The organism is Pedobacter sp. KBS0701 (assembly GCF_005938645.2).
Lineage (GTDB): Bacteria > Bacteroidota > Bacteroidia > Sphingobacteriales > Sphingobacteriaceae > Pedobacter.
The window spans coordinates 403,699-519,041 of sequence record NZ_CP042171.1 but is presented as its reverse complement, the minus strand read 5'-3'; the positions used below and the strand labels follow the sequence as shown (position 1 = coordinate 519,041).

At 39.1% G+C, this 115,343-nt stretch carries 95 protein-coding genes and 1 pseudogene (2 of these 96 only partly in view); 32 read left to right on the top strand and 64 right to left on the bottom strand.

Annotation, left to right across the window (positions count from 1 at the left end):
- The 5 genes from FFJ24_RS01890 to FFJ24_RS01870 form a co-directional block, all read left to right on the top strand.
- A protein-coding gene (locus FFJ24_RS01890) for a response regulator transcription factor (RefSeq protein ID WP_138820544.1) crosses the window boundary here: on the top strand, positions 1-296 show its 3' portion. 178 nt of this gene lie to the left of the window's left edge; only the last 296 of its 474 coding nucleotides appear in the window; the start codon falls outside the window, past its left edge; the stop codon is at positions 294-296.
- Between the two features lie 116 nt (positions 297-412).
- Positions 413-955, top strand: a complete 543-nt coding sequence (locus tag FFJ24_RS01885; RefSeq protein WP_138820543.1) for a DUF4199 domain-containing protein — start codon at positions 413-415, stop codon at positions 953-955.
- A gap of 123 nt (positions 956-1,078) precedes the next feature.
- Positions 1,079-1,699 carry a GNAT family N-acetyltransferase gene (locus tag FFJ24_RS01880; protein WP_371716943.1) on the top strand — a complete coding sequence of 207 codons (621 nt, stop codon included), beginning with the start codon at positions 1,079-1,081 and terminating at the stop codon, positions 1,697-1,699.
- Between the two features lie 84 nt (positions 1,700-1,783).
- On the top strand, positions 1,784-2,182 hold the full coding sequence (locus tag FFJ24_RS01875; protein ID WP_138820542.1) for an META domain-containing protein: 399 nt from the start codon (positions 1,784-1,786) through the stop codon (positions 2,180-2,182).
- Between the two features lie 75 nt (positions 2,183-2,257).
- Entirely contained in the window at positions 2,258-3,175 is a 918-nt protein-coding gene (locus FFJ24_RS01870; protein WP_138820541.1) for a YihY/virulence factor BrkB family protein, read from the top strand.
- Between the two features lie 34 nt (positions 3,176-3,209).
- On the opposite strand, the gene FFJ24_RS01865 is transcribed toward FFJ24_RS01870, so the two are convergent.
- From FFJ24_RS01865 to FFJ24_RS01850, 4 genes are all read right to left on the bottom strand, one after another.
- Positions 3,210-3,644, bottom strand: coding sequence for a MarR family winged helix-turn-helix transcriptional regulator (locus FFJ24_RS01865; RefSeq protein WP_138820540.1), 435 nt, complete (start codon positions 3,642-3,644; stop codon positions 3,210-3,212).
- A 204-nt stretch (positions 3,645-3,848) separates the two neighbouring features.
- Complete coding sequence (locus FFJ24_RS01860; protein WP_138820539.1) at positions 3,849-4,268, bottom strand: organic hydroperoxide resistance protein; 420 nt, start codon at positions 4,266-4,268, stop codon at positions 3,849-3,851.
- A gap of 200 nt (positions 4,269-4,468) precedes the next feature.
- Entirely contained in the window at positions 4,469-5,059 is a 591-nt protein-coding gene (locus FFJ24_RS01855) for a porin family protein (protein ID WP_138820538.1), read from the bottom strand.
- A gap of 12 nt (positions 5,060-5,071) precedes the next feature.
- A complete protein-coding gene (locus FFJ24_RS01850; protein ID WP_121282359.1) occupies positions 5,072-5,368 on the bottom strand; it encodes a hypothetical protein in 297 nt (98 codons plus the stop codon).
- A 140-nt stretch (positions 5,369-5,508) separates the two neighbouring features.
- Here FFJ24_RS01850 and FFJ24_RS01845 point away from each other — a divergent pair, with 140 nt between their 5' ends.
- Positions 5,509-6,405 (top strand): lipopolysaccharide assembly protein LapB, encoded by an 897-nt coding sequence (locus FFJ24_RS01845; RefSeq protein ID WP_138820537.1) that lies wholly within the window; start codon positions 5,509-5,511, stop codon positions 6,403-6,405.
- 34 nt (positions 6,406-6,439) lie between these two features.
- Positions 6,440-6,613: a hypothetical protein gene (locus FFJ24_RS25930; protein WP_168202359.1), complete on the top strand. Its 174-nt coding sequence runs from the start codon at positions 6,440-6,442 to the stop codon at positions 6,611-6,613.
- Here the strand turns inward: FFJ24_RS25930 and FFJ24_RS01840 are convergent.
- The 5 genes from FFJ24_RS01840 to FFJ24_RS01820 all read right to left on the bottom strand — a co-directional run bounded on the left by FFJ24_RS01840 (position 6,610) and on the right by FFJ24_RS01820 (position 13,390).
- The gene (locus tag FFJ24_RS01840; RefSeq protein ID WP_138820536.1) at positions 6,610-7,071 is read right to left on the bottom strand and encodes a DUF4268 domain-containing protein; all 462 of its coding nucleotides are present in this window, start codon (positions 7,069-7,071) and stop codon (positions 6,610-6,612) included. The two genes, FFJ24_RS25930 and FFJ24_RS01840, sit on opposite strands and share 4 nt — an antisense overlap.
- A 156-nt stretch (positions 7,072-7,227) precedes the next feature.
- Positions 7,228-9,873: a glycoside hydrolase family 78 protein gene (locus FFJ24_RS01835; RefSeq protein ID WP_138820535.1), complete on the bottom strand. Its 2,646-nt coding sequence runs from the start codon at positions 9,871-9,873 to the stop codon at positions 7,228-7,230.
- Between the two features lie 159 nt (positions 9,874-10,032).
- Positions 10,033-10,617: a riboflavin synthase gene (locus FFJ24_RS01830; RefSeq protein ID WP_138820534.1), complete on the bottom strand. Its 585-nt coding sequence runs from the start codon at positions 10,615-10,617 to the stop codon at positions 10,033-10,035.
- Between the two features lie 131 nt (positions 10,618-10,748).
- Positions 10,749-12,260 (bottom strand): acetyl-CoA carboxylase biotin carboxylase subunit, encoded by a 1,512-nt coding sequence (gene accC, locus FFJ24_RS01825; protein ID WP_138820533.1) that lies wholly within the window; start codon positions 12,258-12,260, stop codon positions 10,749-10,751.
- A gap of 104 nt (positions 12,261-12,364) precedes the next feature.
- The gene (locus FFJ24_RS01820; RefSeq protein WP_138820532.1) at positions 12,365-13,390 is read right to left on the bottom strand and encodes a low specificity L-threonine aldolase; all 1,026 of its coding nucleotides are present in this window, start codon (positions 13,388-13,390) and stop codon (positions 12,365-12,367) included.
- Positions 13,391-13,609: 219 nt separating this feature from the next.
- Between FFJ24_RS01820 and FFJ24_RS01815 the strand changes: the two genes are divergently transcribed.
- Positions 13,610-14,470, top strand: coding sequence for an N-acetylglucosamine kinase (locus tag FFJ24_RS01815; RefSeq protein ID WP_138820531.1), 861 nt, complete (start codon positions 13,610-13,612; stop codon positions 14,468-14,470).
- A 161-nt stretch (positions 14,471-14,631) separates the two neighbouring features.
- Here FFJ24_RS01815 and FFJ24_RS01810 read toward each other — a convergent pair whose 3' ends face one another.
- A complete protein-coding gene (locus FFJ24_RS01810) occupies positions 14,632-15,321 on the bottom strand; it encodes an NUDIX domain-containing protein (protein ID WP_051692040.1) in 690 nt (229 codons plus the stop codon).
- Positions 15,322-15,432: 111 nt separating this feature from the next.
- Here FFJ24_RS01810 and pfkA point away from each other — a divergent pair, with 111 nt between their 5' ends.
- The 4 genes from pfkA to FFJ24_RS01790 all read left to right on the top strand — a co-directional run bounded on the left by pfkA (position 15,433) and on the right by FFJ24_RS01790 (position 20,308).
- Entirely contained in the window at positions 15,433-16,419 is a 987-nt protein-coding gene (gene pfkA, locus FFJ24_RS01805; RefSeq protein WP_138820530.1) for a 6-phosphofructokinase, read from the top strand.
- 1 nt (position 16,420) lies between these two features.
- Entirely contained in the window at positions 16,421-17,263 is an 843-nt protein-coding gene (locus FFJ24_RS01800; RefSeq protein WP_138820529.1) for a hypothetical protein, read from the top strand.
- A 7-nt stretch (positions 17,264-17,270) separates the two neighbouring features.
- On the top strand, positions 17,271-18,269 hold the full coding sequence (gene gap, locus FFJ24_RS01795; RefSeq protein ID WP_025144555.1) for a type I glyceraldehyde-3-phosphate dehydrogenase: 999 nt from the start codon (positions 17,271-17,273) through the stop codon (positions 18,267-18,269).
- Positions 18,270-19,084: 815 nt separating this feature from the next.
- Positions 19,085-20,308: a GAF domain-containing sensor histidine kinase gene (locus tag FFJ24_RS01790; protein WP_138820528.1), complete on the top strand. Its 1,224-nt coding sequence runs from the start codon at positions 19,085-19,087 to the stop codon at positions 20,306-20,308.
- Positions 20,309-21,043: 735 nt separating this feature from the next.
- On the opposite strand, the gene FFJ24_RS01785 is transcribed toward FFJ24_RS01790, so the two are convergent.
- From FFJ24_RS01785 to FFJ24_RS01755, 7 genes are all read right to left on the bottom strand, one after another.
- On the bottom strand, positions 21,044-21,394 hold the full coding sequence (locus tag FFJ24_RS01785; RefSeq protein WP_138820527.1) for a hypothetical protein: 351 nt from the start codon (positions 21,392-21,394) through the stop codon (positions 21,044-21,046).
- Between the two features lie 243 nt (positions 21,395-21,637).
- The gene (locus FFJ24_RS01780) at positions 21,638-22,609 is read right to left on the bottom strand and encodes a type IX secretion system membrane protein PorP/SprF (RefSeq protein ID WP_138820526.1); all 972 of its coding nucleotides are present in this window, start codon (positions 22,607-22,609) and stop codon (positions 21,638-21,640) included.
- Positions 22,610-22,631: 22 nt separating this feature from the next.
- A complete protein-coding gene (locus FFJ24_RS01775; RefSeq protein WP_138820525.1) occupies positions 22,632-23,567 on the bottom strand; it encodes a gliding motility-associated C-terminal domain-containing protein in 936 nt (311 codons plus the stop codon).
- A gap of 31 nt (positions 23,568-23,598) precedes the next feature.
- The gene (locus FFJ24_RS01770; protein ID WP_138820524.1) at positions 23,599-24,318 is read right to left on the bottom strand and encodes a hypothetical protein; all 720 of its coding nucleotides are present in this window, start codon (positions 24,316-24,318) and stop codon (positions 23,599-23,601) included.
- A gap of 37 nt (positions 24,319-24,355) precedes the next feature.
- Entirely contained in the window at positions 24,356-26,563 is a 2,208-nt protein-coding gene (locus FFJ24_RS01765) for an Ig-like domain-containing protein (RefSeq protein ID WP_138820523.1), read from the bottom strand.
- Between the two features lie 1,975 nt (positions 26,564-28,538).
- Positions 28,539-30,503 carry a 1,4-alpha-glucan branching protein GlgB gene (gene glgB / locus FFJ24_RS01760; protein ID WP_138820522.1) on the bottom strand — a complete coding sequence of 655 codons (1,965 nt, stop codon included), beginning with the start codon at positions 30,501-30,503 and terminating at the stop codon, positions 28,539-28,541.
- 57 nt (positions 30,504-30,560) lie between these two features.
- Positions 30,561-33,023 (bottom strand): glycoside hydrolase family 31 protein, encoded by a 2,463-nt coding sequence (locus tag FFJ24_RS01755; RefSeq protein WP_138820521.1) that lies wholly within the window; start codon positions 33,021-33,023, stop codon positions 30,561-30,563.
- 348 nt (positions 33,024-33,371) lie between these two features.
- Here FFJ24_RS01755 and FFJ24_RS01750 point away from each other — a divergent pair, with 348 nt between their 5' ends.
- Genes FFJ24_RS01750 through FFJ24_RS01745 form a run of 3 tightly spaced genes read left to right on the top strand, consistent with a single transcriptional unit; the run spans position 33,372 to position 34,784 of the window.
- Complete coding sequence (locus FFJ24_RS01750; protein WP_246862721.1) at positions 33,372-33,953, top strand: hypothetical protein; 582 nt, start codon at positions 33,372-33,374, stop codon at positions 33,951-33,953.
- Positions 33,950-34,174 (top strand): nucleotidyl transferase AbiEii/AbiGii toxin family protein, encoded by a 225-nt coding sequence (locus FFJ24_RS26415; RefSeq protein ID WP_246862720.1) that lies wholly within the window; start codon positions 33,950-33,952, stop codon positions 34,172-34,174. Before FFJ24_RS01750 ends, FFJ24_RS26415 begins: the two co-directional genes overlap by 4 nt.
- A gap of 49 nt (positions 34,175-34,223) precedes the next feature.
- Entirely contained in the window at positions 34,224-34,784 is a 561-nt protein-coding gene (locus tag FFJ24_RS01745) for a nucleotidyl transferase AbiEii/AbiGii toxin family protein (RefSeq protein ID WP_246862719.1), read from the top strand.
- A gap of 87 nt (positions 34,785-34,871) precedes the next feature.
- On the opposite strand, the gene FFJ24_RS01740 is transcribed toward FFJ24_RS01745, so the two are convergent.
- Entirely contained in the window at positions 34,872-37,793 is a 2,922-nt protein-coding gene (locus FFJ24_RS01740; protein ID WP_138820519.1) for a TonB-dependent receptor, read from the bottom strand.
- A 193-nt stretch (positions 37,794-37,986) separates the two neighbouring features.
- Between FFJ24_RS01740 and FFJ24_RS01735 the strand changes: the two genes are divergently transcribed.
- From FFJ24_RS01735 to FFJ24_RS01725, 3 genes are read left to right on the top strand one after another with little or no spacing between them, the layout of a single operon-like run.
- Entirely contained in the window at positions 37,987-40,416 is a 2,430-nt protein-coding gene (locus FFJ24_RS01735) for a penicillin acylase family protein (RefSeq protein WP_138820518.1), read from the top strand.
- A gap of 6 nt (positions 40,417-40,422) precedes the next feature.
- The gene (locus FFJ24_RS01730; RefSeq protein ID WP_138820517.1) at positions 40,423-40,782 is read left to right on the top strand and encodes a hypothetical protein; all 360 of its coding nucleotides are present in this window, start codon (positions 40,423-40,425) and stop codon (positions 40,780-40,782) included.
- A gap of 19 nt (positions 40,783-40,801) precedes the next feature.
- Positions 40,802-41,785 (top strand): acyl transferase, encoded by a 984-nt coding sequence (locus FFJ24_RS01725; protein WP_138820516.1) that lies wholly within the window; start codon positions 40,802-40,804, stop codon positions 41,783-41,785.
- A gap of 3 nt (positions 41,786-41,788) precedes the next feature.
- On the opposite strand, the gene FFJ24_RS01720 is transcribed toward FFJ24_RS01725, so the two are convergent.
- The 19 genes from FFJ24_RS01720 to tyrS form a co-directional block, all read right to left on the bottom strand.
- On the bottom strand, positions 41,789-42,226 hold the full coding sequence (locus FFJ24_RS01720; RefSeq protein ID WP_138820515.1) for a Fur family transcriptional regulator: 438 nt from the start codon (positions 42,224-42,226) through the stop codon (positions 41,789-41,791).
- Positions 42,227-42,246: 20 nt separating this feature from the next.
- Positions 42,247-42,696, bottom strand: coding sequence for a hypothetical protein (locus tag FFJ24_RS01715; RefSeq protein WP_138820514.1), 450 nt, complete (start codon positions 42,694-42,696; stop codon positions 42,247-42,249).
- Positions 42,693-43,127, bottom strand: a complete 435-nt coding sequence (locus FFJ24_RS01710; RefSeq protein WP_138820513.1) for a hypothetical protein — start codon at positions 43,125-43,127, stop codon at positions 42,693-42,695. The genes FFJ24_RS01715 and FFJ24_RS01710 overlap by 4 nt, the downstream gene beginning before the upstream one ends.
- A 12-nt stretch (positions 43,128-43,139) precedes the next feature.
- A complete protein-coding gene (locus FFJ24_RS01705) occupies positions 43,140-43,577 on the bottom strand; it encodes a hypothetical protein (protein WP_138820512.1) in 438 nt (145 codons plus the stop codon).
- 17 nt (positions 43,578-43,594) lie between these two features.
- Positions 43,595-44,809 carry an FtsX-like permease family protein gene (locus FFJ24_RS01700; protein WP_138820511.1) on the bottom strand — a complete coding sequence of 405 codons (1,215 nt, stop codon included), beginning with the start codon at positions 44,807-44,809 and terminating at the stop codon, positions 43,595-43,597.
- Complete coding sequence (locus tag FFJ24_RS01695) at positions 44,809-45,435, bottom strand: ABC transporter ATP-binding protein (protein WP_138820510.1); 627 nt, start codon at positions 45,433-45,435, stop codon at positions 44,809-44,811. Before FFJ24_RS01695 ends, FFJ24_RS01700 begins: the two co-directional genes overlap by 1 nt.
- Positions 45,428-45,592, bottom strand: coding sequence for a hypothetical protein (locus tag FFJ24_RS25925; protein ID WP_168202358.1), 165 nt, complete (start codon positions 45,590-45,592; stop codon positions 45,428-45,430). Before FFJ24_RS25925 ends, FFJ24_RS01695 begins: the two co-directional genes overlap by 8 nt.
- 10 nt (positions 45,593-45,602) lie before the next feature.
- A complete protein-coding gene (locus FFJ24_RS01690) occupies positions 45,603-45,995 on the bottom strand; it encodes a MerC domain-containing protein (RefSeq protein WP_138820509.1) in 393 nt (130 codons plus the stop codon).
- 197 nt (positions 45,996-46,192) lie between these two features.
- Positions 46,193-47,749: a glycoside hydrolase 43 family protein gene (locus FFJ24_RS01685; protein WP_138820508.1), complete on the bottom strand. Its 1,557-nt coding sequence runs from the start codon at positions 47,747-47,749 to the stop codon at positions 46,193-46,195.
- A gap of 448 nt (positions 47,750-48,197) precedes the next feature.
- On the bottom strand, positions 48,198-52,340 hold the full coding sequence (locus tag FFJ24_RS01680; RefSeq protein ID WP_138820507.1) for a two-component regulator propeller domain-containing protein: 4,143 nt from the start codon (positions 52,338-52,340) through the stop codon (positions 48,198-48,200).
- Between the two features lie 636 nt (positions 52,341-52,976).
- Positions 52,977-54,662 (bottom strand): endo-1,4-beta-xylanase, encoded by a 1,686-nt coding sequence (locus tag FFJ24_RS01675; RefSeq protein WP_138820506.1) that lies wholly within the window; start codon positions 54,660-54,662, stop codon positions 52,977-52,979.
- A gap of 27 nt (positions 54,663-54,689) precedes the next feature.
- Entirely contained in the window at positions 54,690-55,661 is a 972-nt protein-coding gene (locus tag FFJ24_RS01670; protein ID WP_138820505.1) for a DUF5627 domain-containing protein, read from the bottom strand.
- Between the two features lie 27 nt (positions 55,662-55,688).
- Complete coding sequence (locus FFJ24_RS01665) at positions 55,689-57,449, bottom strand: RagB/SusD family nutrient uptake outer membrane protein (protein WP_138820504.1); 1,761 nt, start codon at positions 57,447-57,449, stop codon at positions 55,689-55,691.
- A gap of 21 nt (positions 57,450-57,470) precedes the next feature.
- Entirely contained in the window at positions 57,471-60,512 is a 3,042-nt protein-coding gene (locus tag FFJ24_RS01660; RefSeq protein ID WP_210419444.1) for a SusC/RagA family TonB-linked outer membrane protein, read from the bottom strand.
- A gap of 34 nt (positions 60,513-60,546) precedes the next feature.
- The gene (locus FFJ24_RS01655; protein ID WP_138820503.1) at positions 60,547-62,436 is read right to left on the bottom strand and encodes a RagB/SusD family nutrient uptake outer membrane protein; all 1,890 of its coding nucleotides are present in this window, start codon (positions 62,434-62,436) and stop codon (positions 60,547-60,549) included.
- Between the two features lie 11 nt (positions 62,437-62,447).
- A complete protein-coding gene (locus FFJ24_RS01650; protein ID WP_210419443.1) occupies positions 62,448-65,621 on the bottom strand; it encodes a SusC/RagA family TonB-linked outer membrane protein in 3,174 nt (1,057 codons plus the stop codon).
- Positions 65,622-65,671: 50 nt separating this feature from the next.
- Positions 65,672-65,821, bottom strand: a complete 150-nt coding sequence (locus tag FFJ24_RS25920; RefSeq protein WP_168202357.1) for a hypothetical protein — start codon at positions 65,819-65,821, stop codon at positions 65,672-65,674.
- 1,085 nt (positions 65,822-66,906) lie between these two features.
- On the bottom strand, positions 66,907-67,362 hold the full coding sequence (locus FFJ24_RS01645; RefSeq protein WP_138820502.1) for a DUF4870 domain-containing protein: 456 nt from the start codon (positions 67,360-67,362) through the stop codon (positions 66,907-66,909).
- A 14-nt stretch (positions 67,363-67,376) separates the two neighbouring features.
- A complete protein-coding gene (gene tyrS / locus FFJ24_RS01640; RefSeq protein WP_138820501.1) occupies positions 67,377-68,663 on the bottom strand; it encodes a tyrosine--tRNA ligase in 1,287 nt (428 codons plus the stop codon).
- Between the two features lie 136 nt (positions 68,664-68,799).
- On the opposite strand from tyrS, the gene FFJ24_RS01635 reads away from it, so the two are divergent.
- Positions 68,800-69,474, top strand: coding sequence for an ACP phosphodiesterase (locus FFJ24_RS01635; protein WP_138820500.1), 675 nt, complete (start codon positions 68,800-68,802; stop codon positions 69,472-69,474).
- 18 nt (positions 69,475-69,492) lie between these two features.
- On the opposite strand, the gene FFJ24_RS01630 is transcribed toward FFJ24_RS01635, so the two are convergent.
- Both FFJ24_RS01630 and FFJ24_RS01625 read right to left on the bottom strand, forming a co-directional pair.
- Positions 69,493-70,137, bottom strand: coding sequence for a zeta toxin family protein (locus FFJ24_RS01630; RefSeq protein WP_138820499.1), 645 nt, complete (start codon positions 70,135-70,137; stop codon positions 69,493-69,495).
- Complete coding sequence (locus FFJ24_RS01625; RefSeq protein ID WP_138820498.1) at positions 70,124-70,393, bottom strand: hypothetical protein; 270 nt, start codon at positions 70,391-70,393, stop codon at positions 70,124-70,126. Before FFJ24_RS01625 ends, FFJ24_RS01630 begins: the two co-directional genes overlap by 14 nt.
- A gap of 230 nt (positions 70,394-70,623) precedes the next feature.
- On the opposite strand from FFJ24_RS01625, the gene ligA reads away from it, so the two are divergent.
- Positions 70,624-72,636, top strand: coding sequence for an NAD-dependent DNA ligase LigA (ligA, locus tag FFJ24_RS01620; protein ID WP_138820497.1), 2,013 nt, complete (start codon positions 70,624-70,626; stop codon positions 72,634-72,636).
- Positions 72,637-72,718: 82 nt separating this feature from the next.
- Positions 72,719-73,606: a 4-hydroxy-tetrahydrodipicolinate synthase gene (dapA, locus tag FFJ24_RS01615; RefSeq protein ID WP_138820496.1), complete on the top strand. Its 888-nt coding sequence runs from the start codon at positions 72,719-72,721 to the stop codon at positions 73,604-73,606.
- A 129-nt stretch (positions 73,607-73,735) separates the two neighbouring features.
- Here the strand turns inward: dapA and FFJ24_RS01610 are convergent, their stop codons facing one another.
- The 19 genes and pseudogenes from FFJ24_RS01610 to mraZ all read right to left on the bottom strand — a co-directional run bounded on the left by FFJ24_RS01610 (position 73,736) and on the right by mraZ (position 96,054).
- The gene (locus tag FFJ24_RS01610) at positions 73,736-74,989 is read right to left on the bottom strand and encodes a DUF2268 domain-containing putative Zn-dependent protease (RefSeq protein WP_138820495.1); all 1,254 of its coding nucleotides are present in this window, start codon (positions 74,987-74,989) and stop codon (positions 73,736-73,738) included.
- Between the two features lie 216 nt (positions 74,990-75,205).
- The gene (locus tag FFJ24_RS01605; RefSeq protein ID WP_246862717.1) at positions 75,206-75,679 is read right to left on the bottom strand and encodes a GNAT family N-acetyltransferase; all 474 of its coding nucleotides are present in this window, start codon (positions 75,677-75,679) and stop codon (positions 75,206-75,208) included.
- A gap of 193 nt (positions 75,680-75,872) precedes the next feature.
- Entirely contained in the window at positions 75,873-76,844 is a 972-nt protein-coding gene (locus FFJ24_RS01600; protein WP_168202356.1) for a helix-turn-helix domain-containing protein, read from the bottom strand.
- 308 nt (positions 76,845-77,152) lie between these two features.
- Entirely contained in the window at positions 77,153-77,329 is a 177-nt protein-coding gene (locus tag FFJ24_RS01595; protein WP_029278061.1) for a hypothetical protein, read from the bottom strand.
- 255 nt (positions 77,330-77,584) lie between these two features.
- The gene (locus FFJ24_RS01590) at positions 77,585-78,826 is read right to left on the bottom strand and encodes an aminotransferase class I/II-fold pyridoxal phosphate-dependent enzyme (RefSeq protein ID WP_138820492.1); all 1,242 of its coding nucleotides are present in this window, start codon (positions 78,824-78,826) and stop codon (positions 77,585-77,587) included.
- Between the two features lie 165 nt (positions 78,827-78,991).
- Entirely contained in the window at positions 78,992-80,623 is a 1,632-nt protein-coding gene (ftsZ, locus tag FFJ24_RS01585) for a cell division protein FtsZ (protein ID WP_138820838.1), read from the bottom strand.
- A gap of 130 nt (positions 80,624-80,753) precedes the next feature.
- Positions 80,754-82,112: a cell division protein FtsA gene (gene ftsA / locus FFJ24_RS01580; protein WP_086545007.1), complete on the bottom strand. Its 1,359-nt coding sequence runs from the start codon at positions 82,110-82,112 to the stop codon at positions 80,754-80,756.
- A 5-nt stretch (positions 82,113-82,117) separates the two neighbouring features.
- Positions 82,118-83,338 carry a cell division protein FtsQ/DivIB gene (locus FFJ24_RS01575; RefSeq protein ID WP_138820491.1) on the bottom strand — a complete coding sequence of 407 codons (1,221 nt, stop codon included), beginning with the start codon at positions 83,336-83,338 and terminating at the stop codon, positions 82,118-82,120.
- Positions 83,331-84,689 (bottom strand): UDP-N-acetylmuramate--L-alanine ligase, encoded by a 1,359-nt coding sequence (gene murC, locus FFJ24_RS01570; protein WP_138820490.1) that lies wholly within the window; start codon positions 84,687-84,689, stop codon positions 83,331-83,333. Before murC ends, FFJ24_RS01575 begins: the two co-directional genes overlap by 8 nt.
- A 64-nt stretch (positions 84,690-84,753) precedes the next feature.
- Positions 84,754-85,872 carry an undecaprenyldiphospho-muramoylpentapeptide beta-N-acetylglucosaminyltransferase gene (gene murG, locus FFJ24_RS01565; RefSeq protein WP_138820489.1) on the bottom strand — a complete coding sequence of 373 codons (1,119 nt, stop codon included), beginning with the start codon at positions 85,870-85,872 and terminating at the stop codon, positions 84,754-84,756.
- A 114-nt stretch (positions 85,873-85,986) separates the two neighbouring features.
- A pseudogene (locus tag FFJ24_RS01560) lies at positions 85,987-86,400 on the bottom strand (GxxExxY protein).
- Between the two features lie 42 nt (positions 86,401-86,442).
- A complete protein-coding gene (locus FFJ24_RS01555) occupies positions 86,443-87,630 on the bottom strand; it encodes an FtsW/RodA/SpoVE family cell cycle protein (protein WP_138820488.1) in 1,188 nt (395 codons plus the stop codon).
- Positions 87,631-87,644: 14 nt separating this feature from the next.
- Positions 87,645-89,033: a UDP-N-acetylmuramoyl-L-alanine--D-glutamate ligase gene (gene murD / locus FFJ24_RS01550; RefSeq protein ID WP_246862716.1), complete on the bottom strand. Its 1,389-nt coding sequence runs from the start codon at positions 89,031-89,033 to the stop codon at positions 87,645-87,647.
- Between the two features lie 149 nt (positions 89,034-89,182).
- A complete protein-coding gene (gene mraY / locus FFJ24_RS01545) occupies positions 89,183-90,430 on the bottom strand; it encodes a phospho-N-acetylmuramoyl-pentapeptide-transferase (RefSeq protein ID WP_138820487.1) in 1,248 nt (415 codons plus the stop codon).
- Positions 90,430-91,887, bottom strand: a complete 1,458-nt coding sequence (locus FFJ24_RS01540; protein WP_138820486.1) for a UDP-N-acetylmuramoyl-L-alanyl-D-glutamate--2,6-diaminopimelate ligase — start codon at positions 91,885-91,887, stop codon at positions 90,430-90,432. Before FFJ24_RS01540 ends, mraY begins: the two co-directional genes overlap by 1 nt.
- Positions 91,888-92,180: 293 nt before the next feature.
- Positions 92,181-94,283 (bottom strand): penicillin-binding protein, encoded by a 2,103-nt coding sequence (locus tag FFJ24_RS01535; protein WP_138820485.1) that lies wholly within the window; start codon positions 94,281-94,283, stop codon positions 92,181-92,183.
- Positions 94,273-94,695 (bottom strand): FtsL-like putative cell division protein, encoded by a 423-nt coding sequence (locus FFJ24_RS01530; protein ID WP_108199761.1) that lies wholly within the window; start codon positions 94,693-94,695, stop codon positions 94,273-94,275. The genes FFJ24_RS01535 and FFJ24_RS01530 overlap by 11 nt, the downstream gene beginning before the upstream one ends.
- The gene (gene rsmH / locus FFJ24_RS01525) at positions 94,692-95,597 is read right to left on the bottom strand and encodes a 16S rRNA (cytosine(1402)-N(4))-methyltransferase RsmH (protein ID WP_138820484.1); all 906 of its coding nucleotides are present in this window, start codon (positions 95,595-95,597) and stop codon (positions 94,692-94,694) included. Before rsmH ends, FFJ24_RS01530 begins: the two co-directional genes overlap by 4 nt.
- A complete protein-coding gene (mraZ, locus tag FFJ24_RS01520) occupies positions 95,587-96,054 on the bottom strand; it encodes a division/cell wall cluster transcriptional repressor MraZ (protein WP_138820483.1) in 468 nt (155 codons plus the stop codon). Before mraZ ends, rsmH begins: the two co-directional genes overlap by 11 nt.
- Before the next feature lie 511 nt (positions 96,055-96,565).
- On the opposite strand from mraZ, the gene FFJ24_RS01515 reads away from it, so the two are divergent.
- Positions 96,566-98,137: a PepSY domain-containing protein gene (locus tag FFJ24_RS01515; RefSeq protein ID WP_138820482.1), complete on the top strand. Its 1,572-nt coding sequence runs from the start codon at positions 96,566-96,568 to the stop codon at positions 98,135-98,137.
- Between the two features lie 211 nt (positions 98,138-98,348).
- On the opposite strand, the gene pgk is transcribed toward FFJ24_RS01515, so the two are convergent.
- Together pgk and FFJ24_RS01505 are read right to left on the bottom strand one after the other, a co-directional pair.
- Positions 98,349-99,542, bottom strand: coding sequence for a phosphoglycerate kinase (pgk, locus tag FFJ24_RS01510; RefSeq protein WP_138820481.1), 1,194 nt, complete (start codon positions 99,540-99,542; stop codon positions 98,349-98,351).
- 6 nt (positions 99,543-99,548) lie between these two features.
- Positions 99,549-99,986 carry a GNAT family N-acetyltransferase gene (locus tag FFJ24_RS01505; protein WP_138820480.1) on the bottom strand — a complete coding sequence of 146 codons (438 nt, stop codon included), beginning with the start codon at positions 99,984-99,986 and terminating at the stop codon, positions 99,549-99,551.
- A 241-nt stretch (positions 99,987-100,227) separates the two neighbouring features.
- On the opposite strand from FFJ24_RS01505, the gene FFJ24_RS01500 reads away from it, so the two are divergent.
- A complete protein-coding gene (locus tag FFJ24_RS01500; RefSeq protein WP_138820479.1) occupies positions 100,228-100,629 on the top strand; it encodes a hypothetical protein in 402 nt (133 codons plus the stop codon).
- Here the strand turns inward: FFJ24_RS01500 and gap (FFJ24_RS01495) are convergent.
- Positions 100,619-101,614: a type I glyceraldehyde-3-phosphate dehydrogenase gene (gene gap, locus FFJ24_RS01495; RefSeq protein ID WP_138820478.1), complete on the bottom strand. Its 996-nt coding sequence runs from the start codon at positions 101,612-101,614 to the stop codon at positions 100,619-100,621. The two genes, FFJ24_RS01500 and gap (FFJ24_RS01495), sit on opposite strands and share 11 nt — an antisense overlap.
- Positions 101,615-101,906: 292 nt before the next feature.
- Here gap (FFJ24_RS01495) and pepE point away from each other — a divergent pair, with 292 nt between their 5' ends.
- Positions 101,907-102,602: a dipeptidase PepE gene (gene pepE, locus FFJ24_RS01490; RefSeq protein ID WP_138820477.1), complete on the top strand. Its 696-nt coding sequence runs from the start codon at positions 101,907-101,909 to the stop codon at positions 102,600-102,602.
- 143 nt (positions 102,603-102,745) lie between these two features.
- Here pepE and FFJ24_RS01485 read toward each other — a convergent pair whose 3' ends face one another.
- Positions 102,746-104,017 carry a sugar MFS transporter gene (locus FFJ24_RS01485; protein WP_138820476.1) on the bottom strand — a complete coding sequence of 424 codons (1,272 nt, stop codon included), beginning with the start codon at positions 104,015-104,017 and terminating at the stop codon, positions 102,746-102,748.
- A 448-nt stretch (positions 104,018-104,465) separates the two neighbouring features.
- Here FFJ24_RS01485 and FFJ24_RS01480 point away from each other — a divergent pair, with 448 nt between their 5' ends.
- Positions 104,466-105,215: a hypothetical protein gene (locus FFJ24_RS01480; RefSeq protein WP_138820475.1), complete on the top strand. Its 750-nt coding sequence runs from the start codon at positions 104,466-104,468 to the stop codon at positions 105,213-105,215.
- A 384-nt stretch (positions 105,216-105,599) separates the two neighbouring features.
- Positions 105,600-107,873, top strand: a complete 2,274-nt coding sequence (locus tag FFJ24_RS01475) for a GH92 family glycosyl hydrolase (protein WP_138820474.1) — start codon at positions 105,600-105,602, stop codon at positions 107,871-107,873.
- A gap of 109 nt (positions 107,874-107,982) precedes the next feature.
- Here FFJ24_RS01475 and FFJ24_RS01470 read toward each other — a convergent pair whose 3' ends face one another.
- Positions 107,983-108,273, bottom strand: coding sequence for a hypothetical protein (locus FFJ24_RS01470; RefSeq protein ID WP_138820473.1), 291 nt, complete (start codon positions 108,271-108,273; stop codon positions 107,983-107,985).
- Positions 108,274-108,544: 271 nt separating this feature from the next.
- On the opposite strand from FFJ24_RS01470, the gene FFJ24_RS01465 reads away from it, so the two are divergent.
- The 3 genes from FFJ24_RS01465 to FFJ24_RS01455 all read left to right on the top strand — a co-directional run bounded on the left by FFJ24_RS01465 (position 108,545) and on the right by FFJ24_RS01455 (position 110,681).
- A complete protein-coding gene (locus tag FFJ24_RS01465) occupies positions 108,545-109,051 on the top strand; it encodes a PRC-barrel domain-containing protein (protein ID WP_138820472.1) in 507 nt (168 codons plus the stop codon).
- A 455-nt stretch (positions 109,052-109,506) separates the two neighbouring features.
- Positions 109,507-110,106 carry a GIN domain-containing protein gene (locus tag FFJ24_RS01460; protein WP_138820471.1) on the top strand — a complete coding sequence of 200 codons (600 nt, stop codon included), beginning with the start codon at positions 109,507-109,509 and terminating at the stop codon, positions 110,104-110,106.
- 176 nt (positions 110,107-110,282) lie between these two features.
- Positions 110,283-110,681 (top strand): VOC family protein, encoded by a 399-nt coding sequence (locus FFJ24_RS01455; RefSeq protein WP_138820470.1) that lies wholly within the window; start codon positions 110,283-110,285, stop codon positions 110,679-110,681.
- A gap of 123 nt (positions 110,682-110,804) precedes the next feature.
- On the opposite strand, the gene FFJ24_RS01450 is transcribed toward FFJ24_RS01455, so the two are convergent.
- Entirely contained in the window at positions 110,805-111,473 is a 669-nt protein-coding gene (locus FFJ24_RS01450) for a hypothetical protein (RefSeq protein WP_138820469.1), read from the bottom strand.
- Positions 111,474-111,617: 144 nt separating this feature from the next.
- Between FFJ24_RS01450 and FFJ24_RS01445 the strand changes: the two genes are divergently transcribed.
- From FFJ24_RS01445 to FFJ24_RS01435, 3 genes are all read left to right on the top strand, one after another.
- The gene (locus FFJ24_RS01445; protein ID WP_138820468.1) at positions 111,618-112,070 is read left to right on the top strand and encodes a hypothetical protein; all 453 of its coding nucleotides are present in this window, start codon (positions 111,618-111,620) and stop codon (positions 112,068-112,070) included.
- A gap of 723 nt (positions 112,071-112,793) precedes the next feature.
- Positions 112,794-115,085 (top strand): mechanosensitive ion channel family protein, encoded by a 2,292-nt coding sequence (locus FFJ24_RS01440; protein WP_138820467.1) that lies wholly within the window; start codon positions 112,794-112,796, stop codon positions 115,083-115,085.
- Between the two features lie 11 nt (positions 115,086-115,096).
- Positions 115,097-115,343 carry the beginning of an MOSC domain-containing protein gene (locus FFJ24_RS01435; protein ID WP_138820466.1) on the top strand. It continues 578 nt past the right edge of the window, so only the first 247 of its 825 coding nucleotides appear in the window; it begins with the start codon at positions 115,097-115,099; the stop codon falls past the right edge of the window.

Below are 115,343 nucleotides of genomic sequence, written 5' to 3'. Positions count from 1 at the left end.
TGGCCTTAAAATTAACCAGCCCCAAAACCATACTGATCGAAAAACAGGTTTTTATTGAGCAGCCTGAAAATTTCATTCTTAACAAAACAGCATTGGCCAGGTTAAACATCAGCAAAAGAGAACTGGAAGTTTTACAATTGATGTCGGAAGGTTTGAGCAACCAAGAAATGGCAGAGCGGTTATTTGTTTCATTGAATACCATTAAAACACATAATGCCAGGCTTTTCGAAAAACTGGAAGTAAAACGCCGGATACAGGCCATAGAAACCGCTAAAAAACTTAACCTCATCGCTTGATCGCATTGGTACTTTAGTATTAAATAAGCTGATTTCAGAAAAATCACCCTAAAGTATGAAGCTAAAAAAGATTAATCAGAGCAATTTTGTGGTGTAAACCAATAAAAAAATCAGACATGAAAAAGAACGTAATTGTATTCGGATTAATTGCCGGCTTAATCGTATCGGTATTAATGATAATTTCAATATCAAGATGTTATAACGACCCGAACCTTGAACACAGCATGCTTATTGGCTATGCTTCGATGGTATTGGCATTCTCTTTTATTTTTGTAGGAATTAAAAATTACCGTGATAAGTACAACGATGGATTGATTACCTTCGGTAAAGCCTTAAAAATCGGGCTATTAATCAGTTTGATTGCTTCAAGTATATACGTTGTGGTATGGCTGATCGATTTTTATATATTTATTCCTGATTTTATGGATAGGTATATTGCTCAGGCATTAAGAGAAGCCAAAGAAAGTGGTGCATCTGCAACAGAACTTGCTAACAAAGCTAAGGAGTTGGCTTCAGGTCAGGAGTTATATAAAAACCCCATAATGGTGGTATTGTTTACCTATATGGAAATTTTACCAGTAGGTATTTTGATATCATTCGTTGCCGCACTGATCTTAAAAAGAAAACCAGGCACACCAATAGTTGAAAAAGCAGTTTAAGTACAAGTTTGTTAACCATAAAAAACACGACGATGACGCACAGTTCGCAGAGTTGAATGTAAGTTAATTCCATCATCCGTATTAAATTTATATTCTCTACCGTCTCCACAAATCTCCTTAAATATGCGGGAACAAAAACTGGTGGTTTCTGCTGATTCCGCATTGCTGTGCGGAATCCATTCCATGATATATATTTATACTAATTTTGATCAAAAGACTATAGAAATGAAGATTTTTGCCGAAACCGAACGCTTAATTTTACGCGAACTAATGCCTGACGATGCTGAGGGTATGTTTGTAATGGACAGTGACCCCGATGTTCATCTTTATCTTGGCAACAGGCCTGTAAAATCAATTGAACAAAGTATCGCAGAGATCGAATTTATCAGAAAACAATATACCGAAAATGGTATAGGGAGATGGGCTGTTGTCGAAAAAGCAACAGGTAATTTCGTAGGTTGGTCTGGCTTAAAACTCATCAAAGAAGCTACAAATAACCATATTAATTATTACGATTTGGGCTATCGGTTTAGTAAACAGTTTTGGGGAAAGGGTTATGCTACAGAAACTGCAATTGCCGCACGCGACTATGGTTTTAATGAACTCAAATTGAATGAGATTATTGGTATTGCAGATATCAATAACCTGGGATCTATCAATGTTCTGGAAAAAGCAGGTTTAAAACGGATCTCTATTTTCGATTACAATAGCATAAAACACCATTGGATGAAGATTGAAAAATAAGCACGATTTTAATCAAAAGACAATTTTATCTTTTTATGGTTTAGTTTTTGATGTTAAAAAGGAAAATCACATAAAACTTTTGTTATGAAACACCTTATTTACTGTGGAATGTTGATCTTATTATTGAGTTCTTGTAAAGAAAAATTAAATCCGGCAAGTTTTACCAATACCAAATGGGAATTAACGGAGCTGCCAGGATTAACTTTACCCTCAACAGCAAAAGCAACACTAAACTTTGCTGACAGCCTTAAAATCAGCGGAAAATCATTCTGTAACAGTTATGGCGGACAGGGAGAAATTGCTGATCATAAAATTACCGTTAAAAATGTTTTTAGCACAAAAATGTTCTGTCAGGAAACAGATGCTGCCGAACGCGCATACTTACACGCCCTTAATCAGGTTAATAGTGCTAAAATGACTGATAATAAACTATATCTGTTAAATGGCGATAAAACCTTGATGGTTTTCAGCAAAACCAACTAGAATCTTTACATGTATAAAAAGGCTGAACAAAGTATTTTTTACTATTTTCGGCCTTTTGAGTTTAACGCAGAAGTAATGCCATCGATAATACCAGATCTGAAGTTTTTTTTCTCGACCATAAGAAAAGCATTTAATTTATTTCAACAGAATGATCCCTTACGTTTGGCCGGTGCTACCGCTTTTTTCACCAATTTCGCTTTACCTCCAATATTAATTATCCTGATCAGACTTTTTGGTATGTTTACTGATAGAAGGCTATTGGCTACACACCTGTTCGAACGATTGGCCAGTATTCTTGATAATGAAAGTATTACACAAATAAGAACTACATTAAGAAACATCCGGGGGATTGATCAAGCCTGGTATGTTACGCTGTTCAGTTTTATATTTTTCCTTTTTGTAGCTACCACGCTATTCAATGTGATTAAAAACTCTTTAGAACAGATCTGGAATATAGGCCAGAAAGATAAAAAAGGTATCATCAACACCCTTAAATCAAGAGCTATATCTGTTACCATTATTTTATTGGCCGGGATATTATTCTTTATAGGTTTGCTTGCAGATAGTGTGCAGGCCTATATTGGTGCATTTCTAAAAAACGGAGCCCCTTCTTTTGGATTGGTCTTAACTTCAATAATCAATCAATTGGTTTTTGTAATCATTGTAACCACCTGGTTTACTATACTTTTCAGGTATTTAACCAATGGTCGTCCTACCTGGCGGGCAGCAATTTCAGGAGGCTTACTCACCGGATGCTTATTTACTGCCGGAAAATATATCTTACGGATTTTATTGCCACTGAGTAACATCAGCAACATCTATGGATCAGCTGGATCGATTATCGTAATTATGCTTTTTGTATTCTACTCTTCATTGATATTCTATTTCGGCGCTTCATTTATTAAAGCATTGAGCGTGGGAAGGGCCACCCCCATTATACCCAAAAATGGGTCTTTCGCTTATGAACTAACCGAAGTTGAACCGGAAAATTAAGACTAAATGCAGCCTTTTAATTGGTAAACTTAATTTATACCGCGAGGTTTTTGATCAGTTTATCAAGCAGGGCTTTCAATTGGATAATTTCTTCAAGGTTTATACCCAGATGATCGCCAAGCTGAGCCCGTAAAGCTGGTGCTTTTTCTTTCAATGCCAATCCTTTTTCTGTAAGCGATATCACGATGCTTCTTTCATCTTTTAATGACCTCACGCGTTCCACAAGTCCGGTTTCCTGCATACGTTTAAGCAAAGGGGTTAAGGTATTCGATTGCAGCATCAATTTCTGTGAAAGCAGGCTTAGGCTAACTGAATCGTTTTCCCATAACACCATTAATACCAGATATTGGGGATAGGTTATGCCCAGGGTATCAAGCACAGGCTGATAACACTTGGTTACTAACCTCGAAGCAGCATAAAGTGGAAAACACAATTGATTTTCCAGTTTTAAAGACTCATCTATTTCCATCACTCTGTTTTTCTTTAACAATAATCAACATTAAAATATACAACTAAGTAAATCATTTTCTCCGAATTTGCTGTTGAATACAAAAGATCGGTTATTGTTAATTAGATGGAGCACGGAAATCTTTAAGCTATTTTAAAGATTTCTCCACTACTATCGAAATGACGCCCCATCTCCATCTGTCATCCCCCCTACTTAATTCAATAATTAAATTACTTCCAATTTAACATCGATGTTTCCACGAGTTGCATTTGAATATGGACATATTGTATGCGCTTTCTCTACCAATTGCTGAGCCTGTGTGGCTTCAATGCCTGGGATATGCACCTGTAACGAAACGCCTAACTTAAAGCCTCTTTTTTCATCTGGATGCAGCGAAACATTTGCTTTAACGGTAGAAGGCTCTTCGGACTTCACCTTATCCTGATGCATAATTAAGTTTAGTGCGCTATCAAAGCAAGCTGCATAACCTGCAGCAAAAAGCTGTTCAGGATTGGTGTAGCCATCACCGCTACCACCCAATTCCTTCGGCATTCTCACTTCAAGTTCTAAAACACCATTTTCACTTGTTATTTTTCCATTACGTCCGCCAGTTACTGTGGCGCTTGTTTCATACAACGTTTTCATATTATATTCTTTTATTTGTATCGCAAACGATTATATCGTTTGCGATACAAATGTAATCAACTATTTTATAAAAGCAAATTTTATCTGTTAAAAATCCAGATATGGCTTCTCTACAGTTGGAATATTACAAACAGGAAATCTAAGGCATAAAAAAAGGTGTCCATTTTTAATGAACACCTTTCGATTTTATTAATTGTCTATTACAGAATCCTATAACCTAAACCAACGGTAAATAAATTTAGCTTAGTACCAGGATAGCCTGCTTTATTGATCTTTGATAAGCCCAGTTCGTAACGTGCATCAAAGCTTAGTTTTTTAAGGTCTAAACCTGCACCAAACTGCCAGGCTAAAGCCTGGTTTTTAAAATCGGCACGGAAAACATTTCCTGCAGCCTGACCAAAACTTTGGTTTTCATCTAATATCAATGAAAACATTGGTCCAGTGTTTAAACGGAGTCCGACACCGGCGGCACCAAATTTTGTACCCACCAATAGTGGCACATCAAGACTTGTAAAACGCACTTTATTTACCTCTCCAGTTGCATCACTTACTAAATCCGCTTTTTTCCCTGATACATAAAGCTCTGGCTGAAAATAAACGCCTGCGGCACCTACTCTAGCCCAAAGGCCTCCGTAAAAACCCGTGCGGTTATTGCTGTTAAAAGTGTTTTCACTATCAAATTTCGAAAAATTTGCACCAGCTTTAATGCCCAGCTGGAAAGACGGTAGTACCTGTGCGCCGGCGAATAAGCCAACAAGCAAAAAGGCAACGGTTAAAGATAAAAATTTCATATGCGATTAAATTTAGCTGGTGGCATTGTTGATGGCTTCTTGTTCTTTTAAAGCATCAACATTGTTTTTATCACCAAAGTTTTGTGTTTTACCCGCAAAGTAATCTAAAATTCCTGATATAGTATCTAAGTTATCGGCTAAATTTTGATGAATATCTGGTAAATCTTTTTCAAGGCGGCTATCGCCCAATTCGATGTTATCTACTTCAATTTTACCAATTTTTTGAATAAGTGCCTGCTGAGAGTTTTGCAAATCTTCCAATTCACGCACGATCTTTTCCATCAATTCAAACTTCTTTAAAGTATTCATAGGTTCTTATTTTTAGTTAAACTATTCCTTATAAACCCCTTAGCCAGTATTTTGTTTTATTTCTCAATCTTTTAATAAACAGATTTGGAATTATCTAAAACAACTAATAAATTAGTTAAAATTATCTTTTATGAACTTTTATGAAAAATTTCCTTACACTATTGTTCTTATTTAATTTAAATTTAGCCGGTTACGCACAAAATGCAAGCGCTGTAGATAAGGAAAAACTTTTCGACTTCTATCAGACCCAGCGTTATGCCGATGCTGCTCAATATTTAAAAAGCATTTATGGAGAAGAAGTAAACGATTTTAAAACCCTTAGCCAGATTGGCTATTGTTTTTTAATGGCTGGCAATAATGTAGAAGCCGAAAAATTTTACAGCAAAGCCTATACACTGCAGCCACAAAACCTCCCTATTCTCTTTAGTTTGGGCAGCATCAATAACAAAAGGGGGAATACCGAAAAGGCCAAAAAGTATAATGGGGAAATTGTGCAGATAGACCGTAATAATTTTAATGTTTACAAACTGTTAGCCAATCTTTATCCATTGCCAACAGATTCAATGAAACTCGTTTACCTGTTAAAGGCTAATCAGATTAATCCCTTGGAGGGTGATGTTGCTGCGGATCTGGCTGAGGTTCATGCTGCATATCAGCAATACGAAAAGGCTTATGATGTACTTGACATTGCCATTAAGGGAGATAGTGACAACCTGGTGCTGCAAAGAGCAAAACTCCCGATAACCAATCAGCTTAAAAAATATGCAGAGGTAATTTCCTCCGGAGAAAAATTATTGAAGGATGGTGCCGATGCTGGAGTAATAAAAGATGTAGCAAAAGCTTATTATTACACCAAAAAATATCAGAAAGCGATTGATCTTTTTAAATTGTTAGGAGTTGCAGCCATGCAGAATGAGGCTACTTTATATTATACCTCACTCAGTTACCGGGCATTAAAAAATTATCCACAGGCGGCTCTTTATACTAAGAAAACCATAGATGAAGCCATTTCGCCAAATACCTCTAATTATTACTAACGCCGCCTACAAGAAAGGACTGCAGTTTAAAGCAATGCCTACCCTGTATTACCGTTTAGCAGTATTTTACGATACCAGATTAAAACAAGGGAAAAATGCACTTAAATATTATAACCTTTACTTAAAAAGCAAGCCCAGCTTGACTGATGATAAAGAAGAAATCAAATTTTCAAGAGATAGGATTGCACAACTGAACCTGACGGATTAAACCAGATCTTCGAAAACAGGTTTTACATTATCCCAAAATTCATCCAGGGCAATTATTCTAGGTTTAAAAAAGGAAATTAACGTCGGCCAGTGCTGTTGATTAAAAATACTTACTTCGGTTATGCTGATGGAAATCTGAGATACCGTTTTTCCGAAATCATCAGTTGCATCTTTAATCCAGTCCCACTTTTCGTTAACAGTATTGCTAAACAGGAGTTTAAATTCTTCAAACTGCTCGAAGATGAGGTGCCTGATTTCAGCATCAGGATGCGACAGTTGAATGCTGATAAATGCCTTCTTACCATCAACATCCATTTTAAAGAAGATGTTCTTCACTCCAGTTTTGTAGTTCGTCCAGTTTACGGTTGAACCACTTGCTGAAGGAACAGGTTTCATATATTGCCCAAAACTGATCCAAAACTGTTGCCGCAAATGGGCTGCTTCTTCTTTACTATACATTATTTTTTTAGCATCTAATAGAGGCTTATCATTATTAAACTAAAATCGTCATTCCCGCGCAGGCGGGAATCTTACTACTCACCGCATTACGATTCCCAATCAAGTTGGGAATGACGACCATTCGCCTACTTTTAGCAACGCTGCAATTATAAGCGATTAATATTTGTATTCAAAATGATAGTTACCTGATCCTATTTCTTCTTTTTTATCTGCTTTTGGCAATACAACTGTAGCACTTGCATTGGCTGGCACGGTTACATCCAGCTTAAAAATGCCATCTGCAATAGCCCATGATGATTTAACCGTACCGTAAACCGTTTCCAGTTCTGCTGAAGCATTGGTTAATTTCCCACCTGGTCTGGGTGCAATTAAAATGTTTTTGTAACCTGGTTGCGCTGATACGGGATTAATACCGCCAATATTTTTATACATCCAATCGCCAATGGCACCATAAGCGTAGTGGTTAAAAGAATTCATATCTGCTGTTTGAAAAGATCCATCCTGTTTAATGCCATCCCAGCGCTCCCAAATGGTGGTTGCCCCCATCTTAACCGGATACAGCCATGAAGGATAACTTTCCTGCAATAACAGGTCATAAGCAACATCTTCGTGTCCAAAACGGCTCAATACATGACAAAGATATGGTGTACCCAAAAAACCTGTAGTCAGGTGGTTTCCATAATCCCTTACATTATCTACCAGTCTTTGCGCAGCCTTCGCACGTAAGTTTTCAGGCAGCATATCAAACTGTAAAGCCAGTACGTAAGCCGTTTGGGTATTAGAGACCAATTTGCCGCCTGGCGTCATATTTTCTTTGATGTAAGCTGTTTTAATCTGTTCCAAAAGCGCATTGTACTTCTTTACGTCGTCTGTTTTACCCAATACCTTTGCGGCATTTATCAGCAACTGGGTTGAGTGTGCGTAAAATGTTTGGGCAATCATATACTTATCTGTCACTGCGGCACGTCCATCGTTGTCATCATTGGGCCGGTAAAACAGCCAATCGCCAAAGTGGAAACCCGTATTCCAAAGGTTATTTTTTGCCACTGATGAAATATAATCAACCCACTTTTTCATACTTTCATACTGCGTTTCCAAAATGCCTTTGTCTCCATAGGATACATACATGTCCCATGGCACAATGGTAGCCACATCGGCCCAACCTGCAGAACCTGCATCATTTTGGTTCAGCACATTTGGTATTACAAATGGAACACTACCATTCGGAAGCTGATCTGCAGAAACATCTTTTAGCCATTTGGTAAAAAAGCCCGATACATCCATATTATATGCCGCAGTTAGGGCGAATGCCTGGGCATCCCCTGTCCAGCCTAAACGTTCATCTCTTTGTGGACAATCTGTTGGCACATCAACAAAATTCCCTTTCTGTCCCCAGCTAATATTATGCTGCAATTGATTTAGTAAAGGATTAGAGGTGCTGAATTTACCACTGGTTTTCATGTCCGAATAAACAGCTACTGCGGTCAGGTTTTCCAACTTCAGTTCACCCGGGTATCCGTCTATTTTGACGTACCTAAAGCCCTGAAAAGAAAAATGTGGTTCGAATACCTGTTCGGTTCTGCCATTTAAAATATAATTGTTCTGTTGCCTGGCCGACCGGAGGTTAGTGGTATAAAAATTGCCTTCTTTGGTTAGTACTTCAGCATGGCTAATGGTAATTTTGTTACCTGCTGCACCTTTAGCTTTTAACATTACCCAGCCCACTAAGTTCTGCCCGAAATCAACCACGGTTTCACCTTTTGGGGTTCTAAATATTTTTAAGGCTTTAAACGTTTCGTGTTTGGTTACCTGCGGTCCGCTCATCCCAACCAGTTTTTCCGACCCCTTGGTCAGCTCCTGTACAGGTTTCCAGCCAGCGTCTTTAAATCCAATATTGTTCCAGCCACTGCGTTCTAACCGGGCATCGTAGGTTTCTCCATCGTAAATATTGGAAGCCAGTATCGGCCCATAACCTGTTTTCCAGCTATTATCCGTTACGATGGTTTCTTTGCTTCCGTCGGTATATTCAACTTCCAGTTGCATTAACAATGCCCTGGTATCGCCATAAAATTGTTTTTGATTACTAAATCCGATACGCCCTTTATACCAGCCATCGCCTAGTGAAACGCCAATTACGTTGGCACCTTTTTTTAGCGATTGCTTAACATCATAAACCTGGTATTGAATATGATCTTTATAACTTGTCCAGCCTGGTGCAAAATAAGCATCACTAACGCGCCCGCCATTGATACTGGCTTCATACAAGCCCTTAGCGGTAATGTAAGCCATTGCAGATTTTACTTCTTTTTTAAGGTTAAATTCTTTTCTGAACAAAGGGCTGGCCAGGGAAGTATCCTTTCCTGATACCGAAATCCACTTTGCGCTCCAGTCTTCAGGTTTTAAACCTGTTTGAAAAAACTGAACGGGCGACCATGCAGATGCATTTCCATGATTATCTTTTACCCTAACCTGCCAGTAATATTTAGTTTTTGATGATAATTGAGGACCATCATAAGCAATCAATACCGATTGATCGTTATTTACCCTAGTCTTCCACAAAACTTTATCAATTTTTGCAGTAGTTCCCAGTCTAATTTCATAATTACTTTGTTTGGTGTTTTTGATGACAGAGACAATTTTCCAACTAAATCTGGGTTTCGGATTATCAATACTAAAAGGATTTACTAAATGCTCAACAGTTAAATCTTTTAAAGAGATTTTCTGTGCTGAGGCATTAGTTGTAAATAAAAATAGTAAAGCAATGGCAAACATTGCGCTTAACTTGCAGGAGATTCTGTTCATAAATGGTTAGCGTTAAATTTTTTAGTTTTAACACTACTATATTCAGCAATATAATTCAACCAACCATCCTGTACTGTCATGAAAAATTAAGCGTTAAAGTAACGCCTGTTACCACACCCAGCTACAAAAACAGATATTTAACTAAAAAGGGAGATAGAATTACCTATTCATTAGTCGGGCTACATATTTCCCGATTATATCGAATTCTAAATTTACGGTATCACCAACTTCAACTTCCTGTAAATTGGTATGTTCAAAAGTATAAGGGATGATAAATACCGAAAACTCGTCGTCTGCAGAATTTACGACAGTTAAGCTGATACCGTTTACACAGGCAGAACCCTTTTCTACAGTTACATTTCCGGCACTGGCATCATATTTAAAGCGATATTCCCAGCTGCCATCCAGTTCTTCGCGTTTAATGCAAACTGCCGTCTGGTCTACGTGGCCCTGTACTATATGTCCATCTAAACGGGCATTCATCTGCATGCAGCGCTCAAGGTTAACTTTACTACCCACTTTTAAACCATTGAGATTGGTTTTGTTTAGCGTTTCATCTATAGCGGTAACGGTATGTGTTCCATCATTCAGCGCCACCACCGTCAAACATACGCCGTTATGGGCTACACTCTGATCAATTTTCAACTCATGGCTGATTGCAGAAGAGATGGTAAAGTGAATATTGGTATGGTCGTTTTTAATGGCAGTAACCTCGCCAAGTGTTTCTATAATTCCTGTGAACATTTTGTGTTTCTCTTTTTTCTACACGTCATTCCCGCGCAGGCGGGAACCTTAATGCTATATACAAACTCGACTATGGCATCAAGATTCCCAATCAAGTTGGGAATGACGATCCCTGCAATGAATAATTTATTTTAATACTTCAATCTGTTCTTTCTCCAATCAGAGCTATTTTTAACAAAGCTATCACTCAACTTCCCCTCTTTCTTTTCAAACAGTTTTGCAGCAATAACCGCAGCAATTAAGGCTTCCGTTTCATCCTGTACCTTTAAACTTTCTGGCTTAAAGTAGTTACCTACAAAATGTGTGTCGAAATCACCTGTTTTAAAAGCCTCATGTTGCATGACAAATTTACCAAAACCCAAAGTAGTTTCTATCCCAGTAATATCATATTCTTCAATTGCCCTGACCATACGCTCAATAGCCTCCTCCCTATCTTTACCGTAAGTGATCAGTTTAGCGATCATCGGATCATAATAAATCGGGATTTCCATACCCTGCTCAAAGCCATCATCAACCCTTACGCCGTTTCCTTTAGGGGTATTGTAGGTGTGTAAAGTACCAATATCAGGCAGGAAATTATTGGCCGGATCTTCGGCATAAACCCTAAGTTCGATGGCGTGTCCACTGATTTTTAAATCTTCCTGAGTAAAGCTCAATTTTTCGCCAGAAGCAATTTTTAGCTGTTCTTTCACCAGGTCTATGCCGGTGATAAGTTCGGTTACGGGATGCTCTACCTGCAAGCGGGTATTCATTTCCAGGAAAAAGAAATCGAGATGCTCATCTAAAATAAACTCTACCGTACCAGCACCCGTATAATTAACCGAACGGGCTACATCTACCGCACATTTACCCATCCGTTGTCTGATTTCTTCAGTTAAAACAGATGAGGGGGCTTCTTCTACCACTTTCTGGTGACGGCGCTGCACAGAACATTCCCGTTCAAAAAGATGCACGATATTGCCATGCGTATCACCCAAAACCTGTATTTCGATATGCCTTGGCGAAGTAACATATCGTTCAATAAAAACGGCCCCATCTCCAAATGCCGAAGTAGCTTCACTTACGGCAAGCTGCATCTGTTCTTCAAAATCTTCAGCCCGCTCTACAATACGCATCCCTTTACCTCCGCCACCTGCAGCTGCTTTGATTAATATCGGGAAACCAACTTCGATTGCACGTTGTTTTGCCTCGTTTACATCCTGAATGGCTTCTTCCGTTCCAGGAACCATCGGAATGTTATATTGTAGTGCTGCTGCCTTTGCAGATAATTTGTTACCCATGGTTTCCATCGCTTGTGGTGAAGGACCAACCAGAATGAGTCCGGCATCGGCAACCATTTGTGCAAAATTTGCATTTTCTGATAAAAACCCATATCCCGGATGGATGGCTTCAGCACCCATTAGTTTACAGGCATCGATAATTTTCTCACCGACCAAATAACTCTGATTAGAGGGAGCCGGACCAATACAAACTGCCTCATCGGCGTAACGCACATGCAGTGCATTCCGGTCTGCTTCAGAAAAAACAGCAACGGTTTTAATCCCCATTTCCTTTGCTGAGCGCATGATACGCAAAGCAATTTCGCCACGGTTAGCGATTAAGAGTTTGGAGATGGGAGTTAGGGGTTTGGAGTTATTGGGCATGTTGGTTAGACTTTATGTATATGCAGATCGTAAATGAACTACCTGACTATTGACCATGAACTATAAAACTATTTGATTTCGGACTCCCGACTTCGGACCTCCGGCTAATACAAATGTAATATTATTTCGATTGCCTGATCGATCATTTCAGCACTCAGATCCAAATGTGTTACCAAACGAATGGTGCTGGCACTGGTGGTATTGCAATGCAAGCCTTTTTCTTTCAAATTATGCACAATTTTCTCTGCCGAACCTTTTTCTACTTCGAAAATAACGATGTTAGTTTCAACCGGCATTACCGATTTTACATACTTTGCCCTCGCCAGTGCATCGGCTAAAACCTGTGCATGGGCATGATCATCCTTTAAACGTGTTACATGGTTATCAAGCGCATAAATACCAGCAGCGGCTAAAAACCCGGCCTGTCGCATGCCTCCACCAAAAGCTTTCCTGATTTTACGCGCTTTGCGGATCATCTGTTTACTGCCTAATAATACCGAACCAACGGGTGCGCCGAGTCCTTTAGATAAACAAACTGAAATGCCATCAAAATATTTACCATATTCTCCTGCCTTATCGCCTGTGGCTGTTAGTGCATTAAAAATACGTGCACCATCTAAATGCAGTTTTAATCCTTTTATATTACAAAGGTGATGAATAGGCGCAATCTGTGATAAGGTATAACAGCTCCCGCCACCTTTATTTACTGTATTTTCCAAAACAACCAAGCTGGTGTTGGGATAGTGGATATTATCTTCGTTAATTTCAGGTTCGATTAGCTCTGGAGTCAAAATTCCACGTTCGCCATGCAACAGCCTTACCGATGCGCCGGAATGGAAAGCAATGCCCCCAATTTCATAACGATAAACATGTGCCGTCTGATCGCAGATTACCTCGTCCATGGGCTGGGTAAAACACTTGATCGCAATCTGGTTGGTCATCGTTCCGGATGGGCAGAACAATCCCGCTTCCATATTAAAGGTCGAGGCCAATTTTGTCTCTAATGCATGCACCGTTTCATCTTCGCCAAAAACATCATCGCCAACTTTTGCATTCATCATCGCATCCAACATTCCCGCAGTTGGTCTGGTTACCGTATCACTCCTGAAATCTAAAAATCTGTTGTTCATTTCGCTATTTTGTTGTAAAATATTGTTGACAATAAAAAAAATACCATTGCCCTTTCTGGTATAATTTTAAGGTTTTTCGGCCATTAAATGCCCTATATAGTGTATTTTTTACACACTTAATTTTCGACAACAACAAATTGTTAAAAAATTATTAAAAAAAAGGATACAAAATATAAGACTTTTTATACTTTTATCGTGCTAAAACCAAAAATAAATAAAATGATAGTAATTGCAGACGGCGGATCTACCAAAACAAATTGGTGTTTGATTAACGAGGCCGGCAGAAAAATTTACTTTAACACCGAAGGTTACAATCCATATTTTTCAAAAGGAGAGTACATTGTAAAGTCTTTGAATGAGACTCTTCCAGACCACTTGGAAAGAGAGAAATTGACAGCAGTTTATTACTACGGTGCCGGCTGTTCTACACCTGCAAATGTTAAGATTGTGGCTGATGCCATGCAAGAGATCTTCATTAATGCAAAAATCTTTGTAGGCCATGATTTACTTGCTTCATCCAGAGCGCTCCTTGGAAACGAACCAGGATTTGCTGCTATTTTAGGCACAGGAACAAACTCATGCCTGTATGATGGATCTGAAATTACCATGAACATCGATTCATTGGGTTATTTCCTGGGTGATGAAGGTAGCGGTTCGTATATTGGTAAACGTATTTTAAGCGATTACATGAAAGGTTACATGCCAAAAGGACTACGCGAAGCTTTTTACGATAATTATGCTTTAACCAACGAAGATATTTTCGATAACATTTACAATAAGCCATTGCCAAACCGTTTCTGCGCAAGCTTTAGTAAATTCTTATACGATTTTAAAGATAATTACGAAGATTATGCTTTTGCTACCATCGATTATGCTTTTACTGCATTTTTCGAAGCTTTGGTCATTCACTATCCCAACTACAAAGACCACAAATTGAACTGTGTAGGTTCAGTAGGTTATAGTTTCCGTGATATTTTAAGTATTGTAGCCGACCGTTACGAAATGGGGGTGGGTAAAATTATCCGCTCACCTATAGATGACCTGGTACATTATCACCTGGAGTTAGCGCCTAAGGCTTAGTCTTCAGTCCTAAGTCTGGAGTCTTTAGTCCGGAGTCGTATATAATAAACAAGCAAAAAAAACCCGGTTTGAAATTTCAAACCGGGTTTTTTTATTTATAAAAAGCCATATTGCTTTTGGTCTTTAGTTCCAGCTCAACGCCAAACTCCCTCCGCTCAACGCTAGAACGAAATCTCCTTGCCAAAAAGTTTCGCGTATTTACGTTTATCAAAGCGGTACAAAGTAGCTGCACGGTACGATACACCTTTTTGTTTTTCGTCGAGTTCTTTTAATACCCCGAAACTTACAATCTTCTTTCTAAAGTTGCGTTTATCCAGTTTTTTACCCAAAACCAACTCATACACATGTTGCAATTGTGTTAAGGTAAATTTCTCCGGCAGGAGTTCGAAAGCAATAGGCTGGTGTTTAATCCGGCGTTTTATTTTTTCTAATCCTTTATCATAAATTTTCTGGTGATCAAAAGCCAGTTTGGGCAGATCCGTAATCGGTAACCAATTGGCCCGCTTGGCATAGGTACTGATCGGGCGGAGTTCTTTATCTCCCCCCAAACGGATTAAAGCATAGTATGCCAAAGTAATTACCCTACCTTGCGGGTGCCTGTGCGGATCGCCAAAAGCGTAATACTGCTCCATGTAAATACCGCGCAAACCGGTAAGTTCGTATAAAATCCGGGAGGCTGATTGATCTAAACTTTCATCAGGGCCAACAATGTTACCAGGCAATGCCCACCAATCTTTAAATGGTTCTTCATTCCTTTCAATTAGCAGGATTTTTAATTCCTTACCATCAAATCCAAACAAAACGCAATCTATCGAGAATACAGAATCTAAATGAGGTAAAATTTGTTCCAAAGTAAAATTTAGTTATTTTAAGCAGATAAAGGTATGACTTTCAATATTAAGTAAAAAAAATAAAATAAATTACTTAGTGTAAAAAATACACACTATATTCGTATTATAAAGATGGAACCAAATATAAAAAATATAGCTGTACTAACTTCCGGAGGCGATGCCCCTGGAATGAATGCAGCAATCAGAGCTGTTGTTCGTACCGGAATTTACCATGGCATTAACATGTTTGGTGTAATGCAAGGTTACCAGGGTTTAATAACCGACAACATAAAACCAATGGACGCCCGTTCTGTAAGTAATATTTTACACTTGGGCGGTACCATATTAAAAACGGCACGCTGTTTAGAATTTAAGACAGACGAAGGTCAGCAGATTGCCTACAATAACTTAAAGAAAAACGACATCGATGGATTAGTGGTAATCGGTGGCGACGGAACATTCACCGGAGCTAAACGTTTTTCGGAAACTTTTGGCGTTAAGGTAATCGGTATACCCGGAACTATTGATAACGATTTAGTTGGATCTGATTTTACTTTAGGTTACGATACAGCTATTAACACTGTAATCGAAGCGATTGATAAAATCAGGGATACTGCTGATGCACACGACCGGTTATTCTTTATAGAGGTAATGGGCCGCGATTCTGGCTGTATTGCCTTAAGAAGTTCGATTGCCTGCGGTGCAGAAGCGGTATTGTTACCGGAAAAGGAAACCAGTGTTAATGAATTGATTGATAAACTGGCCTTAGGCGCAGCAACCAAAAAATCATCAAGTATCGTTATCGTGGCCGAAGGCCATAAACAAGGTGGTGCTTACGATATTGCCAAAAAAGTAAAGGAAACTTTTGATCATTACGATACCAAAGTAACCATTCTTGGCCACCTCCAAAGAGGCGGTAGTCCAAGCAGTTTTGACAGAATTTTGGGCAGTCGTTTAGGTTTTGCCGCAGTAAATGCGTTAATTGCAGGCGAAACGGAGCAAATGGTAGGTTTAAAAGGAAATGAAATAAAATTAACCAGCATAAGAGAGGCTTTAACGGCTCATTCTTTTAAACTCGAACCCGATTTAATGGAAATGACAGAGGTACTTTCAATATAATATGGTAGCAGTTGTTTATAGCGGATCGAAAACAGCGTTTTGGAAAATAACACAAAATGGACAGGTAGTAGCACATTGTAATACTACCGGCTTAAATCCCTGCTTTGTTGATCCAAAAACAATTTTACAGATATTAAACAAAAAAGTTGTGTTGGTTAATAATGCAGAAAATATTAAAAAGATTTATTTTTTTGCTGCCGGCGCATCATCATCAGATAGAAAAGTAGAATTAGCCAAAACCCTGGCGTCATTTTTCAAATACAGCAAAATTGTAGTCGAAAATGATTTATTCGGGGCAGCTAAAGCCGCTTGTTACGATCAGCCCGGTATAGTTGGCATGCTGGGCAGCGGTGCACATTGCGCCTATTTCGACGGAAAAAAACCACTGAATAATAACTTCGGATTAGGTTATATTCTTGGGGATGAAGGCTCTTCAAATTATTTTGGGAAAATACTCCTGAAAGAATATTTAAGCCAAAAAATGCCAAAGGATATCGAGGCTAAATTTATATTAACACACAATCTGGACCGCCCTCAAATATTAGAACGTATTTACAATAAGCCACAGGCGAATATTTTTCTAACTTCGTTTTTCGATTTCATTACCCAGAACAGCAAACATGAATATATCCGTAAACTGATTGATGAGGGATTCGAAAAATATTTCGAAACCTATATCCTGCCTACATCGCAGAAACATAAACATAGTGACCTGCATATTGTAGGCAAAGTGGCCGCCGAACTGGAAGACCGCTTAAGGTTTGTGGCCGGTAAATACGATTTAAAAATTAAAAGCATCATTAAAGAACCAATACAAAATTTATTAAAACATTACACTAATTAACAAAACAATGAGCAAAATTGGAATAAACGGCTTTGGCCGTATTGGCAGACTGGTTTTCAGAGCCGCATTAAAAAGAGGATTAGATATTGTAGCGATTAACGATTTGATCGAGCCTGATTATATGGCTTACATGCTAAAATATGATACTACACATGGCAAATTTGATGGCACTATTGAAGTTGTTGATGGTAATTTAGTTGTTAATGGCAAAACAATCCGCGTAACTGCAGAAAGAAATCCAGCTGATTTAAAATGGGATGCTGTAGGTGTTGAAGTAGTAATCGAATCAACAGGTTTATTCTTAACCCGTGCTGATGCAGAGAAACATATCGCTGCTGGTGCCAAAAAAGTAGTTTTCTCAGCTCCTGCTAAAGATAGCGACATCCCTACTTATGTAATGGGTGTTAACCACCATAAATTAACTGCAGATCAAACTATTGTTTCTAATGCATCTTGTACTACAAACTGTTTAGCACCAATTGCTAAAGTTTTAAACGATAACTTCGGTATTGTAGAAGGTTTAATGAGCACAATTCACGCAGTAACTGCAACTCAAAAAACAGTTGATGGTCCTTCGGCTAAAGACTGGAGAGGTGGCCGCGGTGGTTTTTCTAACATCATTCCTTCTTCTACTGGTGCTGCTAAAGCTGTAGGTATGGTTTTACCTGAATTAAAAGGTAAATTAACAGGTATGTCTTTCCGTGTTCCTGTTGCTGACGTGTCAGTAGTAGATTTAACTGCACGTTTAGAAAAACCAGCTACTTATGAGCAAATTAAAGCTGCTATGAAAGCAGCTTCTGAAGGCGAATTGAAAGGCGTGTTGGCTTATACTGAGGATGAAGTTGTTTCTTCTGACTTCATCGGTGATGACCACGCTTCTATTTTTGATGCCAAAGCTGGTATTTCATTAAATGATAATTTCGTTAAAGTGGTATCCTGGTATGATAACGAATGGGGATATTCTTCTGCACTAGCTAAATTCGTAGAATATTACGCAAGTTTGTAACGGAAAAATGCTTTAAGCGATATTTTAAATCATATAAAGGGCAACATTATTCAATTAATGTTGCCTTTTTGTCTTAAATATGATTTTCACCTGTAAAACCACTTTTTAAAATCACATAAAAAAATAATTTTATTAAATTCTTACATTAAAAATTCATTTAGAAAGCATAAAAAACAGAATAATTTAAAAAAAATCATGCTAAATTAATTTTTAACCAACAACCAACCAATATTTGACTAAATAATACCATAAATTGATAATATTTAACAATTTGTTAACATATTTTAACCCTATATTTGCAATACCATCATTTTAAATCCCAAAAGCTCATGAAAAAAGGACAAGAAATAAAAAATGACAAAAAAAATACTTAAAATTTTCTTAGTGTATTTTTTACACTATCATTTTTTTTACTATATTTGTAGAGTAATAAACGGAACGATGTTTGTTAACAATAAAAAAAGATAAATCACCTTCTGGATAGACCCCGGTTTAGAAAGAAAGTTAAAGACAAAGCCTGGCTCATAACAGGTTTATATTTGGTTAGAAAAAAGAGATACGTCTGGATGGAGTATCTCTTTTCTTTTATATGGGGATTTTATTAATTTAAAAAAGTAAAGTAATACAGAACCAAAACTGCAATGCAGTAAATTAAGAACACAGATTCCTTTCAACCCAACTGTGGACTTTTACGATTAAGATTCATTATTCTGAAACATTCCCCATCAGAATAAGCTAAATTCCGGAATAAAACTTCTTTGCTTTATATTTGTTAGAAATCATGATCATCGTGAATTTTAAAACAGTCCTCATTCATGAGTAAGTTTAGCAAGCCCTCAAATACCACATCTGAATATGAATCACAGCGCCTTAATAAGCTTAAGCGTTATGACATTATTGATACACCGCCCGAACTTCTTTTCGATCTGATTGCCGAGATAGCGAAGATCACCTTTAAAGCAGCAGGATCATTTGTTTCATTTATTGACAAAACTCAGGTATATCTTAAAGCCAATACCAGCCCGATACAGGTTTCAATAATCAATAAAGAAGATAGCTTATGCACCATTGCTTCAAAATCGGCAGACATCACCCTGATCGAGAATACCGAAACTTGTATAGAGGTAAAAGATAACGCCTACGTTAAAATAAATAACGGAATCCGATTTTATGCAGCCGCACCAATTACCACTATGGAAGGTTTTGTAATTGGAACGGTTAGCGTAATGGACGATAAACCCAGGTACGATATTAAACAAGACCAGCTAAGCGTATTGAAGTGGTTAGCCCGGATTACCCTCGAAAAACTCGAATCGCGACTAATTAACCGTATTTCTGTACGCGCTTACGATGACCGTTTGCATCGCTTGGCCCACGACATGAAAAACCCAGCTACTTCTTTGATTGCTTATGGGCAACTATTGGACAAAAATTTGCTTTCCCAGGAAAAACTTGCATCATTAGGCAACAAAATTGAGCACACTGGTCGCAAAATTGAGCTAACAATGAATAATCTGCTCAACGAGGCCAAAAACGAGAATGCCGCTATTGACCTCGAATTTAAAACCGTTAAAGTAATGGATTTACTACAGGCAGTGGTCACAACTTTTGATTTTACCTTAAAACAAAAACAACAAACGCTCAAAATAAATTGCCAAACAGATGGTTATATCCAGGTAGATCAGGAACGCATCAATGATGTTTTCAATAACCTGCTCAGCAATGCGATTAAATATTCGCACATGTGTGCAACCATAGAGATAATTTGTACCGCAGAGGACAGCAATATTGTGTTTGAATTTAAAGACTATGGTTTAGGCATGACCACCGACGATATCGCCAAATTGTTTACCAAGTTCGCCAAACTATCGTCAGTACCAACTGCAAAAGAACGCTCTAATGGCATTGGACTTTATATTGTTAAAACACTCGTGCAACTGCATGGTGGCAAGGTTTGGGCAAATAGCGCAGGTAAAGATTTAGGTAGCTCTTTTTTTATTTCGTTACCTAAATTAGAAAGCATGCCGATAACCGACTAGCATAAATTAATTCCAAAATTATTTCATCACTTATTTCAAAATACCTTGCAATAAATCTACTTCGCGGGCAACAAAAGTATTATCGATACCGACTATTTAATTGACGATCATTGCAGAACCTTCCTTTCTCCGAAGGATGGTCTTTAATGTTTACCACATTCTATAAGGCAGAGAAAGATCACCAGAGAATAAACCATTGGAACAAAGTAACTGATTATTAAAAACCGGAAGAAAACCAACTGCAAACTTTGGTCATAACAATCATATCCAAACCCAGAACAAAAAAAGGATGTAGCCACTGGCTACATCCCCTATCTAAATTAACGCTCTCAACTTATGAAGTTGGTATAAGGCTCTCACCCCTTATGCCTACAATATTACGGCAGAAAGATTAAGATTTGATGAAGATTTTAAGTTATTGCAAAAAAAATTATTAGTCGCCCCCACAGCCACCGCAATCTTCACCCCCTCGCCAAACCTGATACCACAAAAAAAGCATAACATTATTATCAATAGAAGATAATGTGTATTTATTCTTCACGATTAAAGACCCACACATTTTTATTTCCTGGATAAATCCGGAAGTTATATGACATAACCAGCTGAAATTATTTAATACATCGTTTACCAAAATACCTTTCAGGATTCAGGCATACACCAATAGAGATAAACTTTAAATCATTAAGAATAGTAATTAAGAATGAAATATAAAAATAAGCTAAATTAATGAACCCATTATGCTGTTTCCAAGCTTTGAAATGTAGATTTCTTAATGTTTTGAATCGCAAACTGATTTATCCAGGTAAAAATTCTGAATTTAGTCTCATCAAATTGTGGGAAAGAATGCCATGCTTCACAGAATGTTTCCTCTAAGATTAATTTAGCTTTTTCTTCATCGCCTACACGCCGAATAATATTACCATAAATTGCTGCCGAATACCTCTTGTAGAGGGCCTTAAATGCACCACGATCATCCGCTATTGCTGTAGTAAAAAAGAGCTTATCGCCGGATAAACCAGATCCCTGACCAACACTTATTTGGAAGGGTAACTTTTTTACATAAAGATTGCCTGAATGATTTGACATTATTCTTTAACAGACTGAATATTTGTTTGTTTATACATTGGTCAAAAATCAAACAACCGAATGGAGTATAAGCAACATAACGTGACAAATAAAACACGAAAATTTCCGGCGAAGCACTTTACAATATTTATTTTGTTAATTTTTTACAGAAAAAGTGAATAGCAAAATAGTATATGTTCAAAGAAATTTAGGCTAGCCGATGAAAAGCTAAAACCAGAAATTTGGCTTAGAGGTATCTGATTATCAGAAGTAACACTTTGGCCTTCTGCTTTTTGCGGTTTGCAAATAATAACCGATAGAAATTTCGTGTGAGCCATAATCATAGCTACCCAATTTATTTAAACTGTAGTCGTAACCATAGCCAATCCGGAGGTTTTCGCGGACAAAAAATTCGGTTACGAGTCCGATGGCACTTCTTGCCCTTAAATCGTTTTGCAGTGCTGGCTTAGGATAAAGTTTTACAGAGGTTCTATACGCTACACCTAACCAAAGCTTTTCCTTGATCATTAAAAAAGCATTGAGATCTAATGAAGTTGGCCCATTCAAATCATCTTTAATCAAAAAAGTAGGCTTGAACTTAAAATCATTATCCATTGGAAATAACATACCGGCAGTTAAATAAAAATGCGGCTTGGAAGTAATACTAAGAAGATTATTATCTCTGAAAACCGGAAGATACTGCGCAAGCAAGTTATTGGCAGAGAAACCGATAAAGAATTTCTCGTTCGAGTAATGTACCCCTGCCCTAACATCGGGCACAGTCCTACTTTCATATCCGGTCGGAATCCTGTTATCGCCAGTTTCGGTCGGATCTAGTAAACTTCCATTCAGTCCCATCTGCATTACACCAATTCCAAGACCAAATGCAAGTACATTGGTTTCAGTACGGTTCAATTTAATACGATAAGCAAAATTTCCGGATAGGTTTAACGAGTTTTGTGCACCAATTTTATCTTTAGATACCAATAAACCCAAACCCATACTTTCTTCTTTAACTGCTTCATCTACCGATATGGAAAGCGTTTGGGGAGCACCCTGAATACCCGTCCATTGGGCCCGGACGAAAGCCTGCATATAGAGTTCTTCCTTGTAGCCTGCATAAGCTGGATTGATATACAAACCATTAAACATATATTGTCCAAACTGTGCATTCTGCTGGGCAAACAGACAGAGGCAGAATAAATTAAACAATGTCGTTAAAACTATCTTTTTCATATCCTCACATTTTAACTTTCATTTATCTCATTACGGTTACATAACCTTTAAATTCCTGCCATTGAGCACTTGCCGTTTTCACCTTAATCACATAGAAATAAGTTCCATCTACCAGACCACTCGCTGTCCAGTCATTTAAATAGCCTTTCTTTTCATAAACTGTACTTCCCCAGCGGTTAATAATGGTAAGCTGATTTTCGCTGTAAAGGTCCAACCGCTCAATAAAAAAGGTTTCATTCTTTCCATCACCATTTGGAGTAAACACATTTGGGATTTTAAGCCCAGTAATTTCCTTGGTATCCACAGAAATGTTATTTGATGGATCGGGATCTGGCTCATCAATGGAAACAGTGGCACTATTAACCACATTACCAGGTTTCATCGACCTTACGTTAATGATCAGTTCAACAAAACTACCGTAAGCAAGTGATGGTATAGTCCATGAAACTGTTTTGGTTTGATCGTTATAACTTGCAGTACCAACAACCGCAGGATCAACACTTACAAAGGTTAGATTTTCCGGAAGATCGTCTTTCACCTTTAAATTGGTAGCCGTGCCCAGACCATTGTTACGAACCAATAAATTGTATTTAAATGTCTCTGTATTTATTACCTGCCTGCTTTCTGACCTTTTAACAATGGAAACATCTGCTGAGATCTGTGACTCCACAATCACTTCCATCTCTTCAGAAGGATCGGAACTACAGCCACCTAAACTAAAAGTAATCACCGTATATTTTCCGGCAGCATTTACCACATAATCTTGCAAGGTAGCACCCAGAATGGCCTCGCCATTTTTGAACCATTGATACGATGTAGCACCTGTACCGTTAGCCCGAAGTTTAACGGCAACGCCTGGTTTAAGGTTCAGCGTGTTCGGATTAGAAGATTGCGCAAAGCATGCCACTGCATCAAGCAGCAGCACGCTGAACGCAATTATCCCAAATCTGTTAAACATCACAATGATTAAACCTGCTCAACAGTAATACCTATGGCGCTACAGAGATAGTTGCTTTACCTGGTTTAGCAGTAACCGTTATGGCTTTACTTGCAGTTGCAGTACAACTTGCTGCATTCACGATCTGAACAGCACCAGTAGCATAACTTCCAACAGCAGCAAAAACGTAATCACCTGGAGCCACGCCAGCTTTAAGTGTAAAAGTATCTCCTGAACCAGATGCTGTACCCAAAGTTGAAATATCAGTTACCGCAGTGCCACCTAGTGTTGCTGACCAGACATAAGTCATAGTTACCCCAGTTGGTAATGTTATTGAAGCATCCTTACTCGCCGTAATTACAGTAGCCGCTGTTTGATCGGTACAATAAGTACTTCCCGGAGCTGCAACAGCGATAACAGGAGTAGGTAATTTTTCTATAACCGTATTATCAGAGGCATCACTAGGACAAAGATTTGCATCAGCCGGTATTACCACAACTGAATAAGTATGGTTTCCAACAGCTAATCCTGCAGCGATCTGGTAAAAAGCATTTGATCCATTATATACTACCGGAGCTTCCGCAGTTCCGTCGACGGTCCATACAATTTTATCACCATTTGCAGGCGTATACCCGTTAAAAGTTGGAGTCAATTTCACTGTACTGGTTCCGCACAGGTATGCATTTGGCGTTTGCGCAAAGGCACCCAGTGGCAATAAGAGCATTAAGAATACAAAGATTCTTAGATTACGTTTTTTAGTTTTTGTTGTCATGATTTTAATTTGTTTGAGTGAATAATTTATTTTGTTTTTAGTTAATAGATACTATTGGTTTGTGTGGCACAAGCTTTACCCTAAAACTAAAAGGGATAGCCCGTACGCAGCCATTTGCATTTTTAATAGTCAAGACTCCCTGGTAAACTGCTACAGGAGTTGTTGAGGGTATAGTAATGGTGATTTCATTTGCTGGTAAAGCCTGATTTAGCACAGCGGGGAGTAAATTCCCTGTCCAGGAAATACTATAGGTTATTGGGTTAAAAACAGGATTGCTGTAAGTAATTTTGGTTGTGGTTAATCCTTCACAAATACTCGCATCTGGCCCCAATATTAAATTGGGCTGTGGATTTACGGTTAAAGGGAAATCTACTTTTTTACCACAATAAGTAGCATCATCAGCAACTGTATAACTAATAACGGTATTACCGGCAGCCATTGCGGTAACTTTACCTGTTGCATCTATTGTTGCAATGGCAGCATCACTCGTGCTCCATGTTCCGTTTGGATAAATATTTGTAAATGTTGCACTTGTACCTGCACAGATGGTAGCTGCGCCGTTTATTATAGGTACAGGAGCATACTGTTTTACTTTAACTTCTACGGCCAGAGCACCGCCAGCATTTTTACATCCTGTTGCCGTGTTAACTGCTTCAACATAATAAATAGTAGTAGCCATTAAGGCAGGAGTACTATAAGTGCTACCGATATTAAGTGGGGTTCCGCCAGAAGATGATGAATACCAGTTATAGGTAAAACCTGCATCAGGCGCAGTAACCGAGAGCACTGTTGAAGAGCCGCTGCAGATTATTACTCCGGGTACTGTAAGCGTAGGTAAGGGATTAACCTTAAGTTTCACCCTCAACATTTCAGAAACCGCGGTAACACAATACGTCCTGCTCGCCTGAACATAATAATTGTAATCACCTGCTGCGAGCGTATTTGGGGGAGTGAAGGTTAAACCGGTATACAACAAATTACCGCCTGTTTCGGCATCGTACCATTTGTATTCGGTGCAGGCCTGCGCATTCTGAACAGAAAAAGTTGCAGTCTGTCCCTGGCAAACTATTTTTTCATCAGTAGTTGAGGGATTAACCAATGTACGTGGTTTTGCCAGTTTACGTTTAATGTCGTAAATCCTTAAACGACTAAATGCACCAGTAAGTCCGCCCATTGTGATCTCCAAACGATCGTATACATCGGTTACCAAAAACGTTAAGATATATTTACTTGTTGATCCGGGTAGTAATTTAAGGTTCAAAAACGTACTTGTGTTTTTAAATGCTGGTCCGGCCGCTACTTCATTCAAATAAGGTTGTATGGTAAAACCTGTTAAAAGGCTCAGATCTAATAGTCCGCCACCTGGATTTTCGAGTATGATACTAACTGAATCGGCAGGTTGCGAAGGTTTATTAAAAATAGATGTAAGATATACCTGATTTAGCACGGAAGTGCCCACATCAATCAGTGCGAAGCTATTTGGATCTGTATCAATGGCATTAAAGGGATTGGTAACCGTACCAGTTAGGTTTGCAATACCACCTAAAGGAGTTGGCTTTACACCTGAGAGCACATCAATCGCCTCGTTGCAGTTGATTGATCCTGTACTCAGCTCCATCATATAAGCATGGAAAACTTTTATTGATAAAGCTGTAGATAATACCGCACCCACAATCTTGATATATACGCCGTTAAAAGCCTGTGTAGGTGTTACCCTGATCTCCATCTCTCCTCCCCCGCCTATCACGCCGGCAATGTTGGCAGAAGTATAAATCGGATTCCTCGTTGCATCATAACCAGCTTCATTTCCAGAACCAATTAAGGGCTTATTTGCTGCAACAGCATGTAGGTCAGTAAAACTTCCGATCTCAAAACTGCTCAAAAGCCCAAGAAGTTCCTTTGGTAACGCCAGTTTAACTATTACAGTAGTATTTGCAGCAATTGTACGTTTACCAGCGTTGGTACCATCAGTAGTAAATTCCAGAAATTGTGTAGCCGAACCTGTAAGCCCAACAGCGCCAATAGGAACTGACAAGGTTGATGCATCTTTAACCTGTCCGTTTACAGCATTCGGCGCATTAGCTATACTACCGTATAAATTTGCCCCTATAACACCCAATCCATCAAGATACGCCCCCTGAAAGTTTGCGTATGTACGTGCTGTATTTTCACACTGTGCATATAAATACGCAGGTATAAAAAACAACACAAATACCAAGAAAAATGGACCAGGGCGCCTTTTCAATGTAAGTTTGGGATAAAGTAAAATTAAGTTTGTTTGTTTACTAGCAATACAAAAGTACTGCGAGCCGACGCTACATTATCCGTTCAGTTTATTCATTAAAGTCTTTCAATCAAGACATGAACACCTGTTTTATTACTACTCATCAACCAGACTAAATCACGTCGAGGTAATTGGTGCCTACTTCGGGATGAAAATTTCAGCCCAACTATTAAACATTCGAACCCTGCCGATTACTCAATGTTATTAGTTGCGATAGTTGTAAGATTGCTTTGTCGACTAAAAAGGCCTCCTTATCATGACGTTTATGTAAACAACTGATATTTAGTGTTATTTTTTTGACCATATAAGACATTTAAGAACCATATAAGCTTATATGTTATTTATGATATGAAAGCCTAAAGAATTATTTAATGAATTGGATGTTCTTAGGCGCCCAAGGTGGTTAATTAAAATGCCTAGTCTTTAATTTTTACGACCACCTTAAACATCTTAGCTCATTTGAGTTTTGCAGGATGCAAAATCTTAAACCTAATACGTTAGAAAACGCATATAGGACGTCATTCCTATTTTTTCAGGCCACAGACCTGATGTTTACTTATAATGACGTTTATGTAAACAACTGATATTATCGTTATTTTTTGGCTATATAAGGCACTAACGGCCATATAAGCTTATATATTCTTTATAGTATGAAAGCCTAAAGGATTATTTAATGAATTAGATGTTCTTAGACGCATAAGGTGGTTAATTAAACTGGCTAGTCTTTAATTTTACGACCACCTCAGACATCTTAGCTCAATGAGTTTTGCAGGACGCAAAATATTAAACCCAATACGTTAGAAAGCGCATATAGGACGTCATTCCTATTTTTTTCAGGCCACAGACATGATGTTTACTTATAATAACGTTGATGTAAACAACTGATATTTAGTGTTATTTTTTTGACCATATAAGACATTTAAGGACTATATAAGCTTATATGTCCTATAATTATTTAATGAATTAGATGTTCTTAGGTGTCTAAGGTGGTTAATTAACTGCCTAGTCTTTAATTTTTACGACCACCTTAGACATCTTAGCTCAATGAGTTTTGCAGGATGCAAAATCTTAAACCTAATACGTTAGAAAACGCATATAGGACGTCATCCCTATTTTTTCAGGCTACAGACCTGATGTTTACTCGCAATAACGATTCCTCGCCGGAACTTAGCACCAAAACCTTCTGTCATTCATATTGAGTTTACACAATAAATTACCCTTCAGGGTGACATCTTTTTTAGATTTATCCGACATTGGCCGAACGCTTGCGTCACTTCCGGATTAATTACCATGATTTGTTAGGATATTGGTTTATTGATGCAAAACTTACTGATACCTGCCAGAACAGGTACAAATTGTGGTTAAGAGCGTGAATCTAAATCCGATAATATTCGGCCCATTCGAAAGAAGAAGTATTAACGCCAAAAGAAATATTAATCACTAATTATCAACACTTTATATTAAAATTTCAAACAGCTATTGTTAGTATAAATATTATTCAAAAAATAATATTTGCAAGATACAATGGTTATTGTATCTTTGCACCCTCTCTGGAAGCTTCCACTCCAGAGTTTAAGAAAGCTTTCCAGCAATGGGAAGCTTTTCTTATTTAAATTGATAGGCGCTTTTCCCGCGAATCATTAAATAGCGCATGCATCGTAATCTCTTTTTGTACTAAACCTGGGTAACGTTCACTATTTGCGTTTCGATAAGTTGTGATCATAGTTAAGAAAAACGCTCAATTTGCTTCCGCCAGATTTTTCAATCTTTTTAGCAGCAATTTTTCTTCAGCCCTTCCTACACCTGTTCTGTAAACATCTAATTTACAAGAAAAAACATAACACAAAATTTAGTTTTGGCGCAATACAAAAACCCATATCACACCAAACTATGTTTTTATATGTGGTTTTGGCGCGATATAGGAACCAATAATATTCTACTTGCTTTTAAAAATTGTTACGGCCAAAGGTGGCAAATCAACAATTATTGAATACTCCTGTTCATTATATTCTTCCAGAGCGGGAACAATATCACCTCTGTTGTTTATGCCGCCGCCATAATAAACAATATCATCAGTATTAAAAATCTCTTTCCATTTGGTTTTAAACGGCACTCCAATTCTATAATTCTCCCGAACCACCGGAGTTAAGTTTATGGCAATAACCAAAGTGTCTTTAGCCTTTGGTCCTTTTCGCATATACACAAATACGGATTCGTTTGCATTATCGGCATCAATCCATTGAAAGCCTTCATAACTAAAGTTGAAATGATACAATGCTGGTTCCTTGCGATAAAGAAAATTTAGAGCTTTAACGGTTTCCTGCATACCTTTATGCGGCGCATATTGCAATAAATGCCAATCCAATGATTGTGTAAAGTTCCACTCATTGGTTTCGCCAAATTCATTGCCCATAAACAGTAGTTTCGCTCCCGGATGAGTAAACATGTAACCGTATAGCGCTCTTAGGTTGGCGAATTTCTGCCAATCGTCGCCAGGCATTTTATAAAGCATTGGCGATTTACCATGCACCACTTCATCATGAGAGAAAGGTAACATGAAGTTTTCGGTAAAAGCATAAGTCATGCTAAAACTCAACTGATGGTGGTGGTGTTTCCGTCCGATAGTTTCAACTTTAAAGTACTTTAATGTATCATTCATCCAGCCCATCATCCATTTCATACCAAAGCCTAGTCCTCCGGCATGTACCGGATGAGTTACACCAGGGTAAGTACTGCTTTCCTCAGCAATGGTTTGTACACCATCAAAATTTCCATAAACGGAGACATTCAGGTCCTGCAAAAACTGTATGGCTCCGAGGTTTTCACTTCCTCCATATTCGTTTGTTGCGGCATCTCCATCTTCTCTGGAGAAGTTGAAATACAACATTGATGCCACTGCATCTACCCTCAATCCGTCGGCATGATATTGATCCAACCAAAATAAAGCATTACTGATGAGGAAGGAACGCACCTCATTTCTGTCGTAATTGAATATATATGATTTCCAATCGGGATGAAAGCCTTTCCGCATATCGGCGTGTTCGTACAAGTGTGTTCCGTCGAACTCATATAAACCATGCCTGTCACCGGGAAAATGAGAAGGGACCCAATCTAATATCACCGCAATATCTGCTTTATGGAGTTCATCAATCAGATACATTAAATCCTGCGGAGAACCATAGCGTGAACTTGCCCCAAAATAACCGGTTATCTGATAACCCCAGCTCGGAAAATATGGAAACTCCATTACAGGCATCAGTTCTACGTGCGTAAAACCCATTTCCTTAACATAAGGCACTAACCTGCCAGCCACTTCCCTCGCGGTTAAAACACGTTCCGGATTATCTGGATCACGCTCCCACGAACCCAAATGTATTTCATATACCGAGATGGGTTGATCCAAAGCATTTATTTTTGCTCTTTTTTTAAGCCAGGCTTTATCTTTCCAGGTGTAATCGGTATCCCAAACAATGCAGGCTGTTTGTGGAGGATGTTCCCATCTTCTGGCATAAGGATCGCCTTTTAAATGCTCCGATTCATCAAAGCCTTTGACAAAATATTTATAAACTTCGCCCTTTGCAATGCCAGGGATAAAACCTTCCCAAATACCAGATTTATCCCACCTTACACTCAACGGATGAGAATTGTTGTCCCAATTATTAAAATCACCCACTACGCTCACACGAATGGCATTTGGGGCCCAAACTGAAAAATAAGTTCCGGCCGCCCCGTCAACGGTAATTAAGTGTGAGCCCATTTTCTCGTAAAGCCTAAAATGCTTTCCTACAAGAAAAAGATCTATATCGTAATCGGTAAATAAACTGTGGATCCAAACGGATTTCTGTTTATCAATTTCTGGTTCGAATACTTTTTTTACTGGAACTTTTTTTGCTGCTGGCATAGGTATTTTGGTTATTAAATGAAACCCCAAATACTAAACAGCATTTGGGGCTCATTGTTACAGACTTAAGATCTGTATTTCTAAAAAGTTCTTATTGCATTTAAAATGTAGAATATTCTGATCGTTGGTATAAAAATCTTTTACCTCTTTATTATCGATAATGATCTTTTTAACCTGGAATTTTACACCCATAATATTGCAAACATAAAATTCGTAATTAGGTGTATATAAACCTTCACTGCGTTGGTTTATCCTGATAGCCTGGTTATCTCCTTTTACGGTAAATTTCTTTTCCAAGTAAATATCCTGTTCGTAGGCAAATGTATCGCCATGATCTTCATACATGTATGAGTTCACTTCGTAATCGCTATGATAAATATTCAGGATTACCTCGGTGATCGATTTTTCATCTACATATTGCATTACCGGATATTCTGGCAAAACCGTACCAGCACGCACAAACATCGGCATACTGTCTATCTTGGCATCAACGGTATATTCGTTACCGCCATCAAGAATTTCATTGGTCCAGAAGTTGTACCAGGTGCCTTTTGGAAGATAAACTTTTCTGGAAATTGCACCTTGTTCTAAAACCGGGCAGATTAATAGTTTATCACCATAGCAAAATTCATCCTGGCGAAAACTGTTGCTGATATTTTCCTGTTCAAGCATGACCAGCGGCCTTAAGATAGGAAAACCATAACGGTGATGCTCCCAAAATACCGAATACAGATATGGCATTAAACGGTATCTTAATTCGATAAACTTACGGTTAATATCTTCGAAAAACTGGCCAAAGCTCCAGGGTTCCCGTTCAGCAGTGTCGCCGGCAGAGTGTGCCCGCATGAAAGGAGAAAATGTACCCAGCTGGATCCAACGGGTAAATAATTCGCCATCCGGCTCTCCGCTAAATCCACCAATATCTGTTCCACAGAAAGGCACGCCGGAAACCGATAAACGCTGACACTGAATATTTCCAATCTTTAAATGCTCCCAGGTTGCAATATTATCGCCTGTCCAGACACTTGCATAACGTTGCATTCCCGAATAACCAGCTCTTGTAATGGTAAAGGGGCGTTTATTGCGCATCAATTTCTTTAAACCCTCGTAGGTAGAACGTACCATCTGCATGCCATAAACGTTATGTGCCTTACGGTGTGAGCCGCGGTAACCATCATAATTATGACGAACATCGTTAGGAAAAGTTCCTGAGCCAAACACAGCTGGTTCATTCATATCGTTCCAGAAGCCTGCCACGCCCATATCAACCAACTCTTTGTATAAATTACCCCACCAGCTCCTTACTTTTGGATTGGTAAAATCGGGAAACTGACAACGGCCCGGCCAAACATGTCCCTCCATATAATAATCGTCGCTGCGGCGGCAGAAAAATCTTTTCTCTTTACCTTCTTTAAAAACCCAGTAATCATCATCTACCTTAATTCCCGGATCGATCATGACCACCGTTTTAAAGCCATCATCAGAAAGTTCTTTAATCATTCTCCGTGGATCTGGAAAATACTTTTTATTCCAGGTAAAACAGCGGTAGCCATCCATGTAATCGATATCCAGATAAATGGCGTCGCAAGGAATTTTACGCTCCCTGAACTGCCTGGCTATTTCTTTAACTTTTGTTTCAGGATAATAACTCCAACGACACTGCTGATAACCCAAAGTCCATTTTGGAGGCATCGGGTGCGTGCCGGTTAAAGTTGCATAACGTTTAACCACGTCCATAATATGTGGCCCGTGGATATAATAGTATTGCAGTTCTCCTCCATCAGCCCAGAAACTCGTTTTATTTACATCTTCCGAACCGAAATCGAAATACGATTTAAAGGTATTATCGAAAAAAATACCGTAGGCAGCCTGATTATGCAGACCGATATAAAAAGGTATAGTTCGGTAAAGCGGGTCCTGGTTCCAACCGAAAGAATAAGCATCGGTATTCCAGTTTTCGAACCGCCTGCCACGCAGGTTAAAATTGCCAGATTTATCACCCAGACCGAAGAAATTCTCTTCAGGGTGACATTTTTTGGTTGCGTAGATATAATAACCACCAAAATCTACATTTTCTTCCCAGTGCATAGAGTTGGCTTCATCAACCATCATCACATTGGTAATATTATCGTGGAACGAAATGTGGAAATTTGCCTTTTCTATTTTACAGGTTACTGCATGGGTAGAAACGGTATAATGATCATCATGCTCCTGCATCTTAAAAACAGAAACTTTCTGGTCTACTTCAGGTACTGCGTAAGAAAAATCATCAAGAAAAACGCCGTGTGGTGCCAGGCGTACCCTGATGATGTCATCGCTTACCACCCGAATTTCTACTCTTGCATCTCCATCAGAAAAATAAAAACGGTTACCTTCTTTCTTTACTTTTTTAACTTCTCCGAGGTATTGTTTAACGATTGGTTTAACCGATATATCAACCGGATTGTTTAAATGCTGTATTTCCTGCTCCTTTTCGATCAGGTCATTTGTTTCATTCGGTTTGTCGTTTTGCGCTTCCATCCTTATTTATTCAAATTTTAAATTCATAACTCTTAAACCGGGATGTGCTTAAGAAAGTACTATAATACAAATATTTTATAAAAGGGATGTAGCTTTTTTTGAAAAGATGGTTTTAATAGTGTAAGTTTTACACTAACCAAAGGTATTTAATAAGGGAACGGCAGGGCTGAATGGTAAATTCATTATAGCCAACGGTGACAAAACTGTAACTTTAGCATAAGATAAACGAAAAATAATCGTTTATCCTACTTTACTTTGGCAGTTAAAGGTTATATGTAATTTTAACATATATAGAATATCCAAACAGCTCTTACAGACAAATCGCATCAACCGATAACCCATCAGCTTTTGGTCGATTTATTAAAAGATTATAAAAGACCAAATGATAAAATATTGGCATTAAAGGCTGATGGATTGATCGAACCCATAAAAAAAGGGCTATATATTGTGGGTAGATCTGTCGGAACGGAGCGGCCTGAAAATGCATTATTGGTCAACCATATACTCGGGCCGAGTTATCTTTCGATGGAGAGTGCATTGTCACATTATGGGCTCATCCCGGAAAAAGTTTATGCAGTTACCTCAATGACGACGAAGGCATCAAGAAAATTCGAAACCCAAATAGGGCTATTCACCTATACAAACCTTCCTTTGCCATATTATGCTTTTGGCTTGGCCATGATAAACTTTTCAAAAGACCAGATAGCAATAGTCGCGACCCCTGAAAAAGCCTTATGTGATAAAATTGTCACAGCAGCAGGTATTAATTTAAGGAGCGTTTCCTCAGCAAAAGATTATGTATTCAGGAATCTGCGGATGGAAGAAATTGACCTTGCAAAATTTGACATATTAGCTATAAATAGCTGGCTTGAACATGCCCCTAAAAGTACAAGTTTGGAAATGCTAACTAAAATGATCGAAACAATATGATAAAAGACTGGCTAGATAGCTATCATCCAGCTAACAGAGAAGAGGCAAAAGGTGCATTAAGGGAAATTATGCAGGAAATTGCACTTGCTGGACTTAATCGGGCTGGCTTTTTTGAAAAGGCAGCATTTTATGGTGAAACAGCGCTAAGGATATTTTATGGTTTAGACCGTTTTTCAGAAGACCTGGATTTTTCCCTGCTCGCCCAAAATCCTGATTTTTAATTAGAAAAAATACCAAGATGCCATTGTAGGTGAATTTGCGGCGCTAGGCATGCAGGTATCCATTACTGAAAAAAAGAAAACAATAAAGAATAATATAAATTCAGCATTTTTAAAATCGGAAACCATCTGGAAAGAACTCGTTTTGGAAGAAATTATCCCTCAAAACGGACTTAAGGAAGTGGCAAATATCAAAATCGAGGTAGACGTAGAACCTCCACTAGGTTTTGTAACAGAAGAAAAACTACTATTACAACCCTTTTCTTTTTATGTAAAGTGTCTTTCACTTCCAGATCTTTTCGCTGGAAAAATGCACGCGCTTTTATTCCGTAAATGGGGTACCAATGTTAAAGGGCGTGATTGGTATGACATGGAATGGTATATTAAAAAAGGTTATGAGCTCAATTTGGATCATTTTCTCCTGCGGGCAATTGATAGTGGCGACTGGAAAAAGGATAAAATCAGTGAAGCAGAATTCAGGACCTTATTAAGCGAAAAGATTGATAAAGTAAAATTAGATTTTGTTAAGGCCGATATCTCGCGTTTTATTAAGGATCCTAAAAAACTGGAAATATGGTCTCCACAGTATTTCCATGTCTGGCTAACAACCTAAAGATTCAACAGTAAAAACAAATCAATAATTTCACAAAAAAGCCCTTCATACCTCAAGCATGAAGGGCTTCTAAACGTCATTAAAACCCTATGGGTTAAAGCTATAAGCTATATAATAAATCGCCCCGGCTGATGGGTTTCCGTAAGAAGTGAAATAATATTTATTTAATACATTCGAGCCGCCCAGTTTAATTACCGATTGTACCGAAGGGATTCTTAAACTAACCTGTGCATCAAGCGAGCTGTATGCAGGTACCTGACCTGAGGCAAAAGAAGAATTCCAGTAGAACTGATCCTGCCAACGGTAAGAAACGTTGAAACCAAAGTTTTTGATGATTTCTTTATTACCCAAACCAAGGTTGTAACGGATTTTTGGCGTATTGAAATCGTTTATGTAGTTTTCAGGAAGATCGCCGATCTGATTATAGGAAACATTACCACTAATGGCATATTTACCCACCAGGTAATCCAGACCTAATGCAGCACCATAGGAGGTTACTTTACCTGCCGCATTTACGGGAACACCGAATTTCACAAAACTGCCGTTTACATTCTGGTATACATCAACAGCGGTGATAAAATCTTTGTAAATGTTGTAGTAACCATAAGCATCAATCAATAAATTAGGAAGAATCAGACCTTTGTAACCCAATTCGTAAGACTGAACACTTTCCGGACGAACACCTTTTGAATCAAAAGTATATTGTTGTAAAAGTGCCTGATTAGGTGCTCCTGTTGCTGCTGAAGCTAAAAACGCACGGTAACTTACATCTGTAAAAGGTTTATTGCTATCAAGATGGTATTTATTGAACATGATTTCAGGTAAACCACCGATCAGTCTTTGAGATCCGCCACCTACCGAAAGATCGATGTACTGGTTCTGGGTGGTTGGATTACGGTAACCGGTTTGATAAGAAACCCTGATGTTATTGTTTTTGGCAACGGTGAATACACCAGTTATCCTAGGGGTAAACCTGCCTTCAAAATTCTGGCTTTTATCATAACGGCCGGCAAAAGTAAATTTAACTTTATCGTTAAAGAGTTTTTTACCGATTTGTGCAAAAGCGCCGTATTCTTTAATATCGATAGATTCGTTTAAATCGTTAAAAATAGTACCTGCCGAATTTAAATCATATAAACGATAAGATGCACCTACCTGAAACTCCACTACCTTATTAAAAAGGTTGGTGAAGTTGTACATGCCTTCATAATGGTAAAGATTCGATTTATCATCGAATTTTGCTCCGTAAACACTTTTAGAAGGGTCAGCCGAGTTTATATTAGTTGCACTAATGGTCGTGTTTAAAATTTTATCTTTTGCTACCTCATACTGCGCACTACCTGGCACAAAACGTCCCTGATCTGCAACACTCCGGGCAAAAGCCTGTGCCTGTGCATCTGTTTGTCCTGCAGCCCTTGCACCTACATAATTACCGATATACTGCGGAAACCAAGTAGTTGATGGTTTAGAAACCTCATTGATGTAACTTCCCAAAATAGAAGAGATATAAGAATCACCTGAACGTTCCTGGGTGGTATAAGCTTTTAAGAAAAAGTCTTCTCCTTTTAGCTCCAACTTGTACTGGCCGATATTAAAATTACGGAGTGAATAACGGTCAGAACCGGTGTAAACAGAAGTTCCCGTACCCCAATTGGCCTGACCCACTACCTGAACTGTATTACTGATGTTGTAATATAAAGCACCTGATGCTTTTAAGGATTTGGTGTCATAATCAACCAGATTTTCTTCATTGTAACCTGTTCTCGAAATATTTTGATCAGGAATTAAACCTGCTTTTAAACCAACATAAAAAGGCAGATAATTTTGTACGGTAGAACGTAAAGCCGCTGGTAAGGTGGCTAAGAAGCCTGCCTGTTGGGCTGCATTTGGAATGGCTGCTCCAAAAGCACCATCCAAAGTTGATTTTATATTAGGAATTAAACCACCGGTGGCGGCATTGATCCCAGCTATAGTTCCGTTTTGAACGCTTAGTGCAACATTACGCATATTCTGGCTCACTTCATCACCATACACATTGATACCATCATAGTTGGGATCGCTGCTTCTGTCACCCGATTTCGCGGTTCTTGCAACCCTATCGAAGTTTGAATAGTTATTACCGAACCAATCTTTGGCCTGTAAAAACGAGAATGCTGCTTTTACCCCAAATTTATTGTTCCACGATTTTGCCATGCGTACATCCAGTTGTTTAAAAGGCTGCACTTTACTGTCGCCATCGTTCACATGATTCATACCAGTTTTAAACTGAAAACTCGCGCCAGGATATTTGAACGGATCTTTTGAAGTCATTAACAAAGTACCATTAATACCACCCGCACCATAAAGCGCTGAGGAAGCACCTGGCAATAACTCTACATTATCTACATCGAGTTCGGTAATGCCCACAATATTACCTACTGAGAAATTCAGGCCAGGTGCCTGGTTATCCATTCCATCAATATATTGGTTAAAGCGCGTGTTTCCGTTAGAGTTGAATCCACGGGTGTTTATTGATTTAAAAGTTAAACTCTGCGTACTGCTTTCTACGCCTTTCATATTGTTTAAAGCATCGTAAAACGATGGCGCAGCGATTTCCCTGATGGTAGCTGCACTCATCCGCTCGATGGAAACAGGAGATTCTAAAATACGCTCTGGTGTACGCGAAGCAGAAACAACTACATCACCTCCCAGTACAACCGCTGTTTCCAGTTCCAGGTTAATACCTGAAGTACTTCCGGTAATCTGCTGTTCTACTGTACCATATCCTACATAAGATGCGACTAATGTAAAGGGCACTTTTGCTGTTGTACTAAAGCTGAAACTTCCATTGGCTGTTGATGCTGTACCGCCGGATTGGCCTTTGATGGTTAAACTAACCCCTGCCAGTCCTTCTTTAGATTGCTTATCCTTTACGGTTCCACTTACCGTAATACTCTGTGCCTGTGCTGCCATATTACCAGCAAACACAAATATTAACACATAGAAGATCTGTGTAAAAATTCTGCTCATACGCGATTTAATTTGGTTATTTGTATTATTAGTTATATAAACATAAATTCTTTTTTTGAATTAAACAAATTATGTAAGCATAATAATTCCAATTCAATTATAATTTTGATTGATATACAGTTTGTTGTATTTTGCATTAAACATAAACCGTCATTTTGCCCTATCTTAGCAAAAGACTTGTTAGCTAGCCATTATGAATAAAATTAAAGCCATTTTCTGCATCGTCATTCCGATAGCATTAGCTTTTTTATTTAATACCAAATTAGGCAATACGCCTCCATTGTTAAAATTTCTAAATCCTTTTATGGGTTTCTGGCAAAATGCAGAAAACAATCATTTTATGTTTAACCATAAAGCGAAGATTAAAGGTGCAATAGATAAAATCGAAATCGTTTTTGACGACCGCATGATCCCGCATATTTTTGCACAGAATGATCACGATCTGTATCTGGCACAAGGTTACGTAACCGCCATGCACCGCCTTTGGCAAATGGATTTCCAGACCCGTTTTGCCGCTGGAAGAATTAGTGAAGTTGTGGGCGACAAAGCGATAGAGGTAGACCGGTACCAACGCAGAATGGGCATGGTTTACGGCGCAGAAAACTCATTAAAAGGCATGATGGCTGATCCCAAAGCAAAAGAAATGATTTTAGCTTATACTGAAGGGATCAATGCCTACATCAAAACACTTTCTAAAGCCAATTACCCCTTAGAATATAAAATACTCGATTTTAAACCTGAAAACTGGACACCTGTAAAATGTGCTTTATTGTTAAAACAGATGTCGGCAGTGTTGGCCATGGGTTCAGATGAATTTTACATGACCAATATCCTGAAAAAATTCGGTCCGGAGGTGACCAAAAATCTTTTCCCGGATTACCCTTTCCGCGAAGACCCGATTATACCTGTGGGCACAAAATGGGATTTCTCTCCATTAACAATACCTAAAACACCAGAAAGCTTCACTCAGGCTCAAACCGGTGAGGTTAAAACAACTGAAAAAGTAGAAGGTATCGGTAGTAATAACTGGGCACTATCTGGCGCTAAAACCGCCTCAGGATATCCGATCTTAGCAAATGACCCCCATTTAGATTTAACACTTCCGTCTATCTGGTACCAGATTCAGCTACATGCGCCGGGTGTAAATACCTATGGTGTTTCTTTACCTGGTGCCCCTGGGGTAATTATTGGTTTTAACCAGAAAATAGCCTGGGGTGTAACCAATGTTGCTGCTGATGTGCTCGATTTTTATCAGATCAAATTTAAGGATTCGACCCATAATGAATATTGGTACAATAATAAATGGAAAGCCACAACAAAGAGATTGGAAACGATTAAAATCCGTGGTGGAAAAGATGAAATAGATACCGTTTACTACACCCATCATGGGCCGGTAGTCTATTTCCAGAAACCGAAATATGGCAGGGCAGACAATGTGCCTGTTGGCGATGCCTTAAGGTGGATAGCACATGATGAATCGAATGAACTCATGACTTTTTATTACCTCAACCGTGGTAAAAACTATAATGACTATCGCAAGGCATTAACTTTTTACACCGCACCTGCGCAGAACTTCGTCTTTGCCAGTGTGGATAATGATATTGCCATTACGCCAAACGGAAAATTCCCTTTAAAATGGAAAGATCAGGGCAAATTTATACTGGATGGAACAGACCCGGCTTACGATTGGCAGGGATGGATCCCAAATGCACAGAATCCAACGGTTAAAAATCCACCACGCGGTTTTGTGAGTTCGGCCAACCAGTCTTCCACCGATACTACTTATCCATATTACATTAACTGGGAATTTGCTCCGTACGAGCGGGGCAAGCGCATCAACGACCGTTTATCGGCGATGAACAAAGCCACTTTAGACAGTATCCGCCTGATGCAGACCGACAACTATAGCATTATGGCGCAAAACCTGGTTCCTGCATTATTACCTTTATTGAACAATGAACAGTTAAATGCTACACAAAAAGAAGCATTGGCTTACCTGAAAAAATGGAACAAACGTTATGATGCAGATGAAATTGCAGCCAGCGTATTCGAAATATGGACAAAACGCTTATCGTATGATATCTGGGCAGATGAATTTGAAGTGAAAGGCATTCCGATGCGTTATCCCTCAAGAGACCGTACGGTAGAAATGATCCTGAAAGAACCCAATGCAACCTGGTATGATAATATCAATACCAGCAAAAAAGAAACATTATCTGACCTGGTTAATGAAGCTTTTAAATATAGCTGTGATAGTCTGGAAAGGCGCTTCGGACCAATAAATAAAGACTGGAACTGGGCAAATGTAAAACAGACCAATGTACCGCACCTGGCCAAAATACCTGGATTCGGTTCGAAGGTTTTACAAATAGGTGGCGCCAAAACCACTATTAATGCTTTGAGCGAAACCAATGGACCTTCGTGGCGGATGGTAATTGAACTGGGTAAGACGCCAAAAGGGCACGGCGTTTATCCGGGCGGTCAATCGGGTAATCCCGGAAGCAAATTTTATGATAATATGATCGATACCTGGGCAAATGGTAAATTGTACGATTTATTTTATATGCAAAGTCCTGATGATCAATCAGGCACGGTTATTTCTCGTTTAAAAATTTCTAAATAGGCTAAAATGGTTTTCATTGTTATATTAATAATCTGTTTCCTTCTACAAATGATTGCCCCCTGGTGGATCATCATCGTCATATCTTTTGCCACCTGTGGCATTATCGGCAAAACAGGAAAAATAGCCTTCTGGCAATCTTTTCTTGCCATCTTCTTGCTTTGGATAGGGTATGCTTTATTTAAAAGCTTGCCTAACGATAATGTACTCGCTGGCCGTGTAGCGATCATGACAGGTATAAAACTGTGGTGGGCGTTGTTATTGGTTACCGGTATTTTAAGTGGTTTGGTGGCTGGAATTAGCGGTTATTGTGGCTATCAGTTCCGCATGGCGATGCTGGCGAAAAAAACTGACGAGAAAATAGCATAATGCTTCGTACTTTTGCCCTGTGAATTTAACAGCTAACGATATATTTTCTGTAAAAAGTACCGATGCGTTTAACGCCCTTGCCTTGAGCATTTTTAAATTACAGGCCCAAAACTGCAATGTTTACCGCGAATATATCTTTCATCTGGGTGTTGTTGCCGATGCGGTAACCGAAATAGCAAAAATCCCTTTTTTGCCCATCAGCTTTTTTAAAAGCCATTCTATTCTGAGCAATAATGACCCCGTAGAGATTACTTTCAGCAGTTCTGGCACTACGGGCATGGTACAGAGCAGCCATCATGTAACTAACGTTAAATTGTATGAGCAGAGCTATTTGCAGGCTTTTGCACAATTTTACGGAGACATTACCGAATATTGCTTTTTGGCCCTGCTTCCTTCCTACCAACAGCGAGCTGGATCATCGCTAATCTACATGGTTAACGATCTAATCGAAAAAAGCAGGCATCCACAAAGTGGTTACTTTTTAAACAACCATGATGAATTGCTGAAAACCCTTCTAGATCTTAAATCAAAAAAACAGAAAACCGTTTTAATCGGTGTTACCTATGCCCTGCTTGATTTCATTGAAAATTTCGATATCGATTTTCCTGAACTCATTGTGATGGAAACCGGAGGAATGAAAGGGAAACGTAGAGAAATGGTGCGCGAGGAGCTTCATGAACAGTTAACTAAAGGATTTGGCGTAAAAGCTATTCATAGCGAATATGGAATGACCGAGCTACTATCTCAAGCCTATTCTTTGGGTGAAGGTATCTTCAATTGTCCTGGCTGGATGCAGGTTTTGATTCGTGATACCAACGATCCTTTAAGTTTGATAGCAAATGGCAGGACTGGCGGCATCAATGTAATTGACCTGGCCAATCTCAATTCGTGTTCGTTTATAGCCACACAGGATCTGGGCAGGATTAATCCTGATCAAAGTTTTGAAGTACTGGGCCGGTTTGATAATGCGGATATCAGGGGATGTAACCTTTTAGTACAATAATTCTTAATTTACCTTATCTGAGCAGCTGGCGCATAAACCGGTAGCAATCAGATTAAGGTGATCCACTTTAAACCCTGCCGGAACTTTTAATGCCGGAATTTTAACAGTATCCAAACAGTAAATTTTATGGCAGTTATCGCAGTTAAAATGCACATGTTCATCATGATGCTCATGCGCACTGCAACCATCCAAACAAATGGCATAATTGGCGGTTCCCTGTTGATCTAAAACTTTATGGATAATGCCCTTCTCTTCAAAAGCCTGCAAAACGCGGTACAAAGTAACACGGTCTGCATCCTTGCCCATTACCTGTTCTAAATACGGCTGTGAAGTTGCAGAATCTCTCCCACTCAAAATTTCCAGCACCTGCAAACGCGGCGCGGTCCTTTTTAAACCGTTTTTAACCAAAAGTTTTTCGAAACGCTCTGTTTTGTTTTCCATAGCAATACAAAAATAAGCAATTAATTAATGAGTTTTGCATTTTTGATGGTGATTGGCGGGGCATAACTCGCATCCTTCTGCTCCAGTTTCAAAATCCCTTTCAGATGAATCGGTTTTTGGCTGTAAACTGTGGCACTTTCCATTTCGATCATAATCATTACCGGAACACCATTTTGTCCGCAAAAAAAACATTGGTTTATGGGCAAAGTTGCCAGTAAGAACTTCTGCTGTTTCTGTCCGCTTTTTATCGGGATGAGGTAGCCAGTGAGATCAAATTCCCTATTTTCAAAACGCCTGATCGATTCTGTAAAAAGAGGCAAGAGCTCATTCTTTTCGGTTAATTCAAACTTCACCGATCCGATTACATCCCAGTTTAAAGATCGCAGCTGATCGTTTGGGTTATGTTTTTGTGTCTGCGCTAAAGCAGCACTTCCCCATAGCAAAAGGAGCAGAACATATAGCTTTTTCATCGTTTTACCGCATCTAAAAGAAAAAAGGCAGACCGGCTATCGCCAGAATTGTTGATTATAAATTTCCCCCGAAGAATAATGGGCTCTTCGGTCCAGTTAATGGGTTTCAGAGTCTTCACTTCTATCATCGAAGGAATATCGCCCGTACCGCAATATGGGCACGAGGCAACAGGTACCATAGAAAACATAAACTCGCTGAAGCTATTGCCAACTTTTGTGGGAATAATATAGCCAGGAAGTTCAATTACCTTATTATTGATGGCCTTTAACTCGGGTGGAAAAACAGCCTGCCAAACCAAAGGCTTTACCTGTTTATCATATTTTAAACCGATCAGGCTCCAGGTGGCGGTCCGCATCTCGGTATGAACAGCTACCTGGGCAGATGCAGTAATGGAGATTAAAACCAAAAGTATCGGAATATATTTTTTCATGATCCCATAAGACTATAGCTGTTTTGCATTTAAAAGAAAAAATTCACTCCTATCATCGCCAGAATCGTTAATGATGAAGATGCCCCTAAGTTTGACGGGGTTTTCTGTAATGGGTATAGCTTTTAACATCTTTACCTGTACCATTGATGGAATATCGCCTGAGCCACAATAAGGACAGGAGGCGATGGGCACGATAGAGAGCATAAATTCGCTAAATTTCGATCCCACTTTTGTTGGGATGATGTAACCAGGCAGTTCTATAACCTTATTATTTAATGCCTTTAATGCCGGAGGAAAAACGCTTCCCCACTTCTTTGGAGCAATTTCGGTGTCATACCTTAAACCGAGCAGGTTCCAGGTAGGCGTGCGCATGTCGGTATGTACCTTAACCTGCGCCGCTACTACGTGGATAACTAAACAAGAAACAACCAATAAAATCAATTTCTTCATTGTATAAACCTTCAGATTTACCTGTCTTTGGTTAAGGTTTGAGCAATATCAACTTTGTAAATCTGCATAGTAGGAATAAGCGAAGCCAAAGTACCTATAACCAGTCCGATGCAGATTAAATAGATCTCTTGCGGAACTGCAGTAAGTCCCGTTAATTTTGCCTGCGAGGATTCCTGGTAGCTGCCGATTAACTCCAGGGCAGTATGCCCGATTATTAGTCCCAAACAGGCACCGATAAACGTAACTAAAACCCCTTCAAACATAACCAGGAAAAATAGTTTCGATTTTGATGCGCCCAGGCAACGCATAATAGCCAGATCGTATTTCCGCTCTTTCATCGCGTTGTAGAGGCTGATAAAAATACTCAGGGCTGCAATTGCCATAATAAATATGGCAAACCATTGCAGGGTATCTATTCCAACACCGATGAGCGAAAACAGCCTTGCACTTTCCATCGCCGGAGATGCAGCCTGCATGTTTGTACTCTGGTTAACCATCCTCGGAAAAAGGATAACCGACATTGGTGATTTATACTGAATCAGTAAAGCTGTAATCTGCTTATCATTAATTTCTTTGGCTTCTTCTGCCGCCGAGTGGCTATGGCCCTCAGCATGCTTCTCTTCGTGCATTTTGTAGACACTCCCAATATTGGTAAGAATCAGATTATCGGTTATATTCCCCTCTGATTTCAAAATCCCCTTTACCAGGTAAGCATGTTGTTTATGAACATCTCCGTTACCGGTTAAACCATGTGCACCGAAAAAAGTATCGCCAATCTTCAGTCCTGATGTTATGGCAACAGTGCTACCAATGGTTACTTCCAAATCTTTATGCCAAAAACTGCCCTTTTGGATAGATAAACCATAAAGCTTGGAGAAAGTACTATCAGTACCAACGATCCGGTAACCATTATAATTATCGCCCAACGCCAATGGAACGGCCCTTTTAACCATTGGGTTGCGCATCAACTTGTAGGCATCTTTTGCCGGGATATTTCCCGTTGGGTAATCGATGTGGTAAATGCTACTTAATATCAATTGCAATGGACTTCCTTTTGCCCCCACAACCAGGTCTATATCCTTCGCATTTTTTTCCAGTTTATTGTTAATCTGTGTGGAAGCCAAAAAGAGAATAGACAGGATGCCCACACCAAAGGCAACTAAAATGATATTCAAAATTGTTGTAAGCTTATTTCTGACGAGGTTCTTGCTACTGATTTTAAAGATATTCATTAGAGTAGATACGTTTTAGTAATGTAGTCCTGAACCCTCCCGTCGTGCGTAGCAATAATCAGTGCAGCACCATTATCTTTAGCCTGGCTAGTCAGCATCTGAATTACCTGATTGGCATTTTTATCATCTAAGCTAGAGGTAGGTTCATCTGCAATCAACAGATCGGGCCTGTTTACCAAGGCACGTGCTACTGAAACCCTTTGCAACTGCCCCTGACTTAATTCATCAGGATAATTTTTAGCCAGCCCGGCTATATCTAAATCTGCTAAAAGCGAAAGGTTTCGTTCATAATCTATTGGCAAACCCGCCATTACCGCAGCAAGTTCTAAGTTATCGAGCACGTCAAGAGATCGGATAAGGTGTGGTCTTTGAAAAATGATGCCGATGTGCTGCCCCCTGAACCTGTCCCGCCCTCTTGCAGACAAAGTATACAAATCGGTTCCGTTAATTAAAACTTCCCCCTGGGCTGGCTTTAAAAGACCTGAAATAATATTTAGAAGGGTACTCTTGCCACTGCCGGATGCACCTAACAAAAGCCATTGTTCCATATCGGCAATTTCCCATGAAGGAAATTTCAATCTTCTCCCCTTTTCATAAACGTGTGCTAAAGAACTGATCTTAATCATGGTGTACCGCCTTCTGTACTTTTTTGAGGTTTAGATTTTTGATGGCATAACGCCTGTAAAGTTCTATCCCATCGTTTGTACTATGTTTACAGGCAGGATTTAACATCATCATAAACAGCAATGCAGGAATAAATAAGATCTTACGGCTCGTTGACATGATTAATTGACTATTGATGACCCAATGGACAGGATTTAAGCATTTTTAAATTGATATAATGAGCCGCAGCAATGGTGAAGCCACCAATAGGAATTAAGATTGGTTCTAATGGTTCAATGCCTGAAAAATGCCCCAATGCAATGCAGGCAAATCCCGCAATGAGTACCAGAATTGGCATCATACGGCGGTGCTGTTTGCGATATGCCGAACTTAAACTCCAGATGCCAATAATCAACGAAACTGCAATCATCGTGATTTCAACCGCTTCATTGGCCAGGAAACCCATTCCCCATATAGGTAAAACAGTAATTATAAATGGCAATACTGCGCAATGTATGGCACAAAGCATTGAAGCCGTAATGCCTATGCGGTCGAGGTTAATTTTGTAGCTCCGTTGTTTCATTAAAATAAATTTAGTGCACAAATATAAAAGCAATTTAGTTGCATTTAAAACAACAAAATTAATATTTGCAACATAATTGCATTAAAATGATAAAGGAATTACCAGTAACCGTATTAAGCGGTTGCGGCCAGGCCGCTCAATACGATGTTAAGAAAATAGATGAGATTTAAGAGTAGCCGTTATCTTAGTGGTAAATATTATTTTGCTTCAATTCTAAAATAGTCAAAGTCAACATATCCTCCGGCATTTTCACTTGCGTAATTAAACAGTCCAAAACGGTATCCTATAAAATGGGGAAGCGTATACGACATTTGCAGCGGCCCACCAATAGGTTTCCAGGTTTTGCCATCAAAGCTGTAAAAAAAATAACCTTTATCTGTCCGGTTCTCAAAATCGCATCTTGCTTTGAGATAAATGGTTTGCTGTCCAGCCGGAACATCTTCACCATTTACAGTACCATTTTGGGCACTTACCACTACCACCGTTTTCTTTGATCCTGTTTGTTTTACGCCAACCCAACCAAATTTGCGCTGCAGCAGCATCAGTCCTGCCTGGTCTCCAGCCTTCATACCGGAAACATCAATTAAAGTGGTTCCGGTTGATACCGGCCCAATGGTACGCTGGGTTAGTGTATTACGGGCCAGAAGAATATTAGTATCCACTCTTGAAGTGGTAATCCGTAAAAATCCAGGGCGTTTAGTTAGCGACCAGAATGCATCATCTGGATTGTGGTTCCATTGCCATACCAGTGGAAGCGCGGGGTCGCCCTTTTTGCGGGTAAATTCATCTGATGCTACAATGCCTGGGATTAAACCTTTGTTAACCGGAAGTTCGAGTGTTTCCGGAACTTTACCGTTAATGCCCAGTACCGGCCACCCATCTTCCCAGCTAACCGGAACTAAATACGGAATGCGGCCAACGGATCCAAAATCTCTAAAAAGATAAGAAAACCATTTCCCCTCTGGGGTATTAATTAAACCACCTTGTGCAACACCCTGATCTTTAAGCGCTACCCTACCTTCATACGGTCCTGTAAGTTTGTCGGAACGGTGTACAACAACCGTACGCATCCCATTTCGCGGCCAGGTGATGTTGAAAAGATAATACTTACCCTTAATTTTAAACAGTTGGGAACCCTCAGCTGGTAATCCGGCACCCGTACCTGCCGGAAGACTTGCGTTTTCGATGATCGTTACAGGTTCCGTATTGGGTTTTATTCCAGATAAATCTTCCTTTAACTCCACCAAGGTAATTTTTCCAGTCCCATATAACATATAGGGTTTTCCATCTTCCTCAAAAAACAGGGAATGGTCGTGCAATGAAGGTTTAAATGATGATGCGAGCTTCCATGGGCCTTTTTCGATATCTTTTGTACTGTAGATATACGTTTTGCCTGTAGTACCGGAAAAAGTGCTCACATAATAAATGCCTTTATAAAAACGAAGACTACTTGCCCAGGATCCCCGTCCATAATCCCACTTTCCATTAGATAAAGTTAATTCATCAGTATTTCCTAGAATATCATAAGCATAATTTACAATTTTCCAGTTTACCAAATCGGTTGATTTCATGATCGGCACACCTGGATTCATGTGCATTGTGGTGCTGCTCATGTAATACACTTTTCCTACTCTGATCATCGAAAGATCGGGAACATCAGCAAAAATGATCGGATTGGTAGCTTTTTGGGCATTAACACCAACTGTAATTAACACAAAAAAGAGCGATAATGTAAATAATTTAAGATTCTTCATACAGGTTAGTCAGCTTTTCAATTTGCACTGCGTTTATATTCGGTTTTCAAAGCTATTCACAAATATACAGATCAATGAACGGCTTTGTTCAAATCTATGTGACGAATGTTTTTAATTGAATCAATCCCGTTACAGAAAACAATCAAACTAACCAAAAGTAGTAGTAAATTACCAAGAAACCGTTTTCTTTAAAGGTAGTAACTCCATTAACATAGTTCAAAGATTTCTCCATTTCGCCGCGCTTCAGTCGAAATGCCAGTGATTTTAAATCTGTCATTGACAACATAATGGATTGCTTTTCTTAATGCGTTGAAATGGTTTTCGACTACGTTCAGACTGACATACGAATTAATTTAATTTTAAACAGGCTCATACCTCCATGAACCATTTATTTAAAGAAAGTCCATGATGTTTGTTTTTAGATTAGAAAATGTAATTAAATAGATTTTTAAATCTTCTCGCGTTTATCTTTTCGTTTTGCATTAATATATTCAGAGGGAAGCATATTAAACTGATTTTTAAAAAGCTTAGAAAAATAGCTTGGTGTACCAAAACCTGTCATGTATGCAATTTGTGCAACATTATAATCACTTTTCTCCAGCAACTCCACTGCCCTTTCCAGTTTTACAGATCTAATGTATTCGATTGGCGTTAGACCGGTAATTTCAAGTAGTTTATGATAAAGAGACCCCCTGCTCATCCCCACATGCCTGCTTAGTTCTTCTACTGAAAGTTCCGGGTTGTTGAGTTTTTCATCAATGTATTGAACAATTTTATTCAACAATTTAACTTCGCCAGACTCAATTTCGATTTCTTTAGCCTGTACCTGCACTTGTTTAGAATACGCATTTTTAACGGAACGATTAAAGGACAATAAGTTGTCAATCTTTGCGTGAAGAATGTCAAAATTAAAAGGCTTGGTCAGGTAATCGTTAGCTCCGGATTTTAAACCTTTAATCTGGTCTTCTTCTCCACTAATTGCGGTAAGCAGAATAACCGGGATATGACTTGTTCTCTTGTCTGCCTTTATTTTCTGGCTAAGCTCAATACCATTCATTTCGGGCATGCTGATGTCGGTAACAACTAATTTTGGGTGTCCGGAAAGTGTTTTTTGCCAACCCTCCTTTCCGTTTGCCGCCTCTATGATATGATAAAAAGGCTGTAAGCTATCTTTCAGGTGAAATCTAAATTCTTCATTATCTTCTACCAGCAGGATCGTAGCCATCTTGCTCTCGGCAGGTACCATTTCTACAGCAGTTTCACCTGTTTCTTCGTTCGTTAAACTGTATTCTGCATCGTCAATTTGCTGATTATTATCTTCATTTATCACATCAACCGGCAGCGAAACCAGAAACGTAGTTCCTTTTCCAGGTTCGCTTTCCACGGTAATCTGCCCACCGTGCAGTTCTACAAACTCCTTTACAATTGATAACCCTATTCCACTTCCCTGATTTAAAATCTCGGTTACATTGTTATCCATAAAAAAACGATCGAACACCCTATCTTTACTTTGATGTGCAATCCCTATCCCAGTATCTGAAACCTCAATACAAAATAAAGGTTTAGTCTCATGGACTGCGGCTCTGATGAACATGTTAAGAGATACTTCACCACCTTCTTTTGTAAATTTAAATGCATTGGAAAGGAGGTTAAATATAATTCTTTCCATTTTATCCTGATCAAAATGTGTTTTCAGACTTTTGATATCGCTGTTAATATGAAGTGAAATTTTCTTGCGCTCTGAAAGATCCTGAAATGCTTCTGCGGCTTCCCTGATAAAAGTAATGAGATCGGCCTCATTCAGGTTTAATTTCAGTTCCTGTTCTTCCATTTTTCTAAAATCGAGCAGTTGATTTACCAGATTTAACAGTCTTCGTGCATTTCTACGTATCATCTTTACCTGGCCGGCTACAGAAGATTCCTGTTTAACAGCAAGCAACTTATCAGCAGGTGCTAAAATCAACGAGATTGGTGTTCTAAACTCATGACTTAGATTGGTAAGAAATTTAATCTTTTGTATATCTAACGCATGGGCACGTTCGGCATCCCTTCGCTGTTGTAATATCCTTTGTTCAGCATTGATCTGGGCCTGTTCAATGGCAAGTTGCTGTTTGATGCGCTGAATTCCCCTTCGCCGGATGGCAAATAGGATTGTACTAGTTAAAACTACGTAAAAAATATAAGCGTAAGTGGTTCTCCATAAGGGTGGCTGTACATGAACAGAAATTGAAGTGATTTTGTTACTCCAAACGCCGTCGTTATTACTTGCCCTTACCTGAAAAATATAATCTCCAGGATCTAAATTCGTATAATATGCTGTCTTCTCTTTGCCAACCTCGTTCCAATCATCATCCAGACCAACCAGGCGATAGGAATAATGGTTTTGCTGGGGCGCTGTGTAATTAAGCGCTACATAACTAATTGAGAAATTTTGTCCATAACTCAGTTTAATTTCTTTTGCGAAGCCAATTTGTTCCTGAATGGGTGATTTTTCGCCAGGAAGCACAACGGTATTAGAGACCTTTAGTTCGGTAAGCAGCACATTAGGAACCACAGTGTTGGTGGGCAATTCGAGCGGATTAAAGTAGTTGAAACCATCTTGCCCGCCAAAATAAAACTCGCCATCTGAAGTGCTTATTCCAGAACCCAATATAAAAGGACTGTCTTGTACCCCATTTGGACGCCCGAAGTTTTTTATTTTTTTTGTTTCAGGATTAAGACAACTGATGCCATTATCGGTACTCAGCCAAATCAATCCGTCTTTACCCTCCAGTATTTTGTAAACAATAGCGTTAGACAATCCGTTTGTTTCGTTAAAATTGGTAAATTTTCCAGTACGGCGGTTGAAAAGATCAAGCCCGGCACCATCAGTTCCGGCCCATATATTCCCTTTACTATCGCATAACAAGCTTAATACCACATCGTTGGAAAGTCCGCTATTTGCTTTTCGATATACTTTATATTTCCCATTACTACGCTGAAATACAGCTATTCCCGTTCCGCTGGATGATAGCCACATATCGCCATAAGGATCTTCTACAATTGCCCGTATAAAGCCATTGCTGGGGAGCAGCATAGGTGGCAGGGATTGAGTGCCAGATTTCGTAAATGAATTCGTTTTATAATCAAATACATTAACACCGGTTCCGTTTGTACCAATCCATATTAAACCCTTGCTATCTTCCTTTATAGCGAAAATTTCATTCTGGCTAAGATCGGTTGCCGATGGGCCGGCCAGGTATTGTTTGTAGGTTTTAGTTTTGGAATTATAGGCAAATAAGCCATGTTGGTACGTCCCCACCCAAAGCATACCCCTCGAATCAAGCATTAAAGTAAGTATCGCCAATGGATTTCGGGAAAAATCAATTTTGCTCTTCATGTCAATATGCTCGAAAACGCCCTGATCACGATCGAAAAAGTGTAATCCTCCTCCATCCGTGCCTACAAATATTTTTCGTTTTGAGAATTCGGCAAAGGAGGTAACAATGGGTGATGAAAGTCCTTTGGGATCAAACGGGCTGCTATGCTTTAGGTTAAACAATGCTAAATTTGGATCGAACTTACTAACGCCACCCTGATAGGTACCCAGCCAGATAATGCCATTATCAGCCATACAGATGCTCCTAACCGACTTATGGCTAAGACCAAAGGATTCACGTTTGTTGGGACGAATATTAGAGAAAACCTCGGTGGCGGTATCAAAAATTGTTACCCCGTCCTCAGTCCCTAACCACAATTTACCTCCCTTTTCTAAGCTGGCGGCATAAATAATGTCGTCTGAAAATAGCTTATTATCCAATTGCAAAAAAGATTTGAAATGCTTTTCATCATCCAGCAACATATTGAGGCCATTGTTGGTGCCAAAAAATATCCGTCCCTTTTCATCCTTTACAATAGTTTTGATGAAATTATCAGTTAGGCTTGAAGGGTCATTGGGATGATGGATAAATTTCTCAGTGCCACCGCTGGTTAAGTTAAGTGCCAAAAGCCCAACATTGGTGCCAATCCATAGCTTGTTGTCGTTAGCCTGAAGAAAAGAAATTACGCTAGAACCATTGCCCATCAGGGCATTTATTCCCACGTTTTTTACCTTAAGCGTTTTTGGATTGATCACCCGGTACCCACCAAAGGTACCCACCCATATATTTCCGCTTTTATCTTCGTAGAGTGTTAATACATTGAAGGGGGTGTTACGATTCGGGATACCCTCACCTACAAATGATTTAAATGTATTTTGCTTAGCATCGTAATAAGCTAAGCCAGCTCCGTTTGTACCTACCCAAAGTCTTCCCCTCCGGTCTTCTAAAAGAGCTGAGATATTATTAGACGGAATGCTTGTACTATCACCGCTTTTAGTGGTATAAACGGTAAAATTGGTACCATCGAACTTATTCAATCCATCGCTGGTACCAAACCACACCAGACCATTATGATCCTGAAGTATAGTATTTACAGTATTTGAAGAAAGACCATTTTTAGTATTAAGGGTAATGAAGTTGGGATTATTTTGTCCCCTTACAATAGTATAGCTTAATAACAACATCATTAGGAATGACATTGCGCCGATACTCGATACTTGTTTTAACATCATAACAATAGATTCAAGCTTTAGCGATCTGGATTGTGATTGTATTTGTGCAGGCCCGCTTAACTGAGGTTGGTACACAATAGTTTGTATTTGGTTTGCGCTTAAATATAGATAACAGCTCTGTCTTAAACTATTTTACTCAAATCTAGAACGGAACTGCAGGCTTACTAATAAACCTTTTAAGGTTTGTTAGAATAGTGCTCCGGCTGCTGAACAAAATAGTAAAGAGCAAAGCATAAAGCGGAAGATAAGTTTTTATGATCATATTTATAAAATATGACAATATATAATTTCCGGCAAAATATGGGTGCTTACCAATCCCTCGTTTGGTTTTATTACAGCAATGCATCATTAAGGTATTAATATTTGGTTATCCTTTTAAGAAGGTATACTCAATATCTGAGTAATTCCTAACCGAATATATCACTTAATTTCGAAAAAAACAATCGATTGCATTGCTACATCGAATTTTTATAATCAGGGGTATCGGGAGACAAGGGGAAATGAGGTGATCATTTATGGTAACAGGAGCGATAGCATAAATTAAAAACAGATCCTGGCAAAGCTTATTAGTAGTTTTCTAATAAAAAAGCCAGAAACAACGTTAACCGAAGTCTCTGGCTTTAAGAGCGTATTTTTTTATTTATTCTTTAAGCCTTCGGCTGTGCCAACATAGGCTGGTTTTCGCACAAAACCTTCTGTCCACAAGCCTATTGGCTCCCCTGCTCTCCAACTTGAGGTGGCCGGGCTATCCTGAGGGGCCCATATCGTAATTCCATATCGCTGAGCGGCCGGAATAAGTTCAAAGTATTTCTTGATTACATATTTGTACATCTCTGATTGAGCGGCATATTGCTCGGCTGTTGCCTGTGCAGTTTTTACATTTCCTGTAAAACCCATATCCAATTCTGATATTTTGATCAGTTTGCCGGTTGCGGCCAATAATTTGAACATTTCCTCTATCTTGGCTTTATCAGAAGTAGCTACAATATGCATTTGCGTACCAATACCATCTATTTTTGCGCCCTTGTCTTCTAAATACTTTACGTATTCTATTAATCCTTTGCATTTATCGATGCTATATTCCAGGTTATAATCATTAATAAAATGGATATCATTTGCATTGCCGTACTGCCTGGCCAATTGAAATGCCTTTAGCGCATAATCCTTACCCAGGTAATCTTGCCAAAAGAATTCATCAGCTGCAATGGTAGTTCTGCCCGCAGCAGTTTTAAGCTCAGTTGGCTTTGCATCATCCATTGGCTCGTTTACCACATCCCAGGCTTTAACATAATCTTTTGAAGCAGTAACCATCCCTTTAATCCAGGTCTCTAATGCAGTAGTTAAAATGGCCTTTTTCTGCTCGGCAGTTTTTTCTACAATGGTAGTGCCACCAAGCGGATTGTATTTTTTAAGCGTGATATTATCGAAATAAAAATTTGTTGCTGTTTTACCCAGATTAAAAGCCACAGAACCACTTGTTGCAATTTCTGCGGTAACTGTAATTTCTTTGGTATAGGTTGTCCAGGTTGGTGTTGAAGAAATTGCACCAAAAAAATCATAAAATTTATAGGCGCCAGGCGTAGTATGAGCCTGTGTAGGATACGATGCCGCTACATCAGAACGTACATTCATTTTAAGTTCATACTTCTCTCCTACTGCTACCGCCGGAAACTTAAGAAATAATTGCGCATCATAATCATTGGTTCGTACCGCCGAGTTACTAATTTTCAAAGCCCGCCCTGTACCGTTAAAGCCTTCGCCAGCTGCAGTGAAAGAGGCAACAGCATTGGTGTTGGATTGATAAACCGAAGCGTTGTCTGTTTCAAAATCCGCTCCAATTACCAGGTCCCAGGTAGGGCCACTACTTGAAGCGGTTACCACCGGAGCAATCAGTCCTTTTAAATATGTTGCATTTTGATTGGCATGCCAGGCCAGTGTATGCCCAAAAACTGTAATACCGGCTTTAGATGCTGTTTCCAGCAGGTTTTTCACATTAGTTAAGGCCAGGCTTCCATCAGCCTGTACAACGGCACCATGCTTCATTTCATAACCTAGTGTAATTTCATCAAAATTGCTGTTGATGAGCCTGTAAATTACGCCCTTGGAGAGATAAGGTTGCAGACTTGCTCCGGCACCAAATTTAAATTTAGGATTTGCTGCCCTATCAATATAGGTTTTTAATGGCTGATAGGCATCAATCATCTCTTGGGCTGCGAAACTGGTGGGTTTAGCCACCTGATAATCCAGTGCCTCGTATTTGTGACAGGAAGCAAGCAACATTGCCACTGCCAGACCAAATGCTATTTTGTATAATCGTTTCATTTTCTCAATTGTTTGATTAAATATTAATTATTTGACCGGTGTAAATGTTTCGGCCTTCACGCCACGGTCGCGCATTACCAAGGTATCTAAGCTATTCACCGTTCTATCATTCAAATCGATCTGATAGTTCAGATAAAGGGCATCGCGATCCTGGTTGCCCCAGCTGTTTTTCTCACCCCGTTTAACAAATTTTCCGGTGCCACTCGCTGTAAAACTGGCATCACCAGCTGTAATTGCACAGTTGCCCGTATTATCGAAAGTTAACAATAAGGTCCGGCTGATGCTGGTTCCCCCTGTTACTTTAAATGTAACAGGAAACTCGGCCTGGTTTAGTGAACGTGTGTTTAACTTATTGATTTCATCATTCTCCACATATTTCATGTGGCGAACGGTCGATTGATTGAGTGAGGTATTGCCATTTTTCCCGGTAATCACATCCTTTCCTCTGCGGAGATAAAAACCCTGCCATGTATTGATATACTTTACAGCATACAATGTATATTTTTTTTCGGGCAAGATCGTTTTATTCTGGTCAACACTGGTCATTGTTAAAGGAATCACATAAGTGGTATTAACAGCCAATGGGTCTGCGAAAAAAGCATCGGTTAGCTGAACATCTACACCACCTACCAAACTTCCTTTCGGGATAACAATTTTGTTAGCCGCAAGTGTATAATAGTTAGCTGGCATAGGCCTTACAATACCGCTGTAGGGCGATGGAAAGGATAATCCCTGAGTCAGCGCATTATCCACACTGATACCAATCGTAATATCTTCTTTATTTGAGTAAACTCCGCCGACTGTACCCATAATCTGAAATCTATGCTGGTTATCCAATGAAGTATCAAAAATATCTTCGCCCATGGTGATGGTCCGAATAGGTCCCTGGTACGCAAAATATACCGTTTGTACATCGTTATCTGGAAATGCCCATTCTTCGTTTTTGCAGGCGCTAAGTGCTAAGACAAGCGCAAGTAAAATATATATTTTATTTTTCATGATGTTATTTTTTATAGCGATTGAATATTACCACCCTGTGTTCTGTTGTAAAGCATTATACTTTAGCGTTTCACTATAAGGAATTGGTCCAAATCTCATATACTCCTGATAGTTTCTTGCCTCCACATTGATTTCCTGATAGTTACCCTGTGAGATACTTACTCCTTTCACCGGTTCAGTTAATGCTGCATTCCATCTGCGAAGATCCCAGAAACGGAATCCTTCAAAAGCCAACTCTAACCTACGTTCATTCCTAATCAATGTCCGCATGGCATCTTTATCTGTTTTAATCGATTCGAGGTAAGCATCACCGTTTGCAGTTCCAACACCAGCCCTGGCGCGAATAGCTTTAATAATATCATAAGCAGAATAGGGATTGCCACCATTTGCTGTAGGGCCCCATGCCTCATTTGCTGCCTCTGCATAGATCAGGAATATTTCCGTATAGCGGATATGTGGCCTGTAGTGTTTCTGATTATTCACGGTTGGTGTACGGCTAACATCCTGCCTCAACAATTTTTTCATGTAATAGCCAGTTCGTGTAGAAACTTCCTTTCTATTCAGTCCATCATCATTGGTTGCCACATCTGTAGTGGTATTAATTACCTTGTTTGTTGGCCCGATCGTATTTCCATTGTACACTATAAATTTTGCTAAACGCGGATCTCTACCTGTAAATGGAGTGGCAGGATTATATCCGCTCTGCGGCGTATTGGCAATTGGATAACCATTTTGCATCGGGAAAGCATTAACCAGATTTTGAGTTGGGTTTATACGGCCCTGTCCGGACAAGGTTGGTGGGTAGTTAGCCGCTTCTAAATCACTGTTTGATCCAACATTTGTGCGCCAAAGCACTTCTCTGGGACTGGCACCAGAAGCCAATGCATCAATTTCTGACTTGTTATCATACCAGGTAACACCGTTAGGATCTAAGTTAGCCAACCAGTTATTAAGTGTAAGTACCTGTGCTGCGTAAGCGGCCGCATCGGCCCATGTGGTAGAGTTTCCTGTACTGAAAGCCGGACTTGCGGCCATTAGTGCTACTCTGGCCCGAATGGCTTTAGAAATACGACCAGTCATTCGCTGATTAAAGAACTTACCGAAAACCCGGTTATAGGTTTCTACATTAATTCCGGCATATTTTGCCGGGATCTGACTGGTGCTATTGATATCGGCATAATCTAAGGGAAGCAATTGTTCGGCCTTATCCAAATCACTATAAATCTGTTTAATACAGGCATCAAATGTAGCCCTTGGCTGGTTAAAATTAGAAGTCGGTGTTTCGGGTTCGAGGACAATAGGAAAACCATATAAATTACCCCCTACTTTTCCGGCATGTGCCTGTAGCATATACGACATTAAGTAGGCCCTTAAAGCATAGGCTTCACCTTTTTGCCTGTCGTTAAACATTTTACTCAACACCGGGTCTTTAGAATCCCATAGCACCTTGTCTGTCTCTGCCAAAAATAAGTTGATATACTGGATACCAGCTCTGGCATTGGTCCATTGATCTAATGGATTAACTGCAGCCGACCACTGCCCGGTGGCAATTTTCCTAAAATTATTATTGATATCATTACTTACCGCGTCATCTGTAGCTACATCGTTAAAGGACCAGCCATTTGATGGAAGCCTTGTATAACCATTTAGCAATAACCCATGGGCAAGTGCGGGTTCAGTATAGATGTTATCAAAATCTCCATTATTTTGTGGAGCGGGGTCGGTAAACTTTTTACAGCCCGAGAGCATCACAACGACAACTACAAATCGTATTAATATTCTGTTCATCTTTTCTAATCTAATATTCAATTAAAACATTGCCTTTACGCCCAGGTTATATAACCTTGTTTGTGGGGCACCTCCTAAATTCAGCTCCAGTATCTCTCTTTCTTTTGCTATTGTTAAAAGATTAAATCCTGCCACATACAGCCCCAGTTCTTTTAATACTTTACTTTTGAACAATTTATCGGATACTGTATAGGAGATTTGAACTTTAGATAAATCAAACCGATCTGTGCTGTATAACCAGAAATCAGACGCTCTGAAATTATTATCTCCATTTAAAGTGGTAAGTCGCGGAAAGGTTGCCGTATTTTTTGTTTGAGGCGTCCATCTGTCGCGCACAACTGCCGAATACTTATCGCTTCCGTTAACCCAAAAATAGTTATCGCTTTTCATGGCGCTTGCACCGAAGCGGCCTGTACCCAAAACAAACAAGGTAAGGTTTTTCCACTTAGCAGTTAAATTTAATCCTGCTGTAAAAGGAGCACCGAACCATCCACCGCGTCCAAGATATACCTGATCCTTATCATCGATAATTTTATCCCCATTCTGATCGATGTACTTGATATCACCAGGAGCCAATGCCGAACCAAATGCAGGTTTTGCGCTGTTAATTCCATCTGCTGCTGCCACTTCGCTGGCATCCATGTAAAAACCATTGCTTTTTAATCCCCAGATCGCGTCGAGTGGTTTTCCGGCACGGTACTGATAACTGTTTTCGTAAGTTAACATGTCAGCACGTTTAGTTGCTTTGGTCGTATAATACGTTCCTGAAACTCCCAATATCCAGTCGACAGCACCAATGCGCTTATTGAAATTTAAGTAAAAATCCAAACCGGTACGCTGATCGCTATTATAATTACTGTAAGGAACAAAAGAAGAACTAGGAAATGCGGTAGTGAAATAATTTGGATAAAGAATATTAATCTGACCGATAATTCCGGTGATGTTATTTCTGAAAACATTTGCTCCGAAATTAAGTTGATTTTTGAACATTCCACCTTTTATCCCGATGCTGATTTCTTTTCTTTTAGCGAAAGTTAAGTCCATGTTGGAACCACGGCGCGAATCTGTAGACTGTGTGCCTGTACCGTCGTTCCAGCCATACCAGTTACCGCCTGTGGCTGTATAAATACTTTCATAAGCAAAATACTCATCAAAATCGAGATCAGTATTTAAAACACCTGCTGATGCGGTTAGCGTTAAGTCGTTAATGAATGAAACTTTTTTCAAAAACGGCTCTTCGCTAAGGTGCCATCCGATAGAAGCTGCAGGAGAAAGTGCAGTCCTGTTTCCTGGCGGCATTTTTGGCGAGCGTACAACAGCTCCGGTAATTTCGGCAAAATATTTACGGCTGAAATCATAATTTAACTGCAACCCTAAATTAGAATTTGTTATTGGCTGATAGATTTCAGATTGAGATTGACGATATGCCGCAGCCAGCAATACTGCTGAGATATGATGGTTATTACGGAATGTAGTATTGTAATTAAATTGGCCAGATAACGAAATAGTTTGTCTGTAATAACTATCTGCAATGTTCTGAACTCCGGTTTTAGTATCTTCTCCCCAGCGCGTTAAACTTCCGATTAGCGTTGTACCAGAGTAGGTTGTCCAATTGGGCTGGTAAGTTGCATATCCGTTTCGATAACCCTGATTGTAGCTGTTCAGATAATCAACCCCCATAGTGGTACTAAAGGTAAGTCCGTTCAAAATTCCTTTCAAATCAGCATCAATACCAGTGGTAAACTGAAACTGGCGTTGTACAAATTTATTGTTACCACCTGCATAAATGGCGGCAAATGGATTGGTTTGATCTAATTGCGTACCACCAAGAATGTATTGCCCATCAATAATTGTGGCATTTTTGATCATCGCTTTGCTCACCTCATCACTCTGTTCCAATAAATTAATTGGGATTAATGGAGTAAATAAATGAGGCCGCAGTGTTGCAGCGTTAGCCCAGTAATTCGTATTTACTCCGCCACTGCTGGAAAACACAGCGCTTGCATCTACACGGGCTTTTAGTGCTCTGGTGAGCTGCATATCAACATTTCCGCGGATGTTAAAGCGTTCTGATGTATTATTTTCTTTTGCTTCGCCGAAATTAAGCAGCGAACCTGTAGATACGAACCCAACATTAGTGTAATAACGGGCACGGTCGTTCCCTCCAGAAATTTCTGCCACGCCATCATAACGTGAAAAACTGTTTTTGAGGTATTCTGATGAGTAGTAATCTACACTTGGATAACGATATGGGTTAACACCAGAGTGATTATAAATAGTTTCCGGAGTATAAGCCGCCGCCAAACCATCATTTGATAAAGCCTCATTGTACAAGGTCATGTACTCAGAAGAGCCCAGGTATTGAGCAAATCTTTTTGGCGTATTTATTCCGATATTGGAACGAACATTTATTTTTTGCTTAGTTGGTGTACCTCTCTTTGTGGTGATCAAGATTACCCCTTTTGCACCGCGGCTGCCATATAGGGCAACGGCCGAGGCACTCTTGAGAAAAGTGATCTCCTCAATTTCATTTGGTGTAACACTATTCACATCTCTCGGAACTCCATCAACCAATATAAACGAGGTATTCATACCCCAAAGGTTGTTGCCATTAAAGCCAGGAGCAAAAGCTTCTATCCCGTCCAAACCATAGGTTATAAAGTTTTTCTCAAATAGCTGTGCCAGGTTAACACTTGAAACGCCGGCAGGAAGATTACTTTCGGCGGCGTTTTTAAAGCCCACGTTTATCAGTCTATCCTCTTTAGTTAAAGTAACTTGCTTTAGGTTGGCTAATGCGGTTACCAGTGAGGTCTTGTAGCCTTTGGCACTTACCGAAAATGTGCTGTTCTCATTTACGGATAAAGAGAATTCACCTGCCTGGTTTGCTATAGTGAGCACGTCGTTTCCTTCAACAGTTATGGATGCCCCTTTTACCGGATTTCCATTAATATCACGAACAACAGCTTTTATAGGTATCTTAACGGCGTCCTGACCTTTGATTACACCGACAAACAGTGTAAAAAAGACACACAGCGCCAATGCATTTCTTAAAAATTTCATCATTCTTGTCTTTAATTATTTATGATCATGAACTACCTTACCATCCGGGGTTTTGCGCAAACTCCTTATACATATTTACATCTGCTCGCTTAAGTGGCAGCCAATAATGCTTTTCACTAAATGGGCGTTGTAATATTAACCGCTCGCGATAGTTTACAACCTTGTTTAATTTGGTATCGGTTGTGGTATTTAAAGGAGCAGCACGATCAAATTCTGCGGCTGTTTTTAAAGTATATGGTACTTCGGCAAGCAAATGCCAGCGACGAAGGTCATTAAACCGATGTCCTTCAAAGGCAAGTTCAACAGCGCGTTCGCGTCTTACTTCTTTCATAAATTCTGCTGTTGATGCTAAGAACTGTGTGGCAACGTGACCAACACCGGCACGATCCCGAATTACGTTGATGGCATCTACGGCAGTTTTGCTAAATCCCTCTGCGGTTGCGCCTGGGGAGTCGTACCCTGCAGCAACCGATTCTGCATACATCAGGTATATATCGGCCAAACGCATATATGAAACCTTAATGTTCAGATTCTGTCCATAATTCCAGCCCTGATCAAAGTTATTGGCAGTTCTGGGCACAAATTTGAACATCATATATCCGGTACGGCTACCAGAACGTTCATCTCTGTAACTGCCGTTTGTATACAGGTTTGCATATCGGTGTGGTTCCATATTTGCGGCCAAAGTTCCCTGTACCACTTTAACCCCATCGTATATAATGTCATTATAAAACCTGGGATCCCGATCACGCCAGGGAAATTGCGGATCATATCCTGAGCCACTGGGATCAGCCTGGGCAGAATTCGAAATGGGCAAGCCATTCTTCATTCCATAATAATTAACATAATTTGCGGTAGGCGCAAATACCAGTGCATCGGCACCTACAATTGCTGGTGTATACTGTTTTGCCGTACCATAGGTTGAACCATGTGCGCCCCAATATGGCCCTGTAAATATGACTTCAGTACCTCCCGGGATTAAGAAATTTTGACCGGTTGTGTAAAAATTGGTACTGTATTGTGCAAAAGGCAATAATTTATGAGGAGCAACTCCGCTTTCTGTTAGTTTCAATAACTCGGCAAATGCAGCAGCCGCTTTTTTACTCAGTTCTGCATTGTAGGTTTTGCTACCAGTAGATTCTAAGTTCATTAATGGACTAGCAGCCCACAGGTAGTTTTTACCTAAATAACCTAGCGCCATGATTTTATTAATGCGCAACTGGTTTTTACCCAGGGTTTGGATCCCGGCTGTTGTATTATCCCAATTGATTGGCAAAAGATCGGCGGCTGCTCTTAAATCCAGCGCGGCCTTTGCTGCACATTCCTGATACTTTAGCCTCGGCAATCTCAATTCTTCATCGGCTGGCAATACCTTGTCAATATAAGGAAGCCCTCCAAAATATTGCATGAGCTGAAAATGGAACCAGCCTCTAAAAAACAGCAGTTGACCCCTGATCAGATTACGTTCTTCATCAGTTGCATTTACCATAAGGTTCAGGTTCTCAAGACCTAAATTTGCTTTACGAATGCCATACCAGGCTAATGGATAGAGGCCCTTGGTAAAACGATCGTTATTTGTATTGGCGTTGGCATTATCTAAAAATCCTGCACCCCATCCGTCAAACTCACGCTGCCATCCCCAGAAATCACCATTATCAATTTTATTAACAAAGTGGAAATTTTGAACTGTAGACTGGATTTCATCTTCACCCCAGTTGAAACTGTTGGTCCAATAACGATTGGTAAAATCTGGAATACAGTTATAGAGCTCTTCGGTAAAACCCTGAAAACTACGAAAGTCTTTAAAGGCAGATTCTGCCGTCACAGTTGCTTCGGGATCCCTGTCTAAATATTTTTTACAAGATACCATGCCGGTTCCCGCCCAAATCATTCCTATTAATAATAGGCGTTTTATATATTTTTTCATAACGATCATGTTTAAAAGATGAAATTAGCACCCAGATTATACCGCTTTACAGTTGGGTATGCACCTTGCGATGCCCAGCCCTGCCCGCCCGCACTTTGGTAATTTGCTTCACGGTCATCAGGCATCTTAGTCCACACGTATAAATTGTTCCCGTTTAGGAATACACGTATACTTGATATTCCGGCTTTTTTAACCCAGTCCTGTCTAAACGTATAAGCAATCTCAGCATTTTTTAAACGCAGATAAGAAGCATCGTAGAAGTACCTGTCTGCCGTGTAAAAACCCGCAGGTGTTGTTTCCCAACGTGGCATCGGGCCATCAGGGTTTATGTTGTCTTTTGACCAATAACTTCCTTCATCATAGGCAACCGTATTTTTTCCAGAAAATGTTCCGAATACAACCTGGCGGGTAACATTGTTCACTCCGTAAAACTGAGCAAATGCACTAAATCCTTTCCATTCAAAACCTATAGTGGCATTGTAGGTGTTTTCAGGAGCACCGGAGTAACCATAAGGAATGTTATCATTTGCATCAATTACCCCATCCGCATTGTAATCTACCAGATGATAGTTTCCCGGTATTTTCAATTGGTCATTGGCATTGTGCATGGTACTTCCATACAGCTGATCCCAGGTATTGTAATAACCAGCGCTTACATAAGAATAAGCCTGTCCAATCTGTTTATCAATAGGCTTAGCGTATAACGGTAACAATCCGGCAACATCAGCATAGGTAACTTTGTTCCTGGCATGAGTATAATTAATGTTGCTCCATAATGTAAGGTTATTGTTGATTTTCTTGTTAAAACGCAGATCTATTTCAAATCCTCTTGATTTCACTTTCCCAACGTTAAACGTAGGTGGTGTGGCACCATAGTAACTTGGAACAGCACGATTGCTGGTAAGGATATCGCTCCTGTCGTCCTGGAAGAAATCTACGCTTCCAGAGATCATGTTTCCAAAAAATCCGAAATCAAGTGCAATATTCTTTTTTACAACCTTTTCCCAACGTACGTTTGGATTACCTACCGAAGTTTCCCTATACCAGTTGTAAGGACTATTCTCTGCAGCTTCACCAGTAGTACCCAGTGGTGTAGTACCTCCAAATGCCCAGTTTGTCAGGAAGGCAAACCTGGGAGAACCACCATCATCACCAATTCCACCATACGATCCACGTAATTTCAATGAATTGATGAATTTGATCGGTTTCATAAATTTTTCTTCAGAGATCATCCATCCAAGCCCTCCGGAAGAAAAGAAATCAAAACGATAGGCAGGTGCAAATCGCTCAGAACCGTTATAAGCTCCGTTATATTCGAAACTGTATTTACCAGCATAATTATAAGTGGTACGGAAAACCCAGTCTTCACGGTAAGAAGGAATAATACTTCCGGTAGCCGTATTATCTCTGCTCCAAAGCCCCATAGCCGTTACATTATGATTTTGAGCAATGGTTCGGGCATAATTGATTTGCATTTGGGAAAACATCCGGCGGTAAGTTGCGCCATCATTAACATCACCCGCACGGCTTGCCCATCTTACACTTTCTCTCCATTCAAGCTCCGTTGCCGCATCCTTAGTTTGTGAATAACTTACTACTCCTGTTTCAGGATCAATGTATTTACTCAGTGTTCCGTTATTACGGTCATCGATTCCGCGGCCAGCTTCGATAAATGTATTATCGATAGATAATGTTCCTTTCAGGCTCAGTCCTTTAACAAGAGAATTTAAGCTTTGATCTAAGGTAAAATCTGTTGTAATACGTGAAGTTGTGGTGGTCTGCATACCACTGGTAGATAAAATTCGTACAGAGTTTAAACTTTGTTGTTCATTAGGTTTATAATACCCCCATGTACCATCAGAATAAACAGGAAGATAGAGATTTGGCGCTGCAGAGTAAGCAGCAGTCCAGGTATTGTAAGGGTTAACATCAATCCATGGACGCTCAGATACGCCTCGTGAACCTGAGATATTTGTTCTGAAGACCGTTGATGGCGTTATTTGAAAATCTAAGTTACTTCTTACATTCAATCTTTTGAAACTGTAGCCACCGCTATAGCCACGATCGTTACTAAACCTTCTAAACAAATCTCCTTCGTCAAGGTAATCAACAGAAGAAAAATACTTTACGAATGGTGTTCCACCGCTGATGTTAAGATTGGCATTATAAGACATTGCATTATCCCTGAACAGGGTATTTACCCAATCTACATTGGGGTAACGCTCGGCTTCTTCAAGATTGGCTGGCGAGCGGTATTTTTGCATCACAGCTTCGGGAAGATAGGAACTCCAGGCCCCCGGAGCGAGTGCCAGTTCATATTCGATTGTTCGGTTACGTGCCTGGAACATATCATAAGAATCGAGCTTACCAGGCAGTTTAGATGCAGACTTAACAACAGTATTAGCAGCTGCCCTGATTTCTGCCTTCCCATCGCGCCCTCTTTTAGTTGTGATTAAGATTACTCCGTTTGCTCCTTTTACCCCAAATACCGCAGTTGCTGATGCATCTTTAAGTACTGAAACAGAAGCCACAGAGCTGATATCTATATTATTGATCGATCTCTCAACTCCATCAACTAAAATAAGCGGACTGGCATTGTTCCAGGTGCTGCGCCCGCGAATAAGAATCTGAGGATCTTCATCTCCAGGCATTCCGGTGCTGGCAGTAGTAATCACACCTGGCAAATTTCCAGTTAATGCGGCACCTAAACTAGATACACCACCTGTTCTTTCCAACACTTCGCTGGTTGTTTGAGAAATCGCACCAACTACACTTTGTTTCTTCTGAACGCCGTATCCCACAATCACTACATCACCCAATTGATCGGAATTAGATTTCATTGTTACGTTTACGGTGTTTTTGCCGGCAACACTCACCTCCTGCGTCTTCATACCTATATATGCAATGATAAGTATCTGCCTGTCGGCGGGTATCTCTATGGCAAATTCGCCATTCGTACCGGTTTGTACTTTAGAATTAGTGCCTTTTACAGTAATAGTGGCTCCTATTAGCAGCTGCTTTTGTTCATCAGCTACCGTCCCGGTTATCCTTCGTCGTTGTTGGGCTACAGCTGGATTAACGAACAGAGCGGAAGTAATCAGTGTTAAATACATCACGAGTAATAACTGCTTTGCCCCCTTATATCCGGAGCGCGCACCATTACCCATATTGGTTATTTTTTCCATTATTTAAAATCATTTAAAGAGAAATAGAATTGGATAATTGTATGTCAGGCCTAATCAATTAGGGTCATCAAAACAGATTTTTCGACTGTTTCAGGAAGCGAAGAGTGGATTAATCCCTCTTTGTAGTAGTAGTAGTTTTTGGTCATAAATTTTGGTTTATTTTGGTTAGAGTTGTATTCGATACCGTTGAACGAATTCATCTGTATCGGTATGAGATCGATTTAGATTTAACCGGGTGCTTCCATGAGCATTTGTTCAGTTTGGTTCATATTTATTTGGTTAGCTCCTTACAATAAAAAACCAATTTTAGCTTTCCTGATTTTGAACAATCTGCCTTTGGCATCTCATTGAGATTTGAGATCAGCGTTAAGGCTCTTAGGGTAAGTATTTGGTCTTACTTACTTCAGCATCATGTTCGAACGGAAAGGTAATGGTTCTACCTGTATTGAATATTCGAAGCTAAGACAACTACCATTTTAAGGATACCACAATTGTTTAAATTTATACCCAGTTTGTTTAAGTAGCGCTAAAAGTGCCTTTTTACTTCAAAAAAAGCATAAAAGTCATAACAACGACTCCAAAATTATTCGATCATTTCATTGACCTGCCCTGATATAATCTTACATTTTAGGCAAGCGCTGGTATGCACAGCGGCAAATGTACAGGTGTAAAGATTGGTTTAATTTACTGAAAGTAAGAGCCTGTTTAAATTTTTACAACAAATATAAATGACCATTTGCTATTACACTGAGAGATAATTTATGGTATAAAAATCTTATGAGTGGACAGATGGATAAAGAAGGTGGATGATCTTAAAGGACAGTCATTTCGACCGCAGTAGAGAACCCGAACGCTCTGAGAAGCAAAATCTTTTAAATTTGATTTCAATAAATAGTAAGATCTATCCACTTCGTGTTGCTCCGGTCGAGATGACGACCATTCTATTGGAGTCTGTTAATAGTAACGTAGTCGATTGCTTTATTAATGTGTTGAAACAGTCTCAGACTACGCTCAGACTGACATATAGGAAATAAATTTTATTTAATTTTAAACAGACGCCAATATTAAGAATGGTATTTAAAAAAGATTGATCGCTTAAAAAACTGGATACCTTTAATATAGGTAAAGATTGGGACCATGACTTTATTGAAAAGATCAAGATCGACTTACTTATAACTCAAAAAAGATTGAAGGTAATACGCTGCCGATCTACTGATCGAAAATCTTAAAATTGAAGAAAATTTTTAAAAACCAATTGATCTCAAATTTATTAGAACACTATTAATCAATTTACTTCTGGTCGGGTAACTGCATTAAAGATTTGGTGAACTTTATTTTTTAGATCAATAGCTCTTTGTATGTTCAAGACAACAAAACAAAGTACAAAAGGCAAAATGAAGTAGTGCGCAACAAAAGACAATCCAACGAGCATTAAAATGCCTAGCATGATACCAAATATGGATACCGAAAATTGAAATTTTAAACTTTGTTTTTCGCCAGCCCCGATAATTTCGAAACTTCCATTATTTACCCTATCCCAATCGGATTGTTTGGTAATATATGGACCGCCATGCCATCTTTCTCCGAACAAGATTTTTTTCTCCGTTCGGTCAACAACTTCATAATCCAGTTTTCTTAATTCCTGGATGATACGTTTTATTAGAATTTCTTCCGGGATTTCAACTTCCCGTTCAATTTTAAATTCGAGCCCAATGAATAGATCTCTTATCTTTAATTTCATTGGGCTTGAAAATGTTATTCTGCAATTAAAAGGAAGTAATTTCTTCTTCCTTTTTGTACTACGATAAACTTATCGTTTATTAAATGATCTGTATTGAATATTTGGGCCATTTCAGCTACCTTTTCTTTGTTTACAGAAACTCCGCCTCCCTGAATGGTTTTCTTAGCCTCTCCCTTTGATGGAAAAATGGTCGATTTTTCTGCCAGTAAAGTTGCAGCATCAATTCCAATATTTAGTTCTGATTTCGAAATGTTAAACTGAGGAATACCTTCGAACATCTCTGATACTTGCTTTTCTGTTAGGCTTTTCAAGAATTCAAGTGTACCGTTTCCAAATAAAAACTCAGATGTTTTAATGGCAGCTTCCAAAGCTTCTACTGAGTGGGTTTTTATGGTGATATCTTCAGCTAAAGCTTTTTGAAGGATACGCAAATGCGGTGCGGCATCATGTTCCTTTTCCAAAGCCTCAATTTCTTCTTTATTTTTAAGCGTAAAAATACGGATCCATTTTTTCACATCATCATCTGATGCATTTAACCAAAACTGGTAGAATTTATATGGAGAAGTTTTTTCCGGATCCAGCCAAACTGCACCACTTTCGGTTTTGCCGAATTTGGTTCCGTCTGCCTTTTTAATCAGCTGTGTAGTAATGGCATAAGCTGTACCAGCGTCTTTCCTTCTGATCAGTTCGGTGCCGGTAACAATATTGCCCCATTGATCAGATCCGCCCATCTGCACCAAACAGTTTTCATTTTTCCATAAATGATAGAAATCGTAACCCTGAATCAACTGGTAACAGAACTCAGTAAAAGACAGACCAGAATCACCTTCCAAACGTCTTTTAACACTATCCTTTGCCATCATGTAGTTCACAGTAATGTGTTTACCAACATCCCTGATAAAGGTAAAAAGATTCATATCCTTAAACCAATCGGCATTATTAACCATTACTGCACCGTTTCCGCCTTCCTCAAATTTTAAGAATTTAGCCAATTGCTTCTTCATTCCTTTCAGGTTGTGCTCAATCATTTCAGGTGTCTGAAGGTTACGTTCATCAGATTTTCCTGACGGATCGCCCACCATACCCGTAGCTCCGCCAACCAAAGCAAACGGCTTGTGACCAGCATTTTGAAAATGAATCAGGGTCATGATCTGCGTTAAGTGACCAACGTGCAACGAATCTGCAGTAGGGTCGAAACCGATATAACCGGAAGTCATACCCTCGTTTAACTTTTCTTCAGTATTCGGCATAATATCATGCAGCATGCCACGCCATCTTAACTCTTCAACAAAATTCGTCATTGTACAAACACTTTAATAATGTGCGTGCAAAGATAAAATTTTAGCTTAGTTTAAAGCAAATTAGTTGGTTTTGTAAATGAGTTATCATAATTGAACTCGGCCTTTACAACCATACCAGAAAACATTACCTTGCAAGATGAACTTTTTATCCCATTATTATTTCGACCGGACAAATAATGATGCCCATGTGGTAATGGGAACGGTTTTGCCAGATCTGATTAAAAATGCAGCAAAAGAGGCGAATTTATACCCCCAGAAGAATGAATTCCTGTTTAAAGGAAACCCAGATGAAGAAAATCTGTTGCTTGGCTGGAAAAGACATTTAGCGGTCGACCTGCTTTTTCATTCCTCGAATTTCTTCCTGGAGAAAACCACCGAACTTAAACAACTCATTAAGCCCATTGTAGAAAATACCGCTGTGCGTCCTTCTTTTCTTGCCCACATCGGCCTGGAACTTTTGTTAGATCATTTATTGGTTGAACATAACTTAATCCAGGTAAACCATTTTTATGACAAGCTGAGTTCGGTAAAAAAAGAATCATTAAGTGATTTCCTTGAACACTGTAACCTTAAAAACCCTGAGGTATTTTTTATTTTTTTGGAAAAGTTTATCAGCAGCAAGTACCTGCTGAGTTATCAAAAACTCGAAAATATCAGCTATGCGCTGAACAGAATCTGCATGCGTTTATGGCCCGAAACATTGAACGAAAATCAACTTCAGTCACTTACTTTTGAACTTGGGATTTATAAAACCGTCCTAGAAAAAGATTACATGCATATTTTTGAGGAGATTGAGGGGAAGTTGGCTTAAATATTTTAGCGAAAATAGTTAGGCCTTTGCATCCCTTAACATTTTATAAAGCGATGGAAGCCCATTTTTTATCCATTTCTTTTTTAAAGCTTCGGGAGAGAAATATTCTACCTGGTTATCTTCAATGGCACATAGCATGATTGGAATAATAGTCCCATCGTAAAATTCTAACCTCTTAAAACTAGCCATTTGACTATCTATATGAACTAGATTCATATTATAAACTCCCTTTATTGTTTCAGGAGAAACGGCATGTCCACCTTCTGAAACCCTTTGCTGAACTCTTGCCTTACAATGCTCGATTGTATTCAGGCATAAATAATTAATTTGAATATGATAACCGGAATCCTCAAATAAATTTAAATAAGTCCAGTAGTATGGATCAGACAGAGGAGTTTCCAGCACAAAATGTTGTTGCCCAACGATTGCACTTTTCATTTCACTAACCAGTTTCGCCTCCATCATTGCTGTGGCTTTTTTTAATCTATCTGTTTTAGGAATTCCTTCTTCTATAAGTTGGGTTTCGAACTGAACGCGAACTTCATCTCTGTTAAAAGACCATATTCCTTCAAATTCTACAGGAAGCATACTTTGAATATAGGTAGATTTACCTGCTCCATTTGGACCCGAAATAACCAAGAGTGTTGGATTAGAATAATCCATAGTCAATACGAACCAGATCTGCTTCTTTTACTGCCAAAGTCTTCAATACTTTAACATTAATTTTTTTTCCGGCTGAAGAAACTTCCTGAATCTCTATGCGACCATCATTATATTCTTTATAAACCTGACCTTTCGGAAGCTTATTAGAGAGGATAAGAAAAGGCAGATTACGACTGAAGTTCTTTGCACGCAGATTACGTAAAACATCAAGATATTTCTCTTGCTTAGTTTCTGTTTCTAGATTAGTCAACTCCATAATTGCAATACTTTAATCTAATGTAAAAATACAAATTCAATGCCACAATTCAAAAGGAGAAATCTTTAAAAAGGCCAAACGCGTTATACAAACAGTAGTTAATAATCATTAAAATCGATAGCTTTCTTTGATAGATTTTAATAGTTCAAATCGCTAAATTAACCAGAGTATTATGTATATTTATTTCAACTCATTTTAAAAACCGATTCATCCTTTTTTTATATTTGTAGATGCCTTTAACTGCAATAAAAGAAGAAATGGATGCCCTGGTGGCCGAATTAAACCAGCACAATTATAACTATTATGTGCTGGCTATGCCCACCATTGGAGATTATGAGTTTGATAAAAAATTAAAACACCTCGCCGGGCTAGAAAAAGCAAATCCTGATTTTGCCGATCCGAATTCGCCTACACAGCGTGTTGGTGGCGATATTACCAAAAACTTTATTACCGTAAACCATAAATACCCCATGTTATCATTGGGGAATACCTATAATGAGCAAGATCTCCGTGATTTTGACGAACGCATCCGTAAAGCCATTGGCGATAATTTCCAATATGTTTGTGAGCTAAAATTTGATGGCCTTTCTATCAGTCTTACTTACGAAAATGGCAAGCTTTTACGTGCGGTTACCCGTGGTGATGGCACCAAAGGCGACGATGTAACCAATAATATAAAAACCATCCATACCATTCCACACCAGATCAAATCGACCGTTGCCCCTGACCATTTCGAAATCCGTGGGGAGATTTTTATGCACAAAGCGGCATTTTTACGCTTAAATGCTGCTCGTGAAGAACTTGGTGAGATCCCTTATGCAAATCCCAGAAATTTTGCTTCGGGCACCATAAAAATGCAGGATAGCAAGGAAGTTGCAAAACGGCCTTTGGATGGTTTTATTTATTTCCTGTACACCGATAAAAACGAATTCAAAACTCATTGGGAAAGTTTAAATGCTGTAAAAGATTGGGGTTTCCATGTTTGTGAACATAACCGACTGGTTTCTGATATCGATGCAGTTCTGGAATTTATCCACCATTGGGAAAACGAACGTTTTAAATTAAGTTACGATATTGATGGTATTGTGATTAAGGTAAACAGTTATGCACAACAACAGGAATTGGGGTTTACGTCTAAATCACCACGCTGGGCCATTTCATATAAATACAAAGCAGCAGAGGTTGAAACTGTTTTAGAAAAAGTAACCTATCAGGTAGGCAGAACCGGTGCAGTTACGCCGGTTGCCAACTTAAAACCTGTTTTATTGGCCGGTACTACGGTTAAACGTGCTACATTGCACAATGCGAACGAAATAGATCGTTTAGATTTACATGAAGGTGATACCGTTTATGTAGAAAAAGGTGGTGAGATTATTCCAAAAATTATCATAGTAAATTTAGATAAGCGATTGCCCGGCGCTACAAAGGTTCAATATTTACACAATTGTCCCGAATGTGGAACAGAATTGATCAGGAGAGAAGGAGAAGCAGTGCACTACTGTCCTAATGATGAAGGTTGTCCGCCGCAGATTGTTGGAAAAATTCAGCACTTTATCTCGCGCAAGGCCATGAATATTGATGGACTCGGCGATGAAACCATCGAAACCTTTTACAAACATGGGCTTGTAAATCATATTAGTGATTTATATACTTTGTATCAAAAATCGGATCAGCTCAAAAACTTAGACCGTTTTGGAGAACGTTCGATAGAAAACATGCTTACCGGAATCGAAAAATCGAAGGAAATGCCTTTCGAAAAAGTGCTTTTCGGCCTGGGCATCCGTTATGTAGGCGAAACAGTAGCAAGAAAAACTGCCGCTGGTGTAAAAAATATCGACAATCTTGCTAAGGCTACCGTAGAGGAATTAATCGCCATTGATGAGATCGGACAGCGCATTGCGGAGAGTATTGTTGAGTATTTTGGAAAATCTGAGCATTTAAAGCAGGTAGAATTATTAAAATTAGCAGGATTACAGTTTGAAATTGAAGAAAAGGTAATTACGCTGGATAGTGATAGACTTATTGGAAAAACATTCGTAATTTCGGGCGTTTTTGAAAACTTTAGCCGCGATGAGCTCAAAGATATGATTGAGGCCAATGGAGGAAAGATGCTGAGCAGCATTTCGGGCAAATTGAATTACCTCGTAGCAGGCGATAATATGGGTCCATCGAAACTGGAAAAGGCAAATAAACTAAACGTTCCGATCATCAGCGATGCTGAGCTTTTGGAAATGATAAAATGAGAGAATGACGGAATTGGTGAATGATAGCATGTAAAAGCATTTGGTCAATCTCTCATTCAAAATTCAATAATTATAAATTAAAATGAACAAATTTCAGGGTACTGGTGTAGCGTTGGTTACACCTTTCAACACAGATGGATCAGTTGACTATGATGGTTTAAAAAACCTGATTAATCATTTGGTAGAAGGAGGGATCGATTACCTCGTTTCTTTAGGTACAACCGGCGAAACTGCTACAATGACCAAGGACGAGAAGAAGAAAGTGTGGGCCTATACTGCTGAAATTAATAACAATAGATTACCATTGGTTGCCGGCATAGGTGGCAATAACACTTTAGCTGTAGCTGAAGACATTAAATCTTTCGATGCTTCCGGTTATAGTGCAATTTTATCTGTTAGTCCTTATTACAACAAACCTACTCAGGAAGGAATTTATCAACACTATAAATATTTAGCTGAAATTTCTCCTTTAGATTTGATTTTATACAACGTACCAGGTCGTACAGGAAGCAATATGAGTCCGGAAACAACTTGCAGGCTGGCTCATGATTTTAAAAATATTATTGCTACTAAAGAAGCATCAGGAAGCTTCGATCAGTTTAACCAGATTATGAGAGATAAGCCTGCAGATTTTCTTTTAATCTCCGGAGATGATCCGGTTACTTTGCCAATGATCGCTTTGGGTGCTGCAGGCATTATCTCGGTAATCGGAAACGCTGTACCTAAGCAATTTTCTGACATGGTAAAACTTTGTTTAGCCGGCGATTACAAGGCCGCTTTGCCTGCTCATTTAGGCTTAATAGAATTTACTCGCCTGGCATTTGCAGAAGGTAATCCGGCAGGCATAAAAGCTGCATTAAAACATTTAGGTGTTTGCGGCGATACCGTAAGGTTGCCATTGGTTAAAGCATCTGCATTTTTAGAAAAATCAATAATTGCAGAAATAGAAAAGCTAAGCGAAGTTGCTTAAATTCGCTTACAAGAATATTTTCAGGAACAGATTGTTTGATTTTGCTGAAAAGTAAATGAAAACAATCTGTTTTTTTGTGCAAATAAAAAATTACTCAAATAAATTAACCGCCTTCTATTTATCGCCCTGTCATTTAAACATCCGGCTTGCGCCACTATTATCATAAAATGCCTTGTAATCTTTAACGTTAAGCATATCCGCCACGGCCTGTTTTTTATCTGCAGCCTGGTTATAATAAGCTTTGCAGATCTGGTAACCTACCCAATACCCCAGATCAGCAGGTTTGTCGGCAGTTTCCTGATCAGAGTTGGCTATCCAGTTTTTGGCCCTGTTCAGATACATTTCTTTTTCAAAATCGCTCCAAATCTGTTTTTCCTTACCCCTGGCCCAAACATGCAGTCGTTCGTTAGCCGTTTTACCAGAGATCAGTTCGCCCAGGAAATCGGCCATGCCTTCAGCTAAAACAGCACGTAATAAGGTTGTATCGCCAGCCATGCCGCCCTGATTAAAATGGATCAGCTCGTGCGCAATAAGATGCGGCAAATCAACCAGGTTGTTGAAATTGTTGCGTTGCCATAAGTTTAGTTCGTTGGTAGGGATATCGGGTGTACGCACACCTTGATCTAGACCTATGAGCAAGCCATTATCTGAAGAGGTACCACCTGAAGAGAAATCACCGATAACAAAATAAACATCAGGAAACGAAGCTTTGGCATATAGTGCTTTAAGCTTTACAAAGCTGCTTATCATCTGTGGCTTCTGTTGCTCTACAGCATAAGTATTTTTGCGGATGGCGGCATAAAAATTAGGGCGCTTATCATGCCCCATAACAAAGTATTTCAGGTCAAATACCTTGTAAGTAAAATAATCCTGTAAACCGGGCGTTCCGGGTTGGATGTAATATTTGCGGTAAATGTTTAAACGGTTGGCCGTATCTTTCTGAGCACGGTCATAAGCATCCCAGAAATTGCGTACGTCGGTAGTAATTAACCGTGCTTTTGTCGGATCGTTAGTGCTTTTAATACGTGGATGCAAACCTGCAATGAGTTTCTGCCAGTCGGCGCGTTGGTGCAACGAGTTAAGATCGGTATCCTTACTGATATGCGCCACATTATCGTTCCCAAGTTGAATGGATTGTTTCAGCAATAGCATTGCGCTATCGGCCTTGCCATATAGGGCAAAACAACAGGCAGCATTATAAAAGGCCCCTTGTTTTGCACGGGAAAATTCACTGGCCTCTCCAGAAAGCAGGTAATAATGCGCTGCCTGATCATAAATTTTAACAGCATATAAACTGTCGGCTATTTTAGCATAACGAAACTGAGCATGTGCAGCTACATGAGAAAAAAACAACAGGAGACCTAAAAAAACGTGCTTAAACATGCACTAAATTTAGCTAATTCAGATAATAAAATTAGACATGTGTGCTTATTTTATTTAAAATATTTACACTTGGTAACAATTTAAAGAAACCTTTTGCTCCAGGTCATTTTAAAAAATTCAGAAATTCCCAAAAGCAGAAATGGTCTTCGACTACGCTCAGACTGACATACGAAATAACTTCTATTTTATTTTAAACACGTTCTTAGTCTTAAAATATTAGGCGATCAATTTATTTCTTCTTTCCATCAGGAGATTATCCTGCCAAACACCTTTTGCTTTACCTATTTTTTCCCGATAGCCTACCACCCTGAATCCAGCTTTTTCATAAATTTTTAATGAGGCTGAATTCTGAAGGAAAATTCCTGCCTGAAGCATCCAGATTCCTTTTTTTTCACTTTCGATAATCAGGGCATTTAATAGAGCAGAGCCTATCCCCTGGCCTTTGTAGCCCTGTTTAACATAAACTTCAATTTCTCCAACACCACCAACGTCATAATTGGCGATTACCGGCAAAAGTGCACACCACCCAACAATTTCCTTACCCTGTAAACTCACAAATCTGCAGGTCTTGAGGTGTGATGAATCCCAGTCCTTCCATGAAATATCCGGGGTTCTAAAACTTGCGGTACCTGTATCGATTCCTTCCTGATAAATGTCATTTATCTCACTCCAATCTGCAGCGCGCATCATCCTTATCATAGTTTAATCAATTGCGGCTCAAAGCCAGTAAAAGCTATATATTAAATTGTCAATTAAACTAATTTAGCCAACCAGGCCTCATTTGTCGAAGAGAACAGGATCAAGTTTGTCCTGTATTATAAATCAATACAAAAGCCCGGCTAAAAGTAACCTCAAGCAGCATATCAGTAACAAAAACGTTAAGCTAAAGTATTTCTTCTCCAATATTTCTTGAATACTCAAGAGGGCTCATTCCCACTAATTTTTTAAAAGAATTATAGAAGGCACTCCTGGATGAAAAACCTGCACTATAAGCCAATGCCTCCAGCGTGAAATTTTGCATAATCTCTGGATTACGGATACTATCCTTTATCCAGTTTACCCTATACTGATTAATATAATCAATAAAACTTTTATTGAAATAACTGTTTAACACAACAGAAAGCTTATGACTGCCTATACCGACCTTTTGAGCGAGAGAATGGAGCCTGATATTCTTTTGCCTGAATAGCTGATGATCGTTAACATAACGCTCCAGTTTTTGCCCAAATTCAGCAAGATCAACATTGCCTTCTTTGGGTTTAGAAGAATTTTTCCTGATGGACAATAGTGTTGAAGTTTTAACATTTAACAATGAAGCTACCAGATCTAAGGGCAGTCGGTTTAAATAACCCGGATTGGTTTTTGCAAAATACAGGTATCTTTCCTTTGCGTTTCCAACACGGATAATATGTGACCTTTGTTGAGCAGCTTTATAATATTTCTCTAAAACAACTCTAAAGATATAATTGAGCCCGAAATGGTATGTAAAAAGACGATTGAGTTCATTATTGTGGATGGCCAGCAAATCTGTATCTTCAACAGCGATTACGTATTCCTGAGAATGATCAGATCCATGAAGCCCCGATATAGAACTTACAAAATCATTTTCAATTGAAATATAGGTAGTTATTTTTTGTTTATTATGCGTGGTGCATCCCATTAAAGCGCCTCTAACAATAAAGTATATGTATTCGCATACCTCGTTCTCATTGAAGAGTATCTGATCCTTTTTAATCCTGAGCCTTAAAAGATGTTTCTCAAATTCTTCTTTCAATTTTTGATCTACTGTATGTACGCTACTGAGCACATTCAATATATAACCTACATCCTTACTTTCTGCCTTGTTGTATTGCAAATGTTTTGACACCGTATCCTGCTAATAATATTATCACTTCAAACCAAATCATTCGCGCACTTCAGTATTCTACTTACTTTGCCTTACACAAAGCTTGCGACACATCGTAAAATCAAAACTTCCGCAAATGTCTATATCTGAAAGACTACCTGGAGCAAATAATAAATAATAAGAAAACTTACGCATTGAATGTTAATTTGTCTTATATATTTTACAGCAAAGATAATATTTACTGACGAATAAGAAAATATAGGTTACAAAAAAGCCCCAGAAAATTCTGAGGCTCTTCACTATAATATTTTATTTGTTTAAGCTTTATTTTTGGTTTCCTGAACTTCTAAACGAATGGCCTGAGCTAAGTTTTTCAAATCTTGCATGCCTTTACGTATACGGGTTCCAGCTGCGCTGTTACCTTTGTTATAAAATTTGTCTGCATCAGCTTCTAAAGCTGCCACTAAACTTTTTACTTCTTCGAATTTTTTCATTTTTAATTGCTCCTATGGTTCTTTAAGGTTTTTGGTTTTAATTATCTAATTTAAAAGGTTTAACGAAATAAAAAAATTTTTAGAATAATAAAAAACAGCCTTCTAAAACGTTTTTTTCCACATGAATGGATTTATAAACATATTATGCAACAAGAAACCTGATTAACTAACTGAAATACAGATTTTTAAAAAATAAAATTACACAAAAAAGCCCTTTAAACATATTTAAAGGGCTTTATAAAATTTTCATTGATCTTAAACGGTAGCGAAAAGATTTTCTTTATAATATCCATTTTCCAATTTTTCAGCAACTTCGCTAAAAGCATCCAGCGTACGTTGTACATCTTCAAGCGTGTGAACAGCTGTAGGAATTAAACGAAGTTCGATCATGCCCTTTGGAATTACCGGATAAACTACAATTGAGCAGAAGATGCTATAATTCTCGCGTAAATCGTAAGTAATTGCTGTGGCATCAGAAAGTTCACCTTTTAAGAAAACCGGAGTAACTACTGAATCGGTAACACCTAAATCGAATCCGCGCTCACGTAATCCTTTTTGAAGGGTCATTGCGATTTCCCAAAGTTTATCTTTTAACTCAGGCTTGCTTTTTAGCAATTCTAAGCGCTTTAATAAACCAATTACCATTGGCATAGGTAATGCTTTAGCAAAAGTCTGAGAACGCATATTATACCTCAAGAAATTGGTAATTTGTTCTGTTGAAGCAACGAACGCACCAATACCTGCCATTGATTTGGCAAAGGTCCCAAAGTAAACATCAATTCCTTCAATACAGTCTTGTGCTTCATGCGTACCGGCACCGGTTTTACCCATGGTACCGAAACCATGTGCATCATCAACCAGGATACGGAAATTGAAATCTTTTTTAAGATCAACGATTTCCCTTAATTTCCCCTGAGCGCCGCTCATTCCGAAAACACCTTCTGTAATTAGAAGAATACCGCCGCCAGTTTCTTCAACAAGTTTAGTTGCACGTTCTAACTGCTTACGGGCACTCTCAATATCATTATGTTTGTAGACAAAACGTTTACCCATGTGCAAACGTAATCCATCTACAATACAGGCGTGTGATTCTGCATCATATACCACCACATCATTCCTATCAACCAAGGTATCGATAATAGACACCATGCCCTGGTAGCCATAGTTTAATAAAAATGCATCAGGTTTGCCTACAAATTCTGCAAGCTCTTGCTCCAGCTGTTCGTGATAGTTCGAGTTACCGCTCATCATGCGGGCTCCCATAGGATAAGCCATGCCGAATTTTGCAGCAGCTTCTTCATCTGCCTTTCTAACTTCCGGGTGATTGGCTAAGCCTAAGTAGTTGTTTAAACTCCAAACCAAATGCTCTTTTCCACGAAATTGCATGTGAGGTGCAATTTCTCCCTCTAATTTTGGAAATGAGAAATACCCATGAGACCATTTCTGGTGTTGGCCAAGTGGCCCCATGTGCTTTGCTATCTTATCAAATATATCCAATGTATTATGTATTTTTTATAATGAAATTTTGCGAATTTACGCTTTATTCGGCTTAAAATCAACCTAATGATCTTTCAGGCTCCAATTAAGCTTTTTAGTGCTCCAATTTTATGCCAAAAAAGCCCCGATTTTACAACGGGGCTCTATAATTATATTTGGTTTGTTTTAATCAACGTTATCGTGCAGAAAAGAATTATTAGGTCTGATTTCAGTACCACCGTCCTGGTCGTTACTTAAAGTAAACCTGCTTACCTGCGATTCAGAAGAATGCTGAACTTGTTGCAACTGCATTTGCTTGCGTTTGTATGCAGGTTCGTTTTCCAATTCCTGTAAACCATTGGTTGTACGCAATTTCATGCTCAGATCTTTCAAGCGTAAAATACGCTCTTTAGATTTTTTCAATTGTTCTTCCATTGATTCGTCACTTTTGTCGTCGTCTAATCCAACAACCGGCATTTCGATTTCTGGCTCAGGTTGTGGCATAGGTGCTGACTGAGCTACTGGTGTTTCGAATACAAAGTTGGTTTCTGCCAATTTAACTTCAAACTCGAATCCGGTTTCTTTGACTTCTTCTACCTGAGGCTCTTCTTCAATTAAAGTATGACGAACCACATTACTTTCTGGTTCCTGAACTTTTTGAGGTTCCGGTTTATTGAACATACCACCAAAAAGATCTGCTTGTGAAACTTCTTCCTTCGTTTTTAAAACAGGCTCATAAGATGGCGTTGTTTTGGGCTGAATAAAAGAGTTTACTGGTTCAACAGGGCGAACGAGCGGCGCTTCTTCTGGTGTTAAAAGTGATATTTTCTTTTTATTTTTTTCTTCATGCACACGTTCTTCTGAGGTTTGGAAGCCTGTTGCAATAATGGTTACAGAAAGTTTATCGCTTAAAGATTCGTCGGTACAGTTACCCCAAATTAAGTCTGCTGATAAACCAGCTTTCTCCTGAATATAGTCCGTAATAATAGAAACCTCATCCATGGTTACCTCACGCAAACCAGAGCTGATATTCAATAAGATATAACGGGCACCTTCAATTTCATTATCTTTTAACAACGGAGAAGCCAAAGCACCTTCAACCGCCTGTAATGCACGGTCTTCGCCCTCAGCGGCAAAACTACCCATAATGGCTACGCCACTATCTTTCATTACAGTACGCACATCCTTAAAATCCACGTTGATATAACCGGGAACTGTAATGATTTCTGCAATACCTTTTGCAGCGGTGGTTAAAATATCGTCGGCCTGACCAAAGGCAGAACCCAAAGTTAAGTTTCCGAAGATTTCGCGCAGGCGATCGTTAGAGATCACAAGGTAAGAATCTACGTACTTTTTCAACTCTTCCATTCCCTCATCAGCCTGCAGTTTACGTCTTTTTCCTTCGAAAGAAAATGGTGTAGTAATGATGGCCACAGTTAAAATGTCAAGCTCTTTAGCTGCTTTCGCAATGATTGGAGAAGCCCCTGTTCCGGTACCACCACCCATTCCTGCTGTAATAAAAAGCATTTTGGTTGTACTACCTAACATGGCTTTAATATCATCTATATTTTCTATAGCTGAGTTTTTACCAACCTCAGGAATAGAGCCAGCTCCCATTCCTTCGGTTAAGCTAGCGCCTAATTGTACCTTGTTAGGTATAGGGCTAGATTCCAATGCCTGGGCATCTGTATTACAAATAATAAAATCTACACCAGTAATACCAGACAGGTACATATGGTTCACTGCGTTGCCGCCACCGCCCCCAACACCAATTACCTTGATGATTGAAGACTTATCTTTTAACATTTCGAACTGCATATCTTTATGAATCAGTTGTTTAAAAATTTTTAAATTCTGTTCATTACTCAATGTAATATTAACACTTTTTCAACAGACGTTTTCCACAACTGTTAATAATGTGGAAAACTCATCTTTTGTGGAAAAATAATTAACTTTTCAAGTAATCCTCATCACTTACATTCATGTCGTCCTGAATGAAAGTTCTTGTTTTTGCCAGTAATTTATCAAACAAACCCGGTCCGCGTTTCTCTTTTTCTTTTGCTGTTTTTGGTTTTTCTACAAAAACACCAGGCTGTTTCATTTCTTCAATTAACTCTTCTGCTTTTTGGATTCCTTTGATCAGTAAACCTACACTGGTTGCATACATTGGGCTTTTCAGATCGTCGTAAATGGCTTTAGGCATATCTTCATACTTAGATAAATGCTCATTCGGATAACCAATACGGCAATCTAAACCGGTTACATATTCAACCGCCTGAGATAAGTGTTTTAATAATGCTCCGCCACCGGTAATTACAATACCACCGATAAGTTTTTTCTCATATCCGGAAGATTTGATCTCGTAATATACGTGCTCAATAATCTCTTCCATACGTGCCTGAATGACGTAGGCCAGGTTTTTAACCGAAATTTCTTTTGGTTCGCGGCCGCGTAATCCGGGAACACAAATAATTTCGTTTTCTTTATTCTCCTCAGCCAATGCCGAACCAAAGCGTGTTTTTAACAATTCAGCCTGATTGCGCATTACTGAGCAACCCTCTCTGATATCTTCAGTAACACTATTGCCGCCAAAAGGGATAACTGCAGTATGACGGATAATACCTTCATGGAAAATGGCTATATCTGTAGTACCACCACCAATATCAACCAATGCAATACCAGCTTCTTTTTCTTCCTCGCTCAACACCGATTCAGAAGAAGCCAACGGCTCAAGAATCAAATCCTGAGTTTGAAGTCCTGCATTGTTGACACATTTGATAATGTTTTTGACGGCTGTAACCTGACCAGAGATGATATGGAAGTTAGCTTCAAGGCGAACCCCTGCCATACCAATTGGATCTTTGATTCCAGGCTCGTTATCGATAGTAAATTCCTGCGGCAAAACATGGATGATCTCCTCACCCGGTGGCATTACCAGTTTAAACATATCATCGATCAACTTATCGATGTCTTTTTTACCGATTTCGTTATTTAATTCTCTTCTTGTTAAAATTCCTCTGTGCTGTAAGCTCTTAATGTGCTGACCAGCAATACCCACATTTACCACCTGTATTTCTACATTGGATTGTCCGCTTGCTACTTCAACTGCTTGAGCAATGCCCTGTACGGTTTTTTGAATGTTAGAAACCACTCCACGTGTCACACCCGCCGATTCTGCCTTGCCTATTCCTAAGATTTCTATCTTACCGTGCTGTGTTCTACGACCAACGATAACACAAATTTTTGTAGTACCGATATCCAATCCTACTACAATGGGCGACTGACTGGTAAATTTTGCCTTGTCCATATTCGTTAATTTTGCTGAGTTTTATACTGTTTTTCTAGGGCTCTGATTTCTTTTTCTCTTGCTTCTTTTTCTTTTTTCAACTGAGCCTCAGATTTTGCCGTCTTTGGCTGCGTTGCTCCGGTTTGCTTCGGTTTCTCTTTTTTATCCGCTGGTTTTGTTTCCTTTGGTTTAACAGCCGCTACAACTACCGGCTTTTTTACTTCTGTTTTTACTGGTTCAACCTTTCTAGGCGTTACCTTTTTTATTTCTGTTTTCTTTGGCTCTTCTTTCCTGGCTTCCACCTTTTTAGGTTCAGGCTTTTTAGGCGCTACCTCTTCTGGCTGATCGGCTTCAGGTCGATCGTCCATTACCGTGCTGATGGTATTTCTGATCAGTGAATCGGTTACGTTCCGCTGTATCCTCAAACTATCTGCCGCCGAAATTGTTTTCGCTTTTTTTCCTAATGCTGTCGAATCTCTTTTTTCGCAAACAATCTGGTTGGTATATTTAATGTTGATCGTTTTATAAGTATCCCATCCTACCTGCGGCATTGCTTTTTTATAAAACAACAACAGGTTTTTCATTTTCTTTTCAAGAGAATCAGCATTACCTAAAATAATCCGCTGATTACCTACTCTCGGGATCAGTTCGATATCGTTTTTCTGATCAACCACAATCTGTTCGATCTGAGAATCCCAAAGCGTATCTTTTTTAATGTACTGTGCAGTTTTATATAAATCTCTCGCCAATTGTGTATGCAGGGTATCGATTCTACTGCCAAAAACCTCGGTAATATGTCCCGTTGCCACCAGCACATTGGCAGTGAAATTTGATGAAATAGGCATTTTCAATCCATCATTATCAATGTAAAAATCCTGTCCATTCTCGTTAAATATGCGAAGGATAGGCTGACGCTGTTTTACTTCGATGTGCAGCACCCCATCCATATCTATATACACTTTAGCAAAACCGATATAAGGGTTAGACTGCAGTTTTTTCTCAATTTTATGAATATTGATATTTTCGAGGTTACGCCCTAAAAGCACACCTTGATCTTCTTTTAAAATAGCATCGATCTCTTCGCGCTCAATAAAATTATCTGCTCCAGGAATCAGGATTTTAATATCTGTACATTTAACAGTTTGCTTTTTCACATTGATAAAACTCAAAAGCACAACCACCCCTGCCAGACTGATCAGCCAGGCAAAGCCAGTAAAAATTGCGCTCCAGTTTATCCGTTTAAGCATTGTTCAATATATTTTTTTTTAAGGGTTCTATAATGGTATCGATATCGCCCGCTCCTACTGTTAAAATTAATTCCGGTTTTGTGTCCTTAACATGCTGAACCACAAAATCTTTTCCACATACTCTTTTATCTGCCAAAGTGATTTTATCCAATAAAAACTGTGCGTTAATGCCTTCAAGGGGCAATTCTCTTGCCGGATAAATTTCCAACAGCAGCAGTTCGTCAGCGGTGCTTAAAACTTTTGCAAATTCATCTGCAAAATCCCTCGTACGGGTAAACAGGTGCGGTTGAAAAATTACTGTTAGTTTTTTATCGGGATACAATTGTCTCACCGCATCAAAACAGGCTTTCAGTTCTTCAGGGTGATGTGCATAGTCATCAATATAAATCTGAGTCCCACTGTTTACAATATATTCGAAACGGCGTTTCACCCCTTTAAAGTTTGCAACAGCCTGTTTCACCTTTTCCACATCAATACCCAATTGCAAAGCAATGGCAATGGCAACGGTTGTATTTTCTACATTATGTTTACCGGGAATCATCAAGCTGATATCTTTTATGCGTTGCGTGGTATCTGCATAATCGAAAACAAATTTCGAGCCTTCTACCCTTAAATTTTCTGCTTTTGCCGTAGCAGTTGGACTTGCAGCATAACTGATGCTATTTTCCAAAGGCAATCCTTCATGTGCATAAAGTGTACCTTCGGCCTTCAGCTGCCCGGCAAATAACCTGAAAGATTCTTCGAGTTGACTTTTATCTCCGTAGATGTCCAAATGATCAGCATCCATCGAGGTCACCACGGCTACATCAGGATGCAATGTCAGGAAAGAACGGTCATATTCATCGGCTTCTACTACCACCACATTGTTATCGCCAAAAAGTACATTGCTGTTGTAATTACTGGTTATACCACCCAAAAATGCCGTACAATCGTAACCAGTATCCTTTAGAATATGCGCTACAATAGACGATGTGGTGGTTTTACCATGCGTACCCGCAACCGCAATACAGAACATGCCCTTGCTGATGATACCCAAAACCTCTGAACGCTTTTTAAGTGCAAAACCTTTATTAATAAAATGGTTTAAAATTTTCGAATCTTTCGGAATTGCGGGTGTATAAACTACAAGGGTGTCATCCTGATTATCCGAAAATTCCTCAGGCAATGAAGTGGTTTCATCAAGATAGGTAATCAAAATTCCTTCCTGTTCCAAAGTTTCGGTCAGCTTGGTACATGTTTTATCGTAACCACAAACCACCTGTCCGCGTTTAGCAAAATAACGGGCAAGCGCACTCATGCCGATACCACCGATACCTACAAAGAAAACCCTATTTATTTTACTTAGTTCCATTTTTTTAGATTTGAGATGGGAGATTTGAGACACTATACAAATAGTCTAATCTCAAATTACACATCTAGTTTCTCATATCTCTATTAATCAATTTCAACACTTCATTCGCAATAATTTCATCTGCCTTTGGCAATGCCATCTTAGCCAGGTTTTGAGCCAGCGTTTCACACTGTTCTTTATTTGTTAGCAATGTCAGTGCTTCCTTAACCAGGGTATCTTCCGCGGAGCGATCGTTAATTAATATTGCTGCTCCATTTTTAACCAGGGCCATGGCATTTTTAGTTTGATGATCTTCTGCTACATTTGGCGAAGGCACCAAAATCACCGGCTTTTTAATCAAACAAAGCTCTGCTATGGTTCCTGCTCCAGCACGGCTGATGATCACATCTGCAGCGGCATAAGCCAGATCCATTTTATTTAAAAACTCTAGGATACGCACATTGGGATGATAGGCTAAACCCAATCTTTCTATAATCCCTTTGTAGTAATACTTACCTGTTTGCCAGATTACCTGCACATCTTGTGCAATAATCTCGGGCAAATGTTTTTCAATTGCTTTATTCAGTGTTCCTGCACCTAAACTTCCACCGGTTACCATAATGGTTCTTTTCAATGGATCGAGTTTTAATAGTTCGGCTCCTGCATGGTGTTTACCTTTAATATCAACCACTTCCTGGCGAACCGGATTTCCTGTTTTCAAAATCCTGTCAGCTGGAAAAAACTGATCCATGTCATCAAAGGCGACACAGATTTTCGAAGCCTTTTTGCCTAACCACTTATTGGTTATTCCTGCATAAGAATTCTGTTCCTGGATGAGGTAAGGAATTCTCTTCAAAGAAGCTGCGTACAATAACGGTCCTGAAGCATAACCACCAACGCCTACTACAGCATCTGGTTTAAAATCATTGATAATCTGCATGGCTTTACGCACACTACCGATTACTTTGAGCGGGAGTGCCAGATTTTTAATAATCGAGCCGCGTTGCATCCCGCTAATGTTTAATCCTATAATTTTATATCCGGCTGCAGGAACTTTTTCCATTTCCATTCGACCTATTGCACCCACAAATAAGATTTCACAGGCTGGCACCAAGCGTTTTAGCGCATTGGCTATGGCTACGGCGGGAAAAATGTGCCCGCCGGTGCCACCACCTGATATGATAATTTTTGGGGAATTATTCATTTTAAACTGTTTTTAATGTTAACCATTTCACCACAAAAGACACAATAGTGAACAAAAGTTGTTTTTTATTTATTGTAAGTATTGCCCATCAATAGAACAATAGTTAATATTCGATTATTCAGGTAATAGTCTGAATAAATCGTTTACGTATGTTTTTTGTCCTTCACTATATAAATTAACTGTATTGAAATTATAAATTATTCCTTTTGGAGAACCTAATAGCTTCATATAAGTAATGATTTGAGCTTCATGAATAGGCATTAATCTATCCACAGATTTTAATTCAACGGTTAATATATTTTCAATAAATAAATCACACCTCAAATTTGCATCTATAGCCATTCCTTTATAATTCACTGGCACAAGCATTTCAGTCATAAAAGAAATCCCTCATAACACTAGCTCATGTTTCATGCATTTATGATACGCACTTTCTAACAATCCAGCCCCAAGAGCCTTATGCACTTCAATAGCAGCCCCATTGACCTGATAAGTTAAATCCGTTAGGTATGCTTTACTAGGTTTCATTTTAGCTATTGTGTTCTTTTGTTTCTTTGTGGTTATTTTTATTTATCCAAATGATGGAATCTCTCCAACAATTATTTTATTATTTATTTTTTCATCTTTCGGTGTCAGTTTTGCGTTTTCTTCCACATCGCGGCTTACGCTCAAAATAATTCCGAAGGCCACACTGGTAAAAATCATTGATGTACCACCCATACTCACCAATGGAAGTGGCACCCCTGTTACCGGGCCTAAACCTACCGCTACGGCCATGTTAGCGAAAGCTTGGATGGTGAGACTAAAACTTAGTCCTGCAGCCAGTAAAGCCCCGAATGCCTTGGGCGCCCGGGTTACGATCTTGATACACCGGTATAAAAGCACCAGGTATAGTATCATGATTACAATTCCTCCCACCGTTCCCCATTCTTCAATAATAATGGCGAAAATAAAATCGGAATACGGGTGTGGCAGGAAATTGCGTTGTGTACTATTACCTGGTCCTTTACCAAAAACACCACCAGTAGCCAAGGCAATTTTTGCCTGATCTGCCTGGAAAGTTTTGTCTGAATGCTGCATTTCGGGATGCATAAACGTATTGATACGCGACATGTATGTTTTTCTCCTTGGACCCAAAAAGAAAACGAACAACAGCAGCACAAAGCCGCCCGCACAAACAATCGCAATCTGTTTAATACTGATCCTACCGATAATCAACAGCAATATACTTACACCGAACAGCATTAATGCTGTGGACAAGTTGGCCAGTGCGATTAAAACAAACACCACACAAACCGAACCCATAATTGGTATAAATGATTCTTTTACGTTTTTAATATTTTCCTGCTTTTTGGTTAGCATACGTGCCAAAAAGGTAATCAATGCCAGCTTGGCCAAATCGGAAGTTTGAAAGGTTAATCCGATTACCGGTATTTTAACCCACCTCGAAGCATCGTTTAAGTTGGTACCGAATATTAATGTATAAAACAGCAAAGGAATGGTTACAATCATCAGCACCTTCGAAATACCAGCGTAATAGCGGTAATCGAGCAGGTGAGCGATATAAATCATCCCAATACCCATCAACACAAAAATTAAGTGTTTAGTAAGCAAAAGCTTTTCTACAGCTTCCCCTTTTTTATACGCCAAAGTACCTGTTGCACTATACACAGCCATTACTGATATAAGCGAAAGCAGGATGATGATCAACCAGATCCACCTGTCTCCTTTTGTTTTATTAAGCAATGCCTGAAACATATTTAAGCCTCCTATTATAATTCTCTAACTGCCGCTTTAAACTGGTTACCGCGGTCTTCATAATTTTTAAATAAATCAAAACTTGCACATGCAGGCGATAACAATACTACATCGCCACGTTTAGCCAAGTGGAAAGCAATCTGCGCAGCTTCTTCAGCCGAAAAAGTATTTACGATTATTTCTACATCATCCTCAAAAGCATCGTGAATACGTCTATTATCTTTACCTAAACAAACAATGGCTTTTACCTTACTTTTAACCAAATCCTTAAGCATGTTATAATCGTTACCTTTATCCACACCACCCATAATCAGCACTACATCACTGGTCATACTTTCTAAAGCGTACCAAGTGGAGTTCACATTTGTGGCTTTACTATCGTTGATAAAATCGATCCCCGAAATTTTGGCCACATGTTCTAACCTGTGCTCAATATTCTTGAAATTACCCATGCTTTCGCGGATGGTTTCATTTCTTAATTCTAAAACTTTAGACACAATGCCTGAGGCCATAGAATTATAAATGTTGTGCTTGCCCTGTAAGGCTAAATCTGAAATAGACATGGTTAGTTGGTTATTAGGTTCTGTAAGGATATGTATCGTATTTTCTTCTAAGTAAGCACCAGTTTCAACCTTTTTAACAATTGAAAATGGATAGGTTTTCGCCAAAGGTTTTGTTAGAGCGATTGCTTTTAAACTTTCTTCGTCATCAGCGCAATAGATGAAAACATCATCTGCCGTTTGGTTTTGGACAATGCGCATTTTGGATGCGGCATAATTTTCCAGTTTATAATCGTAGCGATCTAAATGATCTGGTGTGATGTTCAGTAAAACTGCGATATCGGCTTTAAACTTGAACATATCATCGAGCATAAAACTTGAGATTTCCAGCACATAATATTCATAATCTTCTGTAGCCACCTGCGCAGCAAAACTCTGTCCGATATTACCGGCCAAGCCTACATTTAACCCGGCATTTTTTAAGATGTGATAGGTTAACAGGCTCGTAGTTGATTTACCATTTGAACCGGTAATGCAAATTGTTTTTGCATTGGTATATCTTCCGGCGAACTCGATTTCTGAAATCACCGGAATACCTTGAGCTACAAGTTTTTTAATAATTGGCGCTGTCGGCGGAATACCCGGACTTTTAATTACTTCCGTAGCATTTAAAATCAATTCTTCAGTATGCTTTTCAGATTCGAATGGTACGCCAAGCTTTTCCAATGCGGCTTTGTATTTATCGGCGATTACCCCATAATCGGAAACAAAAACACCGAAGCCTTTTGCCTGTGCCAATTTTGCGGCGCCAACACCACTTTCACCAGCACCTAAAATAACTACACGACCATGCCCTGCCATTGCTGACGTAGTATTGCCTGATGTAGTATTATTTGTGCTCATTTTTATTTTAGTATCAAGTGGTGAGTATCAAGTATCAAGACATTAATACCATCACATTTTAATTTTTTAATTTATTTATTATTCTCTCTTTTACTTTTCAGCTTTAGTCTTTCGGCATTAAACCGCTAAACCCTAAACCTTCTAACCCTCTACCTTAACTTCAATGTTACAATAGTCATAATCGCAAGCATGATTCCGATAATCCAGAAGCGGGTTACAATTTTGGCCTCGTGATAACCTTTCTTTTGATAATGGTGGTGTAGCGGCGACATCAGGAAAATCCTCCGTCCTTCGCCAAATTTCTTTTTGGTATACTTAAAATAAGATACCTGCATAATTACCGACACCAGTTCTATCAGGAAGATTCCACATAAAATCGGGATCAACAGTTCTTTACGGATCATTAAGGCGAATGCGGCTATAATACCTCCAATGGCCAAACTTCCGGTATCACCCATAAAAATCTGGGCAGGGTAAGAGTTGTACCAAAGAAAACCTACGCATGCTCCAACAAAGGCTCCGGCAAAAATCATCAGCTCTGCTGAGTTTGGGATATACATGATGTTCAGGTAATCGGCCATGATTGTATTACCAGATACATAAGCCAAAATACCCAGGGTGATCCCAATTACCGCTGAGGTTCCGGTAGCCAGCCCATCAATACCATCGGTAATATTGGCCCCATTTGAAACTGCCGTAATAATAAACACCGTAAAGATGAGGAATATGATAAATGCATATTTCTGATAATCGCCACCTAAAAACTTCAATACCTTGGCATAATCGAACTCATTGTTCTTATAAAAGGGCATATTGGTTTTGGTCGATTTTACATCTTGCGTATAATAAAAAGTTTCGCCTTTCTGACGCAATACCATTGGAACCGTAGAAGTGCTTTTAACATTATCCTGAACGGTTTCCCTCACCACAATATTTGGATGAAAATACATCGTAATGCCTACTATCAGTCCGAGTCCTACTTGGCCAACCACTTTAAAACGGCCAGCTAAACCTTCTTTATTTTTTTTGAAAACCTTGATGTAATCGTCTAAAAATCCAATTGCACCCATCCAGATCGTGGTGATAATCATTAAAATCACATAGATATTGGAAATATTTGCAAATAATAAGGTAGGGATCAAAATACCCAGCAGGATAATGATACCACCCATGGTAGGCGTACCCTGTTTTTGCATCTGGCCTTCTAAACCCAAATTCCTTACCGTTTCTCCAACCTGTTTTTTATGCAGGTAATCAATCAACCTACGTCCGTAAACGGTGGTAATGATCAATGATAAAATTATAGAAATAGAAGCACGGAAAGTGATGTACTGAAACAACCTTAACCCAGGTATATCATAATGCTTATGCAGGTATTCGAATAATAAATATAACATTAGCTGATTGGTTTTAATTGTTCAAGTAAAATTTCTTTATCATCAAAATGGTTCCTTACTCCATTAATCTCCTGGTATTTCTCATGTCCTTTACCCGCAACAAGAATAATATCTCCCGGTTGTGCCAAATGACAGGCTGTTTTTATGGCTTCTCTCCTATCTAAAATGGATAAGGTTTTACGCTGATTGGTTGGCGAAACCCCAGTTTCCATATCGTTAATTATAGCTTGTGCATCTTCTGTACGTGGATTATCAGAAGTTAAGATCACCTTGTCACTCCAATCGCAGGCCACCTGGGCCATAATCGGGCGTTTGGTTTTGTCACGATCTCCACCGCAACCGATTACAGTAATTACCTGTTCGGTTCCTTTGCGGATATTGGCAATGGTACTCAACACATTCTGAACAGCATCAGGCGTATGCGCATAATCCACAATACCAATAATTTTATCGGCGGAAGTGATATAATCAAATCTCCCTTCAGCACCTGATAAACGGCTCAATAAGGTCAACACTTTTAATTTATCCTGTTCCAGCAAAATTGCAGTCCCGTAAACAGCCAGTAGGTTATACGCATTAAAAGAGCCTACCAGTTTGAAGTAAACGTCTTCATTATCGATATCTAAATGCAAGCCACTGAACTGATTTTCAATTATTTTTGCTTTGAAATCGGCCAGTTGTTTAAGGGCATAAGTCTTTTTATGTGCTTTGGTATTCTGCAGCATCACCGTACCGTTTTTATCGTCGATATTGGTTAATGCAAATGCCGATTTAGGTAGCATATCAAAAAATGCCTTTTTAGCTTTCAGATAAGCATCAAAAGTTTTATGAAAATCTAAATGATCATGTGTTAGATTCGAAAACACCCCGCCCGAGAAAGTCAAGCCTTCGATCCGGTGTTGTGATACTGCATGCGAACTCACTTCCATAAAGCAAAAATCGCAGCCCGCATTTACCATATCCCTTAAAAGTTGGTTTAAGGCAATAGGATTCGGTGTAGTGTGCGTAGCAGTTACTACAGTATCGTTGATATAATTCTCTACTGTTGATAAAAGCCCGGTTTTATAACCCAGATCTTTAAATAATTTAAAAAGAAGGGTAGCAATGGTAGTTTTTCCGTTTGTTCCTGTAATACCAATCAGTTTTAAATCTGCTGACGGATTTCCAAAATAATTACCGGCAATGATCCCTAAAGCAACCGATGTGTTTTCCACCTTAATATAGGTAACCGTAAAATCATTGATTTCTGGCAAATTTTCACAGATAATTACAGCTGCGCCTTGTTGAATGGTTTGCTCAATAAATTGGTGCCCATCAGCCAAAGTACCTACTATTGCAAAAAAGATATCATCTTTACCTACTTTACGCGAATCGAAATTCAGTGCACTGATTTCCCTATCGGTTTTACCAACCAATTCTTTAATCGTTACGCCATAAAGTAAATCTTGTAATTGCATTTTTTATTCTTTTAGTATCAGGTATTTAGTATCGAGTAGCAAGACCTTAAACCTTTCTACCCTCAACCTTCTACCTTTGTTTAGTATCGAGTAGCAAGGCCTTAAACCTTTCTACCCTCAACCTTCTACCTTTGTTTAGTATCGAGTAGCAAGGCCTTAAACCTTTCTACCCTCAACCTTCTACCTTTGTTTAGTATCGAGTAGCAAGACCTTAAACCTTTCTACCCTCAACCTTCTACCTTTGTTTAGTATCGAGTAGCAAGGCCTTAAATCCTATACCTTCTACCCTAACCTTAATTCAACTCAATCTGTACGCCTAATCCCTTGCCCACTTTTGTACCAGCAGCTATAGACTGACTGATCACTTTGCCCGATCCAAAAACTTTTGTTTTTAAACCAGCGTTACCTAAAAGGTACAATGCATCTTTTAGTCCCATTCCTGCCACGTTAGGCATTACGCCTTTACGCTCGTTATTTTCCTGAAAAATTGTTCCAGCACTGGTATCTATAATATTGTAATACTCAGATTTTGAAGCAAAAAGCGGCTTAAATCCAAATGCTTTATATACTTTTTGAGTCGCTTTACTTTGTCCGGCTTTAGTAGGCGGTGTACCGGTATTCCCCACCAAACGTGTGGGCACATCGTTATACATTTGCATGTCGCTGGCGTAAATACGGTCAGCTATCTCCCTGAACACCGGACCCGAAACCGTAGCACCATAATAAGCCCCTTTTGGATCGTTGATTACGACGATCAAAGAATATTTCGGTTTATCTGCAGGAAAATACCCCACAAAAGAAGCCTGATATTGTTTATTGGCTTTATATCCCTTATTCGCATCAGCCACCTGGGCAGTACCTGTTTTACCTGCAATCGGATATAATGGATTGTAAACAACCTGCTTTCCACTGCCTTCAGTCACTACCCCTTCTAGCATTTTTTTAATTTTGCTAAGGGTAACATCCGAACAGATTTTATCATTGATCACCCTTGCTTTAAACTGTTCGATCGGATTGCCCAATCTTCTGATCTCTTTTACAAAAATTGGTGCCACCATTTTTCCGTTATTGGCTACCGCATTATACATGATAAGCATCTTTAACGGTGTTAGCTGCATTTCATAACCATAAGCCATTTGAGGAAGGGTCATGTTTTTGTTCCAGCTTTTGTTTGTTTTAGGATTTTTAACCACAGGCATTGCTTCGCCAGGGATCTGTAAATCCATTTTTTGATTCAGATGCCAATCATATAAGTGATTGGTAAATTTTATCGGATCGTTGCCATAATGCATATTGATCAGCTTTGCAATTGCAGCATTGGAAGACGTTTCAAAGGCTTTTTTTGCGGTAACCGTTTCAATTTTTGGGTGCGAATCTGTGATCAGTTTTCCGGGGATCTGATAGTAACCTGTCCCGATCATCGTATTGGTATCTATTAGCTTATCTTCCAACAAAGCCATATAAGAGGCTAGTTTGAAAGTCGATCCCGGATCCTGGTTACCCGCAATAGCATAATTAAACTTCTCTTTATACACCCCTTCTTCTACTTTAGAAAAATTGGCTACCGCACGGATTTCGCCCGTGGCCACTTCCATCAATATCACAGTACCATGATCGGCCTGCGATTTAATCAGCTGTTTTTCTAAAGCACTTTGTGCCAGATCCTGCATGTTTACATCAATGGTCGAGATAATATCAGCACCATCTTTTGGCGCTACTTCAGCCTCTTCGTTCACCGGGATGTAAACACCGCCCGCAATACGCTGCATTAATCTTTTTCCCGTTTCACCATTGATATATTCTTTATACGCGCCCTCTAAGCCTACACCATTAGCCACATTTTCGTTTTTATAACCAATGGTACGGGCAGCTAAAGCCTGAAAAGGAAGAATACGTTTATTTTGCTGTACAGCAATTAAACCACCACTGAACTTACCAATATTATAAAGCGGAAAAGTTCTGATGGTTTTAAGATCAGCATAACCTACTTTACGGTGAATCAACAAATAACGTGCACTATCCTGGCGACCTTTGCGCAGGTACCGGGCATATTCTTTGGCGGTTTTATCCTGAAAAAGCTGCGCTAATTTATAACCTAAGGAATCTACCTTTTCATTAAATACTTTATCATCAGCTATGCCGCCTGCAAACATATCCATACGCAGCTCGTATTCCGGTATCGAAGTCGCGAGCAAACTGCCATCGTTAGAATAAATATTTCCACGGGTAGCCTCCACATTTACATATCTAGTAGAGAGGCTGTCTGCCATAGCCCTCCATTTTTTTCCCTGCACATACTGCACCTGACCGAGGCGTAAAAACACCGCGAAAGCAAAAAGCACAATTAAGCCAAATGCCAGATATACGCGAAGCAAGATGTTTGCTCTAATATTCATCGCTTTTAACAATTATTTTTTTTGGTGGTTCAATCAGTTCTTTTATACCAAGGGTATCTACCTTTTTAGCAACCTCCGTCAGTTTACTCTTGAACATCAGGTCGGCCTTAAGGGATTTATACTCCCATCTTAATTCTTTTACTTCTTTATTTAATTTATCAATACGGCGCACATTGTTTACCGCAAAATGGCTATTGGCGATATAAATCATCCCTAAAAGAGCCAGAAAGCATAAATAAGGCAAAGCATCAGTTGCCGCCTCTTTACTTACTAAGCCATCATTAAAAAGCTTGCTGATAAATGAATTGCTATCCATTTTTTCTTCAGCAGTTTTTGGCCTTTTGGGCGCAGCTTTTAGCTCTGGTTCGGGCCCTACCTCTTCCTCTTCTATCTCCTCCCTAAACCTGTTCATATCTTCTCTGCAATTCTAAGTTTCGCACTGCGGGCCCTATTGTTTTGAGCAATCTCCTCTTCTGTGGCAATGATCGCTTTCCTCGTAATTACATTAAATGGCTTTTGCTGATTTCCGAAGAAATCTTTTTCTACCTCACCCTGAAATTTGCCTTTCGCCATAAAGTTTTTAACCGGCCTGTCTTCTAAAGAATGATAAGACATCACTACTAAATGACCACCCGGCTTCAATACATCAGCAGCCTGCATCAAAAAATCTTCGAGCACCTGAATTTCCGCATTCACTTCTATTCGTAATGCCTGAAACACCTGCGCCAGATATTTATTTTCTTTTCCTTTCGGGATATAACCAGCAATAGCTGATTTCAAACTGTCGATATCAGTAAAAGGCTGTTCTAAACGCGAAGTCACAATAGCGCGCGCTAAAGATTTCGCATTTTTAACTTCTCCATAAATTCCAAATATCTTATGCAGTTTATCTTCCGTATAGGTATTCAATATTTCAGCAGCCGTTAAATCGCGGTGCTGATCCATACGCATATCCAGATCTGCATTATGACGGATCGAAAAACCACGTTGCGGCACATCAAACTGATGAGAGGAAACACCAAGATCTGCCAGGATACCATCAACCTGCTTAAAACCTTTTAAACGGAGGTTATTTTTCAGAAAACCGAAATTCTGATCGATAAAAATAAAACGATCATCAGCATGAACATTTGCCTGAGCATCAGGATCCTGATCAAAAGCAATTAATCTTCCTTTTGGACCAAGATGCTTCAAAATCTCTTTCGAATGACCACCGCCGCCAAAGGTTACGTCAACATAAACCCCATCAGGCTTAATATTCAAACCATCAATACACGGCTGCAACATTACGGGCACATGATAATTATTCTCCATCAGCCACTCCTTTCTTTCCACCCATTACCTGCTCAGCAAGGTTTGCAAAATTCTCCGGCACATCATCAAAAATATCTTCGTAAGATTTTTTATCCCAAACCTCGATACGATCTAACTGACAAGCCAGCACAAGATCACTTCCAATACCTGCATAATCAACCAGCGATTTTGGCAAAAGCACACGACCCGCCGCATCAAGCGAAAGTTCGGTTGCACCCCTGGTAAAGGACCTGATAAATTCTCTGTTGTTTTTTTCGTAGATATTCAGTTTGCTTAAATCAGTAACGATAGCATCCCAAACTTTCTTTGGATAAATCACCAGGTTTTTCTCAAAACCACGGTTAATGATCAGCCCTTCTTTCTCAGATTCAGGCAATTGTTTCTTAAGCGCAGCAGGCACCATAAGGCGTCCCTTTGCGTCAAGTTTACAATCGAATTCTCCTAAAAGTTGGGTCATAGTGGTATCTACACTTTTTATCTAGTGTAAAAGTAAATAGTTCTACCACTTTTTACCACTTTTTACCACAAAAAAGTTTTCCACATCTTTTTTGTTACAATAATGGTCAGCCAATATAGTTAGAATAAGCCTAATTCCGCTATTACAAAAGCATTAATAACTGATAATAAGCAGGTTAAAAATATATTATCCGAAAGTGTCACGTTCACCCAATTTTCATCATAAAATTTAAATAGCGTTAAAAATGAGTGCCTTAATACCTTATATCATGGTATAATATACCTCAATTATCGCTTCCTAAAGACTAAGACTAAATGCCAATAAGAATAGCCATCCTAAAAAATAAACCAGCCGAAAAAATAAGCCGTCGTTTGAGCTACCTCTTCATATTTATCTCACCCATAAATATCTTATTTAGACTTATTAAATATAATTTGTACAATAACAATTAAAATGATTTCTTTGTGGATATAAACGGATTAACTATTATATAAGCGTAACTACGCTCAAAATGAAATCAGAACAGAATTCTAAAAAATTAAGCTGGGCAAAACATCAAAAAAGGTGGTTTGGTAAATGGCATCTTTATACAGGCATTATTGCCGGGGCAATTGTAGCCTTTGTAGGCGTTACAGGGAGCATTCTTGTTTTTCAGGACGAGATTGACCGGGCCTTGAATCCAGATCTGTTTGAGGTGATTGCGCAAAAGCAAAAGATGCCGGTGGAAGAAATTGTGCCACTCATAAAAAAGAATTACCCCAGGCTAAAAGTAGATTACCTGATGCTAAATAACTTCAAAAACCCCAATGAAGCTTATAGCGTGATGAATTTAAAAAGTAATGAGGAAACTTTTATTAATCCCTATACCGGAAAAACAGGTGGTAAAAGAATACATACCAGTTCTTTCATCCACGTGGTTACTGAACTGCACCGAACACTGCTGATTCCTGTTGCAGGGCGTTACATTTGCGGCCTTGCCTCGCTCTGCCTTTTAATCCTGACGATCTCGGGTCTGCGATTATGGATCCCTAAAAAATGGAAACAATTAAAATCGGTACTTACGGTAAGGTTTAGCGGATCATTTAAGCGACAAAATTACGATTGGCATAACTCGCTAGGTTTTTATTCCTCTCCCATTGTGGCGATATTGAGCCTTACCGGTTTTTCTATTACTTTTTCTACGCTTGTTATTCCGCTGTTATTTGTGCTTAGCGGAAAATCGCCGCAGGGCGTAGCTCAATTATTAGGCGCTAAATCGTCCTGGCATGCGCAGGCCACTCCACTCCCGCTCGAAGCCATTACAGCAGCTGCCAAACAAAAAATGCCTGATGCCTATATTGGCGGCATTGCTTTTCCGGCCGATAAAACCGGTACTTACCGTTTAGATATGCTAAGCGGAAACCTACCTAGAGCTGGAAAAAGAGAAATGATTATTGTTGACCAATATACGGGCAAGGTACTGCTGAATAGCCGCAAGGATTTCCCCAATGTTGGTAATGCTTATCTAAGCTGGTTAACACCTATTCATTATGGCAGTTTCGGCGGGCGGCCAACACAGGTTATTGCGCTTATTGCCGGCTTAATGCCTTTGGCGCTTTTTATTACCGGATTTATCATCTGGTGGCCACGTTATCAAAAACAAAAGAAGGGTAAAAAACAAAAAACAAATGAAGCAGCTTTAAATAAAGCTTTAGAAATCCCTAAAGTTGAAAAAGAACCAAAGCCTGCAAAAATCGGGACACCACTGCCAAAATTGGGCAGCTATTTCCTGATCCAGTTTAAATCGGGTTTAAAATATGCTATGATTATCCTGCTGATCAGTTTTATTATGGGAGGACTCTATGGCCTTCCGTCAGGAATAATCATCCAGCCGGCCATTTTCGTTGTAGCGTTTAGCTGCGTAATGGTCTGTTTAAATTTCATCTGTGCTTTGCTATCTGAAGTATTCAATATCCTGTTTCTACTTCCATTTAAAAAAGGCAGCCATAAGGTAACACGGTATTTTGCTTTATCTATAGCATTTTTGGTGTGTTATTTGGCTGTTTATATGTTACTGCTGAATACTGGATTAGAAGTTTTTTAGGCGCGCCGGCTGTCTTATAAACAAGTTTCTCTAAACGCTGCCTCTTTCGATTCATTTAGTTCCGAGATGTAAAATTAGCCGGAATTCGCCGAAAGTACGGATTACGGGTAATTACTACATCTCAAATCACAGGTGATAATATTTTTACCTGATTTAAACAAAAAAGGCCTTACAATGACATTTGCAAGGCCTTTTTATTGATTTTTGTCGTTTATCCATTGATAGCTTTTACTCCCGGCAATTCTTTACCTTCCATATATTCGAGTAAAGCACCACCACCGGTAGAAACATAACTTACCTCATCTTCCATACCAAATTTTGCAATCGCTGCAGCCGAATCGCCACCACCGATTAATGAGAAAGCACCGTTATCTTTAGTAGCCGCCACAACTGCTTCTGCTACAGCTTTAGTACCTACCTGGAAGCTTTCCATCTCGAAAACGCCCATCGGACCATTCCATAATAAAGTTTTAGAGTTTTTGATTACCTCCTGGAATAACTCAACCGATTTCGGACCGATATCCAATCCCATCCAGTCTGCAGGAATTTGCCCCGAGGCTACATCTTTTTTATTGGCATCATTTGCAAATTTATCTGCAATTACCGTATCCACAGGTAAAATCAGGTTTACACCTTTTGTTTTTGCCTTTTCGATCAGTTCTAAAGAAAGTTCTTGTTTATCAGCTTCTAATAATGAAGTACCGATTTCTCCACCTTGTGCTTTAGCAAAAGTGTAAGCCATACCACCACCAATAATCAGGTTATCTACCTTATCTAATAATTTTTCAATCAAAAGAATTTTATCAGATACTTTAGCACCACCCATAATTGCTGTGAAAGGTCTTTCCGCATGGTTCAGAATTTTCTCTGCATTTTCTACTTCCGACGCCATTAAATAACCAAAGTATTTTGCATCCGGGAAAAACCGGGCAATAATTGAAGTTGAGGCATGTGCACGGTGAGCAGTACCAAAGGCATCGTTTACATAAACATCGCCTAATTTTGATAATTTCTCTGCGAAGGCTACATCACCTTTTTCTTCCTCTTTGTAAAAACGAAGGTTTTCTAATAATAAAACTTCACCTGATTTTAAATCAGCGGCCTGTTTTACTGCACTTTCGCCAATACAATCGTCAGCAAACTTAACTTCGACACCAACAAGAGCAGATAAATCAGTTAAGATGTGTTTTAAAGAATATTTATCTGTAGGGCCATCTTTTGGGCGCCCTAAGTGCGACATTAAAATAACCGCGCCGCCATCTTTTAAAATTTTGCTGATGGTTGGTAATGCAGCCCTGATTCTTTTATCGTCGGTAATTTTAAATTCATCATCCAAAGGCACGTTAAAATCTACCCTGATTAATGCTTTTTTATCTTTAAAGTCAAACTGGTCAATGGTGTTCATGTTTAATTATTTTTGATTTAAGTTTAATTTCATTTCGTAATGGAAACCGATACCTGGGATATCGAATTCCGGCGATTCGGTTGTAAAACCTATTTTTTTATAAAAAGCTGCTGCTGTTGAGCGGGCGTTGCACCATAAATAATCGGTATTGTATTCTTTCAGGTAATCGATGGCAAAAGTAACGAGTGCAGCACCATAACCTTTTCCGATGGCATCGGGATGTGTAGCCATGCCACGGAGCTGATAGCCCTCCCCTTCTTCGGGGAAAAAATCGTTACGCATAAATGTGGCTATAGATTTTATTTCACCATCTTTTAAAAACCCCAGGTGAAAGGTATCGTAAGCCAGGTCGCCTTCAAAAACGCATGCTTCGAATGGCTTGCCATTGCGTAAAACCAGGCTTCTTAAAGGTAGAACTTCTTCCGGAAGAATAAATTTGACCATATATTTATCATTAGCTTATATCTAAGGACATTGTTATAGGATGCATCGCAAACGTTTGCAAAGTTAATAAAGCAATTGAAACCCGATAATATAAATGGTTATAAAGTGCTAACAATTTGGATATAGAACCAATCTGATCAAACAGTTATTATCTATAATAAAGGTAAAATGTACACATTAGCAAACAGACCTCCAATTTACTTGTTGATAATTATAGCATTGTGAATTTAAAGCAGGTAAAGTGAAAGAAGAAAACATCAAAACAGCAGCAAGAATTTTACTCGGCGCAGGTTTAATTACTGCCGGAATCGGACATTTAACCTTTGCCCGCAAACCTTTCCAGGCGCAGGTACCAGATTGGGTGCCTTTGAAAAAAGACGATACCGTCGTTTATTCTGGTTTTGTTGAAATTGCATTGGGTACCGCATTAGTGCTTACTCCGAAAAAACACGAACCTTTAATCGGGAAAATTGCAGCCGGCCTATTTGTCAGTGTTTTTCCGGGAAATATTTCACAGTATACCCATAAACGCAGTGCCTTTGGACTTAATACTGATGGTAAACGTTTTTTACGTCTGTTTTTTCAACCGGTATTGGTTTATTGGGCATTAAAATCTACGCAAAAGACTAAAATCAGCCTTTAGAAAGCGTTTCGATTTTCCTGATCACATCGATTAAACGGCTGCTGTAGCCATATTCGTTATCGTACCAACCCACTACTTTAACAAGGTCGCCAACGATTGAGGTTAGCAGCGAATCGAATATGCACGAATGTGGATTATTAATAATATCGATTGAAACAATCGGATCTTCGGTGTACTCAATAAGACCTTTCAATTCATTTTCGGCAGCATACTTGAAAGCTGAATTGATTTCTTCAATGGTCGTTTTCTTCTTTAACAGACAGGTAAAATCAGTTAAGGATCCGTTTAAAACCGGAACCCTGATACCTGCACCTCCCAGACGGCCATCCAATTCGGGAAAAATATGCGTAATGGCTTTTGCTGCACCAGTTGTAGTTGGGATGATGGAGGATGATGCTGCCCTTGCCCTACGCAGATCTTTGTGGTTTGCATCATGCAAATTCTGATCGCCCGTCATGGAATGGATAGTGGTAATATAACCTTCTTCAACGCCCCAGTTATCGTTCAAAATCTTAATCATGGGAGCAATATTATTAGTTGTACAACTCGCATTTGATAGTACAGCACTTGTTAAATCAACATGATCGTCATTTACCCCTAATACCACCATGGGGATATCATCGGCTGCCGGAGCGGAAATTAATACTTGTTTTGCGCCTGATGCAATATGTTTTTCAGCTGATGATTTTGTGAGGTTCCTGCCCGTACAATCAATAACCAAATCAACACGCAATGCAGACCAGGGTAGCTTATCAGCTGCTGCAATGGCAAAAACCGGAATCGAAAGGACATCAATCACAAGTGCGTCAGGCTCTGCCGAAACGTTCCCTGCAAAAACACCATGAACACTATCATACTTAAACAAATGTGCCATTGTTTTAGCATCTGCCAGATCGTTAATGGCCACCACGTCAAAGCCTTCAGCCAGTGCCAAGCGTAAAAATGTTCTTCCTATTCTACCAAAACCATTTATTGCCAGCCTCATGTTATAAAAATTAGAGCGCAAAATTAGTATTTATTTGCTATAATAGAACATAATAGATTAAGGATGACGGAAGATGGAGATGCGATGATGAAAGTATAATTAGATGCTTTAAATGCAGGTTTCTGTAACCGTTTGCAGATGTAGATCCCATCCCGGTAACAAAATAAACCTTGTGTTGCAACTGGTAATGTCGGTACTGATTTTTTTGATCCTGTTATTTTCAGAAAACCTAATGATCAAAGGACAATTATTTCAATGAAAAACATTATAATTGCCGTTAAAGTACAACAAAATGAATGTCATCCTTGCTTCTACTTCGACCCTCTTCGGCAGCAATTACCTCGAATACCTGAAAGATGAGCTTATTAAGCTGTTTGCCGGAATAGATGAAATTGTATTTATCCCTTTCGCAAGACCTGGAGGCATTTCTCATGATGAATATACGGGCAAAGTCCGCGATTTTTTTTCTCAGCTAAATATCAGTGTTAAAGGTCTGCATGAATTTAATGATCCCATTCGCGCCATCTATGCAGCCAAAGGTTTTTTTACCGGTGGCGGAAATACCTTTCTTCTGGTAAAAACACTCCATGAGCTGGGATTGATGAAGCATCTCAGCGAAAACATCAAACTGGGCAAACCTTATTTGGGCTGTAGTGCCGGAAGCAATATCGGCGGCTTGAATATGAAAACCACCAATGACATGCCTATCGTGTACCCAGGCTCTTTTGAATGTATGGGCTTGGTTCCTTTTAACCTTAATCCTCATTATCTTGACCCAAATCCGGAGTTAAAACATAATGGAGAGACAAGGGAAACGAGGATTATGGAATTTCTAACACAGAACGACATCAAAGTAATAGGCTTACGTGAAGGCAATTGGATCAGGATAACAGCTAATAAAATCACTACAGAGGGCAGTGAAAACACCAGGATCTTTGAACCAGGCAAAGCCCCATACGAATGCCCACCGGGTAGTTCCCTCTTATAATTAATTTATTGAAGAACGGTATAACGGCAGCAAAACTAAAAACTCAAATAGCTACAAGTTATGATAAATTTAGCATCATAAACTTGCAGCTATTGTTCTTCTTATTTATTAAACGGATAGTCTATAAAGTCATCATCTGTTAATTATGATGCTAAAGCGCTGGCCTTTTTTCTCGAACGCAGATAGATCACCAATCCGCCAAAAGCCACAATTAATATTACTGGAATGATCAATGTAGCACGCAGAATTTCAGGACCAGCCAGATTTTTGGCACTGGCAAGCACCTGCGCAAATTCAGAATTTTCAGGAGCTTTTAAATACGCATCATAAGAGGCGCCAGCGGGTAAATGTTTAACGATCAGGTTATCGTAAAAACTCCCCATAAACATGGTATAAATAGAAACGGCAAACATTCCGGCACCTCCCATTAGGTTTAAGCCAAGCGCTCCTGATTTAGGAACATTTTCAGCGACAAAACCGATCATCGTTGGCCAGAAATAACAAACACCTATGCCGAAAACAATGGCAGCGAAGAAAACTGAATTTCCGGTAAAAGTGCTCAGCATGTAAAGTCCGGCTGCAGCAAATATTGCAGATAAGAGCAAGACGCCCTGAGGAGCAAGACGGTGTACTACAGGTTCGGCAAAACCCCGGCCAATTACCATGATCCCAGTTGTAAGGGTCAGCAACAAAATGGCATTATCTGTTACATTTTTCAGCAGTAAGCCTATCCATTGCCCTGTAAACAACTCGGTGATGGCTGTACCGAACATGCAAATGAACATAAAGATAAACAATGGAGAAAGTACTGCTTTGTACATATCTGAACTGGAATAACCGGATGATACCCTCTCGGTAACTGGGAAATCTAATTTTGAAAACAGGTATCCATAAATTAAAGTAGGAATAATCATCATGGCAACCTGCACCTTCCAGCCCAATCCAAGGTGAACAAACAGGGTAACCAGCAATGTACCAATTACAATACCTCCGGGAAACCATAAGTGAAAATGATTTAATTTGGTTGTTTTATTCCCAGGGTACAGAGAGGCAACTAATGGATTACAGGCCGCCTCTACAGTACCGTTGGCAATGCCAATCAGCAGGGTAGATAAAAACAGGCTCCAATAGCCCTGCGCAAAAACGGTAAGGATAATGCCGGCCAGGTGAAAGATAAAGGCCATGACCAGCAAACGTTTCATACCGATGATATCCACTACAAATCCTCCAACTACAATGGCCAGTGGAAACCCCCAGAAAGCAGCAGCCGTAATGGTGCCTAATTGGGCGGTACTTAATTGAAAATCGACCCCAAGCTGGTTCATTATACCAGCGCGGATGCCGAAGGAAAGGGAGGTGACTAGTAATGCAAGACAACTTGCCCAGAATAGTTTTGTGGTTTGAATGTTAAGCATGTGCTCAGATTTAGGTTATAATTGGTTTTAATTTGACAGAAGAAAAAGATTTTTTAAAAAAAACAGGCTAGTTGTTCTTTGACAGGAATCCAGGTACGTAGTTTATTTAGGTTTCCGGCTACAATCTTCAGGCAGGAAATATGCCTGGATTTAAACCAGCCTTCTAATTTAATGAGTTGGCGCTCCTCCATTTTTCTGGAATATTTGGTTTTTATTACACGCGACAAGCGCAATGTGATGATTAGATTATGATCATTAATCGCCATAATAATAAACAATTGAATCGATTAATGCAATGGATGATGGTAAACTTTGTTCTTTTACTGGTGAGATCTGATCGAATATCTGATTGATTAATATGGAATGTAGTATGGAAACGATAAATTTGATTTTCTCCGTTTCATTCTATAAATTGAGGCGGAATCTTATCCAAACTCCATTTAACAATATGAAAAGATATCTTTTTATTATCCTTTTAGCAATCTCTTTTTCTGTAAATGCACAGTCTAATATTGTAAATTCCAAATACATCATAGTACCCGAGAAATTCAATTTTCTCAAGCAGGTTAACCAATATGGCTTAAATACCCTTACCAAGGCTTTTTTTGAGAAAAAAGGTTTTACGGTCTACTTTGACAATGCCGAAATACCGGAAGAAATTGCAACCGACAGATGCAAGGCTTTGGTAGTAGAACTGCAGGAAAAAAACAGCATGTTTGTTACCAACCTTACCCTTTTACTTAAAGATTGTAAGGGTGCTGTAGTAATAAAGAGCAAGGAAGGAAAAAGCAGAGAGAAAGAATATGAAACTTCTTATAATTTGGCCCTGAAAGATGCTTTTACATCTTTTAACGATCTTAAATATGTAGCGGGTAGCCCTACTGTGGCGACCAGCACAGTGCCAGCCAATACAAACACGGAGATCAAAACGGCGCCTTTACCTGCTGATCAGCCCATGGCTACCAAAACAGAACAACAGGGTGCGCTGTTATATGCACAACCCACAAGCAATGGCTACCAACTGATAGATGCAACACCTAAAATTGTAATGACCTTACTAAAAACCTCAGTTGAGGATTGTTATATTTCGAACAACGGGAGCGCAAATGGCATAGTTTTAAAAAAAAATGGAAGTTGGTTTTTCGAGTACTATAAAAATAATGCGCTTATTTCTGAAAAATTATCGATTAAATTTTAATTATTACTGCAATTGAATAACAGGATCGCTTTTACTAACGCATTGAAATGGTCTTCGACTAGGCTCAGACTGACATAACGAATTAATTTAATTTTTAGACAGAACCTTAGAGCGATGCAATCTATTCATCGCTCTTTTTTTTGTTCATACTGTGCTTAGCCATAAGCTGTAGCGTATTTTTTTGGCAAAAGCATTAAATTTTACCAGAGTAGTTGCAAATAGGCCAAACAGGGACGTACTTTTCTGCTGTTGATTTTTTTTGATAAACTGATCCTTTCTGTTAGATTTGATAAATCGTTTTAGCTTTTTAAACTGGCAACTCATCATCAGCTAAATATCGTTTAAAAGATATTGAATTTGCCGCATCTAATCGAAATCCCTGACATGAAAAAATATACATATCCTTTATTGAGCACAATATTTTTGTTAACGGCCGGTATCAATTTTGCACATGCACAAACCCAAAAACAACCCATAGACTATGTTAACCCATACATTGGCAACATTAGCCACTTACTTGTGCCCACTTACCCTACTGTTCATTTACCTAACAGCTTATTGCGGGTTTATCCGGAGCGTGATAATTTTACCAGTAATACGATAGATGGCTTGCCTGTTGTGATTACCAGCCACCGGGGCAGCTCGGCCTTTAATTTGAGTCCTTTTCAGGGCGATCTCAAAAACGCAGGCAATATAATTTCTTATGGTTACGACAATGAAGTGATCAAACCTTATTATTACGAGGTTGACCTTGATGATTATGGGATAAATGTACAATTTGCGCCATCGCACCAATCAGGGATCTATGCGCTCAACTTTTCGCAGACAAATGTTCCGCCTTATCTGATCTTAAACACCAGAAACGGCGCGCTGAAGGTGAGCCGCAATGTGGTAAGTGGTTTTCAGAAACTAGACAATAACACCAAGGTTTACCTCTACTTCGAAACTGATTTAATACCTGTTGAATCGGGCAGGCACAAGGAGACTAAAATTGAATCCGGTGAACAATCTGTTTCCGGACATGATGCTTATCTTATTTTAAAGTTTCCCGCGCAAACCAGACAAATTAAGGCACGTTACGGCATCTCATTTATCAGTGAAGAACAGGCAAAGCAGAATCTTCGTCGCGAAATTAAGGACTATAACCTAAACCAGGTGGCGCAGACAGGAAAAAACATCTGGAATGCCACGCTTGGAAAAATCGTAGTAACAGGCACAGATGAAACAGCCAAAACCATATTTTACACTTCCCTCTACCGCACTTATGAAAGGATGATCAGCCTATCTGAAGATGGAAATTATTTTAGCGCCTTCGACGGAAAAGTGCACAATGATCATGGCGTACCATTTTTTACTGACGACTGGATTTGGGATACCTACCGGGCAACACATCCACTCCGTGTGATTATTGAGCCCAAAATGGAAGGCAATATGATTAATTCTTATTTGCGAATGGCGCAACAGATGAACAACCACTGGATGCCAACTTTTCCGGAGGTAACTGGTGATAGCCGGAGAATGAACAGCAACCATGGTGTGGCTACTATAATTGATGCTTATAACAAGGGCTTGAGGAGTTTTGATCTTGATGAAGCTTATCAGTATTGTAAAGCAGCTATTACCGAAAAAACCCTGGCGCCATGGTCGTCAAAAAAAGCAGGTGTTTTAGATCAGTTTTTTAAAGATAAGGGCTATTTTCCTGCTTTACCTGAAGGCGAAAAAGAAACCGCAGCAGAAGTTCATGGTTTTGAAAAACGCCAACCTATAGCGGTAACCCTGGGCACGGTTTATGATGAATGGTGCCTCGGCAATATTGCTCAACAATTGGGTAAAACCGATGAGGCAAAATACTTTTTAGATAATAGTACCAGCTACCATACAGTGTTTAATCCGGAAACCAGATTTTTTCATCCGAAGGATGCAGAAGGTAAATTTATTAAACCACTGGATTACCGCTTTTCAGGCGGACTTGGTGCCAGAGAAACTTACGATGAAAATAATGGCTGGCTTTACCGCTGGGATGTATTGCACAACCTGGGCGATTTGGTAAATATGATTGGTGGCAAACAGGCCTTTGTTGATGAACTGGAGAAAATGTATAATACGCCGCTTGGGAAAAGCAGGTTTGATTTTTATTCGCAGTTGCCCGATCATACAGGTAATGTTGGGCAGTTCTCTATGGGAAATGAGCCTGCTATGCATATTCCTTATTTGTACAATTATGCCGGACAACCCTGGCGTACGCAGAAAAGGGTACGGAGTTTATTAAGCCAGTGGTTCCGTAACGATTTGATGGGTATTCCAGGCGATGAAGATGGCGGTGGCCTTACTTCTTTTGTGGTATTTTCGCAGATGGGCTTTTACCCGATAACCCCGGGCTTGCCTATGTATGTAATTGGCAGTCCCACTTTTGCCAACGTAAAACTGGATCTGGGAAATGGCAAAAAGTTTGAGCTGAACTGTATAAACTATTCTCCTGAAAATAAATACATTCAATCGGCTAAACTGAACGGGCAGGTATGGAACAAATCGTGGTTTGCTCACGAGGATTTAATGCGAGGGGGCAAATTGGAGCTGGTAATGGGCAAACGTCCGAATAAACGCTGGGCAGCGGATGAAGCTTCAATTCCACCTTCATTTAAAATGCCTGCCAAATAAAAGGATTTGGAGATCGCGGGGAGAGCAGATCATTTTCTGTTATTATCTCCCCCTGCTACCCAATATCATTTACTATTGGATGAGTTGAATGGTAAATGATTTATGCCTGTCATGATAAAAAACGCTTTACCAATTCTTCCCATTCCTGATCTAATGATAATTGTGGCCTTTTTTCGCCAGCTTTAGCATACCAATAATCGGCATTCCATATATCGCCTTCTTTGCGGTGCAGATAGGCGTGGATGCGGGCTGAGGCAACATCGCCTAAATGGTCGACCTGGTTATGGGCCGTATGCCAATCTCCCTTTGCATCGTACCAGAGTGCCAGCAGCTGAACCGACATATTGCGATCTGGCTCATTCTTTTCTAATGAAATCTTAAATTCAGCTATATTCTTCATTAACTTCTGATTCTATTTTAACGATTATACAAAATAATCGTAAAACGGTATGATAGCCACCTGATAAAAATTATTTTAATTTATATCTTGTAGCTTTTCACATCCCGTAACACCAACATAAAACACTAAATATCAATAATTTACCACTTTAAAATATTTATTCAAGCTGCCCAATCTTTTTAACCCGGTGCATTAGCATAAAAACCATCTCCCGAAAAAGTTGTTGTAAAAATGGGCATCGTTAATTAATGGCCCTTTAAAAAAAGCAATTATGAATTCAGGAACTATCGTATACAGCAATTTAGAAGAGCTCTCAAATAGTATTTATCAATTAACAGATGGCGAGGCTGACATTAAAGGCTGGCCTGTAAGAAATGAAGTCGGCGATTCGGTTGGAAAAGTGCGCGATCTCTTATTTGATCCCGAGCAAAAAGCAATTCGGTACGTTATTGTGGAACTTGCCGATATGGGCGAAGATTTAGAGGAAAAAGCTGTGCTGATCCCAATCGGCCTCGTAAATTTAGGCGAAGGTAAAAAAGAAGTTATTTTGCCCAACGTTCATCATGACCAGTTCAGGGCAATGCCGAGATATATTATTGGTGAAGTTACGCCTGAGTTGGAGAACCAAATCCGCAATATAATTGGAAGTCCGGCGGCATTGCGGATGGAAGATGAAATTGTAGAGATTGACCGTGCAAATTTTTATCGTCACCATCATTTTGATAAGAACTTTCCGGAGCACAATCCCCGCAGTCAGGGTTCTGACCCATTAATTTAATGGATACCTCAATTTATTAGATGCTGTATCATAAATTGTAATCCAATTGAATTTGTCATGTTGAGCCTGTTGAAACACTTTCTAAGATATCTAAAACAGGGTCCTTCGACAAGTTCAAGGATGGCAGTTCTATAGTTACAATACAGCCTTAGCATAGTTTATCAAAAGAAAAACGGGAGCTTTCCATCAGGAAGTTCCCATTTTATTTTTAAGCTGATTCACTAACCTCCTGGTGTTAAAATAAAGGCTACAAAAAATTGGATTATCCAACTGGAGCCAAAAGCGATCTAAAAATCTTTCAAAAAAAATATTGTTTACCCGATTTTTATAGCTGTTCGTCGATTGTTTACCTGTGTTGGTATAATACCCTGATTGATGCTGCAACGTTTCTGTATTACCTGCGTCTTATCTTTAAAACAGAAACAAAATATAATTAAAATATAAACAACAGCATTATGAAAACCTCTATCAAAACCCTAACAAAATCAGTATTAGCAGCTATCGTTTTAACTTCTGCTATTTTCTCAACAAGTGTAATGGCAGGCGAGAAACAGCCAGTCAAAATGTCGGCACCTAAAAACATCAGCCAGGTTATTGTAAGCGGAAATGTGGAGATTACCTTGGTACAAGGACAAAAAGAAAGTGTGAGCTATAATGACGATAATACCGGTAGCGTAAAAGTAATCCAGTATGGACATACATTAAAAATCACTTCAACTGATAGGAATACAGCTAAGATTACCGTTTATGTAAAAGATATCTATAGAATACAGGCTTCTGAAAATGCGGTGGTAAAAACGGCTGGCAGATTGGATTCAAAATATCTTCAATTATTCTTAAAAGGAGATGCTGTTGCCGAGATAGATTCAGATACAGAAAGTTTATATACCGTAATTGAAGGTCGTGCAGATTTAAAATTGAGCGGAGCTACTGCAGAACATATCTTAGTAATGGGAAGCACACCAAAATTGAATCTGGACAGATTTGCAGCTATGAAAACACAAATGAGTTTACCAATAGCCGAAACAACACAAACTGCTTCATTAGCAAAATAGTTCCATTATTCATTGCTTTAAAGGAGCTGTATCATTGGCGGGATGATGCAGCTTTTTTTTTGCAAATAAAAGGAAACTTGTGGCATAAATAACACCTTCAAATGTCGCGCATGCACCCTAGATTTATGATTTCCGAATGATAATTTTGAACTACAACTACTAAAAAAACTTTGTATATGAATTCGAAACAAAAAATCTGGGCTAACTTTAGCGTAAAAGACGCAAAGCGAACCCATCAATTTTATTCAGACCTGGGCTTTACTGCAAATGGACAATTTAAAGTTACCACACTGGCGAGTTTTCTTTTTGGTGAAGACGGCTTTGTGATTCATTTTTTTGAGCAAGGATCACAAATAGACGAGTTTTTAAAACCGGGGGCAAATGATAATAATGAAATTATTTTTACGATTTCGGCAGAAACAGAACAAGAAGTTAACGAATTTGCTAATAAAGTAGAAAAGGCCGGCGGCAATATCATTAAGCAGGTTGAGCGGGATGAATCCAATTATTACGGTTTTGCCTTTACCGATCCTGACGGGCATAAATTCAATGTGTTGTTAATGGACAATATGTAAACTGATTAAGAAACCTCTATCATTAAAAAAGTATTTCTTTGAGGTGATTCCCTAAATTTGATAAAACACTTACGGGGCCACCTCATTTTTTTGATACTTTCCTTTTAATTTCAGTAAATTGGATCAATTAAATATTTGCCCTTCGCGATAATCATGCGCTATACTCTCCAGCTTACCTGCTTTGAAATGAAGGGTTACTGTTGAAGATCCGCTGATGCTCGCACTTACAAAGTCTGAAAAGCCAAACTGCCATTCGTCGTGATTATTCATATCCGGATCGTACGGTTTGTTTAATGGTTTATCAGAAAGTACAAATCCGTAAGCTGCATAGGCTGGTAACTGATGGATTTTGATCAGCTTTGCTGTTAAACCTGAAACCGGATCATCAACTTTTATCGCGGTATCATCAGCCGCATTTTCAGGCCATTTATTTACTGGTGTGGTGAGACCGCCGCCTGTAGCAATCTGCTGCACTTTATCTCCGCTAAAAAGCAGCACTACACGATCTAAGGTTCCGGCATTGTTATAAATAGTGAGCGCATAATAATAAGGAAGGAGATGACCCAGGCTTTCTGGCGAACTATAAGGCTTGTGGCCAAAAATTGCCACATGCTGAAAGTCGAGGGTTGGGCCTGCCTTTTGGAGCTGGGTGTATACCTCAGCATGCGAGCTGCCTATCTTTATTCCCCATTTTTCTCCCTTTGTTATGGTTTCAGAATAATTTCCCTGTTTTTCCTTTTTACATCCAGCGATACAAAATAATGCGAGCAAAATTGGTAAGATTTTTTTCATTAAGGCTTAGTGTTAATTTAAGGTATAAACGTGGATATAGCGTTACATGCTACAAACTGAGGTAAATAAATTTAAAAAAGCTCACTTAATAAGATTTGCGAATTCATTTTGATTTATTTAACTTCAACTACTTAAAGCCCAGGCATGAAACGTATTTTATTTCTGTTATTTATCTTAATCAATGTATCAGCTTGCAAGAAAGACACCGATAACACCACAAGTGAAAGCTTGAGTGGCAAATGGTCGACCGGAGGGTATGACCTCGAGCTTTACAACTCTTCGGGAATCAAAGTTAGCCATATCATAGCTGATGCCGTAAAATCTTACTGGACATTTGATGATAAACAGGTAAAAGTTTCTACTGATATTAATACATCAGTAAAGTTTTCAGACTATATTTTGAGGCGAAATGCAGATAATCGTATCCTCACTTTCAGCAATCCTAATTTTGCTGTACAGACCACTTGGAGCATTGTAGCTCAAACTGATCAGTACATGCGGATTAGCTCGGAGGTAACAGATAAACAATCGCTTATTTATGGAACCAACCAAACTGCTGCAAGGGGCGTGATGAATATCTACCTCACAAAGGAATAAATCTGATTATCTCCAGTCAAGTTAAACAAACAGCACTATTTGGTTGATTACTCAGAGAAAACCGTTGCCGGATTCTGTTCTTTTCATTTTTATCAGCTGCATTTTTTTATTTGTTTTTATTATACTCAAACACGCTTATAAAGCCCTACCGTCCATTCCAAAACTCGAAACCTTTTTTGGTATCCACAAGGGTATTTCCAAAATTAAGGAGACTGATGGTCTTGCTTACTATCTCTTACACTGCTCTGTAGACAAGCTGTACTCCAGTGCGCGCATATCGCTATTAATAGAAATGGTATCTTTTTTCAGGTCTAAATCAAAAATCCTTAACAATCTGCCGTGTGGCCTGTGCAGTTACTGTAATGGAAAAGCCGGATAAAACAAAATGTATTTCATTAAAAATTATCACGAGAGGTCTCATTTGTATGCTTTTAAGCTTATAAATAGCAAATGCTAAATTGAAATTATTTAATTTTTACTAAACAACAGTATAAAGTTTCATCAAATTCTCTCTGGCATTAATGCTATCGCATTTTTCAAGGTTCAGTGCAAATGAAATAGCCAAAACCACCGGCCGTAAAATCAATTCTAATCCTTATTTTTGGCAACCTATATCCTTAATAAAGGATATTTCCCAATACTTCTTTAAATCCAATGATAACAATAAATAATTTCCCTATACTGTTCCGAAATCTGATACCCCTGCTTTTTACCTTTCTTATTATGGGTAATGCATTTGCACAAAAAGACAGGTTACCTGGTAAGGGGCAGAATGTATCTATTCTTTCCGATTCTGCAATATTGACGAAGGGCGATTATCTTGCTCACCTGGAAAAAGTATTTGAAACCGTTAATAAAGTTCCGGTAACCGTTGGTTCATTTAAGAAACTCAAGCCTATAGCGGCACACTTAACACAGGATGAAGCCGCGCTGGCATTGCTAAAAAGCCGCTTAACACAGCGTGACCGGTCTCCAAATCTGCAAAACCTGCAGATGGACCAAACCTTATTGGCAGAATTACAAAGCAATAACAAAGATTGTTTATCAGACCTTGATGAATATGAAAAGGAATTAAGGGCTTTAAAAACCGAAATTCTTAACCTGCGTAAGGATACTGTACTGATTAAAGTGTTTACAGTACCTGCTATACAGGTTATGTTTAAAAGTGAATTTGCAGAGCTAAAGAAGAAACGTATAGTGATGGATAGCCTGCTGAAAACAACTACCTTATCAATCAATAATCTACAGGCCAGAACCTCTTCTAACCTCATTAATATAAAAGAGTTAATGTATCTTACTGATAGCCAGCTTGATGCGGTGAGCATTAAAGCTTTTGGTAAAGAGCGCCGTTATTTATGGGAATCGGTAAATAAACCGGCCAATAAAAGCATGGGCTTCCGTAGGTTTATTCAGGGAGAGCAAGAAATATCCGGCTATTATTTTGTATACACCAGAAGCAGCCGGTTGTTATTACTTTTTACCTGTACCATATTTTTCTTGTGGGTATTCTTCAACTTTAGAAGCGTAAAAAAGCTGGGCCGTTTAGAAACCCTTGATGGTTTTTCGCTGATTAGTCCGCAGCCTTATTTAATCACCTTCATCATGCTCTTTGCACTGGCGCCTATTTTCGATCTGAGGGCGCCCGCACTCTACATAGAAACCGTAGAGATTATTCTCGCTATCCTGCTCACGATATATTTCCGCAAAAAGTTAAACCCAAAGTTATTTTACTATTGGTGCATATTTGTGATACTGCTTCTTGCACCGGTTTTCTTACGTCTTTTAGGTATGCCACCCAGATATCAGCGCTGGCTCCTGCTGTTCCTCACTACCAGTTCAGTTGCCTATGGGGTTATGGTATGGAAAATACTAGATGAAAAAACCAAAAGATACAAAATGATTCTGACCACGGGTTTTATTTATGTTGGCTTTGCCATTATTGCCACGTTTTGTAATCTATTTGGTCGCTTTACCCTCACGCAGATCTTTTATTCAACCGGGGTAAGCTCACTTTTAAATGCCATATCGCTAACCATCCTGGCTAAAGTATTGGTAGAAGCCTTTTTACTACAGATGAAAAGCAGCAGGATACGTAAGGGATTTCCGGAATATTTTGATTGGCAACCTGTAATTGCGGGGCTTAAAAGGCTTACAGGTATTGGTGCTACCCTAATCTGGTTTGTAATTTTTACCACCAACCTGAATATTTTTAACGGACTATACGAATCGATAATGGAAATCCTCACTGAAAAAAGAACTATAGGCAGTTTCTCTTTTACCTTTGGGGGCATTGTATTGTTTTTGGGTATTATCTGGATTGCCAATTTTTTGCAGAAATACATTGCTTATTTCTTTGGCGATACGGGCGATGATAGTTTTGAGGATAATAAAGGGGAGCGTTCTAAATTACTGGTAACCCGTTTGTTGTTATTGATTGGAGGCTTTTTAATCGCTGTTGCAGCTTCCGGGCTACCAATAGATAAAATAACGGTTATCCTGGGTGCGTTGGGCGTTGGAATTGGATTGGGCTTACAGAATATTGTAAGCAATTTTGTATCGGGGATTATCCTTATTTTTGATAAAACCATCCGAATAGGCGACATTGTAGAACTGAGCAATAAAAAAGGAAGGGTAAAGGAAATCGGTGTACGCTCCAGCACCCTGCTTAGCGATGAAGGCGCTGAAATTATTATCCCCAACGGTTCTATTCTTTCTAACAACATCATCAACTGGACGCTAAGCAATAACCAGATGCGGGTAGATATTTCTTTATCGATTGCAAAACCCTTTAATTCTACTGAAGTGGTAAGCCTGATCAGAGAAATTATTGGAGAGAACAGTAATGTTTTTATCAGCAAAGAGCCCATTATTATGATCAGCCCGGTAAGTAAGCTGAATAGCAGTATCAATATCTATTTCTGGTGTAAGGATATTTCAAAGGCTGATCTGACCAAAAGTATGATCAATGCGCAGATTTTTGAAGCCTTCGAACAAAAAGGAATTGAAATTTTATAATAATAGATTACATGAACAATTTTTTCCTTTCCGAATTATATATCTACCCTATTAAATCATTAGGCGGTATCAGTCTTGAAAAAGCCCAATTGGAAGAAAAAGGCCTGCAGTACGACAGGAGATGGATGCTTGTTGACGAGGAAGGCATGTTTATCACACAAAGGAAATATTTTGAACTGGCCCTGCTAGCGGTGAATATCAATGACAACAGGCTGATCATATCACATAAAATAAACAGCAACCAAACCATATCTTTTG

Bases quoted from the DNA above. Each gene is read 5' to 3' on its own strand.
- FFJ24_RS01885 (WP_138820543.1), top strand. From the start codon at position 413: ATGAAAAAGAACGTAATTGTATTCGGATTAATTGCCGGCTTAATCGTA.
- FFJ24_RS01880 (WP_371716943.1), top strand. From the start codon at position 1,079: ATGCGGGAACAAAAACTGGTGGTTTCTGCTGATTCCGCATTGCTGTGC.
- FFJ24_RS01875 (WP_138820542.1), top strand. From the start codon at position 1,784: ATGAAACACCTTATTTACTGTGGAATGTTGATCTTATTATTGAGTTCT.
- FFJ24_RS01870 (WP_138820541.1), top strand. From the start codon at position 2,258: ATGCCATCGATAATACCAGATCTGAAGTTTTTTTTCTCGACCATAAGA.
- FFJ24_RS01865 (WP_138820540.1), bottom strand. From the start codon at position 3,644: ATGGAAATAGATGAGTCTTTAAAACTGGAAAATCAATTGTGTTTTCCA.
- FFJ24_RS01860 (WP_138820539.1), bottom strand. From the start codon at position 4,268: ATGAAAACGTTGTATGAAACAAGCGCCACAGTAACTGGCGGACGTAAT.
- FFJ24_RS01855 (WP_138820538.1), bottom strand. From the start codon at position 5,059: ATGAAATTTTTATCTTTAACCGTTGCCTTTTTGCTTGTTGGCTTATTC.
- FFJ24_RS01850 (WP_121282359.1), bottom strand. From the start codon at position 5,368: ATGAATACTTTAAAGAAGTTTGAATTGATGGAAAAGATCGTGCGTGAA.
- FFJ24_RS01845 (WP_138820537.1), top strand. From the start codon at position 5,509: ATGAAAAATTTCCTTACACTATTGTTCTTATTTAATTTAAATTTAGCC.
- FFJ24_RS25930 (WP_168202359.1), top strand. From the start codon at position 6,440: ATGCCTACCCTGTATTACCGTTTAGCAGTATTTTACGATACCAGATTA.
- FFJ24_RS01840 (WP_138820536.1), bottom strand. From the start codon at position 7,071: ATGTATAGTAAAGAAGAAGCAGCCCATTTGCGGCAACAGTTTTGGATC.
- FFJ24_RS01835 (WP_138820535.1), bottom strand. From the start codon at position 9,873: ATGAACAGAATCTCCTGCAAGTTAAGCGCAATGTTTGCCATTGCTTTA.
- FFJ24_RS01830 (WP_138820534.1), bottom strand. From the start codon at position 10,617: ATGTTCACAGGAATTATAGAAACACTTGGCGAGGTTACTGCCATTAAA.
- accC (WP_138820533.1), bottom strand. From the start codon at position 12,260: ATGCCCAATAACTCCAAACCCCTAACTCCCATCTCCAAACTCTTAATC.
- FFJ24_RS01820 (WP_138820532.1), bottom strand. From the start codon at position 13,390: ATGAACAACAGATTTTTAGATTTCAGGAGTGATACGGTAACCAGACCA.
- FFJ24_RS01815 (WP_138820531.1), top strand. From the start codon at position 13,610: ATGATAGTAATTGCAGACGGCGGATCTACCAAAACAAATTGGTGTTTG.
- pfkA (WP_138820530.1), top strand. From the start codon at position 15,433: ATGGAACCAAATATAAAAAATATAGCTGTACTAACTTCCGGAGGCGAT.
- FFJ24_RS01800 (WP_138820529.1), top strand. From the start codon at position 16,421: ATGGTAGCAGTTGTTTATAGCGGATCGAAAACAGCGTTTTGGAAAATA.
- gap (WP_025144555.1), top strand. From the start codon at position 17,271: ATGAGCAAAATTGGAATAAACGGCTTTGGCCGTATTGGCAGACTGGTT.
- FFJ24_RS01790 (WP_138820528.1), top strand. From the start codon at position 19,085: ATGAGTAAGTTTAGCAAGCCCTCAAATACCACATCTGAATATGAATCA.
- FFJ24_RS01785 (WP_138820527.1), bottom strand. From the start codon at position 21,394: ATGTCAAATCATTCAGGCAATCTTTATGTAAAAAAGTTACCCTTCCAA.
- FFJ24_RS01780 (WP_138820526.1), bottom strand. From the start codon at position 22,609: ATGAAAAAGATAGTTTTAACGACATTGTTTAATTTATTCTGCCTCTGT.
- FFJ24_RS01775 (WP_138820525.1), bottom strand. From the start codon at position 23,567: ATGTTTAACAGATTTGGGATAATTGCGTTCAGCGTGCTGCTGCTTGAT.
- FFJ24_RS01770 (WP_138820524.1), bottom strand. From the start codon at position 24,318: ATGACAACAAAAACTAAAAAACGTAATCTAAGAATCTTTGTATTCTTA.
- glgB (WP_138820522.1), bottom strand. From the start codon at position 30,503: ATGCCAGCAGCAAAAAAAGTTCCAGTAAAAAAAGTATTCGAACCAGAA.
- FFJ24_RS01755 (WP_138820521.1), bottom strand. From the start codon at position 33,023: ATGGAAGCGCAAAACGACAAACCGAATGAAACAAATGACCTGATCGAA.
- FFJ24_RS26415 (WP_246862720.1), top strand. From the start codon at position 33,950: ATGATAAAAGACTGGCTAGATAGCTATCATCCAGCTAACAGAGAAGAG.
- FFJ24_RS01745 (WP_246862719.1), top strand. From the start codon at position 34,224: ATGCAGGTATCCATTACTGAAAAAAAGAAAACAATAAAGAATAATATA.
- FFJ24_RS01740 (WP_138820519.1), bottom strand. From the start codon at position 37,793: ATGAGCAGAATTTTTACACAGATCTTCTATGTGTTAATATTTGTGTTT.
- FFJ24_RS01735 (WP_138820518.1), top strand. From the start codon at position 37,987: ATGAATAAAATTAAAGCCATTTTCTGCATCGTCATTCCGATAGCATTA.
- FFJ24_RS01730 (WP_138820517.1), top strand. From the start codon at position 40,423: ATGGTTTTCATTGTTATATTAATAATCTGTTTCCTTCTACAAATGATT.
- FFJ24_RS01720 (WP_138820515.1), bottom strand. From the start codon at position 42,226: ATGGAAAACAAAACAGAGCGTTTCGAAAAACTTTTGGTTAAAAACGGT.
- FFJ24_RS01715 (WP_138820514.1), bottom strand. From the start codon at position 42,696: ATGAAAAAGCTATATGTTCTGCTCCTTTTGCTATGGGGAAGTGCTGCT.
- FFJ24_RS01710 (WP_138820513.1), bottom strand. From the start codon at position 43,127: ATGAAAAAATATATTCCGATACTTTTGGTTTTAATCTCCATTACTGCA.
- FFJ24_RS01705 (WP_138820512.1), bottom strand. From the start codon at position 43,577: ATGAAGAAATTGATTTTATTGGTTGTTTCTTGTTTAGTTATCCACGTA.
- FFJ24_RS01700 (WP_138820511.1), bottom strand. From the start codon at position 44,809: ATGAATATCTTTAAAATCAGTAGCAAGAACCTCGTCAGAAATAAGCTT.
- FFJ24_RS01695 (WP_138820510.1), bottom strand. From the start codon at position 45,435: ATGATTAAGATCAGTTCTTTAGCACACGTTTATGAAAAGGGGAGAAGA.
- FFJ24_RS25925 (WP_168202358.1), bottom strand. From the start codon at position 45,592: ATGTCAACGAGCCGTAAGATCTTATTTATTCCTGCATTGCTGTTTATG.
- FFJ24_RS01690 (WP_138820509.1), bottom strand. From the start codon at position 45,995: ATGAAACAACGGAGCTACAAAATTAACCTCGACCGCATAGGCATTACG.
- FFJ24_RS01685 (WP_138820508.1), bottom strand. From the start codon at position 47,749: ATGAAGAATCTTAAATTATTTACATTATCGCTCTTTTTTGTGTTAATT.
- FFJ24_RS01680 (WP_138820507.1), bottom strand. From the start codon at position 52,340: ATGATGTTAAAACAAGTATCGAGTATCGGCGCAATGTCATTCCTAATG.
- FFJ24_RS01675 (WP_138820506.1), bottom strand. From the start codon at position 54,662: ATGAAACGATTATACAAAATAGCATTTGGTCTGGCAGTGGCAATGTTG.
- FFJ24_RS01670 (WP_138820505.1), bottom strand. From the start codon at position 55,661: ATGAAAAATAAAATATATATTTTACTTGCGCTTGTCTTAGCACTTAGC.
- FFJ24_RS01665 (WP_138820504.1), bottom strand. From the start codon at position 57,449: ATGAACAGAATATTAATACGATTTGTAGTTGTCGTTGTGATGCTCTCG.
- FFJ24_RS01660 (WP_210419444.1), bottom strand. From the start codon at position 60,512: ATGATGAAATTTTTAAGAAATGCATTGGCGCTGTGTGTCTTTTTTACA.
- FFJ24_RS01655 (WP_138820503.1), bottom strand. From the start codon at position 62,436: ATGAAAAAATATATAAAACGCCTATTATTAATAGGAATGATTTGGGCG.
- FFJ24_RS01650 (WP_210419443.1), bottom strand. From the start codon at position 65,621: ATGGAAAAAATAACCAATATGGGTAATGGTGCGCGCTCCGGATATAAG.
- FFJ24_RS25920 (WP_168202357.1), bottom strand. From the start codon at position 65,821: ATGAATTCGTTCAACGGTATCGAATACAACTCTAACCAAAATAAACCA.
- FFJ24_RS01645 (WP_138820502.1), bottom strand. From the start codon at position 67,362: ATGAAATTAAAGATAAGAGATCTATTCATTGGGCTCGAATTTAAAATT.
- tyrS (WP_138820501.1), bottom strand. From the start codon at position 68,663: ATGACGAATTTTGTTGAAGAGTTAAGATGGCGTGGCATGCTGCATGAT.
- FFJ24_RS01635 (WP_138820500.1), top strand. From the start codon at position 68,800: ATGAACTTTTTATCCCATTATTATTTCGACCGGACAAATAATGATGCC.
- FFJ24_RS01630 (WP_138820499.1), bottom strand. From the start codon at position 70,137: ATGGATTATTCTAATCCAACACTCTTGGTTATTTCGGGTCCAAATGGA.
- FFJ24_RS01625 (WP_138820498.1), bottom strand. From the start codon at position 70,393: ATGGAGTTGACTAATCTAGAAACAGAAACTAAGCAAGAGAAATATCTT.
- ligA (WP_138820497.1), top strand. From the start codon at position 70,624: ATGCCTTTAACTGCAATAAAAGAAGAAATGGATGCCCTGGTGGCCGAA.
- dapA (WP_138820496.1), top strand. From the start codon at position 72,719: ATGAACAAATTTCAGGGTACTGGTGTAGCGTTGGTTACACCTTTCAAC.
- FFJ24_RS01610 (WP_138820495.1), bottom strand. From the start codon at position 74,989: ATGTTTAAGCACGTTTTTTTAGGTCTCCTGTTGTTTTTTTCTCATGTA.
- FFJ24_RS01605 (WP_246862717.1), bottom strand. From the start codon at position 75,679: ATGATGCGCGCTGCAGATTGGAGTGAGATAAATGACATTTATCAGGAA.
- FFJ24_RS01595 (WP_029278061.1), bottom strand. From the start codon at position 77,329: ATGAAAAAATTCGAAGAAGTAAAAAGTTTAGTGGCAGCTTTAGAAGCT.
- ftsZ (WP_138820838.1), bottom strand. From the start codon at position 80,623: ATGCAGTTCGAAATGTTAAAAGATAAGTCTTCAATCATCAAGGTAATT.
- ftsA (WP_086545007.1), bottom strand. From the start codon at position 82,112: ATGGACAAGGCAAAATTTACCAGTCAGTCGCCCATTGTAGTAGGATTG.
- FFJ24_RS01575 (WP_138820491.1), bottom strand. From the start codon at position 83,338: ATGCTTAAACGGATAAACTGGAGCGCAATTTTTACTGGCTTTGCCTGG.
- murC (WP_138820490.1), bottom strand. From the start codon at position 84,689: ATGGAACTAAGTAAAATAAATAGGGTTTTCTTTGTAGGTATCGGTGGT.
- murG (WP_138820489.1), bottom strand. From the start codon at position 85,872: ATGAATAATTCCCCAAAAATTATCATATCAGGTGGTGGCACCGGCGGG.
- FFJ24_RS01555 (WP_138820488.1), bottom strand. From the start codon at position 87,630: ATGTTTCAGGCATTGCTTAATAAAACAAAAGGAGACAGGTGGATCTGG.
- murD (WP_246862716.1), bottom strand. From the start codon at position 89,033: ATGAGCACAAATAATACTACATCAGGCAATACTACGTCAGCAATGGCA.
- mraY (WP_138820487.1), bottom strand. From the start codon at position 90,430: ATGTTATATTTATTATTCGAATACCTGCATAAGCATTATGATATACCT.
- FFJ24_RS01540 (WP_138820486.1), bottom strand. From the start codon at position 91,887: ATGCAATTACAAGATTTACTTTATGGCGTAACGATTAAAGAATTGGTT.
- FFJ24_RS01535 (WP_138820485.1), bottom strand. From the start codon at position 94,283: ATGAATATTAGAGCAAACATCTTGCTTCGCGTATATCTGGCATTTGGC.
- FFJ24_RS01530 (WP_108199761.1), bottom strand. From the start codon at position 94,695: ATGAACAGGTTTAGGGAGGAGATAGAAGAGGAAGAGGTAGGGCCCGAA.
- rsmH (WP_138820484.1), bottom strand. From the start codon at position 95,597: ATGGAGAATAATTATCATGTGCCCGTAATGTTGCAGCCGTGTATTGAT.
- mraZ (WP_138820483.1), bottom strand. From the start codon at position 96,054: ATGACCCAACTTTTAGGAGAATTCGATTGTAAACTTGACGCAAAGGGA.
- FFJ24_RS01515 (WP_138820482.1), top strand. From the start codon at position 96,566: ATGAAATCAGAACAGAATTCTAAAAAATTAAGCTGGGCAAAACATCAA.
- pgk (WP_138820481.1), bottom strand. From the start codon at position 99,542: ATGAACACCATTGACCAGTTTGACTTTAAAGATAAAAAAGCATTAATC.
- FFJ24_RS01505 (WP_138820480.1), bottom strand. From the start codon at position 99,986: ATGGTCAAATTTATTCTTCCGGAAGAAGTTCTACCTTTAAGAAGCCTG.
- gap (WP_138820478.1), bottom strand. From the start codon at position 101,614: ATGAGGCTGGCAATAAATGGTTTTGGTAGAATAGGAAGAACATTTTTA.
- pepE (WP_138820477.1), top strand. From the start codon at position 101,907: ATGAATGTCATCCTTGCTTCTACTTCGACCCTCTTCGGCAGCAATTAC.
- FFJ24_RS01485 (WP_138820476.1), bottom strand. From the start codon at position 104,017: ATGCTTAACATTCAAACCACAAAACTATTCTGGGCAAGTTGTCTTGCA.
- FFJ24_RS01480 (WP_138820475.1), top strand. From the start codon at position 104,466: ATGAAAAGATATCTTTTTATTATCCTTTTAGCAATCTCTTTTTCTGTA.
- FFJ24_RS01475 (WP_138820474.1), top strand. From the start codon at position 105,600: ATGAAAAAATATACATATCCTTTATTGAGCACAATATTTTTGTTAACG.
- FFJ24_RS01470 (WP_138820473.1), bottom strand. From the start codon at position 108,273: ATGAAGAATATAGCTGAATTTAAGATTTCATTAGAAAAGAATGAGCCA.
- FFJ24_RS01465 (WP_138820472.1), top strand. From the start codon at position 108,545: ATGAATTCAGGAACTATCGTATACAGCAATTTAGAAGAGCTCTCAAAT.
- FFJ24_RS01460 (WP_138820471.1), top strand. From the start codon at position 109,507: ATGAAAACCTCTATCAAAACCCTAACAAAATCAGTATTAGCAGCTATC.
- FFJ24_RS01455 (WP_138820470.1), top strand. From the start codon at position 110,283: ATGAATTCGAAACAAAAAATCTGGGCTAACTTTAGCGTAAAAGACGCA.
- FFJ24_RS01450 (WP_138820469.1), bottom strand. From the start codon at position 111,473: ATGAAAAAAATCTTACCAATTTTGCTCGCATTATTTTGTATCGCTGGA.
- FFJ24_RS01445 (WP_138820468.1), top strand. From the start codon at position 111,618: ATGAAACGTATTTTATTTCTGTTATTTATCTTAATCAATGTATCAGCT.
- FFJ24_RS01440 (WP_138820467.1), top strand. From the start codon at position 112,794: ATGGGTAATGCATTTGCACAAAAAGACAGGTTACCTGGTAAGGGGCAG.